Annotated in this window: 71 protein-coding genes; 29 read left to right on the top strand and 42 right to left on the bottom strand. The window is 56.6% G+C overall.

Annotation, left to right across the window (positions count from 1 at the left end):
* The first annotated feature begins 143 nt into the window (after positions 1-143).
* Positions 144-464, top strand: coding sequence for a hypothetical protein (locus Pla100_RS08980; RefSeq protein WP_146577278.1), 321 nt, complete (start codon positions 144-146; stop codon positions 462-464).
* A 141-nt stretch (positions 465-605) separates the two neighbouring features.
* Here Pla100_RS08980 and xerC read toward each other — a convergent pair whose 3' ends face one another.
* The 4 genes from xerC to Pla100_RS08960 all read right to left on the bottom strand — a co-directional run bounded on the left by xerC (position 606) and on the right by Pla100_RS08960 (position 5825).
* Positions 606-1505 carry a tyrosine recombinase XerC gene (gene xerC, locus Pla100_RS08975; protein ID WP_146577393.1) on the bottom strand — a complete coding sequence of 300 codons (900 nt, stop codon included), beginning with the start codon at positions 1503-1505 and terminating at the stop codon, positions 606-608.
* Positions 1506-1532: 27 nt separating this feature from the next.
* Positions 1533-1781, bottom strand: coding sequence for a hypothetical protein (locus tag Pla100_RS08970; RefSeq protein WP_146577277.1), 249 nt, complete (start codon positions 1779-1781; stop codon positions 1533-1535).
* Between the two features lie 48 nt (positions 1782-1829).
* On the bottom strand, positions 1830-3077 hold the full coding sequence (locus Pla100_RS08965; RefSeq protein WP_390620584.1) for a hypothetical protein: 1248 nt from the start codon (positions 3075-3077) through the stop codon (positions 1830-1832).
* A gap of 645 nt (positions 3078-3722) precedes the next feature.
* Positions 3723-5825, bottom strand: a complete 2103-nt coding sequence (locus Pla100_RS08960; RefSeq protein ID WP_146577275.1) for an esterase/lipase family protein — start codon at positions 5823-5825, stop codon at positions 3723-3725.
* A gap of 386 nt (positions 5826-6211) precedes the next feature.
* Between Pla100_RS08960 and Pla100_RS08955 the strand changes: the two genes are divergently transcribed.
* Both Pla100_RS08955 and Pla100_RS08950 read left to right on the top strand, forming a co-directional pair.
* Complete coding sequence (locus Pla100_RS08955) at positions 6212-9418, top strand: hypothetical protein (protein WP_146577274.1); 3207 nt, start codon at positions 6212-6214, stop codon at positions 9416-9418.
* 138 nt (positions 9419-9556) lie between these two features.
* Positions 9557-10369, top strand: coding sequence for a hypothetical protein (locus Pla100_RS08950; RefSeq protein ID WP_231602864.1), 813 nt, complete (start codon positions 9557-9559; stop codon positions 10367-10369).
* A 24-nt stretch (positions 10370-10393) separates the two neighbouring features.
* On the opposite strand, the gene Pla100_RS08945 is transcribed toward Pla100_RS08950, so the two are convergent.
* Entirely contained in the window at positions 10394-10756 is a 363-nt protein-coding gene (locus tag Pla100_RS08945) for a hypothetical protein (RefSeq protein ID WP_146577273.1), read from the bottom strand.
* A gap of 29 nt (positions 10757-10785) precedes the next feature.
* Positions 10786-11010 carry a hypothetical protein gene (locus Pla100_RS08940; protein ID WP_146577272.1) on the bottom strand — a complete coding sequence of 75 codons (225 nt, stop codon included), beginning with the start codon at positions 11008-11010 and terminating at the stop codon, positions 10786-10788.
* A 73-nt stretch (positions 11011-11083) separates the two neighbouring features.
* Between Pla100_RS08940 and Pla100_RS08935 the strand changes: the two genes are divergently transcribed.
* On the top strand, positions 11084-12172 hold the full coding sequence (locus Pla100_RS08935) for an ATP-grasp domain-containing protein (RefSeq protein ID WP_197167787.1): 1089 nt from the start codon (positions 11084-11086) through the stop codon (positions 12170-12172).
* On the opposite strand, the gene Pla100_RS08930 is transcribed toward Pla100_RS08935, so the two are convergent.
* On the bottom strand, positions 12142-12633 hold the full coding sequence (locus Pla100_RS08930) for an FxsA family protein (RefSeq protein WP_146577270.1): 492 nt from the start codon (positions 12631-12633) through the stop codon (positions 12142-12144). The genes Pla100_RS08935 and Pla100_RS08930 overlap by 31 nt on opposite strands.
* 165 nt (positions 12634-12798) lie before the next feature.
* Between Pla100_RS08930 and Pla100_RS08925 the strand changes: the two genes are divergently transcribed.
* Positions 12799-16590 carry a PVC-type heme-binding CxxCH protein gene (locus tag Pla100_RS08925; protein ID WP_146577269.1) on the top strand — a complete coding sequence of 1264 codons (3792 nt, stop codon included), beginning with the start codon at positions 12799-12801 and terminating at the stop codon, positions 16588-16590.
* A gap of 372 nt (positions 16591-16962) precedes the next feature.
* On the opposite strand, the gene Pla100_RS08920 is transcribed toward Pla100_RS08925, so the two are convergent.
* The 3 genes from Pla100_RS08920 to Pla100_RS08910 are packed head-to-tail and all read right to left on the bottom strand — an operon-like array spanning position 16963 to position 21829.
* Positions 16963-17769, bottom strand: coding sequence for a MotA/TolQ/ExbB proton channel family protein (locus Pla100_RS08920; RefSeq protein ID WP_231602863.1), 807 nt, complete (start codon positions 17767-17769; stop codon positions 16963-16965).
* Between the two features lie 2 nt (positions 17770-17771).
* Complete coding sequence (locus Pla100_RS08915) at positions 17772-19667, bottom strand: hypothetical protein (protein ID WP_146577267.1); 1896 nt, start codon at positions 19665-19667, stop codon at positions 17772-17774.
* Positions 19664-21829 carry a hypothetical protein gene (locus tag Pla100_RS08910; RefSeq protein WP_146577266.1) on the bottom strand — a complete coding sequence of 722 codons (2166 nt, stop codon included), beginning with the start codon at positions 21827-21829 and terminating at the stop codon, positions 19664-19666. The genes Pla100_RS08915 and Pla100_RS08910 overlap by 4 nt, the downstream gene beginning before the upstream one ends.
* Before the next feature lie 315 nt (positions 21830-22144).
* Between Pla100_RS08910 and Pla100_RS08905 the strand changes: the two genes are divergently transcribed.
* From Pla100_RS08905 to Pla100_RS08885, 5 genes are all read left to right on the top strand, one after another.
* The gene (locus tag Pla100_RS08905) at positions 22145-24421 is read left to right on the top strand and encodes a DUF1549 and DUF1553 domain-containing protein (RefSeq protein ID WP_146577265.1); all 2277 of its coding nucleotides are present in this window, start codon (positions 22145-22147) and stop codon (positions 24419-24421) included.
* A 40-nt stretch (positions 24422-24461) separates the two neighbouring features.
* Positions 24462-26489 carry a serine protease gene (locus tag Pla100_RS08900; protein ID WP_197167786.1) on the top strand — a complete coding sequence of 676 codons (2028 nt, stop codon included), beginning with the start codon at positions 24462-24464 and terminating at the stop codon, positions 26487-26489.
* Positions 26486-27931, top strand: a complete 1446-nt coding sequence (locus Pla100_RS08895; protein WP_231602862.1) for a DUF1501 domain-containing protein — start codon at positions 26486-26488, stop codon at positions 27929-27931. Before Pla100_RS08900 ends, Pla100_RS08895 begins: the two co-directional genes overlap by 4 nt.
* A 496-nt stretch (positions 27932-28427) precedes the next feature.
* Positions 28428-30608 carry a C-type lectin-like domain-containing protein gene (locus tag Pla100_RS08890; RefSeq protein WP_146577263.1) on the top strand — a complete coding sequence of 727 codons (2181 nt, stop codon included), beginning with the start codon at positions 28428-28430 and terminating at the stop codon, positions 30606-30608.
* On the top strand, positions 30605-32263 hold the full coding sequence (locus Pla100_RS08885) for an Hsp70 family protein (protein WP_197167785.1): 1659 nt from the start codon (positions 30605-30607) through the stop codon (positions 32261-32263). The genes Pla100_RS08890 and Pla100_RS08885 overlap by 4 nt, the downstream gene beginning before the upstream one ends.
* A 138-nt stretch (positions 32264-32401) precedes the next feature.
* Here Pla100_RS08885 and Pla100_RS08880 read toward each other — a convergent pair whose 3' ends face one another.
* The 8 genes from Pla100_RS08880 to Pla100_RS08845 all read right to left on the bottom strand — a co-directional run bounded on the left by Pla100_RS08880 (position 32402) and on the right by Pla100_RS08845 (position 39880).
* Positions 32402-34111, bottom strand: coding sequence for a flagellar hook-length control protein FliK (locus tag Pla100_RS08880; RefSeq protein ID WP_146577261.1), 1710 nt, complete (start codon positions 34109-34111; stop codon positions 32402-32404).
* Between the two features lie 44 nt (positions 34112-34155).
* Positions 34156-34806 carry a hypothetical protein gene (locus tag Pla100_RS08875; protein ID WP_146577260.1) on the bottom strand — a complete coding sequence of 217 codons (651 nt, stop codon included), beginning with the start codon at positions 34804-34806 and terminating at the stop codon, positions 34156-34158.
* On the bottom strand, positions 34803-35303 hold the full coding sequence (gene fliJ, locus Pla100_RS08870; protein ID WP_146577259.1) for a flagellar export protein FliJ: 501 nt from the start codon (positions 35301-35303) through the stop codon (positions 34803-34805). Before fliJ ends, Pla100_RS08875 begins: the two co-directional genes overlap by 4 nt.
* A gap of 1 nt (position 35304) precedes the next feature.
* Positions 35305-36699 carry a FliI/YscN family ATPase gene (locus tag Pla100_RS08865; protein ID WP_146577258.1) on the bottom strand — a complete coding sequence of 465 codons (1395 nt, stop codon included), beginning with the start codon at positions 36697-36699 and terminating at the stop codon, positions 35305-35307.
* On the bottom strand, positions 36696-37619 hold the full coding sequence (locus Pla100_RS08860) for a FliH/SctL family protein (RefSeq protein ID WP_146577257.1): 924 nt from the start codon (positions 37617-37619) through the stop codon (positions 36696-36698). The genes Pla100_RS08865 and Pla100_RS08860 overlap by 4 nt, the downstream gene beginning before the upstream one ends.
* Positions 37620-37640: 21 nt before the next feature.
* Positions 37641-38891 (bottom strand): FliG C-terminal domain-containing protein, encoded by a 1251-nt coding sequence (locus Pla100_RS08855; protein ID WP_231602860.1) that lies wholly within the window; start codon positions 38889-38891, stop codon positions 37641-37643.
* A 90-nt stretch (positions 38892-38981) separates the two neighbouring features.
* Positions 38982-39479 (bottom strand): biopolymer transporter ExbD, encoded by a 498-nt coding sequence (locus Pla100_RS08850; RefSeq protein ID WP_146577256.1) that lies wholly within the window; start codon positions 39477-39479, stop codon positions 38982-38984.
* Positions 39476-39880 (bottom strand): ExbD/TolR family protein, encoded by a 405-nt coding sequence (locus Pla100_RS08845; protein ID WP_197167784.1) that lies wholly within the window; start codon positions 39878-39880, stop codon positions 39476-39478. Before Pla100_RS08845 ends, Pla100_RS08850 begins: the two co-directional genes overlap by 4 nt.
* 385 nt (positions 39881-40265) lie before the next feature.
* Here Pla100_RS08845 and Pla100_RS08840 point away from each other — a divergent pair, with 385 nt between their 5' ends.
* Both Pla100_RS08840 and Pla100_RS08835 read left to right on the top strand, forming a co-directional pair.
* The gene (locus tag Pla100_RS08840) at positions 40266-44537 is read left to right on the top strand and encodes a DUF4332 domain-containing protein (RefSeq protein ID WP_146577254.1); all 4272 of its coding nucleotides are present in this window, start codon (positions 40266-40268) and stop codon (positions 44535-44537) included.
* A 4-nt stretch (positions 44538-44541) separates the two neighbouring features.
* On the top strand, positions 44542-45804 hold the full coding sequence (locus Pla100_RS08835; protein WP_146577253.1) for an MFS transporter: 1263 nt from the start codon (positions 44542-44544) through the stop codon (positions 45802-45804).
* Position 45805: 1 nt separating this feature from the next.
* Here the strand turns inward: Pla100_RS08835 and tsf are convergent, their stop codons facing one another.
* The 4 genes from tsf to Pla100_RS08815 form a co-directional block, all read right to left on the bottom strand.
* A complete protein-coding gene (gene tsf, locus Pla100_RS08830; RefSeq protein WP_146577252.1) occupies positions 45806-46783 on the bottom strand; it encodes a translation elongation factor Ts in 978 nt (325 codons plus the stop codon).
* Positions 46784-47002: 219 nt separating this feature from the next.
* Positions 47003-47854, bottom strand: a complete 852-nt coding sequence (gene rpsB / locus Pla100_RS08825; RefSeq protein WP_315853457.1) for a 30S ribosomal protein S2 — start codon at positions 47852-47854, stop codon at positions 47003-47005.
* A gap of 227 nt (positions 47855-48081) precedes the next feature.
* A complete protein-coding gene (locus Pla100_RS08820) occupies positions 48082-49350 on the bottom strand; it encodes an outer membrane protein assembly factor BamB family protein (RefSeq protein ID WP_197167783.1) in 1269 nt (422 codons plus the stop codon).
* Positions 49351-49422: 72 nt separating this feature from the next.
* Positions 49423-53976, bottom strand: coding sequence for a PVC-type heme-binding CxxCH protein (locus Pla100_RS08815; protein ID WP_231602857.1), 4554 nt, complete (start codon positions 53974-53976; stop codon positions 49423-49425).
* 255 nt (positions 53977-54231) lie between these two features.
* Between Pla100_RS08815 and Pla100_RS08810 the strand changes: the two genes are divergently transcribed.
* Both Pla100_RS08810 and Pla100_RS08805 read left to right on the top strand, forming a co-directional pair.
* Entirely contained in the window at positions 54232-55635 is a 1404-nt protein-coding gene (locus tag Pla100_RS08810) for a peptidylprolyl isomerase (RefSeq protein WP_146577250.1), read from the top strand.
* 15 nt (positions 55636-55650) lie between these two features.
* On the top strand, positions 55651-57171 hold the full coding sequence (locus Pla100_RS08805) for an SGNH/GDSL hydrolase family protein (RefSeq protein WP_146577249.1): 1521 nt from the start codon (positions 55651-55653) through the stop codon (positions 57169-57171).
* Positions 57172-57173: 2 nt separating this feature from the next.
* Here Pla100_RS08805 and Pla100_RS08800 read toward each other — a convergent pair whose 3' ends face one another.
* Together Pla100_RS08800 and Pla100_RS08795 are read right to left on the bottom strand one after the other, a co-directional pair.
* Complete coding sequence (locus Pla100_RS08800) at positions 57174-57611, bottom strand: hypothetical protein (RefSeq protein WP_146577248.1); 438 nt, start codon at positions 57609-57611, stop codon at positions 57174-57176.
* On the bottom strand, positions 57608-59275 hold the full coding sequence (locus Pla100_RS08795) for a HEAT repeat domain-containing protein (protein WP_146577247.1): 1668 nt from the start codon (positions 59273-59275) through the stop codon (positions 57608-57610). The genes Pla100_RS08800 and Pla100_RS08795 overlap by 4 nt, the downstream gene beginning before the upstream one ends.
* A gap of 208 nt (positions 59276-59483) precedes the next feature.
* On the opposite strand from Pla100_RS08795, the gene Pla100_RS08790 reads away from it, so the two are divergent.
* Positions 59484-60485 carry a putative 2-dehydropantoate 2-reductase gene (locus tag Pla100_RS08790; RefSeq protein WP_231602856.1) on the top strand — a complete coding sequence of 334 codons (1002 nt, stop codon included), beginning with the start codon at positions 59484-59486 and terminating at the stop codon, positions 60483-60485.
* A 60-nt stretch (positions 60486-60545) separates the two neighbouring features.
* Positions 60546-63485, top strand: a complete 2940-nt coding sequence (locus Pla100_RS08785; protein WP_146577245.1) for a glucuronate isomerase — start codon at positions 60546-60548, stop codon at positions 63483-63485.
* 147 nt (positions 63486-63632) lie between these two features.
* Here Pla100_RS08785 and Pla100_RS08780 read toward each other — a convergent pair whose 3' ends face one another.
* Positions 63633-65036: a DUF6666 family protein gene (locus Pla100_RS08780; RefSeq protein WP_146577244.1), complete on the bottom strand. Its 1404-nt coding sequence runs from the start codon at positions 65034-65036 to the stop codon at positions 63633-63635.
* Positions 65037-65103: 67 nt separating this feature from the next.
* Here Pla100_RS08780 and Pla100_RS08775 point away from each other — a divergent pair, with 67 nt between their 5' ends.
* Both Pla100_RS08775 and Pla100_RS08770 read left to right on the top strand, forming a co-directional pair.
* Entirely contained in the window at positions 65104-66111 is a 1008-nt protein-coding gene (locus Pla100_RS08775; RefSeq protein WP_231602855.1) for an NHL repeat-containing protein, read from the top strand.
* Between the two features lie 146 nt (positions 66112-66257).
* Positions 66258-67478: a hypothetical protein gene (locus Pla100_RS08770; RefSeq protein WP_146577243.1), complete on the top strand. Its 1221-nt coding sequence runs from the start codon at positions 66258-66260 to the stop codon at positions 67476-67478.
* A gap of 95 nt (positions 67479-67573) precedes the next feature.
* Here the strand turns inward: Pla100_RS08770 and Pla100_RS08765 are convergent, their stop codons facing one another.
* Positions 67574-70297, bottom strand: coding sequence for an HAD-IIB family hydrolase (locus tag Pla100_RS08765; RefSeq protein WP_146577242.1), 2724 nt, complete (start codon positions 70295-70297; stop codon positions 67574-67576).
* A 150-nt stretch (positions 70298-70447) separates the two neighbouring features.
* Here Pla100_RS08765 and Pla100_RS08760 point away from each other — a divergent pair, with 150 nt between their 5' ends.
* The 3 genes from Pla100_RS08760 (at position 70448) to Pla100_RS08750 (ending at position 75756) form a co-directional block, all read left to right on the top strand.
* The gene (locus Pla100_RS08760; protein ID WP_146577241.1) at positions 70448-71452 is read left to right on the top strand and encodes a PfkB family carbohydrate kinase; all 1005 of its coding nucleotides are present in this window, start codon (positions 70448-70450) and stop codon (positions 71450-71452) included.
* On the top strand, positions 71449-73692 hold the full coding sequence (locus Pla100_RS08755; RefSeq protein ID WP_146577240.1) for an HAD family hydrolase: 2244 nt from the start codon (positions 71449-71451) through the stop codon (positions 73690-73692). Before Pla100_RS08760 ends, Pla100_RS08755 begins: the two co-directional genes overlap by 4 nt.
* Before the next feature lie 69 nt (positions 73693-73761).
* Positions 73762-75756, top strand: coding sequence for an alpha-amylase family glycosyl hydrolase (locus Pla100_RS08750; RefSeq protein WP_146577239.1), 1995 nt, complete (start codon positions 73762-73764; stop codon positions 75754-75756).
* A 362-nt stretch (positions 75757-76118) separates the two neighbouring features.
* On the opposite strand, the gene Pla100_RS08745 is transcribed toward Pla100_RS08750, so the two are convergent.
* The gene (locus Pla100_RS08745) at positions 76119-78254 is read right to left on the bottom strand and encodes a hypothetical protein (RefSeq protein ID WP_146577238.1); all 2136 of its coding nucleotides are present in this window, start codon (positions 78252-78254) and stop codon (positions 76119-76121) included.
* A 449-nt stretch (positions 78255-78703) separates the two neighbouring features.
* Between Pla100_RS08745 and Pla100_RS08740 the strand changes: the two genes are divergently transcribed.
* The 3 genes from Pla100_RS08740 to groL all read left to right on the top strand — a co-directional run bounded on the left by Pla100_RS08740 (position 78704) and on the right by groL (position 81620).
* Positions 78704-79249: a DOMON domain-containing protein gene (locus Pla100_RS08740; protein ID WP_146577386.1), complete on the top strand. Its 546-nt coding sequence runs from the start codon at positions 78704-78706 to the stop codon at positions 79247-79249.
* Positions 79250-79624: 375 nt separating this feature from the next.
* Positions 79625-79942 (top strand): co-chaperone GroES, encoded by a 318-nt coding sequence (locus Pla100_RS08735; protein ID WP_146577237.1) that lies wholly within the window; start codon positions 79625-79627, stop codon positions 79940-79942.
* A gap of 58 nt (positions 79943-80000) precedes the next feature.
* Complete coding sequence (gene groL, locus Pla100_RS08730) at positions 80001-81620, top strand: chaperonin GroEL (protein WP_146577236.1); 1620 nt, start codon at positions 80001-80003, stop codon at positions 81618-81620.
* A gap of 373 nt (positions 81621-81993) precedes the next feature.
* Here groL and Pla100_RS08725 read toward each other — a convergent pair whose 3' ends face one another.
* From Pla100_RS08725 to gap, 5 genes are all read right to left on the bottom strand, one after another.
* Positions 81994-82980 carry a hypothetical protein gene (locus Pla100_RS08725; RefSeq protein WP_146577235.1) on the bottom strand — a complete coding sequence of 329 codons (987 nt, stop codon included), beginning with the start codon at positions 82978-82980 and terminating at the stop codon, positions 81994-81996.
* 6 nt (positions 82981-82986) lie between these two features.
* Positions 82987-83748: a 5'/3'-nucleotidase SurE gene (surE, locus tag Pla100_RS08720; RefSeq protein ID WP_146577234.1), complete on the bottom strand. Its 762-nt coding sequence runs from the start codon at positions 83746-83748 to the stop codon at positions 82987-82989.
* Positions 83749-83995: 247 nt separating this feature from the next.
* Positions 83996-84742 carry a type III pantothenate kinase gene (locus Pla100_RS08715; protein ID WP_197167781.1) on the bottom strand — a complete coding sequence of 249 codons (747 nt, stop codon included), beginning with the start codon at positions 84740-84742 and terminating at the stop codon, positions 83996-83998.
* On the bottom strand, positions 84739-86022 hold the full coding sequence (gene obgE, locus Pla100_RS08710; RefSeq protein ID WP_146577232.1) for a GTPase ObgE: 1284 nt from the start codon (positions 86020-86022) through the stop codon (positions 84739-84741). The genes Pla100_RS08715 and obgE overlap by 4 nt, the downstream gene beginning before the upstream one ends.
* 167 nt (positions 86023-86189) lie before the next feature.
* The gene (gap, locus tag Pla100_RS08705; RefSeq protein WP_197167780.1) at positions 86190-87185 is read right to left on the bottom strand and encodes a type I glyceraldehyde-3-phosphate dehydrogenase; all 996 of its coding nucleotides are present in this window, start codon (positions 87183-87185) and stop codon (positions 86190-86192) included.
* Positions 87186-87305: 120 nt separating this feature from the next.
* On the opposite strand from gap, the gene Pla100_RS08700 reads away from it, so the two are divergent.
* On the top strand, positions 87306-88214 hold the full coding sequence (locus Pla100_RS08700; RefSeq protein ID WP_231602853.1) for a class I SAM-dependent methyltransferase: 909 nt from the start codon (positions 87306-87308) through the stop codon (positions 88212-88214).
* A 41-nt stretch (positions 88215-88255) separates the two neighbouring features.
* On the opposite strand, the gene Pla100_RS08695 is transcribed toward Pla100_RS08700, so the two are convergent.
* The 8 genes from Pla100_RS08695 to Pla100_RS08665 all read right to left on the bottom strand — a co-directional run bounded on the left by Pla100_RS08695 (position 88256) and on the right by Pla100_RS08665 (position 97625).
* The gene (locus Pla100_RS08695) at positions 88256-91324 is read right to left on the bottom strand and encodes a hypothetical protein (protein WP_146577231.1); all 3069 of its coding nucleotides are present in this window, start codon (positions 91322-91324) and stop codon (positions 88256-88258) included.
* A 126-nt stretch (positions 91325-91450) separates the two neighbouring features.
* Positions 91451-91582 (bottom strand): hypothetical protein, encoded by a 132-nt coding sequence (locus Pla100_RS32165; protein WP_261344783.1) that lies wholly within the window; start codon positions 91580-91582, stop codon positions 91451-91453.
* A gap of 386 nt (positions 91583-91968) precedes the next feature.
* Positions 91969-92934, bottom strand: coding sequence for a ParB/RepB/Spo0J family partition protein (locus Pla100_RS08690; RefSeq protein WP_231602880.1), 966 nt, complete (start codon positions 92932-92934; stop codon positions 91969-91971).
* A 94-nt stretch (positions 92935-93028) separates the two neighbouring features.
* Positions 93029-93775, bottom strand: coding sequence for a ParA family protein (locus tag Pla100_RS08685; protein ID WP_197167779.1), 747 nt, complete (start codon positions 93773-93775; stop codon positions 93029-93031).
* A gap of 340 nt (positions 93776-94115) precedes the next feature.
* A complete protein-coding gene (locus Pla100_RS08680; protein WP_146577228.1) occupies positions 94116-94838 on the bottom strand; it encodes a hypothetical protein in 723 nt (240 codons plus the stop codon).
* A gap of 266 nt (positions 94839-95104) precedes the next feature.
* A complete protein-coding gene (locus tag Pla100_RS08675) occupies positions 95105-95881 on the bottom strand; it encodes an N-formylglutamate amidohydrolase (protein ID WP_231602851.1) in 777 nt (258 codons plus the stop codon).
* Positions 95878-97221 carry a 3-phosphoshikimate 1-carboxyvinyltransferase gene (gene aroA / locus Pla100_RS08670; RefSeq protein WP_231602879.1) on the bottom strand — a complete coding sequence of 448 codons (1344 nt, stop codon included), beginning with the start codon at positions 97219-97221 and terminating at the stop codon, positions 95878-95880. The genes Pla100_RS08675 and aroA overlap by 4 nt, the downstream gene beginning before the upstream one ends.
* A 92-nt stretch (positions 97222-97313) precedes the next feature.
* On the bottom strand, positions 97314-97625 hold the full coding sequence (locus Pla100_RS08665) for a hypothetical protein (RefSeq protein WP_146577226.1): 312 nt from the start codon (positions 97623-97625) through the stop codon (positions 97314-97316).
* A gap of 321 nt (positions 97626-97946) precedes the next feature.
* Between Pla100_RS08665 and Pla100_RS08660 the strand changes: the two genes are divergently transcribed.
* The 3 genes from Pla100_RS08660 (at position 97947) to Pla100_RS08650 (ending at position 99900) form a co-directional block, all read left to right on the top strand.
* Positions 97947-98372 carry a hypothetical protein gene (locus tag Pla100_RS08660; RefSeq protein ID WP_146577225.1) on the top strand — a complete coding sequence of 142 codons (426 nt, stop codon included), beginning with the start codon at positions 97947-97949 and terminating at the stop codon, positions 98370-98372.
* Positions 98373-98503: 131 nt separating this feature from the next.
* Positions 98504-99496, top strand: coding sequence for a putative bifunctional lysylphosphatidylglycerol flippase/synthetase (locus Pla100_RS08655; RefSeq protein WP_146577382.1), 993 nt, complete (start codon positions 98504-98506; stop codon positions 99494-99496).
* Between the two features lie 8 nt (positions 99497-99504).
* Complete coding sequence (locus tag Pla100_RS08650; protein WP_146577224.1) at positions 99505-99900, top strand: methionine-R-sulfoxide reductase; 396 nt, start codon at positions 99505-99507, stop codon at positions 99898-99900.
* Positions 99901-100327: 427 nt separating this feature from the next.
* Here the strand turns inward: Pla100_RS08650 and Pla100_RS08645 are convergent, their stop codons facing one another.
* Positions 100328-102775 (bottom strand): VWA domain-containing protein, encoded by a 2448-nt coding sequence (locus Pla100_RS08645; RefSeq protein WP_146577223.1) that lies wholly within the window; start codon positions 102773-102775, stop codon positions 100328-100330.
* Positions 102776-102837: 62 nt separating this feature from the next.
* On the bottom strand, positions 102838-103476 hold the full coding sequence (locus Pla100_RS08640; RefSeq protein ID WP_146577222.1) for an RNA polymerase sigma factor: 639 nt from the start codon (positions 103474-103476) through the stop codon (positions 102838-102840).
* 328 nt (positions 103477-103804) lie between these two features.
* Between Pla100_RS08640 and Pla100_RS08635 the strand changes: the two genes are divergently transcribed.
* Positions 103805-104314, top strand: coding sequence for a zf-TFIIB domain-containing protein (locus Pla100_RS08635; protein ID WP_146577221.1), 510 nt, complete (start codon positions 103805-103807; stop codon positions 104312-104314).
* The last annotated feature ends 1005 nt before the right edge of the window (positions 104315-105319 follow it).

The raw sequence follows: 105319 nt of genomic DNA, 5'->3' as shown, positions 1-105319 counted from the left end.
CCTATCCTCGCGCCCTGATCACACCCAAACCGAACCCGAATTCGGATTCAGCTGGGGAATAATGCTAGCAAATACCGACGGAAGAATAACCCCGACTTCTATGGAGGCAGTATGACTGGACGATTGAGTTGTTCTTCAAGGAATTGAAGTCCACGCTCGGCTTCGGCCAGTACAGCTTCATCGACTTTCGCGCCGTCGAAGCCTGGGTGAATTTAGCGATCACGACGGTGCTGTACCTGGAGCACGAGCGGATCACGCACATGCTCGACCGGCGGCTTAGCAAAGATTGCCGCCAATGGTGGCAACGACAACGACTTCACGGGCTGTGCCATGCCGTGCGGCAAGCCAGCGAGCGCGAACAACTGAGGTACATCGAAAAAAGAACAAAAACTTCCGGCGGCCTCAAAAAGCTGCAACGTTTACTCGCCGCCTCGATTCCCCAAGAATACCGAATCGCCGTATGATAAACTCTCCAATAAGCGCAACTTCAAAGCTCACGCTTCGGGTTACGATGCAAACCAAATCAACAGCCCGTTAGCGGCGGTTTCCACGGCCGTTAACCGGTGCTTACGCCCATCGGCTAATTGTTGTCATTCGGGATACAACTAAAGCGCCCTTGGGTGTGCCTTTTCGTAGATCGTTCGCAGGTTCGTTGCGCTAACGTGGGTGTAGATTTGCGTGGTCGTTAGAGATTTGTGGCCGAGAAGTTCTTGAACGCTACGGATATCGGCTCCGCGATCGAGCAAATGCGTGGCGAAGGAATGACGCAGCGTGTGAGGGCTCGTTCGCGAATCCAGTCCGGTTTCGGCAATGTATTTGTCGAGCATTCGACCGACACTGCGAGTGGTCAAGATATTGCCGAATCGATTGACAAAAACGGGAGCGGCTTGGCCAAGTTTTTCAGCCTCGGTTGAACGGCAACGACGGGCCGCGTAAGCGCGGATCGCTTCGATCGCGTAGGAACCCAAAGGGCTAATACGCTCTTTACGTCCTTTTCCACGCACGCGGGTGATGCCTTGACCAAAGTCCAAATCACCGTCGCGAAGGCCAACCAGTTCGCTGACTCGTAAACCGGAAGAGTACATCGTTTCAAGGATCGCGCGATCTCGCAAGCCCGCAACGTCGTGGGCAGGCGGTGCGACGAGCAAACGCCCGACTTCATCGTTGGATAACACATGCGGCAACTTGCGACTTTGACGCGGGTTGCGAAGCGGCTTGGCGGGGTTGGTCGACGCGACGCCGTCTCGCATCGCGAACTTGAAAAAACTACGCAGTGAGGCGAGTTTTCTTGAGATCGTGCTCCGAGCGTAATCCGCTTGTTGCAACGCCGCCTGAAACTGGCGTAAATGAGTCGGAGTCAACGCTTCAGTCGACGTCGGGCCGCCGCCCTCTTGAATCCATGCGGTGAACCCGAACAAGTCTTCACGATACGCTTTGATGGTCAAGTCCGACGCATTGCGCTCGGTCGCCATGTATCGCAAGAAACGAGTAATCGTCGATGTCAGTTGGGCGTTGGCCATATGGCGGAAGCTCTAAGCAAAGTCGTCGATCGACAACGAATCGAACTCCTCGCTCGCCATCTCTTCGTCGCTTTCGACCAAGACGGTTTCGCGAATCTTGCGGGACAACATCGCGGCGTCGTACCACGAAAAATCCAAATCGGGATTGGCTGCGAAACGAGCGAGTTGTCGCAGCGTTTCGTCACGGTTCTCGTCATCGAATAAGAAAATGAATTTCTCTTCGCCTTTGACTAATGCCAATACGTTTACTTCCGTTTCCATCGAGTGACTCGTCCTGAGTAGAGAGGCGGCGGGGAGGTTCGCTGCGACTCAGTATCGGCTGACAGGCCATCGTAAAATGAGGTCCGATGGGTCTCGTCCGCCACGAGCTTCCAACATTTCGGTGATGTGGAGGTGACAACAGAAACGAATGAAATCTTCGCTACGTTTGATATAACCCTGCCAAGACATCCCGCGTGCATCATCGCCCGTTTCGACATAATCGGTTAATCGTTGCGTGAAGTACGGATCGTCGCCGCGGTATAATCGGGTGTGCGTTAAAACAGGTTCGTGTTGACGGATCATGACCGGCGGCACAGGCGACGGAGCATCCGGGATCAGGTCGGTCGGCTCGGGCCAATCCGGTGGCAAGGGAGCCGGTTCGATCCAATCGTTCGCAACCTGATAGGGCTCGAACGATTCTTCAATCGGCACCGACTCGAACTCGATCGCCATCGCGTCCATTTCAGACGGGATCTGTTGAGTCGATCCGGCAAAAGGTTCGTTCGTCGGTGTCAAGATCTGGTGTTCGGCGACGGCCTGGTCGAATTGAATCTGACGCAACGGATTGGTTTGTTGCTTTGGTTGAGCAAGAGCCGCGACTCCCCACGGGTCATCACTTGGCGGCAGTTCCAGTGCGGTCACCGAGTCGGGTTCCATGGAAGTGTCTCTCGCTTCGGATCGGACGCGAACCGGGCGATCGATCGGCGCGGTTGCTTCCTGTGGAATCTGGGTCTTGAGTTGACTGCGGGCGAGTTCAAATTCCGCTTCACGAACGATCCGTGCGGGGATTTTTTCTTCGCCCTTGGTTCCCCAGGGTAAACCGTAACCGGCCGGGATCGGATGGAAACCTTCGCTCGCCGCGTACCAGTGAACGGTCATCGCCATGCGAGGTGGGTAGTAAGCGTCGTAATCGGTAACCGATCCGACGACGATGGCTTCGACATCCATCATTTGAGCAAGGCGTTGGAACTCCGCACCGGTTCGCGGTTCACCGAACTGGGACGAGTATGCTTGCCACTGCATCGCCGTCACACCGACCGGCAGTACTTCAAAGCCTGGAATCGCTTGCAACGCCGCGTAATAGGCTCGGGCAACCGCGTCTCCGTCGAGGTTCGGTTGTTCGCTCTGGTTAAAGAACGGCAACACGGCGACGCGTTTGAGTTGCGGGAACGGATTGTGCATCACATCCCGGGTCCGTGTTTCAGGAACCAACGAACAACCGCTGGCCAAGCAAACGATCGTGACCGCGACGATCCGACAGATCGACTTCGTTCGAGCTAGTATTACAGCAGATATGTTCACGATGGACTTTCAGTCATCGCGCACCGCCTCCGCCTCCCTAGATGTTTCATCGACCGTTAAGGCGAATCAATTGAATGAAAAATAGCGGTTTTTCCGTGTCGCCGAATTTAGCTCAGGTTAAAGCTGGTTCCCAGGCTTCCGCCCTCTTTATACCCCACATCTTTTTTGACCCCCACGAGCTCGTCTCGCGGGTGAATAAGGTTCGCGTGAACATTAAGTGGTGGCGACTTTCAGTCGCCAAACCCTGAAACGTCGACTGAAAGTCGACGCCACGTTAAGAATCCATCACTTATTGTTCACGCGATGCTAAGGTTCGCAAGCTAGACACCGACGCCCTCCCAGTCCACCGCGTTTCACTTGTGCTCGCCGCTTGAAGCGGCGAGCACAAGTGAAACGCGGTGGTTTGCGCAAGTTGCGGCTTGTGTCTAGCTTGCCAACCTCGGCTTCCTGCCAAACGAGCTGGCAGGGGAGCGATACATAATGACTTGTGCAGGGTAAAGAGGGCTTTCGCCTGGACTCTCAATGCATCGTGGGCTTTCGCCTGGCGAGTCGGTACGGAACCTGGGGATCGAAAGGCGGGAGCCTCCGACGCAGTGCGTTCCCAGACGGGAGCCTGGGGACGAGCATTAGGTGCTTGCGCTACCGCAATTGTCCGGTGAGCTGATAAACCGACCGAGCTGTTTCCGGGTTTTCATAACGGAACCTAGGATCTGAGATCAAACCTTCGGCTCCGTCGGCGGACAGGGGCGTCCTAGCCGGGGCGTCCCACGCCAAACGATCTTCCGAGTCGACTTCGTCGAGATGTTTCAGCAAAATTCGGCGAACTTCGAAGATCGTTTTCCCCTTCATGTGGACGGTCGTGTGAGTTGCGTCGACGATCAATTCACTTTGAACGTCATCCATTTTCGCGCTGCTGTATTCCACCACGCCATCGCCGCGGTGATTGCGTCCGGCAAGTAAAGGCGGATCCTCTAACACGCCGATGATATTGTGAAATCGAACGTGTTGTGCTTTCTTGGCTCGCAGCATCACCGGGAAGATGGGCGAGTCGGGTGCCAAGGAATCGATCGCGTTGGCTTCGGTTAGCAAACGCGTATCCCGAAAGAATCCGGGATTGGCGCGGGTCAAACGCGTGCTCGTCGAAACGGCCATCTTGGGAAGCTTGATCACCTTGCTGGCGAGCCAACGCGCCGCCGTGCTGGCTCGATTGCTGCCGTGATGAGGAGTGCCGATGGTGATCACGCGACTGACGGACTTGTTGGGCCGGAAATCCAATGCGCTGACAAGTTTGTTCACATCATCCGGTGGTCCACGGAGCTTCTCACGCGGTTGATCGGTCACGATGTTCCAAAAATCATCGCCGCTATCAATCGTTTGCATCCGAGCAATCAGACCGCCCATGCTGTGCCCGACCAAAACCGTGTTATCAATCGCACGATCTTGGCCCGTCGGATCGAAGGTCTGCCGCATCGCGAACAGATCGCTGCGCAGTTGAGTTGCACTAATCCAAAACGGTTGTCCAGACGGATAGAGGTAGAACCAAAACTGATAGCGTTGGCGAATTTCGGGAAAGCTGCGTAGATCGTTGAACATGTCCATCCACGTCAGGGGCGACGACCATAGACCATGTACCATCAACACGGGAATGCGATTGGGGTCGTAAGGTTCGAGCATGTACAGACCACGTTTTTGTTGAGCGTCGTCTGGATCGAGCAAACCTTCGGTAGCCCGGTCGCGTTTGCGGTATTCGTCTGAGTCGAGAAAGTACGCCAGCGGCGTCGTGAGGTCCGTTTCCAACGGGACCCAGTCGTCCGCTAGCTTGATCTGGTTGGCTCGCAACGGGTCGAAGAATTCCAGCACGCATACCGGCGTTTCGTCGGTTGAGGGAATGTGCGAGTTCGGAGTCGCTATTTGGTAGGTGGCGAGCTTCGTCGTCGCCCCACCGGTCACGTCATTTGTGTGGGAAGCTTGAGCTGTGTTCAAACCTGCTTGATCAGCGACTCCGGTTGAACACCGTAGCAACGCCGTGACCGCATAAGACAATCCCTCGGGGTAGTACTTTTCACGCTCGTCATCGCCCGATCGAGGTTTTCGGACGGCGACCAGGGGCACTCCGAGCCCGAACGTCGTGTGTCGGTTGCGCAGCGTTTTAATATCGAAATCGCTTGTGAACTCATAGCGATCGAATTCGTCGGGTTTCCAGGCACCTCGCATTTCAGTCCGGATCACAAACTTGCGATCGGCCGTTTGGATCGTGTAGGTCTGGCCAGGACGCAATCGATTCTCGCTGCACAGCACCCGCAATAGGTCTTCGAGCGATTCGTTGTACAGATCGCAAACGGCACGGAACTGGGGATCGTACTGATTGCGAACTTCGGCGAGCTGGTCGCCAAAAAGGTATCGATAGCTTGTTGTCAGTGCGATCCCGTAGTGATTCATCGCATCGCTGCTTTGCCCACGGCGTTCGGCTTTCTTGCCTTCGACATACGCCAACTCGCTCACCGCGTAGGTCAACTCGGAGTCGAGGTTTTGGTAGTTCAGCGTCCTTAATTTGTCGATGCAGATTTGACTGTTCTGATCGTACGTTTCGCTCAGTCCGTATCGACGCAGCGTCCCTTGTGTTCGCTGGCTGATCTCTGGACCTTGCCACTGCATCAAATTGAGTGATTGGGCCAGCGCGTTGTCGCGAAACGGGCGGTTCTGCAGATAACGTGCGGTCGCGCATCCGCTAGAAACGAACATGAGCGTGATCAGGCCGATCGCCATGGCATGATGACGCGGATGGGTCTTCGAAATCGAAGTAGTCGCTCGTTTCGCTATTCCGGAACAGAACATGACAACGACCCTAGAAGAACTGTTCTTGCCGCGTCAATTGAAGATAGGGGGATTCGACACGAACAGGCTTGGCCAGAGATGAGTCGATTGGGAGCTTAAAGTAATGAGCCCGTTTCTGAATTGGCTGGCAAAACATCTTGTGACCACCGTGTGATTCTGGCTACGGTAAGCTTGTTCGATCGTGTCACTCTCACTGCCCAGGACGGGCAAGCGACTTCTCAACCGTGACTCAATACAATTTCACTCAGGATTATTCGTTGTGCCGGAAGAAATGCTTCCGGCTCGTTCGGCTCGTGTTTTTTCTGCTGATCGTGGGAAACTCAGGTTTTCATCCCGCATTGCCTCAGCCACTGGTGGTCGCACAGTCGTTGGTCGTCGAGCATTCGATGGCGGCCGAACCCTCTCAGCCGATCGCAGCGACACCTCATGGCCAACCGATTGAGTGGGTTTTGCGCGACGAGAAGTTTTTCCCAAATTCAGACGCGACCGTTCAAACGCCACTCGGCCAGGTGCCGACTGAATCCCGCAGCATTGAGATCATTTCGATACCGACAGGCCAAGTCATTGAAACGGTTGCCCTTGAGCTTGATGTCGACAGTTTCACCTACCGAGGTCGTTCGCAGATCGCTCTTTCTCCGGGCGTCTATCAGCTTGAGCTGTCAATGGCGGCTCCACATCGCAAATGGCTCGGTTTCCTTGCTTGGGAGAGTGTAAGCCGCCCAACCGGAACTCCCGAGACGAAGTCGTGGCCACTGATTGTCTTGCCGTCGGCTGACTCGAGAGCGGCGTCAGCACAGGCGAACGACACAGGGACTGGTGATTCGAACAAGCCGCCTAGGGTCTTAGTTCGATGGAACGACGATTCAAATCAATCAGGCAATTGGATTAGCAATTCGACCGCCCCTGGTGACGCACGCGATCGCAGTCGTTTGGCTGAAGGTGCGTTGGCTCCGTTAGCTTGGATTCGCGGCAGTGGATCGGCTGAAAACGTTTCGGCCGCGCACGGGTGGGCGGGGCGATTGGCATCGATCGACGAACGAATCAATCGTATCGCAGAACTGTCGACCGATGGGGTGATACTCAGTCCGATCGAATCCCCAGCAACGTCCGCTTTCGAGCAAACGAGCAAGATCGAAGAGCAATATCTAATTGCCAAATGTGATGTGCTCGGGTTACCGGTTTGGCGTTTTGTTGCACAGGTATCCGATGGAGGGGAAACGCCCGAAACGATGGAAGGGGGAGTGGCTTCGAATGGACTTACACCCGTCAAGCTCGTTGACCCTGAATCGAGGACCCACTCGGTGGCCGACTATCGACGTTCGCCCGCCACCACGTTGCGTGGACGATTTCGAACGGACATGAGTCAATCAAATGATTCCGACTTTGTCTGGTTTGGCATACAAGATGTCGCGCCGGCCCGAACACCGCCTTCTCCCACAACACCTGCTCAAGCATCGCTTCCGCCGTCACCACTTGAAAATATCGAAGAAGGCTTTGCGACCAAGACTTGGTTGCGAGATTGGTCGCACTGGGTCGTGCGTGTACCAGCAGCGATCCAGGAACGTTCAATCGCGGGGCTCGTCATCGACGAGAGCCTCATCAGCAGCGAAGTTTTGCCGGAGCATGGTTCCGTCGAAGAAGCGATCTTCATTTGGCGTCATCTCTGGACTGCCGATTCGCACTGGCTCGAATCCACAAGCGGCGACCGGTTGGTTCATGTTCGTCAATGTCGTTTGGGTTCGCAATCGACTTTTGTTTGTTTGAATCAAACACCCTGGACGATGACGCTGACACTACCTCTAGCGAATTTAGTGCAGTGGAATGATCAATGGAACAGCATAACGGCCAACGGCTCCAGCGTCCCTAAAACCGGTTCCTCCCAATTGGAACGGATGCGTTTAACCCGTCCGGCCGTTTCGATGCTAGGTTCCACGACGACTATTCCACCGATGGGAATGATCGTCTGTCAAACCGAACATGAGTTATCTCGCTTGCTTACGTTCGGCAGTCGAATCCAAGGCGGTGCTGAAAAGATCGCCGAAGTGACTCGGGATGTAACCATGATTGTCGAGCACATGGGTCTGCTCGGGGAACTCGCTAGTTTGAGGAGGACTCCCGGCGAACAGCTCGCTGGGCAGTATCCATCATCAAACCGAAGGGGTGATCGAATCGAGGCTAACGCGGAAGCGCAAAGGCGACTTGCCGAAACGTCGAAATCAGCCGGCTGGGGTTCGTCGATTTGGTCCGCCGATCGCTGGGGGCTCGGCCGCGCCGTCAGTAGCGGATCGTCAGTTGAGGCAAATTTGGCGACGACTAAGTTGAACTCGGCCGGCGGTTCGGAGCAGGATTCGCTAGCAAGCAGCATGGCGACCGAGCAGCTCGGCACCGATGCCGGTCGCTTGGTTTCGGACGGAGGTGAAGCCGCTAGGCCTAGTTTACTGACCTTTCGAAACCTTCTAACCAACGGTGGTTTCGAAGCCGCATCCTCGATGGGCATTGCCGGGTGGATGCATTCCCAACATCCCGTCGACGCGGTCGCTTTGGATCGTCAAACAAGATACTCCGGCACGTCTGCCGTTCGTTTGGAGGGGAAGGATTCAAGAGGTTCGACGACGTGGTTAATCAGTCGTGATCTTTATCCACCGGAGACCGGTCGGCTAGGCGTCTCAATGGCGCTCCGTGGCGAACCGTCACAATCCGATTCGGCCGAGAGTCCTCAACCTGAAGATCCACAAGCGCGCAAGAAAACTGGATTCACCACAGATCCGAATGAACCGAGCGTGATTCGGGTCGCAATCGAGGGCGAGCGAAACGGACATCCGATTCGACAAGTGGCGACCTTGGAGATTCCAAACGACGGTCAGTGGCAACCCGGGACCATCGCCCTGCAATGGCTCGACCTGGACGCTTCCCAGGATACCAATTTGCGACTGACGATTGACAACTATTCGACTTCGCGGATTTGGGTGGATGATGTCGTCGTGACCGACTATTTCGCAAGCCAAGCCGAACGAACTGAGCTACAAAGCCTGGCGTATCTAGCGGTGAACGGGCTGCAGCATTCCGATTTGGCACCGGCGGCAAGGCTATTGAACAACTACTGGGCGGGCGAACTCTTGCGTGTTGCCAATCATCAGGCCCCCAATCATCAGGCCCCCAATCATCAATCGCTCAGTTCATTGCGTGCAAGCTCTGGTTCTCAAATCGCGGAGGTGCCGGGTAAGCCTTCAGAGATGTCCAACGCGAGCAAACTTGGACGATTTATGTATGAACCTCCGTCGCTTCCTCGATCCGCGTGGGCGCCGCAGCGAGAAACCGATATCCCCACATCTTCGACCAACCCATCGGGTTCAAACACGATGCCGAACAGCCCCGAGCGATCCGAGGTCGATTCCGGTGCCGTTGAGCGTGCAGATGGCAGTGCGAATGCGGCATCGAAAGAACCACCCTCCATCTCACGACGCATCCGAGGGTGGTTGCCATCCCCGCTGCGGTTTTAAATTGACATGCATACGCGGCCCAAGTTCGGTACATTGTTGGCTGCCAAAATAGGACCTTCTCGAAGATCGCCCGCCGACGTGCTCTGCGGGCTTCGAAACGACTGCTCGTGTATCGCCATTCCCTTCACTCCGGATTGAATGATGAAGCATCACAAAGGATTATCCGCTGTAGGATCACCCGCTGAAGGATCACCTGTTGTTCGATGGGTGCGTCAAGTCATTGGTGTTTTGCTTGTCTTGGCGGTCGCGGGGGGCGGTGCAGCCTGGTGGGCATGGTCGCAAGCCCACCATGTGCCTGAGTTTTACAAGCGAGCTCGAAATCAATCCGGCGATGTGGGCAAGGTCGCACGAACCGCACTTCGCCACGACGTTCGTCAAGCGCAGAAGGATGCCAAGAAAAATTTCTATTGGAACGCGTCATTCTCGGAAGAGCAAATCAATGCGTGGTTACAAGAGGAATTGCCGGGCCGTTTCGAACGATTGGTCGTTCATGGCGTTAGCGAGCCTGCCATTGCACTGGAAAATGGGCAACTGCTCGCAGCGGCGCGGTACGCCTCCAGTCGCTGGGATATGATTGTCTCGTGCCGTTTAAGTGTCGAGATGACCGAGGAACCCAATTTGATCGCGATCGCACTTTCAGACTTGAAGGCCGGGTCTCTTCCGTTGCCTCTGGAGCCGTTTGTTCGGAAGATCAGCAAAGAAGCTGCCTTGGGGAACTTGGATGTGCGATGGGACTTTACCGAACGAGGGCCGATCGCATTGGTGACCATCCCTCATGATGACGATAAGTACTTGCTGAGCCCGCTGATTATTGAATCCATCAACTTGATCGCCGGGCAGTTGGAGTTGAGTGGTCGGGCCGGTGATCAGGCGTCTGACGAATACTCTCCGCGCGGTCCAGTGCATCGTTTTGTCTCGTATCGAAAACGACAAGAAACGAGTCAACATTAATCCAGTGGTATTCGTTCCGGCTAGTTAGCGGGGTGATTCGCGGATCATCGTCTGAGGGCTGATGCTGTGTGGCTCATTTTGGGTTTCAGGCGACGACGAATCGTATCGAGCTACATCGTCATAAGCGGCCTGAACTTTTTCTACCATGCCATCGAGCAGGCCTCCCCGGTGTATGGATGGTTCTCGGCAGCGATCCTTCATTCGGTTCTTAAGTGTCACCGATAGCGGGGAGGCGGTATCGGAGTGACGTCGCCAACCGTTTACCGAAAGACTGGTGACCAACTTGTTCACTTGAGTGGCGTCATAGGTTTCATCTTGATTGATCACCGCGCAGCAGTGGTCAGCAAGCTTGTCCAAGATGGCCTCAATTTGGGGAGTCGTGTCCATGATGTTTCCTTACGCTCGATGCGGGGGTATTATCGGATGAAGTAAAGCACAGCTGCGATCACCAGGCACAGGATTGCCAGGATCGTGATGTAGCTCAGCCCCACAACCATGAAGGGGGCACCCGGGGCGTTTTCACCTAGTTTTTCGTTTTTATCAGTAATCGCTTCACGAATTCCATGTTTGTCGTTGGTGGTTTCAGACACGTTGGTACCTTTGGGTTGGATGAAAAGTGTCGTAACCTGAAAGGCAGACACCTTAAACCTTCTTGAAGCAATTTCGATGCCAACCCTCCCCACAACCCACTCACCTCAAGCACGCGGGGATGCAATGAAGACTCTATTTGTGGCTGAATTTTTGTGTGGCGGTGGGATGTTCGACACGCCGGTCGAACGAATCCCCAAGTCCCTGTTCTGCGAGGGGGCTGCGATGTGGCGAGCGTTGATCGACGATCTCTCCGCTTGGGGTAACGTCGTTACGCCGATCGATCCGCGTCTCTCGCTGACGCTTCCAAATCGTAATGTGACGGCGGTTCCGATGCCGCTTGATGCGTTGCCTTGGCATGACTGGATTGACGCCGCGAAGCGTTCTGATGCGGCTGTTCTAATTGTTCCCGAGACGGATCATCTACTCATCCAGGCGGTCACTCAGTTGCGGGCCGCAGGAATTGAAGTGCTTGCGGTTAGTAATGCAGCCTTGCGGTTAACAAGTGACAAGTGGCAAACGGCAAAATGGCTGCACCGTGAAGGGATCCCCCACCCCGAGACTTGGGCGATCGAGCCGGATTCTCATTTGCCGGTTCGATCGCATCCGCGATCAACGCTGGCTCGTTTGGTGACGGACGGTTTCGTTGTCAAACCTCGGGACGGATGCGGTGCTCTCGACATGCGTTCCTACACAGACTTGGATCAAGCTCTCCGTTCCATGTCGCCGCACGAGATCACTCAGCGATGGGTTGTGGGGCAACCGGCGTCGGTCTCGATCGTTGCCTGTCAGGCCGATCACTGCTGCACGTTTCTGCCAGCAGTATGGCAAAACATTCGATCGAATCATGACGAGATGGCGGAATCGTGTCTGAGCTATCAAGGTGGTTCCGGTCCGGTCTCCCACGAGTTTCAATTGCGGGCTCAGGCACTCGCAACACGTGTGATCGAATCGATGCCTGGAAAACCCGCCGGGTTCGTTGGCATGGACTGGATCGCTGGCAATGATCCGGCACAGGACTGCGTCATCGAAATCAATCCTCGTTTAACGACGTCCTATGTCGGTATCCGCCGAATGGTAAGTGAGAACATCACACAACGACTATTCGCGATTCAAAATCACCCCATCGCTTTGGACGTTCAGTGCGAATCGATCACTTGGGATATCAACTCGATGGCTCCGTCTCAAGAAGTCGACGATTGTTTCGGTCCATAACTTGGTGAGTCGACCGTATAATTGCCGTTTTCATGACGCGACCGGGGCGGGAGTGTTGACTCGGTGGAGTCACTTGTCCCGAATCCGTGCGTATGAACTTGAAACTTGCCTCCGTATCGGCGTCTTAGGAAGCCGCCGATATGCGTTCGCCCCATCGGCGTCAACAGAACAAAGCCCAGGGCGTCGGTCAGCAACCCTGGCGTGAGGAGCAAGGCCGCTGCAAACGCGATCATCAGCCCGTCTTGGATCTCGCGACCGGGCATGCGGCCTTCAGCTAACGCCGCGCGGAATCTTCCGATCGCGGCAAGACCCTCACGGCGGGCCAAGTACGATCCGATCAAGCCGGTGACGATTACGATGCTGAGCGTGGTCATCCAGCTCGTCGCATCCGCCATCCGCAACAACAACACAAGTTCAACGAACGGAATGATAATGAAAGCTAGCAACAAGCGGGCAAACATGTTTGAACCTTTTTCCCTTTCATAACGACTGCCATGATGGCACCCAATCCGCTAGACTAATGATCCGGATCGAGATGACGCGAATTCCGTTCCCAACACCCGCGTTTGGCCCGTTTCTCACCCGCCGCATGTTCCCCCCCAAATTTGGGAAAACCGCCGATTCCTATGAAATCGCTTCACTTTACTGCTGCCCCAGCATCGTTGAAAAAAATTCCACAAGTTGTTTTCGGACCCGTCGTGCTGGCCTTGGCATGCTTGCTGCCGCTTCCCGGAATTGCGGCCACATCGTTGAGTCTTCCCGCAGAAACTCGCGTTGCGTTTGTCGGTAATGGGACCGGCCAACGACTCAGTTTATTCGGTCATCTCGAAACGATGATGCACTTGCGAACGACCGACGCGCCGCTGCGAATCCGCAATTTTAGCTGGCCGGCTGACTCGGTCGCCGTTCGACAACGACCTGGCAATTACACCACGATTGACGATCCGTTCGCGGTCTATTCGCCGCAGTTGCTGATTTGTTTCTTTGGCATGAACGAATCCTTTGATGGCGATTCCCCCGAAGCGTTGGCTCGATTTCGAAAAGACTACGAGAACTATCTCGACAAGATGAGTGAGCAGCTTTCGACACCGCAGCGATCCTTGACCGTCGTTTTGGTAACGCCGATCGCATTCGAGGTCAGCGAAAATCCGTTGCAGCCCGACGGTGTCGACGAAAACCGCAACTTGGCCGCGTACGCCGAAGTCGTTAAGCAACTCGGAAAGGACCGCGCGATCGCGGTCGCTGACGTGTTCGACGCGACGAACAAACTGTTCGCCGAACAACCGGGGCTCCAGTACACCGTCAACGGGATGCATCTCAATGAAGCCGGAGACGAAGCAGTTTCGCTGTTGATTGACTCGCAATTATTCGAAGGCCCCGGTCCCAAAGTAGGTGCCGAGCGATTTGAGACGATTCGAGAGGTCGTCCGGGACAAAGCGTGGTTGCACCAGCAAGACTACCGCATGCTCAATGGTTGGTACGTCTACGGCGGACGCCGAACGTGGGACACGGAAACGTTTCCCGGCGAGTACAAAAAGATTCGCAATATGGTTGCCGTTCGTGATCAAGCGATCTGGGATCTCGCGGCCGACCGACAGGCTGAGCCAAAGATTGACGATTCCAAAACCGGTGAAGTTTTCATTCCCGAAACCATGTTCGGTTCCCGCGACGATGGTTTTCGGAAGATGCGAGAGCCGACGACCTTGAACTATCCGACACCGGACGAGTCGATCGCGCAGATGACCGTTCCCGACGGATTCGAGGTGCAGTGCTTTGCCTCGGAAAAGGATTTCCCGGAGCTAGCCAACCCGACCCAAATTGCGTTTGATTCCAAGGGACGACTATGGGTTTCGTGTATGGTGAACTATCCGCAGTGGTTGCCCGGCAAGAGTCGTCCGAGCGACCGATTGCTGATCTTTGAAGATACCGACGACGATGGTAAAGCGGACCGATGCACGCCGTTTTATGACGAGTTGATTTGTCCGACCGGGTTCGAGTTTTACAAGGACGGTGTGTTAGTCGTCGACGAGCCGCACATCTTGTTTTTGCGTGATACCGACGGTGACGACCGAGCCGACGAAGTCACCCATCTGCTTGATGGAATTGCGACCGACGACACGCACCACGCGATGGGAGCCTGGGAATATTCCAACGGCGGACGTCTCAATATGCTTGAAGGCATCGCCATGAGCACCACGTTGGAGACACCCTGGGGACCGATACGCAAGAACGGTGCGTCGGGCAGCTATGTCTGGGATCTCGAGAGTCTGCGAATCGGGCATTTCAAAACGCCCGGCCAATACAACCCTTGGTGTTTGGTATTTGACCGGCACGGCAACGGAATCATCGGCGACGGCACTAATGCCCAACACCATTGGGTCAACGCGTTGTCAGGCGGCGACGTGCAGTCGCGCAAGAGTTTGGACCCGATCTTCAACAACCACGGCATCCGCCCGGCGGCAGGCAACGAAATCCTCCGCACGCGTCAGTTCCCTGAGGATTATCACAATCAATTGATATTCGCTTGCGTGATCAACATGCACGGCATGCCCGCATTTGAAATCCGCGATCCAGAAGATTCCGCAGGCCCCGCCGGAGAACGCGTCGGCGACCTGCTGACCAGCACCGACATGTTCTTCCGTCCGGTCGATCCGAAGATCGGCCCCGATGGTGCGTTGTGGTTCGGTGATTGGTGCAATGCCTTGATCGGACACATGCAATATTCACAACGTGATCCCAATCGCGATCATGAACACGGGCGCATCTATCGTCTACGCCACAAAGATCACGATCTCAACGACGTCAACACACAAGCCGGAAAGACGGTACCCGAACTGCTGGACCAGCTAACCGTTTTTGAGCCGCGAACCCGCTATCGAGTTCGCCGAGAATTGCGTGCCCGCAGTGCCGACGAAGTCTTTTCCGCCATCGGAACATGGTTGGCCGGTCAACGCGATGTGGCCGCCCAGTTGGAAGCCTTGTGGGTCCAAGAATCCTTCCATCAAGTCGACCTGGGGTTGGCGTCGGAGATCATCGCCGCTGGCGATTTCGCGCAACGTGCCGCCGCAGTGAATGTACTTGGTAACGAGTGGCGTTTCCTGACCGGAAATGAACAAGCCAACCAATCCAACGAGATCAAGTTGTCGACCGACATGCCGCTGTTGAAACTCTTGGCGGCGGCCGCTGATGATGAACATCCTCGCGTCCGATTGGAAGTCATGCGAGCAGCGAGTTTGATGGATCACCCGGCTGCGTTGCCTTTGGCACTCGCCAATGTCGGGAAGCCGCAAGACAAATGGACTGCATACGTCATGGAGCATTCACTCAACGCGCTGACCGCCCACTGGGACGGCGATTCGCCCGAACAACAGGCCGCGATCGCATCACTCGATCCCGCTGCGGCGTTGTATTTGAGAGAGTACAAGATTGCCACCGGTCCGGGAGCGGAGGTCTATCGGCCGTTGAAGACGCTCGCCGACGTCGACGCCAAGAAAGCCGACCAAGAAGTCGCCCTCCAAAAAATCGTCGCCGCCGGTCGTGGGGATAATCAAGCGGGAGCGAAAGTTTTTGAACGGGTTTGTTCAGCCTGTCACAAGTACGGTGACTTGGGCAAAGAGTTTGGACCGGAGTTGACCAACCTCGGTGAACGAATGAACAAAGAACACATTATTCGTTCAATCGTGTGGCCCAACGAAGAAATTTCCAAGGGATACGAAACCGTCATGGTGCTGACCTATGACGGCGAAGTCATCAACGGTTTCGTTCTGGCGGAAACCGACGAGATGATCCGTTTGGGTGTCGCCGACGGAAAGATCAAGGAGATCGAAAAGGAAGAAATCGAAGTCCAAAAGCCGATGAAGGCGAGCAGTATGCCCGAAGGCTTAACCGAAACGATCGCCCCGAGCGAATTCCTGGATCTGCTCGCGTTCTTGACCGGTAACTGGGTCGCGACGAACCCCAATCTCGATTTCCCTTTGCGAACCAAAGGCGATTTGATCGAAGTGTCCCGTGATTCGATGGTGTACATTCCCAACCATTGGCCGGCCCAATACAACTCCGAGGCGGAACATTTGATGAGCGGTGAGGGAGCTCGCAAATGGGATTTTGCCGTTCATTCACCGACGGCGAACATGCCCAATCAAGCCGTCATCATCCGGTTGAACGAACCCAAAGAACTCGTCCAAGGCCAAATCCACAATCGAGGCGAAAAGCAGTTCCACGACCGAGCCACAGGATTGACGATGTGGGTCAGCGACGACGGAAAGCAATGGCGTCAGGTTTGGAAGAGTGAGCAAGTCAAGCCTGTCTGGGATTTCGACCTGCCCGCCGGTACTAAGGCACAATACATCAAGATCGGCATCGAAGAACCCGCCATCTTGAACATCGATCGAACTTCGTTCTATGGACCAAAGGGATGACCTTCAGCGTTGCTTGCTGGTGCTCCGTCAAAATCTAGTTCCAGGGTGAGCCGAACGCGCCAGCGGGCTGTTGATTTAATCGTAACCCGAAGCGTGAGCGAGGGATGAGTCAATATCAATTATCCCTCGCTGACGCTTCGGGTTACGAAAGAATCGCAACTTCAAAATGCGAGAGCGAGGGATACATACAGACGATCTAATAGCGTTGAATCCCTCGCTGACGCTTCGGGTTACGATTAAATCAACACGCCACTAATGCTTCGTCAATATTTAAAATGAGGGTTGGCCTAAAAAGTGGCACGGTGGTCCCCACCGTGAATCTCGACGGAGGACCGTCGAGCCACGTTGCTGATTGTCAGTGGCCCTGCCCATTCACTGATCGCCCGGTACCGCTGGGGCGGAATCCGGCGGTGGCGGGTTCATTCGTGTTCCCTGCATCTGGGCGGGGACGACCGCCATCCCAGGCGTGACCGGTATTGAGCGTTTGGTCGATCCCGGTGATGTGGCGATCAAACGTCGTCGCAACGGGACCAATGCGACTTGGGCTTGTTGCGTGATTTCGGCTAACAATTCGTCGACGCGGCTTCGCAAAACGCCGACCGCCGCGAGCGACGGGATCGCGACGACTAAACCGCCGACGGTTGTGACCAATGCTTGGTAAATGCCCTCGGCCAAATCGCCCGCGCCAGCGGCACCGCTCGTCGCGGCGACTTGACGAAACGCAAAGATCATTCCCGTGACCGTGCCTAGTAAACCGACCATCGGCGATAGATTGGCGATCGTCGACAAGTAGTCGATCCGCCGGTGCATCGCGGCCGACCGTTCGACCAACGCGTCTTCGACCACCTTCTCCACCTCTGCCCAGCCGAACTCGCGGGCGTGAATGCCCACCGAAATCACACCGGCTAACAAGCTTGGTTTCTGACGCAGTAGCTGTTCGGCATCGGCGACCTTCCCGTCTCGCAAGCAACTTGCCACCTGCGTCGCCAACCCGTCGGGAAGCAAGTCCTTTCGTTGCAACGAAAGAACTTGGTCGACGACCAAATACAAGGCCGTGATACTCAGTGACACCAACACGAGCAGGATCACAATCCCCGGCCAGCCACCACTGGTGATGATTTGCAACAACGAATCCGACTGCGGTGGCGGCGTCGTCTGTGCCGTCAAAATAGCGGACATGTTCATTCCAATGACTCCTGATGTTCGGTCAATCCAGTGCGTCCGATCGACAGCAAGAACTCAGCATCGCTCAACAACGGATCGTTCCATTTCAAACGCAAGACGCCGCTGGATTGCAACCCAGCAATGATCGAATCATGGCGATCTCGCAGCGACCTTTCGATCGCATCGATTCGGCGTCGACCCTGGCAAATCGACAAGACGATCATGGCAAAGATCGACGTCGGTAATAACGACAACAATAGGCCGGTCAAAAGCATCGAGGCGTGAGGGCGCGGGAACCGGTCCAGCGACTCCACCACCGACGCCGTTTCGCCACCAGGAGATTCGTCGGACGTCACAAATGCGGCGAGCGTCGAGAAACTCGCTCCAAGGTAACTCTCGTAAAGCGCCACCAAAGGCCCAGCCATCAAACACCAGAATATCGCAGTGCCGATCAATCCGGTCATGAACACAAATCGCCCGGAGACGCTACCGCGATCAATGCACTCATCGAACGCCGCTTGCGATTGTTCTTGCAACGCATCGATTCCGGATAAGGTGGCTAGCGGAATGTCTTGGGTATCCGACGAACTATGGGAGCCATAAGCCGAACCGGATCGCATGCGATTGAGTTCACTGCGGAAACGAGCGGCCATCGGCCCCAAGCGATCAGTGACGGCGGCCGAGGCACGCTGACGCAATCCGTTTCTTAAATCGTGGCCGGTTTCATGTTGCTGGCGAATGTTTTGAACACCCGTGTACACCGCCCCGACGAGTGAAGGGATCGATCCGGAAAATGACAGCAAGACGCGATCCCAGGCACCGTGGGTCAAGTTCAACAAAGACAAGATCGTGCGATATGGGAACCAAAGCGCCGCCGTCTCGCTGAGTAGCGATAGTCGCAAACGGCTGCGAATGGCCGCCCGCAGCGGAGTGGCACCGCCGAGCAACGTGCCCGCGATTTGCGTCGGAAGCTTGCGAGCTTCCGCGTTGAGTCGGTCGATCGCGGCGGTTAACTCCGGCAGTTGACGCTGCAGAACCGAGGCAACTGCGGCGTTGAAACGAGCGTCGAGTGCCGCCAGACGCGTGCCCCGTCGATGATCGCCGCCTCCTGATTCACTCAGTGCCGATTCAACCCGCTGGGCAATCATCGCAGCGGCGGATTCGCCGATCTCGCGTTCGGTTCGTGAATCGATTTCAAAGTCCGCAACCACGACGGCCGATTCGATGATGCTTTGCGGTGCCGTTTCTCTCAAGCGTGATACCAACGTTTCAATATCCGCATTCAGGTCATCGTCGTCGCTTTCATTACCGGTTACCCGTTTCTGCACCGGAGCCATGTTGACGACGGGGATAACGATCGTGCCTTCGGAAGCGGCGGCCAATCCGGTGACACGTTGCGATCGTAATTGATCACGACGGACGACCAAAACCAAAACCGATGCGAGCGATAACGCCCGCTCGGCCACCCCCGCGATCGCCCGTCGATCGTCCGTCGCGCCGGGAGCATCGACGATCAAGTAGGGGGCTCCGATCGATTGCATTTTGGATCCATCGCACGCCAAATAGCGTTCATGCCGCGAATCCAAGTCGGCGGGCGGACGTGGTCCGATCCATGTCAGCTTCTCGGTCGCCTCGTCGAGGTTATTGCCACTGCGAATCGCCGACGCGACCGTCGTGTCACGGATCAATTGCCGAGTCATCCAGGACTTACCCTGGCCGGTCGCACCCACGATCGCGACGACCGTTGCGTTATCGGCTCGATCCTGCAAAATCATTTGGCAGGATTGCTCGTGATGATCGCACAGATCGATGATCGCGTTACCCGTTTCACCGGACCCGAGCACGTGCGAGGCGGCGCGGCGGACGCGATCGACGAAATCCGATCCAGTGTGATGGCTGTTCTCTTGGGTCATTCTTTCGTCTTGGTGGATCGAGGCAATAGTTTTTTCAACTCACTGACAAACTCGTCTCTTACACGATAGACCGCGATCGTCGGACCGCTCGTTTCGCTGCGAGTAATTCGCGACGCGGGTAAGGTGACTTTCGTTTTCCCAACATCAACCGTCATCGGTGGGTCGGGGCGAGCGATGCCGAGTTCGTCGCAGAGCACTGCAAGGAAGTCGGCGAGTTGTTGCCGTGCGGCCTGCTGTCCGACGTCGCGAGCCCCCTGGTCACCCGCCCACATGGCGGCGAGCGTGGACAAACCCGCCGCCGCGAGCAGTTCGGGAATCGAGGCGGCCAAAAACAAGTTTGCACCAAAATCGATCGGAACCATCAACGCCGCACCGAACGTGGCAAAGATCGCCGCCAAAGGAGTCAAGCCTGTGGCGATCTTCTTGTGAACGGGAATTTCCTTCCACATGTTTCGAATGGCGTCGTCGAGTCGTCGTGGATCGAGCGTCGTAAAATCATCCTGTTCAAATCGCATCACCGCACGCTCGATCGGCGGCATCAACAATGAGTCGACGACGATGGACTCAGATTCCGCATCGGCCGTCGAACTCCTCATCGGTGTCGGCTCGCCGCTGCGATGGTCGCGGTAATGCGACAGGACGACCGCACCGTCGAGCCGTTTGATCTCGGCGAGCAATCCCTCCGGGGCGATCAATCCTCCGTATTCGCCCGAACGAAAACGGCCTTTGATTTCATCGGCGGTCTTTTGAGAAAGTGCCGACGGGGTCAGACTGCGAACAAAATCACCCGCGCCGCCGACGACACGACGGATCGTTGAATTCAAACGCACGCCCCACCTCGCATACCATGGTGCCGTTGCGGCGAACGATTCGGAAAGCTGCCGGATGATCCGTTCGCTCTGGTGCAGTCGCAATTCCATCACTTCGCCACCGATCTTACGATGGGCAAAGAACTCCAAGGATGCGTCCAGCAATACCCGTTGGCACTGACGTGTTTTGGCGAAGGACGCTTCGGCATCGTCGCGGATCGCTTGCAATCCACGATCCCAGATCGTTTTCTCGAGGTTGATCCGCAGAGCACGTTGCAATTGGGAAAATAGAACACCGCGATCGAGTCGAGTCGGCAGCGCCGTCAAAAAACGATCCGGCGAAATCACCGCCGGCGGGTTCGAATCGGGATCCTCGGCGACCTCAAAAAAAACCGGCAATGGTTCTCGATCCGAATCACCAGTGACTGCACCTGAGTCATCGTCGCTCTCGCGGGGGATAAACGGACGCGACGCGGGCACGTCGAAGTCGTAAGCCGCGTACAATGTCGCGACGCCGAACTTCTTTGACAACGGCTCAAATGTTTCAAAAACTTGGTCAGGTGTTTGACGCGGACGGACTTTGTTGACCGCGAGCATCCGAGGCACGCCCGGCATCAGGTCCGAAGCGATCCGCATCAGATCGGCCAATGTCGTGTCCCGCGAAGACGCCGCGTCGGTGACGATCAAAAAAGCACTGCATAACGTGGCTGCGCGGCCTAACAACTTTCTGCGTTGATCGGGCGATCCGAGCCCGAGTTCTTCGTCCGATACGATATCGGGGCAGTCCAACAATCCCACTCCCGCCTCGTCCAACCCCGGGTCTGTGGCAAGTAACGCGACGGACAATAACGAGGCATCGCCCGAGCGATTGTTGTACTGGGCGGCGGCTTGCTCGGGTTCTTCGGCCAGTTCTTCGGGCGGTTGACCGAGCGCCTCGCCAATCCGTTCGACCAATAGGCTCCATAGTTCGACGTCTTTTCGCCAGGATTGCGGCAACCAAATGACGAACCGGTGTGTTCCCTCGCGGTTGCTCGTGCCTCGCAGCGTGCGGGCTTGTCCGGTCGGACTCAAGAACGAACTGACCAAACTCGTCTTGCCGCTGTTAAGCATTCCGGCGACCGCGACGGTGGGGCGTCCGACTAACTGGGACGCGGTGTCGAGGCGTCGCCCCGTCGTCAAGCTTTCCCGAACAATCGTCGGCTCGATCCGTCGCAATGCGGCTAAATAACTTTCGCGGCCTTCGGTCGGTGCCAACCGGGCAACGGTGGCGCGGCGATCGTCGTCTTCCAAAAGAGCGAGTAGTGCCGGCCAATCGATGTCCGGTTCTTTGGAGGGGCGACGAAGCGGAAACATCAACCAACGCGATACGAGGGACGAAATGGAGGCGTTGTATCATCCCGGTTCGGACAGCTTCGCACAACCGTGGGCCGATCGAACTGCTCCGGCAGCCAATTGATCGTCGTCCCCTGACTCTCAATGTCGCGAACGGACTCTCGATGGCGCGAACGCGAAAGTGAAGGAAAAGTTGGACAACTCCTTCTGAAGACGTTAGATTGGCGTTCCCTCTCCAGCCCACCAGAGAACTCCCCCGGTCGATTTCGCGACGCGAATTGCCCAACCTCCCCGCCTTGTCCCGCCCCTACCCCAGCTTCCCGGGAACGATCTTTGATGTTCCGCACGCCTTGGCTTGATCGTTGGCATTCGCCACAACTGATCCTTTGTTGCTTTGGTATCTTGTGCGTCTGGTCCGTCGCGAAGGTTCACGCCGTAGCGCCGACGTCGTCGTCCGGATCCTCACCGACGGAGCAGACGCCCGTTAGCTTTGTCAACGACATCATTCCGGTACTCACGAAGGCTGGCTGCAACGGCGGAGTCTGCCATGCCAAAGCCGGCGGCGGTCAGAACGGCTTTCAGCTTTCATTATTCGGGTATGAGCCCGAAGAAGACTACCAGCATCTCGTTTTGGAAGGACGCGGCCGACGTCTGTTCCCGTTGCGGCCCGAGCAAAGCTTGCTGTTGATGAAAGCATGCGGTGACGTTCCCCACGGTGGCGGCGTGCGGTTTGACAAAGACTCCGACCGTTACCAAACGTTGCTTCGATGGGTCCGCTCGGGCACGCCGTATCGTTTGGATGACGATCCCGATCTGGTCTCGTTAGAGCTGCAGCCTGCTTTCGGAACGATCCGGCAGGGCGACTCACTTGAACTTCGATCCATCGCGGTCTTTTCGGACGGATCACGGCAGGACGTGACGTCAACATCGTTGTTTGAATCAAATCAGCCGGCCATGATCACGGTCACCGAAGACGGGACTGTTACCGCGTCGGACTTACCGGGCCGAGCTTCCGTGATGGTCCGTTATCAAGACCGAATTGCGGTTTACAACGCGGCGATCCCGATGGGTGAAGGAGACGTCACCTGTCCGGAACCGAATAACTTTGTCGATGAGTTGGTGTTTGCGAACCTGCGTGAGTTGAACATCCCGCCGTCTCCGGTTTGCGATGACGCTACTTTTTTGCGTCGGGTTTCGTTGGACATTGCCGGACGTTTACCGACCGAACAGGAGACACACGAGTTTTTGGTGAGCGATAGCGAGGACAAACGCGCGCGGTCGATCGATCGGTTGTTGCAAAGTGCGAGCTACGCGGACTACTTCGCCAACAAGTGGACCGCACTGTTAAAGAACCGACGCGACGACGCCAGTGATATCACGTCTAACTTTGCGTTTCACGCATGGGTCCGCGACAGCTTATTGGCGGGTTCGCCGTATGACCAGTTCGTTCGTGAACTGCTCGCGGCGACCGGTACGATTTTGTCCAACCCGCCCGTGGCTTGGTACAAACGCGTCAAGGAGCCGAAAGAACAAATCGAAGACGTCGCTCAATTGTTCTTGGGCGTGCGATTGCAGTGCGCTCAATGTCACCATCATCCTTTCGAGCGATGGAGCCAGGACGATTACTATTCACTCGCTGCGTTCTTTAGCCGGATCGGACGCAAACCGACCGATACGGCCGGGGAAGACTTGATCTTCCATAATCGTGGCATCGCCGAGAGCATCAACATGCGAACCGGTAAGGCCGTCCGCCCACAAGCACTCGGCGACGCGGTCGGCGACGTTGCCGCCGATGAGGACCCGCGATTGCGATTGGCGAACTGGATGGCATCCAAGGAAAATCCTTTCTTCGCCAAGGCATTGGTCAACCGGTACTGGAAACACTTCTTCGGTCGCGGTTTGATCGAACCGGAAGACGACATCCGCGACAGCAACCCACCGACCAACCCGGAATTATTGGCGGCGTTGGAAAAACACTTCGTCGACAGCGGTTTCGATATGCGTTCGCTGATCCGTGTGATTACCACATCCAAGGCATACCAGCTCAGTTCAGTCCCCGAAGCGGGCAATGCGGTCGATCAACAGAATTTTTCGCATTTCTATCCTAAACGGTTGCAAGCCGAGGTGATGCTCGACGCGATCGACCAATTGGCTGGAACAACAACTTCGTTTGCTAACTTGCCGATCGGTACGCGAGCGGTCGCATTGCCGGACAACAGCTACAACGTTGCGTCGCCGTTCTTGCGAGTTTTCGGACGTCCCGAAGCCACCAGCGTATGCGAGTGCGAACGTGTGCAGTCGGGAGCACTATCACAAAGCTTGCACCTGATGAACGCCTCTGACATCAAATCCAAATTGGCTGCCGGTGACGGACGTATCAATCGGTTGATTCAAGACAAGTCCACACCCGAAGCGATCGTTGACCACTTGTACCACATTGCGTTTTCAAGAGAACCGAGTTCGGACGAGTCAAGTGCCGCCGTGGCTTACCTAAACGAGAGCCGCGTCGACAAGGAAGGCAAACCGATCGCCCCCGCACAGGCTCTCAAAGACAACGTTCAAGATTTGTCTTGGGCACTGATGAATACCAAAGAATTTCTTTTTAACCATTGATACTCCTTTTGCCATCGCTCACGCCATGAAGGCTCCGCTAATGAAACGGTTGTTAACCACGTGTGTCTGTTTGGCCCTATTGCCGACGGCGGCATCCGCTCAGTCGGTGTGTTTACCGTCACCGCGATTGTTGACCATGATGCCAATGGGCGGCCAAGTCGGGACGCAGTGCGAAGTCGTGATCACCGGTCAGTACCTCGACGGCATTGATCAGTTGATATTCTCGCATCCGTCGATCTCTGCCGTACCCAAAGTCAATGAACAGGGCGAATTGATTGACAACACGTTTGTGATCAGCATCGCTGACGATTGTCCCGCAGGCGTTTACGATGCCCGCGTCATGGCCGGATTGGGCATCTCGTCCGCGCGAGCGTTCTCGGTCGGCGAGCGTCCCGAAACAACCCACCCGGTTGCCGCGACGACGGCAGAGCAAGCCATCGCGGTAGAGCTGGATTCGATCGTCAATGCGACATTGAAAGATCGCTCGATCAGCCATTTCTCCATTGTCGTTGAACAAGGCCAACGGATCGTGATCGATTGTGCGGCCAAAGGAATCGATTCCAAGGCCAACGTCGTCATCGCATTGGCCGACGCAACGGGAAGTGACTTAATCGTCGAGCGGCGCGGTGGCGTGATCGATTTTGTGGCACCCACGAGTGGAACTTATCTCGTCAAGGTTCACGATCTAACCTACAAGGGCGGTGCCGAGTATTTTTATCGTTTGGCGATCACGCGACGAACGGCCGACGAACCGCTCGAAAGACTACCGTCGACTTCGCATGTTGCATCATTCTCTTGGCCACCGACTGGTTTGCCGGATCATGCATCTAACGACGAAGTCGAGCCCAACAACACCCTCGAATCGTCGCAGTTAATCTCTTTGCCATGCGATTTGACCGGAACGTTCTTTCCGGCCGCCGACGTGGACTCATTCGAGTTTCAAGCCACTAAAGGACAACGTTGGTGGGTCGAAGTTGCATCGGAACGGTTCGGATTGAATACCGATCCGTCCCTCGTGGTTCAGCGAATCACCGACTCGGGTGAAGTCGTCGATGTTGTCGAACTTGCCGATATCCCTTCGCCGGTCAAGCGGTCATCCAATGGCTATTCGTACGACGGGCCGCCCTACAACGCAGGATCGTCCGACGCGTTGGGCGAGCTGGTTGTTCCCGAGGATGGACGTTATCGGATTCGTTTAAGTGATCTATTTGGTGGAACGCGGAGCGATCCCACGGCACGCTATCGATTGGTCGTGCGGGAAGCGGCACCGGACTTTGCATTGGTCGGATGGGCACTGCATATGGGGCTGCGAAATGGAGATCGAAACGCGCTGAGCAAACCAATTTCGCTTCGCGGCGGCGCGACGATACCGATCGAAGTGGTGGCGGTACGTCGCGACGGGTTCGACGGTGAGATCGAATTGGAGATCGACCCGAGCAGCCTTCCCGAAGGTGTGACAGCGACGGGATTGAAGATCGCCAAGGGGGCAACGCGTGGCATCATGTTGATTGCTGCCGACCCTGATGCCGTTCGCACGTTATCGTTTGGGCGGATTGTAGGTAAAGCGAAAATCGCCGGTCATGATGTCGTTCGCCCGTTTCGGCTCGCATCGATGAAATGGCCGGTCGCCAACGCGGCGCAAGAAATCCCCGAACCGCGATTGGTCGATCAGATCCCCATTTCAGTCGGCGGCATGGAAACATCCCCGCTCTCGATCCTGCCGGTCGAAGACAAGGTTTGGGAGGTACAGGAGGGAGAGAAACTCACCATCCCGCTCAAGGCGGTTCGGCATGGCGAGTTTTCGGGCAAGAACATGTCGCTCAAGACGTTCGGCGACGAGTTTGAGCGAGCCGCCGCGTTTGATTTTTCGTTAGTCGACGATCAAACCGTGGCCACCTTGGATTTGGCGGCGATCAAAGCCAAACCTGGCGATCACACGATTGCGTTTTATGGCGGTGCCGTAGCTGTCTACGGTTTCGCGAAAGAAAAACCAAAAGACATTGTTGATATTTTCGTTTCCAAACCGATTCACGTCCGTGTGTTGCCAAAACAAGGTACATCTCCATGATCCAATCGCATTCGCAAAAGCGTGCTGTTGATCACGCCGCTTCCATGCGTCGTCGAAACTTTATGCGCATGGGTTTGACGGGTTTCACTTCGGTGAGTTTGCCAGGTGTGCTTCGATTGCGTGCGGCCAGTCCGCTCGAGAGCGACGACGCGAACCGAAAGGAGCGAACCGCCGTCATCATGGTTTGGCAACCGGGTGGCTGCTCGCACATCGACACCTACGATCCCAAGCCGATGGCGACAAGCGAGTACCGTGGACCGTTTGGGACGATACCGACCAAAGTCGCCGGGATGCATTTCACTGAATTGTTACCGCGACAAGCAGCGATCGCGGACAAGTTCACAATCCTGCGCAGTATGTATCAGAGTGCCGGTGGCCATCCCGCCGGTTCGATGCAGTTGCTTTCCGGTGACAGTGATACTCGGGACAAACCCAAGCCACGGTTGCCCGATTGGATGTCGGTTGCTAATTATCTGCGTTCGCTCGACGGCCCTCGCGATAACCCGTTGCCCGCCTACGTCGGCGTCAACCCACCTGCAACGTACAACGGCCCGGCGTATTTGGGCGATGCTTATGCGCCGTTTGCCGTCAATGGTGATCCGAACTTGCCTAACTTCGTCGTGCCCAACATCGGCCTCTCCGACCAAGCCGAAGTGGATCGGCTGATGCGGCGGACTTCGCTGCGAGAGAGGCTCGATACTCTGCAGCGGGCCGTTGACGCCAAGGGCGAAATGGAAGCACTCGATCAATTCGAGTCTCAAGCATTGACGTTGTTGACCAATCCCAAGACCAAGGAAGCATTTGATCTTTCGCGTGAAAGCGACCAAGTTCGCGATCGATACGGACGCAACACCTGGGGCCAACAATTGCTGTTGGCCCGTCGTTTAGTCGAAGCCGGTGTGGACGTGTTGACGACGAGTCTTCGGGGACCGTTGTGTGGACGCGTTAGCAATTGGGACGACCATGCCGTGAATCATCACGTGTTCGATGCGCTCCGTTTCCGCGCCGAGGCCTACGACCAAGCGGTATCCGCGTTGATCGAAGATATCTACGAACGAGGTCTCGACAAGCGGGTCTTGGTCGTCGTCACGGGTGAGTTCGGCCGCACGCCCAAAATCAACTATCAACCCAGTACCGGCGCGGGTAACGCCAGCGCGGCCGCGGGAACCAAGCAACCCGGACGCGACCACTGGCCAAGGGCCTTTTCGAATTTATGGGCGGGTGGCGGCATCGAAACCGGTCGTTTCATCGGTGCGACGGACAAACGTGGTGAAGATGCCATTGATCGCCGCTGCGGACCCGGTGATTTTCTGGCGACGATTTACCATCATTTGGGCATTGATGCATCGAAAATCTTGATCGAAGACTTCAACGGTCGACCGACGCCGATCGTCGACCACGGTCGGCCGATCCCGGAACTGATCGCATCGGTAACTTCTTGATTCACGCTGCACGTTGAATGGAATTCTGTTTCCGTCTAATTGTGTTGTTCCTGTTCTTCCTGGCTAACTCGCGTTCCTGATGATCGTTCGTGCATCTGTCGTGAGGCAATGTGTTTGAAGGCCGTTTCACCTTTCTCAAGGTTGCGGTAGAATTCGAGGAACTAGTGCTTTGTCTAGATTCAACTTTAGGGTTGGCGACATTAGCCGTTTGGGTGCTAGCCCCGGTTTTTGCGACGGAACCGCGGCTAGCGGGCTGTTGATTTAGTCCTCATCGAAACCCGAAGCGTGAGCGAGGGATACCTACAAAGGATTTGATGGCGATCAATCCCTCGCTGACGCTTCGGGTTACGATTAAATCAACACGCCGCTAGCGCCAAAACGGCTAATCCTAAAATTAAAGTTGGACAAAGCACTAGCAAATGTCATTCGAGCGAATTGGTATCTCGATTTGTCGAAGGTGAACGCCAGATCTAGGTTCATTTCGGACGGTAAATGAATGCAACACGATAATTCTGGCGAGGCTTCCCAGTACGATCCCTATCACAAACTTCTCGGGATTCCTAAGCGAGACCAACCGCCCACGTTGTACCGTTTGCTCGGGGTTGAATCGCTCGAATCGGATCGTGATGTCATCGACGCGGCCGCCAACAAACAGATGGCCTATTTGCGTGATTGCTGTAATGGGCTTCATGCTGAACAAGCCGAGCGACTCCTCAACGAAGTCTCTGAAGCACGATTGCGATTGCTCAATCCTCAGTCTAAACAACAATACGACGCTCAGCTTCACGCGAGGGTTGCACCGCAGCAACAGTCATCACCGACGACGGGCGCTCCAACGATCCACGTGCATGCCAGTTCGCGACCGCGTAGGAAGCGTTCTAGTTCATTCGGTTTGATCTTGTCCGTTTTGGTGCCTAGCGGGCTTAGCCTACTGATTGCGTGGAAGACGGGACTGTTGACCCAGCAACATCTCGATGTACTCTCGAAGCCTTTCGCAGGTTCCATGGATACTGAATCCATCGACCCGGCGGTGAGTTTAGCGCCGTCTTCATCGATGACGTCGCCGGCTTCTTCCTCCGTTCGCGGTGTGGATGACTTGGCCGCCAGTTCAACGTCGCAGCGAGGTGCAATAACCGCTTCCGGAACAATCCCGCATTCGATGTCACCGGGGGCATCAGCTCAAACGAACTTCAGGCCCGAGCCATCGGCGGGCGTCACATCGAATGCCGCGCCGAATATTTCGTCTTCGGACGCGGCCATGGAACGACTAAGAGCATTTCGCATGCTAGCTTCCGGCGGTGGTGGAACTGGTCCGTCTAATCATCGCGTGCCCTACGCCGACGGTTATTTCGGGCCGCGATTGCCGATGCCGACGCCGGAACAGATCAGCATCAGTATGGAAGAAGTCGAGACGATTTTCGCTCCAAAGATCGCCGCCGCGCAAACGCCGCATGAGAAACGACACTTCGCAACCAACTGCTATCTCCTTGTGGACGAAACACCACAAACGGCGGCAAAGTATGTGCTTCTCGAGATATCCTGGAAATTCTTCCGCGAAGCCAACGATTTTACCGGAGCGATGCTGGCACTCGACTCGATGGCATCTCGATTTGAAGCCAACGTGGATTCGAAGCGTTCGGCCACGATCATTGAATTGGTCACCAAGCTCTATCGACCTTCCGAACAACTCGCCGCTGCCGACCAAACCGAAGCCATGGCTCGGGTCGCCCTAATGGCGGAGGATTATCCGACCCTGATCGAGTTGGGACGAATCGGCAAGCGACTGGCGATCGATTTCAAGAACATCTCGATGAACAAAAAGTTCGCCAGTCTAATCGAAGAAGCTTTAGTACTGCAGCAGGCCCATCCAATGGTAGAAGCTGCCCGCGAGCGATTGCGGTTGGAGCCTGACAATCCCAAGGCAAACGAGTACCTCGGCCGATTCCTGTGTTTTGGCAAGTCAGATTGGGGCAATGGATTGCCAATGCTCCGCCGCGCCGAAAACACGAAGCTTGCGACGATGGCGGAACTCGAACTTCAAATGCCATCCGATGCGGCGTCGGCTGAGAAATTGGCGGACCAGTGGTGGGAGTTTGCGGCGCTATTGCCGGGCGAGCCAGCCCTTGCGATGGAATATCAAGAGCGAGCCGTTCACTGGTATCAGCATGCTCTCAACAGTGGTTTGTCGGGGCTCAGTCGGGCCGCCGCGCAAACTCGGATTGACACGTACTCGCAAGAGAACAAAGAACGTCTTGATATTCGTTCCGCACCTAATGCGGATTTGCGGACGCCGACACCTCCTCGTGGAGTGCCTCCCGAAGCGATTCACTTCGATGGGAATTGGTACCTCTTTTCAACCAAAACGCTCCGGTTCGAGGCCGCCGTCGCGATGGCGACTCAAGCGGGCGGTCGGCTGGTCGTTGTTCGCAGTGAAGCGGAAAACGAGTTCGTGTCGCAACACGCCCGTCGACCTCTGATGCTCGGCATGCTACGAAAAGACGGAGTCTGGTACGACGCGTTAGGTGAAATGCAGTACTTTTTCATGTGGGATCAACAAGCGGGTCAGCCCGAAGGACTTCCAAATGAACCACTCGCTGCCATGTATCGACGCACCCACCTGTGGCATGACTTTACGGATGAACCGATGTACTTCGCGATCGAATGGGGCAAAGAATGACGGTCGATCGATCGACTCGGAATCCCGGCGGAACTCATTGTTCTCCTTTGGGAATCGACCTTGGGACGACGTTTAGCTGTGTAGCGCACGTCGATAGCCGGGGCAATCCACGAACGATCGCGAATCTCGACGGCGACTTGCTGACGCCGAGCGTGGTATTTTTTGACGATAGCGCGATGGTCGTCGGAAAAGAAGCTCTCAAGGCGGCGATGGTCAGACCGGAGATGATCGCGCGTTGGGTTAAGCGTGAGATGGGCAAGCCGCTGTTTTGGAAATCCTTCGATGGCGAATCCTATCCGCCGGAAGTCATCCAGTCGGTCATCCTTGAGAAGCTCGCCAACGACGCACAGCAAAAACTCGGACCGGTCAAGGACGCGGTCATTACCGTTCCGGCCTATTTCAGCGAACCGAAACGCAAGGCGACCATGGATGCCGGGCGGCTTGCCGGGTTGAACGTCCTTGACATTATCAACGAACCCACCGCAGCTGCGATCGCGTTTGGCGTTGAACAAGGATTCCTCGATACCCAAGCCGCCTCGCCGTCGGGTGAAACCATTCTTGTCTACGATCTCGGTGGCGGGACGTTTGACGTATCGGTCGTCCGAGTCGAATCGAATCGTTTTCGCGTGATCGCCACCGATGGCGACTTTCAACTCGGCGGCATTGATTGGGACCAAAAAATCGCTGATCTGATCGCGGACACGTTTTACAATGAACATTTGGTTGATCTGACGACGAACGCGAAGAGCGAACAGAAACTTTTGCAAGAAGCCGAGGACGCGAAAAGATCTCTTTCGACTCGAACCGAGTTGTCAATCTATTTCGAGCACGCTGGCGAATCGATTGCCGTGCCGTTGAGACGTGTTGACCTCAATCGCATGACCGCACATCTCGTCGAGCGAACGCGGTTCACCACTTCGAAAGTCGTCCGCGACGCGGGGTTGAAGTGGGGCGATCTGACGCGAATCCTGCTTGTCGGTGGATCGACCCGCATGCCCGCCATCGTCGAGATGCTCGAAGCCGAGAGCGGAATGCCTGTCGACCGAAGCCTTGCCGCCGATGAAGCGGTCGCTCATGGTGCGGCGATCTACGCCAATCTGCTCGCACGGTCCGACGCCGACGGACCGAAGGTCCAAGTATCGAATGTGAACTCGCATGACCTTGGTGTTTTGGGATTGGAGAAAGAGACGGGCATGCATCGAACCAAAGTGCTGTTGCCGCGAAACACGGTCCTGCCGGCGAAGCACGGGGCAGCGTTTACGACCGCCGAAGAGGGCCAACAAAGTGTGATGGTAAACGTCGTCGAAGGAGGCGATGCCAGCGGAAATCACGCGACACCGATCGGAAGATGCATCATCCGAGGACTGCCGCCCGGCCTCGCCGCCGGAACGCAAGTCAATGTGATTTTCGAGTACCAGAACAACGGTCGGCTTAAAGTGCGAGCATCTATCCCCAGCACCGGCCAGAATGCCGAAATCAAGATCCAGCGTGAGTCCGCCGTTTCAGACGCGAAGCTCGTTCAATGGGGCGACAAAATTCGCAGCCGAACCCGCCGATCGGACAATCATCTTTCCGTTTCCGATGAATCGAAAACAAACGAACTCGATTGTGGGCACTACAACGATATCTTCGATCTCGACGACTTCCTCAAGTAATGGTCCATTTTCGTTGGCACCATCTGGTCGATCAAGCGTAGCAAAACACGTAGGCGAGTCTCTCGGAAACTCGCCGCATTCAGCGTCTCTGAGAGACACTGCCACGTGCGTTTAGCCCAACAACCTATGTTTGGGTGCTCAAGCGTGCAGATCAACGCCGGACGTCGGGGTGGACCACGCGGGGAGCGTCGCGGCGGGGCGTTCGGCGGCGGGGGTCGGGCGGACCTGGGACCAATGGGTACGTTGGGTTTGGCCGGGGACGCTTGGTTCACCGAAGGGGTGTTGGCGGGGTTGGCCGGACGGGTCTCCGAATTGTCGGTCGGATGTTGCAGTGTCCATCAGGTTGGTCACCGATTCGGTTTCGATGTCGATCTTTTCTAATCGGATCCCTTGGCTTTCCAACGATCGGCGCAGTTGCGGTAATTGCTCCCTCAATGCTTCGGTGGCCGCGTCGGTTTGCGTGATCATTGTGCCACTGAGTTCGCCGTTGCGTATATTCAATTGCAGTTGAACCGAACCGAGGGCTTCGGGCGAAAGCCGCATACGAATTTGACCACCGTTCGAACCGAGGTGCTGGAACCCGCGGCTAACCCGTTGCACGAGTTTGGCACGCTGGACGGCCGACAGAGTGTTGGTGCCCGTCACGCCACCTTGTGAATTGGATTGCGATGCCGCATCGCCGCGTTGATTTTTGGCCGAGTTGTCCAAGCCAGCGTTCGAAGAGTCACTTGTTGCGGTCGCGTTCGTACCGGTTGACGTTCCTCCCGTTGCACTAGCGCCCGTGGCGGAGCCGACTGCGCCGCTTCGGTTGCCAACAAGTGAACTGGAAACGGTCGTCGTGACCTGGGCAGCAACCGCCGCCGAAACTCCCGCGGACAGCGGGGTTGTGGATGCGGATGGTGTCATCGCTGAAACATCGATCGAACCGGTGCCGGAGTTTGCCTGGGATTGAGAGCCTGTCGTCGATCGCGAGCCGAGTGAGGATGACTCGCCAAGTTGGGAGGTCTGCGAATCGGACGCTTGCGGGGCGGATGTGTTGCTGGTCGCACGATCATCAGAGTACCGTCGTCGTTCGACTCGATCGTCGCCATGATTCAGTGGCGTTTGGTTTGGTTGACGCGACCCTTGTTCGTCGGAAGTCTCGTCGTTTGCTTCGCTGCGGCTTGATTCTTCCAACTTGACCGGAGCTTCGATCGTTTCTGTTTTGATTTGCTCGTCGCCGACAACGACTTCGTCGGTTTCGTAGCGACGTCGATCGATATCTTCGGCTGCTGCTTGAGCGGCTTGGGGGGTGACGATCACGTCTTCGGTCTGTTCCTGCGGGGCGACAGGGTCTCCCTGCGATTCCGCTTCGGTCTCGTGACGGGAGACTTGAGCGGCGACGATGGGTTTGTCTTCGGTCTCGAGCGGGCCGCTCGGCAATTCCCGCGAGTGGTCTTCGTTGGCCTCGAGCGTGGTCACCTCGGTGGTTTCGGGTTCCCCTTTGGGCTCGTCGACTGTGATCAACGCCGGAAGTGTTGGGTCATTGGCCCATTGGTTTTCGGATTCGGGTTGTGTGTCGTCGACCTTCGAAACATTTTCTTCACGGTCGTTCTCGTCAGTATCCGTGGTCGGTGCGGACGATTCGGTTGTCGAAGTCGTTGGCGGCGGCGGGGCATCGGTGGTAGCGATTCGAGCGAACACCTCCGCGAAGGGGTCGCCCAGGCCGCCGGTCTCGGTGCCGTCGAGCGACTGAGATCCTGACAAGCGGCCTTTGAGTCTCGCCAGCCGCGATTCGATCGGTGTGCTTGTGTTTTCGATTCCGCGCGCCGTTGTTTCACGGTTGCGTCCCGCTTCAATGACCGACATTCCTGATCCCCCCAGATCGTGAAACACGTTGGGGCGGGGCAGGATTATTTTCCTTGTGCCTCGTCGATCAACGTGGTCGTTGGCATCCCTTCGCCGATGCGGCGCAGGATCTCGTGGAGTTTGTCGGCTTCTTCCGGCGTCGCAAACTCCGCCAATATATCTTTTCGTTTATCGATGGGCATGGCTTGAATGATATTAACGACGTCATCAATTCTTTTATCGTCAAACATTCTCATCAAGAGCTCTTTGGACTGTTCCGCCTCGAGTGCCTGGAGCGTCCGCTGGACTTCTCGAAGACCTTCGTCTTGGGCTCCCTGGCGGATTTCGGCTAAGCGTTTGTCGAAGGATTCTCGGCGTTCGTCGAACCGATCTCGTTCCAGTTTCAACTGCGACAGCATCACGGCCAATTCGTCTTTAAACTCTTGTTGGCTGCGTAGACGCATGTCGATATCCAGGCTTTCCCGCTGGCGGGCGTCGAGGATCTCGTCAAAGTCGGGCTGTTCGCGGTCACCTTCTTCCTGAAGTATTTGCCGCAACTGGTTTCCGGTGATGTCGATTCCATTGACCAGTGCAATCATTTTGGTCAACGTTCCCGCGTTGAGAGTTCCGCGGACGGCGAACACGCCGAGTACGATCAATTGGGTCAACACGGTGGCAACGCAAACGACCCCGATGGTTTTCATTAAAAATTTCATGTTCGACTCCGATTTCGGTTTCGGCGATCAATGATCAGTCGGGCGGTCGTTAAGTCATCCGATTCAGCTTGTTCACGTTGTAGTTCGAGATAGCGGTATTCGGATTTTTGAGTTTCACGCAATCGTTCTAATCGCTTAACCTCGGCCTCGGCGTTGACCAGAACGTCACGTCGTCGTTGCAATTCTTTGAGAAGCGTTTCCTTCGTCGAACGCAGCCCGATCTGTTCGGCTTGCAGTTGCAGGTCGTATCGACCTTGTTGCAAGGCGCGATCGATGGAGACGCCGTGCGAGTTGGGGGACTCACGATTGCCGTCGCCATGGTTTTGAAACATGCCTGCGGCAAGTCGACGGATTTCGTCGCGTTGTCGCTGTAAGTCTCGGATTTGTTCATCGACACGGCGAATCGCCTCGTTCGCTTTGCCGACTTCACGTCCGGCTTCGTCGCGTTCGCGGCAACGCAATGCGAGGATCGAATCAAATCGAAATTGAAACGCCATTTTACCCTGCCGTTCGTTTGTTCGCGTCGGCGATCATCTGGGCTGCCACGTTTGGTGGCGTCGCGGCCAACGTTACGAGCAACCGTTGTGAGTCGGCGAGTGGTGTTTGGTCACTACTGTTTTGGCGCAACATGAGGTTGATCGGGTCTCGCATTGCGATCGCAGAGTCGATTCGCGGATCGGTCCCGGCTCGGTAGGCACCGATCGAGATCAGGTCTTCGCTGTTTTCGTATTGAACCATGTGTTCGCGAATTTTCAGGACCGATTCACGGACTTCGGGGGTGACCAATTGATTTTGCAGTCGGCTGATACTTTGTGGGATATCGATCGGTGGGTAGTGACCACGATGAGCGAGCTTGCGGTTCAAAACGATGTGGCCGTCCAGCAAGCCGCGAACCGTATCGGCGATCGGTTCGTTTTGGTCATCGCCTTCGACCAAGACGGTGTAGAAAGCTGTGATCGAGCCCTTTTCGGTTCGACCGGCCCGTTCGACCAATTGAGGCAGCATATTGAACACGCTGGGCGGATAACCGCGGGTGGTCGGCGGTTCGCCGGCGGCCAAGCCGAGTTCTCGCTGCGCCATCGCGAATCGTGTGACGCTGTCGACGAGCAGCAAGACATTGTGTCCGTCGTCGCGAAACTGTTCGGCGATGCTGGTCGCGGTCATGGCGGCGGACAATCGTTGGGCGGCCGGTCGATCACTCGTGGCGACGACAACGACTGCCTTTTTCAACCCTTCCGGGCCGAGTGAGTTCTGAATGAATTCGTTCACCTCGCGGCCCCGCTCGCCGACCATCGCGATGACGACGCGGTCTGCATTGGTTCCCCGGGTGATCATGCCCAGCAGGGTGCTTTTGCCGACGCCGGAGCCGGCGAAGATGCCCAGTCGCTGTCCGATGCCGCAAGTCAACATGCCGTCGATGGCGCGGACTCCGGTTTGCAAAGGTTGATCGATCGGGGGACGCGATAGCGAATCGGGTGATGTGTGGGAAACGACGACTCGAGATAGGTCTTCGCTAAGCGGTCGACCGTCGATCGGACGTCCGAAAGCATCAATGATCCGTCCGCACAGCGACCCACCGACTCGCAAACTCATCGCGTTGGAAACCAAGCGAACGCGATCACCGGCGGCCAATCGCGAGATGGCTTCCAACGGAGCCAAGATCGGTCGCGTGTTGTCAAAACCGATCACACGTGCGAGCGTCGGTTTAGCATCAGGTGGCATTAACTCACACAACGCCCCCAGTGGCGCGGTCATGCCTTGTACGGTGACGGCATCGCCGGTGACCGAAGCCACTCGACCGCGGACTTGAAACATGACCATCGAATCAATCGACTCGACCACCGAACGAGGATCGGGCAATCGCGGCGGAACCAATGCGGCCACAGGGGTCATAACAGCTCTTCTCGAAGGCGTTGCAGTTGAGCTTCTAGGCCGGCGCGGATCTCGCCGCCGTCTTGACGAACGACCACGTCGCCCACCGACAGCGTTTCGTCGGGAATCACGACGGACTGTTCGGGCAGATCCGGGCTGGATAACAACTCATCGAATTGACGACCGAGTTCGGCGAGCGTGTCAGGATGAACGGCCAGTGTTAAACGACCGGCGGAACGTGTGCTGTGAAGTGCCTCGCGCGCCCAGCGAACGAGAACATGCTCTTCGGTCGGTAACGACGAAGACGGTGAATCGGCGGAGTCGTCTGGATCGGGAGCGACGGCGAGTGGAGATGCGTTAGGCAGTTCTACTTTTTTTCTAAGTAGTCGTTCGGCGGCCGCGATCGCGGTGGCGGTCATGACTTCGGCGTATTGGTGCATCCATTGATCGTACTGCGTTCGCATTTGAACGACCATTTTCCGCAGCGATTCGACCTGGGCTTGAGCTTTCGCTTCGGCCTCGACGGCGATCCTTTTATCGATTTCGGCAGCCGCCGCTTTTTGGCCTTCGGCGTGACCGGTGGACTTGGCCTGTTGCTTGATTCGTACGCTTTCGGCTTGAGCCTGGCCCATCATGGCTTCGACTTCAGCCCGGCATTTCATGATTTGTTGTCGCCCTTGCTCGACAATGTCCGCGAGATTGAACTCGACGAGCCCTTCGCTACCGGCCTTGTCTTTACCGATGATGGTCCCGGACAATCGCGCGGCTACGCCTCCGCTAGGGATCGGCAGTGAATCTTCGGGCGGCGATGGACTGGTGCTGTGGCCAGTTTTGATAATCTGCACTGATCCGGTGCCGGGGCGTGGTGCCGGAAGCCTCACGTCGGGCGCAGCCGGAGGGAATGGGGTGACCGTTCGTTGTTGTTTTACAATGGTTGCCATGGTGATACCGGCGAACCGGCCTTATGCGGCTAGTCGGGTAGAGTGCTGGGAAACGCCGTCTGGTGCGGTTGCCTGCACGGCATGGGTGGAATGGATCACTTGAGCGGCTATCGCAACGGCCTCTTTGGCCAGATCGATTTCGCGAATCTCCATGGAACCCAATGACATCAACTGGCGGCGAACTTGGTTCGCCGCCGCTCGTGGCAAGCACGCGATCGCTGCATCAGCCGTTTGGTTCGGCAAGCCGCACAGTGCCAGGATGGCGACCCGAGTTTCGACACGGGCGAGCGCCTCACACAAACGCTTGGGCGCAAGCCGGACGAGTTCGAGGTGAATCTGGTCGGTCGATAACGTCGGCCGACTCACGGTGACCTTGTCGGATGTTTGCGTCGGTGCGGTCGGTTCAGTCTCGCGAGTGATCTGCCGCAAACGCGCTGCGACCTGGGACGCTTCTTCTTCGGGAATCGGGTCCGGTGCAGAAGATGGTAATTCAGCCAGGATTGCCTGCAATCGCGGCGAAACGGCGACTGCGGAACGGGGAACATGTTTGGCGGCATCGGCCGGGTTCCAAACCGCATGATCGCCTGGATAGTCGATGGCGTTTTGGTCGATGAGTTGTTGCAACGGATTACGGTCGCGAGCCGTTTGTATCCGCTGCACCCGATTTTGAAAACTACCTGCGAGGTCCGCGAGCATTTCGTCAGGCAGCGATTGCAAACGCCCGATTCGACTGAGCATGTCTTGACGTTGTGCGTTTCCGAGTCGCGGTAGAATGCGAGCGGCACGTGAAGGCTCGATCGACGCGAACACGACTGCTTTGGTTTGAGGGTGCTCGTCTTGTAACAATGTCAACAGGTCCTCGTCGGCCACTTGATCGAGGAAGCCAAGCGGACGACTGGGTTTCGTCGTGGATTCCGGCTGATTGCGACGATCAACGGGTTCATCGGTCAGACGATCGATGGCGGCCCGATGGTTGTCAGATAAAAGACTGTTTTGTGTGTCCGGCGGCAATCGATGATCCGCTTCCCGGGCGGCTTGTCGTTTGATCGAACCGGTAAACGATTCGAGAGCGCGTTTACGTTCCATCGGATCGACGTCGATCAAGGTGCGCAATTCGCGTTGTACCCGTCGCCTGGCTTCCGGACCAAGGTCTGCAAGTAATTTCAACGCGACCGGTTCAGGCAAGTCCCGCAGTACGATCGCGATCCGCCGCAACGACGCGGCACGTCGTGCTTCGTTTTCAGTGTTGGCGGCCAGAGCGTTCAGGGACACGGTGTCGGCGGCGTTGAGAGTTGTGAAAAGAAATTTGCGAATCTTTCACAGTTCTACTCAAGTTGTCTCGCCGCTGGGAAGATTGATTTATCAAGGGACGAGTTCAAGGTCCGGTTCGACAGCCAGCAACACCTTGGAGAATTTTAAGCTGCGTGCGAAGTCGAATACGTCAATCGTATCGGATACCGAAATCGCCGGGTCGGGGTCGACGACCACCATCGTGGCAATCGGCATGTCGGAAATCTTCGATAGCTTTCTCTTAACGGCGGAGAGATCGGCCAGTTCGACGGCCCCAACCCGGTAGGACTTGCCGCCGGGGTGATCGATGATTCGGACGATGATTTCGGTCGGTTTGACCTCCAGTGACGGCATTGGGAGATCCGGATTTACCGCCATGGACTCATCCATTGTTTCGGGGGGCGTTTTCGAAGGAGCCAAAGCGATCGAACCAGGAAGGCTTGTCTCAGGCAGATCGAAACTACTCGTCCAGACGAAAAAAACAAGTAACAGGAAAACAACATCAATCATCGACGTCATGGCTAGGTCATCGCTATCACGACGGAAATTGGCATGTGAGGGCGGTCTCATGGGCGACTCACGGCTATCGGGCTTGTGACGATCGATACGTTTTGAAAGCCTCGATCGGTAAGGGTCGCCAAGACACGATTGAGGTGTTCATAAGCCAAGGATCGGTCGACGCGGATCCGGACCGTTTGGGTGGAATCACGAGGAAGTCGCGACGAGAAGACGTCCGTCGATAGCTGGCTTCCGTTAAGGAATAGCCTAGCCTGAGCATCCATGGTGAGAGTGAATACGTCGTCCGCCGGAGACGTTTCGCTGATTCCGGTCGCTGAATCGGCCAGTGAAACCGGCATTCGATTTTCTCGCCGGGACAGGTGGCTGGAGACCAAGAAAAAAATAATCAGCAAGAACACGACGTCGATCATCGGCGTCATGGCCACTCGATCGGTCGTGCGCTGTTGATTCATTCGGTGAGAATTCGGGGATCGCATGGGACGAGTATAACAATACGCCGCAGTAACGGGACTCGCAGTCCAGGCGTAGCGTATCGAACTAGTGGTCTGTTACAGGTAAAAATGGGGGTTGGCTGTAGAGGATCTTGTTAAAGATCCTGCCGCTACAGGATCTTTAACAAGATCCACTCCCCTAACTTTTAGCTGTCCCAGACCGCTAGAAAAATTTGTTCAGTGGTTCCAGTTTCACGGAATCGGTCTTTCGGCCGATTTGGCAATTCGACTAAAGTTCTCTTTCTACGCGACCGAAACGCAGGCACCCCGCATTGGACAGGATCGTCCAAACCCTGCGTCTGGGACTGGTTGCATTGACCCGACGTCGTCCAGGAAGGAACCTCTGATGTTATTAGATCGTATCGAAATCGATAGCCATGGTCCGCTCAATCGGGTCGAGATCGGTCCGTTGTCTCACCACCTCAACGTCGTCCTCGGGCCGGCCGGCTCCGGAAAAACCGCGATCAGTCGGTTCATTCGCGATTCGCTGATCGACCGAGACTACCCTCTGGGGATGCTCAGCAATTCATCGGGGCGGATCGTCTGGGTCGATTCGAACGGCTGGATTCACTGCCGACGCGAGCAAGATGGCACGCCTAACGGTCGGCGGACCGTGGAGTTTGAAAACCGCAGTGAATCCTCCGCAGCGTGGGACGGCTACGCCGACGGATGGTTCGATTCCGCCGAAGTTGCTTCCCAAACGGCCTCGCATTATCGATCTTCTCTTGCTTCGCGAACATTGCAAAGCATTCGTATTCCGGAATCAATCGTCGATGGCGTGATGGTCGACACGACCGTCAGCAGTGTTTCTCGCGTCGTCGCATCCTGTGTTTCGGCCGGCCTGGATCGCGACGACCTGGCTCGAATGCCTTTCGAGAACGAGACAGCCCGTTATGCCGATTCGCAATCGTTTGTCCGCACTCATGAGGACGATCGACGCCGCCGCGAGTTGCGGGCGGAATTGGCAGACGTCGAGGCCGAACTCGCCAAGCTTCGAGATGCTCGTCCCGTCGTCGATCGGGTCGATACATCCGATCTTCAGCGGCAGCGTGTTGATCTGCTACGCCGCCGCAATGAATGTGTGGCCCGTCGCGAGCGCTTGTTCGTTGATCCGATGGTGCATGAAATCCGGAGATCGGACAGTGATTCAAGATTGCGGGAACTGCATTTTCAAGCCGAATCGTTGCGAACGAGAGCGGCCTCGTTGCAGCGATGGATTGCGGAGTTGGACTCCAGTGCCTACCGATCCAGCGAGTCTCGGTATGCCGTCGGGTCGGGTGGGTTGTATGCGTTGCCCGAAGCTTGGCAATCGACCTCGGTCGACACGCTGCGAGAACAAATCAGCCGTGCTGATCGTGAAATCGTTTCGCTGCGTCGAGTGCTCGCCGACATCCGCGGCATTCGAAACCTACTCGCCTCCTCTCATTTGCCGTTTGATTTAAATACCGGATCGAACACGGGGTATGCGGCGGCGCAAGCGGGGCGTTGGCTGGATCCAGAATGGATGCAAACCCGTCGTTACGATCATTTCGTTCGCGCGATGGATCACTATCGAAGCGATCGGCCTTGGGCCGATTTCTATCATGCCGCTTACCAGCCGTTGCACCCAATTGACGATCTGGCGATTCGGATCGAGGCAGCACAGCGTCACTTGGATTGGCTGTTGTCGCGCGTCGGGGTGGCTGCTCCGAATGCGGCTTCCGATGCGAGCTCCTGGTTGGACCTGAGTTGGTTCGAACCCCACGAACGCCGCACCGTGATGCTGGAAACAGTTCGCCGAGTACGTGATCAGATTCGTCATCGAGAATTTTTGACGACCTATCATCTCGATCGTGTCGCTGATGATTTGAATCAGTCGCTCGATCGTTTACTCGCGACAAGATCCCGTATCGTCGAGACGCTCGCCCGTACACACGCTGATTGGGGGCGATCGTTTGATTCCGGCTCTGGCTACGATCCCGACTGGGTTGCCGAGCGACGTTCGGCGTCGAGCGAATTACTCCGTGTCGAGGGTGAACTACGCAGCGTCTTGGATGAATCGGCCAAGTTGCGTCGTTTTGATCGCGTTTTGCCCATCGTCGACCCGATTTATCCGGTCGGATTGGACCGCGCCAGCGGCTCCGTTGAGATGATCGATGCTGAGATCGCTAGGTTGGACGCGAGGTTGAGAGAGCTCGAAGCGGCCATTGCCGAGCAATCTGCATTCGGTTCAGCCGCTTACGTCGACGGCTGTTCTTGTCGTTTCGAACGCGCCGACGTGCTTGGTCGACGCCGCGACGCATTGATCGCAGAATTGGATCGCGACCGTCCGATCGCACGACGTGAATCATCGTTGTCTGAATTGGCAAGCCGATGGCTGGTCCGATTATCAGGGGGACGTCATCGCATCGTGCAATGGTCCAGCGTTCCGGTCGCGACCGATCGGTGCACTCACTTGCCGCTACGCGGGGGATCGTCGGTCGATGGGATGAATGACCGTGTGGATCACCGAGTCGATCACCGAGTGTCGGTGACGATCGATTGCTTGGATGAGCAAAGCGTTTCGGCGGCGACACGGGCATTGGCGTGTCTGGCGGTTCGCATGGCGGCCGGCGAATTGCTCGGCCGGATGGGACATGCGATTCCGTTGGTCCTGGAGACTCATCGTGAGTTGTTTGTTGCTAGCTCGAATCATGCAACGGAATATCAACACGATGCCTACCGTCCGTGGACTCGCGAAGGGGTGACGGGCGACGCGATTGCGTCAGCGCTCTCGGATTACACCGCAGCCGGTCGGCAAGTATTGGTGCTTACCGAGTTCGCTCCACTCGCCCATCAGCTCAAGCGATCCGGAGCACGCAGTTTTGAATTGCACACTCAGCGGATTGTGCATCCTCATCGTCCGATTTGGCGAGGCGTCCAGCGGCAAGATCATTATGCCGGCCCACACGGGATCGACGCAAACGGCCGGCCGGTTGCTAGCCCGATCGACCTGCGTGATACCGAGATCGATCATTACGTCAATCGTGCCTTTGACCAAGCATGGATCGAGTCGGCCGGTCTGCGAGAAGGTGACTACCATCGACAAGTTGCAACCGACGCGCCTGCACCCGGGGCGACTTATCGTGATGGGTACTATTACGCTCAGCAAAGCTCGACCCGACCGTTTTCGGGACAGTCGGTTCGGCAGCAGGACGCGACGGTCGACGCCCACGATCCGGTTTCAAATTCACTCGTTTCGGACAGCCTGATCGCCCGTCATGGGAAGTCGCAACTCAGCAGCGGCGTGATAGGCGATTCCGATGTGCCGTACTTCATGACCGTTGACAGTCCCATCGACACGGCGCCCTCTATTGACGCCGTGGCGGCTCAGCGTCTTCGCCGGGTCGGGATTTCGCACATCACGCATTTGATGAACCAAGACAGCAATCGGTTGGCTGATACGCTCGGGCTAGCGGGAGTCGATGCCAAGACCATCCGTCGGTGGCAATCCGAATGTCGTTTAATGTGCCGAGTACCGCAACTGCGAGGCTTTGACGCTCGTGTCTTGGTCGGATGCGGTGTTCAAGACCCCGCACAGTTGGCGGCGATCCATCCGACCGAGCTTCTCGATCGGGTCAAGACGTTTTTGGCGACCGAGCGAGGTCAACAGATCTTGCTTTCGGGAACCAGCTACGAGCTATCTCGGATTACGAGTTGGATCGCTTCGGCGAACCACAGCGTCCACACCGTTCGGCGAACCCGTACCGTCGACGGGCGTCCCGTTGAAACTCGCGTGACCCGCGACCGAATCGATAACGATCGCGAACAACAAACTCGTTCGCGACGTCCTGTAGCGGAAGAGGTTTATTTGACCGACGATGATTTCGATCAAGAACGCTACGAAGTCGAAGTCGAGCGTCGCGCTGATCGCATCGCCGAGGAAATCGACGAACTAACGCGAGACTACGATCGTGAAGCTTCATCGAAGCGAACCGTGTCGGCGCTCAAACCATCGTCGGCGTCGGAATCTCGCACCCGTCGGAATGCTCGCTCATCGGATCGTAACCGATCATCAAGTAAGGGCGAACGTCAATCCAACGGCGAGCATCGATCCAACGGGGGGCAACGCTTTTACAAAACGCAGGATACCGGACGCCGCCCGCAAGCTGCGCGATCGAGGGACACGCGGACAAGCGAGAGTCGACCGACCGTCAACGGATTGCGATTTTACCTAGAGCGAGCCGACGATGTGGTCGACGCACCCTCGATCGGTCCACGCATGGCGGAACGGTTGAACCGAATCGGGATTGTTACCGTCAACGATTTGCTGACATCCGACGCGGCCGCAGTCGCTGAGAAGCTCAAACATCGCCGAATCGACCGGGCAACCGTGACACAGTGGCAGAATCAAGCTACGCTGGTGTGTCGAGTGCCGATGTTGCGGGGGCATGACGCCCAGTTCTTGGTCGCCGTCGGAGTGACGACACCAGAAGAGTTAGCCGCCAGCAACGCGGCCGCCTTGTTCGCCAAGGTCGATCGGGTCGCTCAGTCGAGCGAAGGTAAGCAAATCGTTCGCGGCGGGAAACTGCCGGATCTCGATGAAGTGTCCGAGTGGATCGGATACGCGAACCAAAATCGGGAACTAAACGCCGCATGAATCGATGAAACTGATCCGACAGGTATTTTCAACTAACCTGTTCGCTCCTTCGAAGCACTCCAAGCTATCGGCTTGGGAGCCCTTAAGGCTGCCGATGTTTCGCGTTTTTTGGTTGGCGTCTTTAGCGTCCAACTTGGGGACTTGGATCCACGAGGTGGGCGCGGGATGGTTGATGACGAGTTTGGATGCCAGTCCTGAGATGGTGGCAGCGGTGCGGACGTCGATGTCGCTGCCGATTGTGATCTTGGCCATCCCGGCCGGGGTGTTGGCGGACCGGTTTGACAAGCGTCGTCTTTTGTTGATGACGCAGTCGATGCTGTTCAGCGTCACGGCGATCCTGTCGCTACTAACGTTCACCGATCAAATATCCGCTTGGGGGCTATTGTCGCTGACGTTTGTCATGGGTTTAGGAATGGTGATTCACGTTCCGACCTGGCAATCCGCGATCCCCGAACTCGTGCCGCGTAGCCAGATTCCTCGCGCGGTCGGATTAGGTAGCGTCAGTTTCAACTTAGCACGCACGTTGGGACCAGCGATCGGTGGTGTGTTGATCGCACTCGTCGGAATTTGGAGCACGTTCGCGATCAATGCGATGTCGTTTGCTTGCGTGATCCTCGTCTTGATACTTTGGAAGCGCACGTCGATCGAGAACAGTCGTGGTCGATCGTTTCTGTCGTCGATGCGGCAAGGCGTGCGGTACGTGCTCCTGAACCCAGCGATGCGTCACGTGATGATCGGCGTGTTGTTGTTTGTTATGCCGGGCAGCGCGTTATGGTCGCTGATGCCGTTGTATGCCAAAACGCAACTGGGCTGGGGCGCTCAAGGATTCGGTGCCCTCGTCGGATGCATTGGTGCCGGAGCGGTGGCCGGGGCATCCGTATTACCACGTCTGCGCCATCGCTTTGGTTCGGACGTCATGGTCGCCGGAGCGATGGGATTGTTCGCGTTCGGGCTGGCGATCATGAGCTGGGCACCATCGTGGCCGGTTCTGTTGCCCACGGTATTGGCCATGGGAGCCGGGTGGATGGCCACGCTGACGACGCTCAACGCGACCGCCCAATTTACCCTTCCCCCTCGGTTGCGAGCCCGAGGCATGGGGTGCTATTTGACGATGATGGCCGGATCGATGGCGATCGGCTCGCTCGTTTGGGGGCGAACGGCCGGAGCGATCGGATTAGCGGGAGCCTTGCAGGTCGCATGTGGAGTGATGCTGGCAACGGCGATCGTTAGTCTCGCCTTCCCGCTTTCGATCCAGTTGGATGACTGATTCAGTTCACCGAAATACGCTTGAACTCGATGATCTTGGCTTCCGGATGGAAGTCGTTCAGCGCCGCTTCGACCGTTTTGCTGTCATCGAGTGCATAGAACTGGCTCAACAAGCAACGCTCTTGGTCGAGCAACGTGTTGTCGGCGATGAAACGATCAATCTTGCCCGGAAGGATCTTGTCCCAAATCTTTTCCGGCTTGCCTTCGGCTTTCAGTTCTTCCTTGATTGCCGTTTCGGTAGCCGCCATCACTTCGGGGGTCAATTGGCGACGGCTGGCGTACTGAGGCACATTCTTGACGGGCTTACCGAGATTCTCTTTCTCGTTTAGCTCGTTCTCGGCGACAATCTGAGCACGCAGCGCTTCGGTTTCTTTCTCGACGAACTCGGGGTCGAATTCATCAGGGTGCAGAATCGAAGGCTTCATGGCGGCGATGTGCATCGCGACACCACGGAAGAACTGGTCGGAGCCTTCTTTGCCGCCGTCTTGATAGTGAACCAAGACGCCGATCTTGCTGCCCGCGTGAATGTAGGAAGCGATGTTCTTGCCTTCGATTACGTGAACGTCTGAGACGAGAATCTTTTCGCCCGTCTTGCCGGTCTCGTTGACCAAGTAATCGGTTACGGTTTGGCCATCGATCGTTAATGCGTTGACTTCTTCGACGGACTTGGCGTTGTGTTCAAATGCCAACTTCGCGATTCGTTCGGTCAAGGCGGTGAAGTTTTCGTTCTTGGCAACGAAGTCAGTTTCGCAGCTCAAGGCGAGCAGCAAAGCCTTGTCGCCTTCGACGATCGCCGTGACGACCCCTTCTTCGGCTTCGCGATCGGCACGCTTGGCAGCGACTTTTTGGCCTTTCTTGCGGAGGTAATCCAACGCACCTTCCATGTCGCCGCCGGATTCTTCGAGTGCTTTTTTGCAATCCATCATGCCGGCACCGGTGGACTTGCGCAGTTCACTTACGTCTTTGGCGGAGATAGCCATCTTTACTTCCTAGAACTAGTATCGAATGTGTTTGTGTTGGGAATCAGTGGGGAGGTGGACCGTCGCGGCCGACAGTCGCGAGGGGAGCGTTTGCGTTGCAGACGATGCCGAGATGAAAACCCTCGTGAAAGATCGACGAAGGATTCAAAGCCACATTCCCGGCGATCGGCCCGTCGCGAAAGTCTTGTCGACTTCCGCGACGGTATCAAGCGGAGAGATCTACTCGGCGACAGGTTCGTCAGCCGGTTCCGCAGCGGGGGCCTCGGTCGGTTGGGCTTCGGCTGGAGCGGCCTCGGCAGCTTGGGCGGCCGGGGCTCCGGCGTCGCTGGCTTCGACTTGCGTTTGTCCCTTGCCGGCGATCACCGCGTCGGCGAGTTCACGCATGATCATTTCGACGCTGCGAATACCGTCGTCGTTGCCGGGGATCGGCAAATCGATCAAGCTCGGATCGCTGTCGGTGTCGATCAACGCGACCGTCGTGATGCCCAACCGTTTGGCTTCGCGAACGGCATTGCGCTCTTTGCCGGGGTCGACGATGAACATGACTTCGGGCAAACGATTCATCGTTCGCAAGCCGTTCAAGTTACGGTACATCTTGCGATACTCGCGGTTGAGCGAGGATTGCATTTTCTTGCTGTAATCGTTGATCTTGTCGGTCGTGCGCAAATCTTCGAGTTCTTCGAGACGACCCAGACGCGAACGAATGGTGCGGAAGTTGGTCAGCGTTCCACCGAGCCAACGTTCGCTAACGAAAGGCATCCCGCAACGTAGCGATTGCTCTTCGACGGCTTCACCGGCTTGACGCTTGGTACCGACGAACAGGATCAAGCTGCCGCCGGCGGCGACTTGCGAAAGGTACTTCTTGGCTCGCAACAGACCGCGGAGGGTTTCGCGGATGTCGAGAATGTGAATTTGGTTTTTCTTGCCGAAAATGTACGGGGCCATTTTCGGGTTCCAGAGGCTCGTGCGGTGTCCGAAGTGGACGCCCGACTCGATCATCTCTTTTACAATTTCGTTCGCCATCAGGTTTGGTTTGCCGCTTTTTGCGGCAAGACTCCAGGGGATTTTCACGTCGGGTTCGAGAAAGACACGGGATCGAGGTCCATTGCCGGACCGCAAAACACCACGTTTTTCCAGGGCACCGGAACCGTCGCGACTCGGAAAAGCCACTGCGTTCCATCAGCCCTTCGCCCCATCGAAGACGTGAGGGGGAAAGGAATATTGTCTCGCAACGAAGTGTCGCGAGATTGAGGAGGGGAGAGGGTAGAAAACAATTCCGGTTTTCGCAACCCCGGTCGTCATTTCGTCGTTTGAATGCAATACAACGCCGCGTCCGAACGAACCAACAATCGATCGCCGATGATCGCGGGCGTTGCGTTGAATAACTCGCCTTCGTCACCGAGTTCGTTGATGGCGAGTTGCTCGTATTGCGGTTTGGCGGCGATCACGACGATGCCTTCGTCTCGGGTGGTCAAAAACAGCTTTTCGCGGTCGCCTACGATCGATGCGTACACTCGGCTGCGGGTCGGCAACCGTTCGCGGAACACTTCTTCACCGTCACTCGCTCGCAAGCACAAGGCGATCGCTTTGTCGTGCGACCAGAACAAATAACCGCCGTGCAGAACCGGGGTCGTCACGTTGGCACCTCGCGAAACGTCCCAAATCAGATGGGATTCGCTCACGTCGCCCCGTCCGCCCGCTTTGACGACGAACGTCTTGTTGCTGCGCCCGGCACTGCAGTACAAGGTTTCGCCGTCGGCGATGATCGCGGGAACCACGTAATCTTCGACCGCCGAGCAGGTCCACAATCGTTGGCCCGTTCGGGGATCGAGACCGAGGATGGCGTTTTGTTGGTTGACGATCAGTTCTCGGGAGCCATCGGAGAGTGTAACGATCGTCGGCGTCGTCCACGCTTTGTCAATTTCGTCAGCCTGCCAGACGACTTCGCCGGTCGCCTTTTCCAACGCATACAACGATCCGCTTTCGATCGACGCGTTCATGATGACCAAATTCTCGAATTCAATCGGGCTGGCTGCGGCGCCGAAACCGACCGTGTTGGTGCCGACATTCTTTCGCCACAGCAATTCACCTTCGTGGGTCAGCGCGATCACGCCGGAAGGACCAAAGTAGCTGTAGACGTTTTCGGAATCGACGCAGGACGTCGGTGAGGCGTATCCGTGTTCGGCGACGCGTTTGCCGATCGGTTGCTCCTCCGGCGACGGTTCAAACGTCTTGTCCCACAAAACATCGCCACTGGATAAGGAAATGCAGAGAACGTGTAGTCTTAAATTCGCCCGGTCACCGGGATCTTCGATCGATTCGCCGTAACCTGAATAGGCGGTCAAGAAAACGCGATCGCCGAAAACGACCGGGCTGCTCGCACCGGGTCCCAGCAAAGGCGTCTTCCAAGCGAGGTTCTGGTCGTTGCTCCAAGTCGTTGGAACGACCGAGTCGCTGACACCGCTCCCCTGTGGCCCGCGAAATTGTGGCCATGTTTGAGCCGGGACGTTTGATGCCCAAACGGCGATGTAGAGGAGTAAAACAGCAACGCGAATGAACGATTTCATTTGGTTCTCTCGCAATTTTGCGAATGGGTTTACGATTGAATCAACCGCCATCGTGCGTCAACGGTTTGTGAATCACTCACTTAGGTTCTGAATTTTCTTCAAGCTCATCAAATACTCGACCATATCAACGAGGCCCTGTTGGTCGGTCGTTTGATGCAAGTTTGCAGGCATGATGGATACCTCACTCTTGCTCATTTCTTCGACATCGCCTGGGTCGATCGCGATATCGATGGCTTCCGCGTTGCGAACCACAAGTTTTTCATCCGTTTGGGTGACCAGAATCCCGCTGACGATCTGGCCGCTGTCTAACAACACGATGTAGTTCTCGTAATTGTGGCTGATTCCTGCGCTGGGGTCCAAGATCGAGGTGAACATCGCTTCACGGGACAATTTGCTACCGATCTCCGAGAGATCGGGACCGACTTGATTGCCAAATCCGTTGACGACGTGGCATTTGCTACACGTTCCTTTGCCACGGAACAACTCGAGTCCATGTGCCAGGTCGCCAGACATCGCCGCGAGTTGATCCAGCGGCGCCAACTTGACCGAGCCTGACGATTCGGGCAAAGGTAGGATCCGGGCTGCACGCTCGACGATTTTCTTGTCTGGTGAGGTCGACAGCAAACCACCGGCGAGTAATTTCAAATCGGCCGGCATGGTGTTGGATTCGGCGAGGCTGAGCAGTGATTCGATACCGAGGTTGTTCTTGGAAAGTGCCCGCACCGAGGCGGCCCGCACGTCGTAGCTCAGCTCGGCTTGCGCCATCGTTTTTTCCAAGACCTTGACGGCACGTTGGTTCCCGACCGTCCCCAGTAAACTAGCGATCCGCTTGGCTTCGTCGACGGGTTGGGTTGATAGATAGCCAACGAACTTTTGATAACCTTCGTTGCCCTTGAGGAGGTACTGCGCCGCTTGCATCGAAAGCGTGTCGTTGCCCGACTGGACCATCATGGCGTAGATCGATTCTTCGGCACCGGTTGGGCGAAAACGCTCGACCAATTTCAAGTAATGCTCTTTGCCAACACTGCGTGCGATGTGGCGTTCGATCGCCTTTTCCGCTTTTGGGAACTCGGCCAAGTTGACTTCGCCGGGCATGCGCATCACGGCGCGAACGATGATCTCGTCTTGCTCGGCTTGCGATCGTAGGGCGGTGGATTGTGTTTTCCCTAAATCATTGATTACCAACGTTTCTTGTTCGGACGATCGATTGACGAGCAGCTTTTTCAGCGCGGCCGCTCGCACATCGGCTTTGTGATATTCCAACGCTCGGAAATACCGATTGGTTTGTTCGACCGATAACTTCGGATCGGCGATCAATTCAACGATTCGTTCGGCCGCCGCGTCGGCTCGCGTCCGCCATACGATGTCGCGGCCGCCCGGCGTGTTCCAGTTCTTACCAACGAGCGAGGACCAAGCGGAAAAGCAATCGTCCGCGCGAACGTCGCTGCCGATGCCGAGAGCTTCCAGGTACCAACGATCCGAACCGTCGTGTCGGGCGGCAAGCTTGGCCCATACGCCGGGCATCGCATCGGTCACGTCATAACGAATCGCCAGCGCGAGTTCGCGTCGAACGGCGGGCGAATCGTCGTCAACGAGACCGCCGCAAACTTCCGCGACACTCAATCCAATCAACTTGGCCAAACGAATACCCGCGATCCGCAAGTCGGAATCTTGGTCGGCGAGGACGCGCTGTACAAAGGCGACCCGGTCCGAAGCGATTTGGCCGAGCAACCACATCGCGCGGGCTCGCACGCGTGGGTTCGCGTCGGCGTAAAGTTTTTCCAATTCAGCTTGGGCTTGCGAAGCAGTGGCCGGGTTGTGCCCCATCGCGTGCAGGCCCGTCCAAGCCATGTAGCGGACGCTCAGGTTCGGGTTGCGAAGAGCCTCCGCACATCCGGCCGCGGTTTTGAAATCAAACTGCGGAACCGTGTACTTCACCCCTGGAGGAGCCAAGCGAAACAGTCGACCGCGATCGCTGTCTTCTTGACGGTGACCTCCAACGCCGGGATCGTACCAATCCGTCACGAACAACGATCCGTCTGGCGCGACACAAACGTCGGCCGGACGAAACCACTTGTCGGCGATACCCGTCATCAGTGGCTCGATCGTGGCCGAATACCCCGCACCGTCGGGTTGCGACGGGTAGGCACGCACGACGTTCGGGCCGGGATCGCAGTGAATGATTTGGTCCCAAAAACGCTCGGGCAACAATCGGCCTTCGTACATGCAAATGCCCGACGGTGATCCCGCACCGGTTTGCAGCAAGTTGGGAACCACGCCGGGATCGTTCAGGTGCCAATGTCGCAATGGAATCTCCTCCTCGAGCGTGATCCGATCGTCACGCCATCCGGCACCGGTCAACTCGTCGCGATAACCGTAGTTGCCTTGTTCCATCACGAAGTTAATTCGCGTGCCACGGTTGCCGTCGTCGTCGTTGTCGCTTTGCCAAAGCGAGCCGAACGAATCGACGGTCGTTTCCCAATTGTTGCGAAAGTTATGAGCGAGAACTTCGAAATTCGATCCGTCCAAGTCGCAACGAAACGGCATCCCGCCGAACAAGGGTTGCCCGTTGTCGACGACGGCGCGGCCACGAATGTCGACGATCGTTTCGCCATCGGCGTCCTTAACTTGTTTCCCGGTATTGCCGAAGTTCCAGTACAACTTTCCATCCGGGCCGAACAAGAACGAGTGGGCGGAATGGTCATGTTGCGGTTGTCCCGTTTCGGTGAACATCGCGACTTTGGAATCGGGCACATCATCACCATCGACGTCGGTGAACTTCCAAATGGTCGGCGAGGCCGACACGATCACTTGGTTACCGAGCACGCAGATCCCCATCGCCGAATCGACTTCGGGACCTTGGTAGAACGTCTTGATCTTGTCCAGTTTGCCGTCGCCGGTGGTGTCTTCGAGGATGAGGATGCGGTCACCTTCGGGCCGTGCGTTGGCGCGGCTGCGATAGTTCATCACATCGCAAACCCAAACGCGTCCACGGTGGTCGATGTCCAAATTCGTTAGGCTTTTCAGATTCGGTTCGCTGCCCATCAGCGTCGCCTCGAGTCCCTCGGCGATTTCCAAACCGGCGATCGCGTTGTCGGGATGACGTTGCCCGGTAGGTAAGTTTTCATCGAGCGTTTGAAGATCGTTCGGAACGCCGCCTGTATAAATCGCGAATCGAACGCTGGTGGTATTGCCCTCGTTCTGATCGGTTCCGTCGGATTCGAGAGCACCGATGACGGTCAACGATTCGTAACCTTCAGGGATCTCGAAACAGATCACACTCGGGGCGTGTGTCCCGATCGCCGGCGCACTGATCGATTCGCCGCGAACCTTGACGGGTCTGCCTGATACGTTTGCATTCTTGTGAACCTCGCCCCAACCGGTGGTGGCGGACACCCAATCCAGATCGACGAGATTGGCAGCCCCCTTACTGCCCTTGAGCACCGGATCGATCCAGGCGACGTGATCACAAGCGAAACTGTCACCGCCTTGGGTCACCACCAAATACAGCCGACGATCGGCGTCGAGTTTGTTCAAGTCGACTTGCAATTCCACCTGGTGCCGACTCGTTTGCGTGGTGACCCTTGGCGAAGCGGCAAGCAGTGTCGGGTTGCCGTCGCCCGATCCGCTCGCGTCTTTGCCGGAGACCGCGAGGTCGAATTTCTTCGTGATTTCCTTGAGGTCCAAGTTCTTGGGCTTCGGGTAGTCTTGGTCCTTGAGCAAGTCTTCGGCTTGAAGCTTTTTCATGGCCGACCGTTCAGACTCAATTTCGTCGCCGGCGGTCCAGCGGATCGCGTTGGTGACCAAACGGCGGACGGGTTCTTGAGCCCAGTTCCAATGGTAGTGGCCGCCGGTGAAGCCGAACGAACGACCACCGAAGGGAGGTTCGTAGGCCCAAGCGACCGTTTGTGGTTCGCCGGCGGCGACCATCTTGCGAACGGTGGGGTTTCCCGAATGGGGGCCGTCGGGCCGACGCATCGTTTCCTCCGGTGCAACGGATTGTAAAATCGGGGTTAGCTTTCCCGTTTCAGAGAAACGCATGTTGAAGTACCACTCGTCGTCGGCATGAAACGAATCGACGCTCCGGGTGATCGGATGCTCGGGCATTGCATCAAAATGGGCGACCCAGTGGGGGTTGACGCTGTAGTGGATCTCGAAATGCCCGCCGAGCAGTTCAACCCAATCGTCACCTGACTCACCTGGGACCATCTCCACCGCGTAATGCAGCGCCACCAACCCGCCACCACGCTTGAGCACTTCACGAATCGCGTCGCGGTGCAGCATCGCCACGTGACGACCTCCGCCGTCGCAATAGACGACGATCGAATCCGCCGCTGCGATCTTCGAAGCGTCTTCAGGCCAACCGCGAACGACCTCGACTTTGAGTTTTGGATTTGCCTCGAGCAGCGATTCTTCCAAGACCTTCAATCCGGCATAATGTTCGTGGGCACCGTATCCGTGACTCGGCGGTCCAGCGATCATGAGGATGTTCTTGGCCTTGCCGTTTTCGGCCGCCCATACGTTTTTTTCGGTAAGGACGCAGAACCACGCGATGCCGAGCATCAATGCGGCAAGGACTTGCCAAGTGATCAAATGGAAACGCGGGTGAAGTGTGGCGGGACGCATGGGCATTGAAGGGTGGAAGGAAAGCGGGCGGGACGGACTCATCGGCGATACGCAAGGGCGCACGCACCGCCTCAATTCTAAAGGACGGCGGCGATGAGCAACAGTATAACGTTGAGACGATTGCCCCGCCTAATTCGCCGCCCGACAAGCCGGGATCGGTTGCTGGCGAACCATCGAGGCCTCGTCCGCGTAGCCTGCCGGACTGACTGTTCTGTTCTGATTCCTGTCCAAATTCTTGGAACCCACGGCCATCCCATGCCACGCATTTCCGGACTCGTTTTCTATGCCGCTTTAGCTTTTGTCGGTTGTCTTGCCGTCGTGTCCGCTTCGGCCGGTCGAGTTGCTGCTCAGGATGGCAATCTTCCCGAAACGCCGCAATTGTCGGACGATTCCGAAGCAGCGGCTTTGCCCGAGGCAGGTGAATCACCGTCAAGTTCCGGTCAAGTCCCATCGTTGCTGGCACCCGAGCGTGACAGTTTGAAGGATTTTCGCGACGACCCTGAGCTATTGAAAGAACTAATCTTGAAGCTGCCCGAAGAGGCTCAAGGCGAAGCCCAGTCGACGTTGACCCGATTTCGAGACACCAACGACAAGCTGCGGTTGGCGATGGGCGAGTTACGAGAAATTCAGATTCGTTACCGCAATGACTTGGACCGGTCTCCCGCCGCGATCATTGCTTATCGGGAAAAACGCGAAGAAGTTTGGGGCTTGATGCAAGACGAGTTCGATGCGGCGCTGGACTTGATCCGGTTCTTGCCCAGTTCCGAAGCGGCCAGTTATCTCGTCACGATGGTTCAAGTTCACTTTGACACCGACATTTACGACCAAGGCACCTTCGAAGCCGCCGCGCGGTTGATCGACCTGGGGCAAAACTATCGGTTCTTGTACCTTGCCGGAGCACGATCCGCAGTCGCGACCGGCAAATTCAAATCGGCTCGCCAAGTCTACGACGCCTTGAAAGACGACGATTTGGAGGATGCCGATCGCCAACTGCAGTTTCACATGGATATTTTGGAAGAACAATTCACCGAAGAACAAGCGGCGATCGCGGCAACCGATCCGGCAACCCTACCGCAAGTCCGTTTTGAAACCACCATGGGAAGTTTTCTGGTCGAGTTGTTTCCTGAAACAGCACCTTCGACGGTGGCTCATTTCTTGAAACTGGTCCGAAGTGGGTTCTATGAAGGTATGGATTGGTCGGTGGTGACACCGAACGTGTTGGCTTTAACGGGCGATACGTCGAACGACGGTCGAGGTAACTCAGGCGAGTTTCTGGTCGACGAACACGAGAGTGAAGGGAACCGCAACGCGTTGCGTGGTTCGCTTATCATGGCCAAGATTCCGCTCGGCAAAGGCGAGTTTATCCCGAACTCGGCCAGTTCACAGTTCGCGATTCCGTACTTGCCAATCACATCCGTCTCGACCAACCAAACCGTTTTCGGTCGGGTGATCGAAGGCATGGATGTGGTGTCGCGGCTGCGACGTGTCGATCCGACGAAGGAAAAGAAAAAGAACGAAGTGCAGTTGCCGCCCGATTCGATCATCTCTGCCGAAATCGTCCGAGACGCCGAGGATCTCCCCGATCCGCAGTACGTCGACTTACAGAAGGAAATGGAAAAGGCCGTCAAAGCCGGATTGCTTCAATCAACAAAACCATAGCTGCAGGCTGGGAACATGCCCGCCCAGATTACCTCTCGCCGAAGATGGATTTTTCGGCTAACCGCGATCGCGATCGGTTTTCTACCCCTGGTCGTTGTCGAAATCGGTTTGCGATGGATTGATGGTCGCGAAGATTCGCGGCCAAGCGATGGCTTTGATGGCACTGGATTGTTTACGCCTGTCCAAGCGGATCAGCCGTCCGGAACCGTGACTTGGGAAATCAGTCCTCGACGCAGCAACTATTTTTGCCACGCTTCTTTTGTCGCTCCCAAGCCGCCCAATACCCGGCGGGTCTTTGTCCTCGGTGGGTCTACCGTTCAAGGGCGTCCCTATGCGAGCGAAACCGCGTTTGCGAAGTTCTTGGAACTGCGTCTTAACTCCGCCGACACCGATCGGCGACACGAGGTCATCAATTGTGGCGGCGTGTCTTATGCGAGTGATCGCGTGGAGCGGATTCTGCACGAGGTGCTCGGCCATCAGCCTGATGCCATCGTGCTATACATCGGTCACAACGAGTTCCTCGAAGACCGGCTCGAAGACCGGCACGGCCAACAGCACGCTTCATCCGCTCAGCGATGGATCAATTGGGCGGCCGGCAAATCGCGAGCCGTCGGAGTTCTTCGGGAAGTCTGGACGGGCACCGATCTCGCCGGTTCTAGCAATCGTTCAACCGATCCGGAAGGAACCTTTTTTGATCTACAAACTCGCCTAGATCGCGAAGGCGGAATGCGTGCCTTCCGTCGTGATTCTTCGTGGAGGAATCAAGTCGAGCGGCAATTCGAACAGACGCTCGATCGAATGGTGAGAACATGTCGCAAGCAGAGGATTCCACTGATCGTTTGTGTTCCGGCAAGTGACGTCGTGCGAACGCCTCCCTTTAAAGTGGAGCCGAATCCGTCCGCATTACCATCCCAGGACGCCTTCATGAGAGAAGCGTGGCAAACTATTGTCGACGCAGAAACAGACCAGACCGAACGGTTCCGTTTAGCCCGGAATCTATTGGAGATCGACAGCGAACATGCCGGAGCTCATTTCGTTCTTGGACGCGCCGCCTACGACCGTGACCCGACGCCGGAATCGTGTTCAGACGCCGCTCGGAAACACTTGATTGCGGCTCGAGATTTCGACGTCTGCCCATTGAGGGCGACGACAACGATTGAGGAAACCGTGCGGAGTATCGGACAGGTTGCGTCGAAAACTTCTCCGGTGCAATTGGTGGATATCCCTCGTCTGTTCGATCGCCCGCCACTGATGCGTTCGGCGATCGAAGATGACATCGCGGACCCAGGATGGTTTGTGGACCACGTTCACCCGACGATCAGCGGACACCGCCGAATCGCTACCGAATTGTCACGCACGTTCGAAACTTGGGGCTGGTTTGAACGCTCCAACGTCACCGAAGATCGATATCAGGAAGTTGCCCGAGAACATCTCTCTACACTCGGGGAAGAGTACTATCAACGCGGAAAGCAACGTTTAGAAGGCCTGCAGCGATGGGCGGCCGGGCGTTCCGGACAAACCACCATCGAACAATAGTATCAGCCGTACAGGCAATATCGAACTTCAAAAACCAATCCCCGTTGACGGATGCCGAGTCGTTTGACTTGGCTGGCTTTGGACACGGCCTCGTCGAAAAGCTGTGCGGACAGGAACATTTGGGCCGGGCTTTTCAATCCAGCTAAATGGGCGATTCGATCGAGGGAACCGCGATGTTGCACGCCGATCCCATGGGCCCGACAGAGTTCTTGTGTCAGGTCGTCGTTGATCGGAATGACCGGAATCCGCATCTGCCGGATGATGCAGTAGGCCGCCACGACCACGACAATAGCCACAACCGCCCCGATGACCCACGGCAGAACGCCGGCTCCTGCGTCGACCGGAGCGACATACTCGGGTGCCAAGTCATGTGTCCGCGTCACCGCGAGAATGCCTTGGAACCAACCGAAACTATCGAGGGAAATCAAGTGTTTGATCATGCGTGCAAACCTCTCGCTTGAAGGGCTTCGCGAGCAGCATCCCTCAAAGATGGTTGTTCGGCGTTGCACAGTTCTCGCAATAAGTCGGCAGACGCTTCGCCTTGAGCATCGGCGAGTGCTTCGGTCGCTGCCATCCGCACGATTTGATGGTCGCCGCGGGCGATCGTCGACAACGGTTCGAACATCAAATCGACCAAACCTAATGTCTTGGCAAAATCAATGGCTTCGAGTCGACGCTGCATGACAGCGTGGCGAAGACCGTCTTGAATCACGGCAATCGTTTGGCCGTCGATTTGGATAAGCGTTCGTCCAAGGCGTACACGCTGGATCGGCGACGATTTGCAAAAATGTGGCAATGCTTGTTGAATGGTAAGCTCAGACAGAAGATCTGACGCAACTTGAGCGAGCGGCGAATCTTCTTGCAAACTCAAATCAATGAGAAGCCTGCAGATGCGGGCGGCGCGATCGCTTTGTGAGTCCAGAGAATCTTGGGGTGCGTCAACGTCGCCATCCATCAATGGGCTGTTCATCGCTTGCAACCAAAAGTCCATACTCGGACGTTGGCAACGGTGAAGCGATTGAGCAAATGCAGCGATCGTCTGTTCATTCGGACACTGGCGTGAAGCCGCCGCATGTTTCCATTGTCGATCAATGAGTTCGAGGATGACCAACAATGTTTCAGGGTTTTGCGCCATTGCGGCCGAGTAGGCTTGAGCTAGCGACGCGTCATGGGCTCGGTCGATTTGCTCGGCTAGTTCGACGCCGCCGCGGAGGCACTCGGGCAGTCCGAATTCTTGGAAGTGATGGAGGATTGTTGCGCTCGGCGTCACGGAGACCGCACGTAAAAGATACTCACGAAACACGGCATCTGCTCGTTGCCAGATCACGCCGACGACCGATTCGGGGATCGTCTTGCGGCGTAGATATCCCGCAAGCAGCACAACGATTCCGCGCACTTTGCTCGATCGCATCCTACGCAAGATAATTTGTCGGGATGGAGTGTCTTCGTTACAGATGCTCAGCAATACCGGATCATTCCAGGTTGCCAGCATCAACATCGCGTCGATGAATTTGTCGGATCGGTGACTTTGATAGTCCCGGGCGGTGGAGTCGAACTGCTCCATCACACCGACTCGCTCACGCTCGAGCGTTGGCGACGGTTTCATGCCCGCGTATTGATTGCGAGCGAGCTTTCCCCAATGATAAGAAAGCGAAACGACGCCGTCGAGCATTGCCTCTCGGACCTCACGAGCGTCGTGATTGCGAGCCAGTTCGATCAACCTGGGGAGCGCCTTGGTGAGATGAAACCTGGATGCAATGTCACAGGCGGAGCAGAGGTCCGATGCGGATGTGGTCGGATCTTTCAAGAGACTGATCACGCTACCGAACCAAGCAGCGTCGTCGTGCGATTGCGTTTCCAACCGCGCAATGATCGCCTCGCTGTATTGAGACCACGATCGAGTCAAAACGCGATGGGACGCGGAGTCACAACGATACGCCAGCGTTTCGATGCAGCGCTCACGGGTCGTCGCATCACCCGACGAAACTCCGACCGACAGAGCGTCAGCCGCTTCGCTCTGTTTGGATCGTCGAAGAATCAGATAGGTCGTCTCGAGCGACATTGTTCTTAAACCGCGGCAAGGTGACTCGGAGGGGATGCTCAACTGTAGCTCCCAAAATCGATCGAAGTTCGATTGCGCCCTCAAAAGTCCCCTACGTCTCCAATGTCCCCGTGAATGAAAGGCGGGATAACCGTTACAATCGAAGTGCCTGAAGGCCAGGTCGGAAATGGATAAGGTAAGGCCACCCTTTTTAGAGGGGGCTTGCCCGCTTCGGCTAAAAGTCAGTCTGAAACTCGAACGGATCAATCAATTGCGATACGGAATCATTGGAAGCGGTGCGGTCGGCGGATTGTACGGCGGCCTGTTGGCTCACGGCGGACACGAAGTTCACTTTCTATTGAACTCCGACTTTGAGCATGTCCAACGACACGGGTTACGCGTCGACAGCCCGAAGGGAGACTTCGTCTTGGAGTCCCCCGCGATTTACCAGAATGTTCGGGAGATGCCTCGCTGTGATGTGGTGATCTTGGCGATGAAGTCGACTCGCAATCACTTGCTCGGCGAGCTTTTACCCCCGGTCATTTCTCCCGGCGGTGTTGTGCTGAACCTTCAAAATGGGCTTGATGTCGAGGCCGACTGCGTCGATGCGCTGACTGGCGTTGATTATGTCGGTGTGATGGGTGGATGCTGTTTCTTGTGCAGCAATAAAATCGGGCCCGGGCATATCCGGCATCTCGACTATGGTCGAATCATCTTCGGGGCATATCAAGCGTCCGGTGGCAACGACGACGGTGAATCAAGACGCGGCGAGATCGGAAGGCAAATTGTCGCGGACATGACGACGTCCAAAATCGATGCCAAGTGGACCGACGACTTGGCCGCAGCCCGCTGGCGAAAGTTGATGTGGAATATTCCCTTTAATGGATTGTCGGTCGTTCTCAACGCGTCAACCGACGCGATCATGGGATCGGCCCCCGCCAAGGCATTGTCGGATCGGTTGATTCGCGAGGTTCACGCCGGGGCGGCTGCTTGCGGAGTAACGGTCGATCCGGAGTCGATCCGCCAAACGATGGAGCACACCGAAACCATGGTGCCCTACGACAGCAGTATGAGGCTGGATTTTTTGGCGGGGCGGCCGATGGAGGTCGCCGCGATCTTTGCCAATCCCCTCGCGGCGGTCGCCCGAGCGGAATCTTCGGAAAAATCGGAAGCCCTCGGGACGCCTGCGACCATGCCCAGCGTTGCAATGTTGTGCCAAGAGTTGCAATTTTTGGATTCGCAGCCTCGTGGCACGTCGAAAACGAGCGACTGAGCGACTATCTTAGGGCCGATTCCACGACTCGATTCCAACCTAAGTGTGATTGATTTTGCAATGACCGATTACTTCAGCGAGCCCGGCAGCAGTCGTACCGAGATCTACCAGGAACTCGCCCAGTTGCGATTGATCGATCCACACACCCACATCAATCCGCACGCTCCGGCATCGACGACGCTGGCCGATTTGCTCGGTTACCACTATTACACCGAGTTGGCACGATCGGCAGGAATGCCCAAACATCTGATCGAAGACCCCTCGATCGGACCCAAGGAATTGGTCGAACGACTCGTCGGCGGTTTAGGTCCGATCGAGAACACGATCCAGTACAGTTGGTTGATCGCAATCTGCAAGATGTTCTTCGGATTCGACGAAGACAAACTGCATCTGAACAACTGGGAAGAACTCTACGATCGCAGCGAGTCGATCATGGCATCGGCGCAGTGGCCCGACATGGTCTTGGATCAATCGAATATCGAAGCTGTCTTTTTGACTAATGACTTCGATGACGACTTGGCGGGTTTCGATTCCGATCGATACATCCCTTGCCTGCGAACCGATGATTTGGTGTTTCACTTAGCTGACCCGAAAGTTCGAGGCCGCCTGGCCGCGTGCACCGGTATTGAGTTGGATGGTTCGCTGTCGTCGCTGCGAGCGAGTTTGCATCAACGGTTTGAGCATTTCGTCAATCGTGGCGCACGAGCGTGTGCGATCTCGCTGCCACCCTCGTTCACACCGATATCGATTCCCGACGGTCGCGCGTCGACGGCACTCGATTCGATCTTAAAGAATGGACTGACCGCATCGCCGAACGACAAAGAAGCGTTGTCTCGTCGTGTTTTTTGGACTTTGGCGGAACTGTGCGATGAGTTCGGATTGCCGTTCGATTTGATGATCGGTGTCAATCGGAAAGTCTATCCCGACGGCGTCTATCAAGGGCAAGACCTGTTCGATTCGCGGGTGTCGCTGATCCAGTACAAGGATCTGTTCAACTCGTTTCCTGACGTGAAGTTTCCAGTCTCGGTCTTGGCCAGTGTCACGAACCAAGAACTCGTCAGCTACGCATGGATTTTCCCGAACGTCTATCCCAACGGACATTGGTGGTACAGCAACACGCCGTCGACGATCAAGCACGACTTGGGGGCGCGGCTCGACGCGGTGCCCAAAACGAAAATGATCGGTTACTACAGCGACGCGTACAAACTTGAGTTCGTGTGGCCGAAGTTCGACATGTATCGCAAAACGCTCGCCAGCGTTTTGGCGGAAGATTTCGTTGAAAGCCGAGGATGGAGCATCGAACAAGCCGTCGAATTAGGGCGACAAGTCCTCAAGGAAAACACCGAAGAAATCTTCCCCCGTGTGTCTGCTCCGTCGACACTGCCGGGCGACAACATCGAAGATGCGTCACTCGCCGCCGTCGTGACCGGCGTCTCCTCGCTTGCCGAACCCGAGGTGATCGAAGTCGAGGAATTCGGTGAATTCGATGACGTCGAGATGGATGACGTTGAGATGATCGACGAGAATGATAACCAAACGAATCCAACATCGGACGATTCGTTAGGCGCTGCGGCTTCCCTCGCCGCCAGCAGTGCGGCGGCCGCCGCCGCGGTCGGATTGGCGGCAGCGGAAATGTTCGAAGATGTCGTTGACGAAGATAGCGAAGAGATTCTTGAAGCGACCGACGAAGAAGCCAGCGACCTCGATGCGACGTACATCACCGACGATCGATCCGAAGACGTTGCCGATGACAGCGAAGTAGAAGTAGAAGACGATGACGATGACGAGGGCAGAACCTCGGAGTTGTTTAAAACAGTCGAAGTGGACCCGTTCGACACCAGCGAGGTAAAACCAAATCAAGCCGTGTCAACCGGCGAAACGGAGTCTAGCGAAACGGAGCCCAGCGAAACGGAGCCCAGCGAAACGGAGCCCAGCGAATCGGATCCGAACGAGTTTGAGCTCAGCGGAGCCGATTCAGAGGAGCCGTTTGAGATCGAAGAAGAGCATGATGACACGTTTGACACCATGGTCATGGAACCGGCCGAGCGTGAAGCAGACAATGAAGATGATTCGACTGATCTGAGCGCCCCAGTGGACGCGAGCGAATCGGAAGAAGATTTAGGCGCGACGATCGTCTTGAATGAGCACGCCACCAAGATCGATTTCGGTGACGATTCTGCGGCGACCGTCGTGGATCACCCGCCAACCAGAGACGCCGACCTGAATGAGATCTTGGCCGTCGATGCTGACGATTCCGCCGAGGAGAACTCGGCAATCGAAGACCTTTCGGCGACGATGGAATCGCCGTTTCCATTCCTCGGCGAGAACGATGCCGATTTAACCGATGAATCGGAACTAGAAAACGATGGAAACGATGGATCCGACGATGTGGCTGACCTCGAACTGCTTTCATTCGATGAGGTTGACGAAATGGAAGAGGCCGACGAGGAGCAAGATCTCAAGGCCACCATACCGGTGGACCTTAGCGCTACGATTGACCCGATTCCCGACGACGATGAGATCGGTGAACTCGACCTTGATGATGTCGAATTGTTCGACACGGTCACGTCGCGAGCAACCGATGTGGAAACCTTGTCAGCGGAGATCGATGATGAGCCGCTCGACGTTGGTAACTTACTGTCGACCGATGACGGCGCATCAGCGGATGAATCATCATCCGATGATGATTCGCCGTTGGTGTTCGATTCCCTTACCGATGAACTCGAAGGCGACGATTCCGACAGTGACGAAACACGGGGTGGTGATGCTCAGATTCGGCAGCTCACCGGTGACTCGTCATTTTCGCCCGATGAAGAATCTTTGAAGCTGGAATCCGACCCGATGACGGGCGAATTGAATTTCAAAGTGTCTGACGATGAGGATGACGTGGAAGAGTTTACGCTCAGTCCGCAAAACATCGAGCCTGCCACCGCTGACAACTCCGGCGACGACGATGACGACGAGTTCAATCTCGAATGGCTCAACGAAGACGACAAATGAACCACGCGGTCAACACATGTTGTCCGCGACCGTCACTTAGCATCGCGTGAACATTAAATGGTGGCGACTTTCAGCCGCCAAACCCTGAAACGTCGACTGAAAGTCGACGCCACGTTAAGAATCCATCACTTGTTGTTCACGCGATGCTTAGCGATATGTATAGAACGATCCGTTGTCGGCGACATCGAATAGTGGGCGACGGTATCGGTTGGCGGGATGACAGGCTCCCGGTCGGTACACGACGCTCATTCCAAGGTTCCATCCTTCGCTGACGTGATCGACCAATCCGTCACTGCCGGGGGCGAAGTACGTCGAGTTGATCTGCATCGAGAAACCGGACTTCAATGGAATGTCCATGTCACTGCCCACAATGAAGTGGTCGTCGTCGGTACCGCCGATGTAGGTGGTCCATTCACCGGTCGACGCGAAGAAGTGACGATAGAACGCACGATACTGATTGGACGCGTCGATCGTCGCCGTGCCGTTGAATACGGCACCCGCCTCATTGAACACGCGTGTGGTTACGTTTTGATCATTGACGCCGGCCATCCAATGGAATCCAAAGTTGTGGCACGACATCATCCAACTCAACTCCCCACGCAGTTGCAACAGGTCGGCTTGGTAATACCAGTCTTCGTTGAGGTAATCGAGCACGACACCGTACTGCAATCCGTAATCGACCCGGCGAAATAAACCGCCCGTTAAGAAGATCTGATTGCGGCTTTCATTGGTGAAGTCTTCGTCGTGAAGATTGCTTTGCGTCGCCCGCAATCCGAATTGCGCCGCTAAGTCGGCTCCTAACCAAGGACGCAAGTTGCGACCTTCGTTGAATCCTTGATGGAAACCGAAACTTCCGCTGTCGGTTTGCGTTGTCGCACCGGTCGCCGGATCATTCATTGGGTTGTGATAGGCCTGAGTTCCCCAGAAGAACTCGAAACGGTTCCAGTCGATACGCAAGATCGGCAAGAACAATGGGAAACAGTCGATCTCGCACGCGGTGTCACATGCGTAGGTGTCACACCCGAGCCCGCCAACGCAGGCGTCGCATCCACACGTACCGTAGGCTTCCAATCCGCAAACCGGTTCGGCACCACATACGACTTCGGCACCGCAGGCAGCTTCGAGTCCACAGCCGACTTCGTATTCGATACCGCATCCAGGGTCAGTCGCGTAGCCACCACAGTGACCGCAATCGCAAACCGGGCCGCAGGTCCCGTAGTCTTCAAGAAAACCGACTTGTTCAATTTCGGAACGTCGACGATCGGGAAGCAGACGGGGTGCCCGCGAGGTCAATGGAGCCGACTGAGACGCGGCGGACGAGCGGCGACGAGACGCCGACTGATCCGGGACGGCTTTCGCGTCAGCTTCAACACGTCCAGGCGACCAAGCCATCCGAGCCGGCGGCTGAGGGCGTTTTACCCGAACCGGTCCGTCCGCGTTGGCCGATGGTGCCGATCCCAAGCCGCAAAGGCAAGTCATCAGGAAAACCAACCCGAATGTGAGGCGGATCGACGTAGCTCGATCGGCGTCCGGCATCGAAGTTGTTATCATGGCGTCTTCGTCCCAAAAAGATTGAATTGAATCCTTGATTGCCTATCGGACCGTTAAAGACCGCATCATGAGAAAAAACTGCCTAACCGGAACAAACTATCTGACCGGAATCTTCGCAACGAGTTTCACGATCCTCATTTGCCTCGCCTCGTCATCGTTCGCGGCCGACGAGACACAAACCCCAGCCGAATCTTCAGCCAAATCTTCAGCCGAAAAGCCAACGGAAACATCCGTTGAAACACCAGCGGATTACTGGACTCAAGCGACCGAGCCGGTCTACCCTCGCGGTGCCGCAATCTCAGCAGGGCAATTGCTTGTCGTTGACTCCGACGCGCCCGCCGTATGGAGCGTGGCGTGGCCGGCGGACGCATCAGCGCAGCCGAAGCGACTCGTGACGGGGTCGCGATATCTCCGCAAGACAATCAATCGCCCTTTCTGCGCGACCGGACACCCCGAAAACGGTGTGTTAGTTGGTGATGCGGCGACCCGCGAAATCTATCATGTGACCGAAGATGCCGACGGCGAAGCGGGCCAGAACGCCAAGCCACTCAATCGAGGATACTTGGGAATCCCGATGGCGCTCGCCGTCTCACCCGACGCCACGACGTTGTACGTCGGCGACGCCGAACGACGAGCTGTGTTCTCCTTGCCGATCGAAGGTGTCGGCGAAGACGAAACGCCGGAACTCATTGTTCGCGTCAACGCACGTGGTTTGGTGTTCGACGCCGACGGAGCACTTTGGGCGGTGACGCCGGACGCCGAAGCCGTGCACAAAATCGATGTGAAGGCAAAAACGAGCGAGCCGATCGTGACCGGTCGCCCGTACGGATTCCCCGGGGGCATCGCCTGGGATAGTGAATCGAAAACAGGCTTCGTTTCGGACGTCTACGGCAAATGTGTTTGGCAATTCACCGCAGACGGTAAAACGGAGAAATGGTTCGAAGGCGAACCGCTCGTCGGTCCGGTCGGACTGACGGTGACCCCCGAAGCGGTCGTGGTGGCCGATCCGAAAACCACGCAGGTTTATCGCATCGACCGTGAAACCAAGAAAGCAACCGGACTGTTCACGAAATAGTGAAAGTTCGCCTAGCTTCTCCAACCCGAAGCGAGGTCATTCTTGTCAGATCGTCGTGCGGGTTGTTCCGATCTTAGCGAATATAACCGCTGAACGGGTCAGTGGATTGGAATCTCCCGCACCGCCACGATTAGGCTCTCCGTCGAATGAATCGCAGGAAGCGAATCGTTTTCGTCACTCTGCTCGTCACCGCTATGCCAGGCGTGATGGTGTGGCTCGCGAAGTCACGTGCTGCGGAGTCGTCGATTCGTCGATGGCTTCCCAGTGAGGTGAGTTTGGCCGGGATCGCGCTGGGGACCGAATTGGTCGAGGAATCATCTGACGACCAAGTGTTCGTCGATTCGGCGGTCCGTTACACCGTTTCGGACGTTCGACGGTGGGCGTACGCCAGATCGCCCGAAGCCGGATTGATTGAAGCGGAAATCAAAGCCGTGATGCGAGGCGTCGATCCGAAGGATCCCGAGTCTTGCTGTTCGGCTATGTTGATCCGCGACGTCCTCACCGAGGTCGCCTTAGCGCGACGCGCCGACGATGCGACACACGCAGCCGTCGCGTATCACAAATTGATTGCCGCGATCGCGGCCAGCCGCCACGTCGATAACGCAATTCGTTGGCAAGACGAGTTGATCGAGATCGCCGAAGAAGCGGAACGTTTGGATCTACCCGACGGTGATCCGCTGAAGCTGCGGCAATCGCGGCTCGAGTTGCTCGATTTGAAATCTCAACAACGATTCGCTGAGCTGAAACTCCGGCAGGAGCTTTCGCGTTTGACTGGACGTGATGAGGCCGAGGTTGCCAGGGCGGTGATGGTGGATCCATTGCCGACCACTGCATCCAGCATCGTCGCGGGACTGGCAGTCGAAACCGCCTTCGCTCAGCGACACGACTTGCGTGCGGTCACGATCTTGGCCGCACGATTGAACGCGTGCAACCTCGACGCGGCTCGGTTGTTGATGGGGATCGTTAGCCCCGGAGTCGGGTTGTCGTTGGCAGCGGCGAGCAAGGGATTGTTCTCGTGCCTCAAGGAAGATCGTTCCGACGATGACCTGCATGACCGACGTCGACAAGCCAACAACCTGGTCGAATCGCTACGCCATGTCATTCGAAATGAAACCTTGCAAGCGGTCTTGGACGTCCGCGCTGCGTCAGCACGCTTGACGCTGATCGATGAGCAGATTGCGATTGCTGAAGATCGTTTGAACCGCACCGAAGGGGAGATGAAATTGGACGACTCGCCCCCGGGCAGTGATCTGCTGATCCAATTGCAGATCGCCGAGCTAAATGGCAAACGCGTCGGCATCATGAAAGACCTGGCACTCGCCCAAGACGACCTCGACCACGCCCAAAGCAAACCCCTCAATGAGTAGGCTGGGTCGAAGCCGCTTCGGCGCAGACCCGGCATTTAGTCACCTGTCACCATACTCTGCCGGGTCTGCGCCGAAGCGGCTTCGACCCAGCCTACTTAGAACCAGATCAGTGTTTGGGCTTGGGCGGGCGGGGATGCGTTCAATGCTTGAAGGCTGTCCATTCGCGGCTCGGGCAAAACAGTCTGACGGTTCAGCAACGCGGAAACCTCTTCACTGCGGATCAGCTCGCCTTTGCTAGGCAGCAGACGGCTAGCGACGGTCATGGATTCGGACTCACCCTCGTAGTGCAATAGGTAGAGACGGTTATCGACATCGGTGGCGACTTGAAGCCGGTTACCATCAAGAACACCGGAGCTGATCATTCGCTTTCGCAGCGAGATCAAATCGCGGTACCATAACCGCATCGCCGTGTTGCCGTGATCGGCCGGTCCGATTTTTGCCGATTCGAAGGCAACCGGGTCAATGGGCAAAACACCGCCCGACCAATCGTGCTGTGGATACTCGCGCTTGCGTCCTTCGACGACGGCGGCACGGAGTTGTTCGCTTCCGAAATCGACGAAAAACGCGAACGGGTTCTCGCTCGCAAACTCTTCGCCCATGAACAGCATCGGGATCGCCGGGGACAGAATCAACATTGCCGCCGCGGCCGCCTGGGCTTCAACCGATGTGACATGATGAAAGCGTTGTCCGGTCGGGTGATTGCCGATGAAATCGTGGTTTTGAATGCAGTAGATCAAGCCGGAAGTATCGACCCGTTCGTCCGGTACCGGCTCCTCGCGACCGCGGTAGCCGTGGACGTTGCCTTGAAACAAGAAGCCACGGTGCAATGCCCCGGCCAAGTCGGCGTCCGGTTGATACGTTCGCACCGTCAAACGTTCCCCTGGCCGCACGACGGCAAACAACGAGTGGGCGAAATCATCGCACCATTGTGCATCGAATCCGTTTCCACCGTCATCGAGGTTCGCGATCATCGACGCGTCGTAAACATTCGATTCCGCGATTAACCAAATCCGTCTGCTTGCCGCGTCGGCCCATTGTCGTACCTCGCGTCCGAACTGCCGCGTGATGTGTTCGTCCGAGTCATCCGCCATGCAGTGGATCGCGTCGACCCGCAGTCCGTCGAGGTGATACTCGTCGAGCCAATAGATCGCGTTGTCGATTACAAACCGTCGAATTGCCACACGACTATCGCCTTCGTCGAAGTTCGGAGCGGCCCCCCAAGGCGTATGATGTTTTGTGGAAAGATAGTCACCGAGTAATGACCATTGATTGCCCTCGGGGCCGAAGTGGTTGTAAACGACATCGGCAAACACCAACAATCCACGAGCGTGGGCGGCGTCGACCAACATCCTCAGCTCTTCCGGAGTTCCGAAGGTGTGCATCGGCGCGAACCAATGCGTCGCATCATATCCCCAGTTCCAGCGTCCGGGACATTCGGCGATCGGCATGAGTTCGATCGCCGTCACGCCAAGTTCGACCAATTCATCGAGGCGTTCGATCGCCGATAAATAGGTTCCCGGCGTGGTAAAAGCGCCGATGTGCATTTCGTAAACCACCAAATCCTCACGCTTGGTCGTTCGAGGCGTCCAATCGTGTTGCCAAGGAAATTGCCGATCGATCACCTGGGATGGCCCGTGGACCCCATCAGGTTGAAAGCGAGAGGCTGGATCGGAAAGGAAGAAGGCTGAATGATGATCGCCCGTGCTGGTTCCTGATCGACCAATCGTGAACTGGTAACGCGTCCCGGCGGGGCAATCGCGGACGACAAGCTGATGCCATCCGGCGCAAGTTGAATTCATATCGAGCTGTCGAGTCGGCTGAGGCGACGGATCGTCAAACAGATTCAAGCAGATTCTCGAATGCGCGGGCGCAAAGAGCGAAAAGTGCGTTGTCCGACAACCGATCAGGTTCGCCCCCCAGCTCGGTGTTGGCCAATCATCAACGTCTGTTTCGTCCTCGTTGCGGTGCAGTCCGAACCATTGCATGCCTTGCAAAACGCCTCCCGTACTCGTGGCGGTTGCGAGGAACAAGCGGTCGGTCCATCCCTGGGTTTGATGGGTTTGTCGAATGTGCTCGGCGAGCGGACGAGCGGCGTTGGCAACGACGACGGCGCGGTATCCTGCGACCAGGGCAGCGAAATCGTTTCCCGAGTCGCCGCAGAACACCACTTCCGGCGGTTCGTATCCGTTGTCACTGCACCACCAATTTAGAGCGAATGCTTTCGAGACACCCTCGGGCAACACATCAATCAGCCCGTCGTTGTTAAACGGATCCACACTGCTGATAATCCCATAGGGCAGCGACCGGTCGGCCAGATGCTGCTCGATCCGCTCGCGGCATTCGTCGAGTTTTTCGGCGGAAACGTAGTAGCTGAGTTTGTGACGCCCCTGTTTAATACTTTCTTGTAATCGTATGTCGGGCAAGTCACCTATGGCATGTCGAAGCTCCTCGACGTCGGTGTGGCCGATCTTGTCGTTGAGGGCTGCGTCATAGTCGGCAACGCGAGAATAACTTGCCGCAAGCGATTCCTGCGTTGGTCGATCCGACCTCGCCGACGGATCGAGACGGTAAATGCTGGTACCGACGTCACAAATGATCCAGCCCGGTTGTGGAAGTCCGTCGACGGCAATCGCGTCGAAAACCGATTCGACGTGTCGGCCGGTAACAAACACCAGCGGCAAACGCTCCGAATCGATTTGGCCTCTGATTTGCATCAAGGCGTTCTCGGCCTGTTCATCGCCCGAGAGCGGCAAAAACGTTCCGTCGAGATCGGTTGCGAGCACTCGGCAGTTGAATGATTGAGATTTTTTGGATTTCATGAAAAAAATGGATTGATGCGTGTAGCGAGGTCAGTCGGGTGGAAACTCACGACCAACGCGTTAGGGTGTATTTGTAAAGCATCCTGCTTTGTAAGGCATTCCAGTCGACGCCAACAGACATCCTTCGACCGATACGAGACCGCACGAACTATGAACGACTCTCCCGATACTCCGAAGAGTGAAGGACCGCGACAGGTTTTTCCATTGATTGTCGGTGAAGTGTTGTGGGATTGCTTCGAGAATCGCCGGGTGCTCGGCGGTGCTCCGCTGAACGTGGCGTGGAACTTGGCCGGTTTCGGTCTCGATCCGTTGTTCGTCAGCGCGGTGGGCGACGACGCGCTTGGTTTTGAGATTATCCGCAAGATGCAAGACTTTGGCATGTCGACCGATGGGATCGCGGTTTTGCCGGATGTCCAAACCGGGACGGTGCAGGTCACGATGCACGACGGCGAACCGCACTATGAAATCGTCAGCGGTGTGGCTTGGGATGCGATCCCGACTCCGGCGCATACGGTTGTTCGTGGCAAGCCTCTGCAAGCGATCATCGACGAACGGGCTCAAGCCGCCGATTCGGTACTCATGTACCACGGTTCGCTGGCTTGCCGTGACCCACGATCACGGGCGACGATCGAAACGATTCGCGATAGCATTCAAGGTGACGTTTTTTTCGATGTGAACCTTCGCGCGCCGCATTTTGAAACGTCAATGCTTGAGGAATTGCGGCGGCATGCCTCGTTCATCAAGTTGAACTTCGATGAGTTGGGCGAACTTTCACGCGATCTTCAGATGGACGGCGCGACGACGCCTGAGCAACGGACATCGACGGCCGGCGTTGCCCTCGATCAGACCGCCGCGACGCCATTGAAAACTCTGCTTGTTACGCTCGGTGCCGAAGGGGCGCTAGCGTATCGACCCGAGACCGATTCACTCGATCGAATTCAATCGCCGAAGCCGGAAAAGATGATCGATCCGGTCGGTGCCGGCGACGCTTTCGCGGCCGTCGTGATCCATGGAATCCTGATGCGTCGCCATCTTTCCGACGTGTTGCCTGATGCGGTCGCGTTCGCCAGTCGGGTATGCGGACTGGCCGGGGCTACGTGCTCAGACCGCGATTTTTATGCACTCAATCACTTCCTTCCACAGAAATCATCATGAACTTGCCTGCCAACCCAAGCCATCAAGGCGATGGACTTCGCATTACGCTCATCAGTTTGCACGGATTGATTCGTGGCCACGACGTGGAACTCGGTCGTGATGCCGACACCGGCGGACAGATCAAATACGTTCTCGAGCTCGCCGAAGAACTCGCCCGTCGCGACCACGTCCGATCGGTGGAAGTGGTAACACGTCAGATTTTTGACGATCGCGTCGGTCCGGATTATGCCCAAGTCACCGAGCCGCTCAACGAGAAAGCAAAGATCGTTCGCGTTCCCTTCGGCCCCAAACGTTACCTTCGAAAAGAAGCGTTGTGGCCCTATCTGGAATCGTTCATTGATCAGATGTTGGGGCACTACCGGCGAACGGGTTTGCCGGATCTGATCCACGGCCACTACGCCGACGCGGGCTACGCCGGTGCCCAGCTCGCCCGGTTATTGCACGTACCCTACGCGTTCACCGGTCACTCGCTCGGACGTGTCAAGCGGGAACGATTGATCGCGTCGGCGGCAAAGTCCAAGAACCCGAAAACACCGGATGATCTGGAGCGTCGGTTCAAATTCCAAGCGAGGGAAGAAGCCGAAGAGACGGCACTGGAAACCGCCGCGATGGTGATCACGTCGACGGCCCAAGAAGTCGAACAGCAGTATTCGATCTACCATCACTACCAACCCGATCGGATGGAAGTCATCCCGCCGGGAGTGGACTTAACGAACTTTTACCCCGACGATCCGTCCGAGCCGCTTCCACCGATCTACGACGGGTTGTTGCCGTTCTTGCGTGAACCAGACAAGCCGATCGTGCTGGCGATGGCGCGGCCCGATGAACGTAAGAATCTTGAGATGATGGTTCGCGTCTACGGCGAGAATCCCAAGTTGCAAGAGCTCGCCAATTTGGTACTCGTGATGGGGTCACGCGAAAACATTCGGCAGCTGCCACCTTCGCAGCGTAAGGTGATAACCAACGTGTTGCACCTGATTGACATTTACAATCTCTACGGAAAAGTCGCCTATCCCAAGACACATCGACCCAACGATGTGCCAGATTTGTATCGGCTTGTCGCCCGTGGCGGCGGTGTGTTCGTTAACCCGGCGATGACCGAACCTTTCGGTCTAACGTTGCTCGAGGCGGCCGCGAGCGGGGTGCCCATCGTGGCGACCAACGACGGCGGACCACGTGACATCATTGCCAATTGTCAAAACGGCTTGTTGATTGATCCGTTCGACCGAGAGGCGATTGATCTCGCAATCATGCGTTGCCTGAATGAACCAGAGCAGTGGCAACAATGGTCGCAAAACGGCATCAACGGCACCCGAGAACACTATAGTTGGAAAACCCATGTCGATCGCTATCTACGTGATGTCGGTGAACTAATTGAACAATCCGCACCACCGGCCCTCTCGATGACGCTCAGCGGAAAGCGAATGCCGGAGTTCGATCGAATCATCATGACCGACTTAGACAACACGTTGACCGGCGACGATGAGGCGCTGCGAGATTTGCTGGAATTATTGAAAACCGAAGGGAGTCATGTCGGCTTCGGGATCGATACCGGCCGTTCGCTCGACGAAGCGATGAACTTGATCAAGGACCTCGGCTTGCCGCGGCCAGATGTTTTGTCGGCGGCAGTGGGGACGGAACTGTATTACGGTTCGGACTTGACGCTCGATCGTTCATGGCGTCAACAGATCGCGCATCACTGGAACGCCGAAGGAGTTCACGAGGTCTTGGACGACATGCCTGGTTTGTACATGCAAACCGAAAAGGATCAGACCGAGTTCAAAATTAGCTACCGAATCGACCCAGAAATCATTCCTTCGGTCTCGGAGGTTCGCAAACGTTTGCGGGAAGCCGGGTTGAGGGTCAACGCGATTTTGTCACTCGGATCATTCCTAGATATCATCCCTTTGCGAGGGGGCAGTGAACTCTCCCTGCGGCATTTGGCCTACCGATGGGGGTTTGAACCGGAGCACATGCTCGTCGCAGGCGATTGCGGAAACGACGAAGGCATGTTGAAAGGGGCGACGCTCGGTGTCGTCGTTGGGAACTACAGTCCCGAACTAGAAAAACTACGGCGACTGCCAAGGATTTATTTTGCGAAAGGCCACCACGCCCGGGGCATCATCGAAGGAATCGAATACTATGACTTTTTGGGCCACATTCGAATTCCCAACGACAAGGTCGAAGCCGACTCTTCGATGGACGACACCAATCGCGAAGAAGCGGCATCTCATTCGTAAATCGGAGAAACGCTCTTCACCTCGTAAGTTGATGTCCTATCTTTGACAAGACGCTCGCACCATGAATCCATGATCGCATTGAAACCAAACCTGTTTACGACCGCTACCGGACCGCATGCCGCGATTTCCGACGATGATCAACAAGCCTTCGTCGCGCTGCGCCGGATGGTGCCAACGTTGGAAGCGTTCTGGGACGCCGAGGACGTTGAACAAGACGAAATCGACGAGATCGTCGGTCGGCTCAATAAGCACTGGCCGCGGCTGTTTGGCTTGTTACTTGAGCTGTACGGCAACCAATGGGACTTTTTTTACCACCTCGAACAGACGCTGATGACGCTCGTTCGCGGTTGGCGACTGCGTGACGAATCATTGCGTCGTGACGATCGCAATCGAATCAATAACCCTGACTGGTATCAAAGTGAATTGCTCGTCGGTGGGGCGTTGTATGTTGATTTGTTTAGTGAAAACTTGGGCAAGTTGAAGGATCAAATCCCTTACTTCCAAAACCTCGGATTGACGTACCTGCACCTGATGCCCTTGTTCGCGGTCCGACCGGGCAACAACGACGGCGGCTACGCGATTAGCAACTATCGCAGTGTCGACCCGAGAGTCGGGACGATCGAGGATTTGCGATCACTCGCCGACGCGCTGCGGGAAGCCGGAATCCTGTTGGTGTTGGACTTTGTTTTCAACCATACCGCCGACGACCATTATTGGGCGCAACAAGCTCAGTCCGGCAATCGCGAGTACCAGAACTTTTATTTTCTGTTTCCGGATCGCACCATTCCGGATCAATACGAGCGAACCTTGCGTGAGATCTTCCCGACCGTTCGTCGTGGCAGTTTTACGTGGCACGACTCGATGCAGCGTTGGGTGTGGACGACGTTCAATAGCTTTCAGTGGGATCTGAACTATCGCAATCCGGATGTCTTTAACGCGATGTTGTCAGAGATGTTATTCATCGCGAACACTGGCGTCGATCTGTTACGCCTCGACGCGGTGGCTTTCATTTGGAAACAAATGGGCACGATGTGTGAGAATCTTCCCGAGGCTCACAAGATCATCCAAGCGTTCAATGCTTGCGCACGAATTGCGGCGCCGGGGTTGGTATTCAAAAGCGAAGCGATCGTCCATCCCGATGAAGTCATCAAGTATGTTAGCCCCGAAGAATGCCAAACGTCATACAACCCCACGATGATGGCTCTGTTATGGGAGTCGCTCGCCACGCGAGATACCAAACTACTGCGGCGGTCGCTGACCCGCCGGCATAAATTACCGGCCCATACGACTTGGGTGAACTACTTGCGTTGTCACGACGACATAGGCTGGACGTTCGACGACGATGACGCCGCTGCACTCGGGATCAGCGCCTACCATCACCGACAATTCCTCAACGCGTTTTACACCGGTCAGTTCGAAGGATCGTTTGCCCGTGGTGTTCCGTTTCAACACAATATCGAAACCGGTGACATGAGGATCAGCGGCACACTGGCGTCGCTCGCGGGTTTAGAACAAGCGATCGAATTGGAACGCGACGACTTGAAGGAGCTGGCGATCCGCCGGATCTTGTTGCTCAACGCGTCGATGTTAAGCATCGGCGGCATCCCGTTGATATACCTAGGCGAAGAATGGGGGGCGATGAACGATTATGATTTCGTCAAAGACCCCGCGAAAGCCGGCGATACGCGATGGGTTCACCGGCCGAAGATGCAGTGGAAATTTCTCGATGAACTCGGTGACGATGGATCGATCCGGGCCAGGATTTTCCGCTCGCTGCAGAAATTAATCACGATCCGCAAGAATACACCCGCGTTCGCCGGGTTGGAGATGGAATTGATCGAAACTCAAAGCCCGCATTTGTTGTCGTACGTTCGTTCGAACGCTTCCAACCGAGTGATCGTCGTCTCGAACTTCAGCGAGTATCCACAAACGATCGATTCCAACCGGTTGCGTACCGCTGGCATGGGCCGGTTTTTTGAAGACCTCTACACGGGTGAAACGATCACAACAAAAAGCGACGTTCACTTAGAGCCGTATCAATTCCTATGGCTTCACCGCGTGTAGCCGAAGTTTCGGCAAATTGTAGGCTGGGTGGAGGAGGCTCTGCGACGAACGCCCGGCAGTTTGCAACTTAGCATCAAGTCCAATTAATCGCGGCCGAAAAAAAGATTCTAGATTCAAAGTAGGTTCAAGAAGAAATATTCGGAACCTCCATGCACCTTCGCGAAAGTTCTTTGGCCTTATACATGTAGCAACGTCTCTCCGAGACGTTGAATACCGCGAGTCTCGGAGAGACTCGCCTGCGTGCTTTGCTGAGCGACTTGGGCAGAGCTGATTTGCCAATGGCGAACCGCTAAGAATTCCATCGCTGCCGGGTCTCCGCTATCGCTTCGACCCAGCCTACATTGACTGTGGCGACGCCGCGACTATCGAAGTATCGATTCGGTCGATGCATCGACCTTTTCTGCGACGGCCGCGGCCGGTTCCGCTAAGGCAGGCTCCTCAACGTTGAGGATCGATTGAATCGCTTCTCGCTGCCATTGGCTGATCGTGGCGATCAGATCTTCGATCGACGCTTCGGCCTCGGGGCGACTGTCGGCCAGTTCAGCTTCCATCGCGACGGGTTCGTTGGTGGCGAGATCTTCGTCGTCCTCTGACGAGGCGATTTGCTCTTGCGCGTCACCGTTGGGGATCGGATCGGCGACAGGAGCCGGGATGGCTTGTCCATCGACTTCCATCATCGCGATTTGCTCGATCGCATCAGCAGCCGGATCGGCCACGGGAGCGGGAATCAACTCGCCTTCAACTTCCATCATCGCGACGGCAACCTCTTCAGTCGGCTCGACATCTTTTGACTCCGCGATCAACTCACATTCGCTCGGGCACACCACGGCTGAACCGATCGCCGCCGAAACGATCTCGACGGAGTCTTCGTCATCCTCGATATCCGCAACTGGAGATGCTTCAGTCGAAGCGTTCGGTTCCACAACGACTTCCGCGAGTAGAGCTGGGGCGGCATCTTTGGCTACTTTGGCCCGAGGTTCCGACAAGCTAGCGACCCACTCGCCGAACGATTCACCGAGGCGGGCGATCGTGAAATCGACCGCTTCAGCTCGTGCCGCCAACTCAGACGTTTGATGAGCCAATGTGTCCAGCAGGCATTCCGGCGATGACTTGACATCAGCCACCGCGACGTCCACTTCGTCCACAACAACCGCTTCCACGGCCGACTCTTCCACTACCGCGACTTCGACGGAGTCCGCTTTCTCCGCCGCCTCTTCAACAACGGCCACTTCCGTGGCCGGCTCTTCCGCCGCCGCGACTTCGACGAAGTCCGCTTCCTCCGCCGCCTCTTCAACAGCGGCGACTTCCATGGCCGGCTCTTCCGCCACCGCGACTTCGACGGAGTCCGCTTCCTCCGCCGCCTCTTCAACAACGGCCACTTCCATGGCCGGCTCTTCCGGCACCGCGACTTCGACGGAGTCCGCTTCCTCCGCCGCCTCTTCAACAACGGCCACTTCCATGGCTGGCTCTTCCGCCACCGCGACTTCGACGGAGTCCGCTTCCTCCGCCGCCTCTTCAACAACGGCCACTTCCATGGCTGGCTCTTCCGCCACCGCAACTTCGACGAAGTCCGCTTCCTCCGCCGCCTCTTCAACAACGGCCACTTCCATGGCCGGCTCTTCCGCCACCGCAACTTCGACGAAGTCCGCTTCCTCCGCTGTCTCTTCAACAACGGCCACTTCCATGGCCAACTCTTCCGCCGCCGCGACTTCGACGGAATCCGCTTCCTCTTGGGTTGTCTCCGGTTTCAACACATAGTTTTTTTCTTTCAGTGGAACTACGGTCGACAGTGACAGGCCGTTCAGTTCCAAGTCACGCTGCGACAAGTCGTAAGGTAGGTAGGCGTCTTGAATCGTCACAATGACCGGCGAAGATCCGATTAGTTTATCGTCGCTTGATTCGACGGTGGGCTCTTGCACATCCAATGGTTCTTCGGCGGCAAGTTCTTCGATGGCTGCTGTCGTTGCGGAGGCGTCATCTGCCTCAACGCAGGCTTCATTTTCCGTCTTAGCGACGGCGACGGTCTCGGTATCAAGCCACCATCGATTCAGTGCAACCGATCCGTCAAGCTGTTCAGCCGTTGGAGCTTCATTGGCGATCGGCCCGACCATCGCGAAGGGTTCGAGCACTTGCTCGATCGAGATACCAAGTTTGGCAATGGATGCTGCCACGGCTGCAGCGATGTTCTTGTCCAGCTCACTCGCTGTGCTAGTGACCGGAACGCTGTCGTGCGTTCCTGGGCTCGGCAATGACTCTTCGGCGGCATCGGCGGCCGAGTCTTGTTCGGTCGCTTGTGATTGCTTGTCCGTTCCGGCGAACTCGTGGACAAGTATCGAGATGCCGCCACGGGTGTCCGTGTCGCTCGCATTGACCGAAGGCAGTGTTGTGAGCGAGGATCCGGCGATCATTGCCGATAGCATCGCTCGGCGAAGTGCTTTGCTTGTGAAGGATCGGGTGATGGTCTGATAAGAACGTTGAATGAAAGGTTTTCGGAACATGATTGATATCCTTAAAGGTTTCCATCGTCGTGCCGGTGGCCGGGATGCGCGAATCGCCGGCGTGTATGAAGCTTTGTGGCCGTTTCGATGGTGCGGAGAAAACGTCCGCGGGTAGTGAGGTGGGCAGGCGACGTTGGGTGTCGTGCTAGAAGACCGATCAGGGGGGAAAGAGAAGAAACCTGACCGATACGCTCGACGCTTCCATGCGGTTGTCGCTATGCACGCTATCGGCGACCTTGACGGTTAGGGGTTTGGTTTTGATCAATGAATTTCATCTTTCGGGGCAAAGGTTTCCGGCTGTAGCGATTAGGAAATGATGCTACGATCTCGGCATGACAAAATCCTCGCAACTCGTCGATCCGACCATCCTGTTCAAGTTTGAAGTGCGTCTGACCAAAGCCGAACTTGCGTGGACGAATCGAGGTTTGGAATTGCCACCGAGCTGTCGTCTGCCTTCATTCGGAGCCTTATCCGGCGGCCCAACGTTCGCGGACTTACGTGTCGGTTGGTCCGAAGAAGGCATTGGGTTTTGGATGAAGGTGATCGGCAAGCGGGCGATGCCATGGTGTCGCGACACGCGTTTGGACGAAAGCGACGGATTGCATCTTTGGATGGATACACGCAACAGTCCCAACATTCACCGGGCGACGCAGCATTGTCATCGGTTTCTGTGGTTGCCAGCGGGCGGGGGTCCCCAGCGTGATCGACCCGTCGCGGCGATGGTGCCGATCAATCGGGCGCGTGCCAATCCAAAGCCGATCTCCGGCGGATCACTCTTGATCCACGCGGCCCCCAAGCATGATGGGTATGAACTTTCCGGCATCATCCCGGCCTCGGCGATGACGGGCTATGATCCCATCGACCAACCCCGGATCGGCTTTTTCTATGCCGTGACGGACCGAGAGTTGGGTTATCAATCTTTGACGCTGGGCGAGACCTTTCCCGTCGCCGAAGATCCCAGTCTTTGGGGCGACGCGGCGCTCATCTCGCCTTAATCCGTCGAGTCCGCAGCCCTAAAAGATCGACCTGCAAATTTGACGTTACGGGAAACCGGAACGCGATACAAAACGTTCGAGCAAGCGCCGTCCTCGAAATGTGGGTAATTCCGTTCGCCAACAAACGCACCCGTGTGGATCCGTAACCATTAGTCTGCCAATCTGGTTTCGCAGACCGACTTCCCACGACGTTTGATATGCGTAAGGTATTCATAGTAAACGTCTTACGTCGATAGAATGCCTTCCGGCACGTGGATTGCTAGCAGATAGCTAAACGCATCACGGTCTGCCACATTGACGCCAGCCCGTGATCTGAATCGACTGCAAACATACTCAACTCCCCAATCGTTTCGAAAACAGAAAGGTGTCACGGACATGGCAACTGCCACGAAAAAGGCTTCCAAGATTCGCCTGCAACCCCTCGGTGAGCGAATCGTCGTTCAGCGTGATGAAAGCGAAAGCACGACCGCAGGCGGAATCGTGCTGCCGGATTCGGCGAAGGATAAACCCGCCCGCGGCACTGTGGTCGCGATCGGTACCGGCAAACAACTCGACGACGGATCGCGTGCCCCGAGCCAATTGACCAACGGCGACCGAGTTCTGTTCAGTAGCTACGCCGGCGAAACGGTCGAAATTGACGATGTCGAATACCTGCTCATGCGTGAAGACGATGTTCTCGCCGTGATCGGTTGAGACCCTTAACCGTATTCTCCCTTCCCATTCAAAACTCTTAACTCCACTTTAGACACCCATGCCAAAAATCATTGCATTCGACCAGGAAGCCCGCGAAGCAATCCGTCGCGGCGTCAGCAAACTCGCTCGTACCGTCAAGGTCACCCTCGGTCCCAAAGGCCGTAACGTGATCTTGCAGAAGAGTTTCGGTAGCCCCACCGTTACCAAGGACGGCGTGACCGTTGCCAAAGAAATCGACCTTGAAGATCCCTACGAAAACATGGGCGCTCGGATGGTCCGTGAAGTCGCTTCGAAAACCAGCGACGTCGCCGGTGACGGAACGACCACCGCGACCGTGATGGCTGAAGCAATTTTCAATGAAGGCCTCAAGGCCGTCGTCGCCGGCGTGAACCCGATTCAAATGAAGAGCGGAATCGAAGCCGCCGTTGCCGACATCACCGCTGAACTGCACAAGATGGCCGTCAAGGTCAAAGACCAAGAAGCGATGGCCAACGTCGCGACGATCGCCAGCAACAACGACCGCGAAATCGGAAACTTGCTTGCCGACGCGATGAGTAAAGTGGGCAAAGACGGCGTGATCACCGTCGACGAAGGCAAGAGCTTGCAGACCGAACAAGAATGGGTCGAAGGAATGCAGTTCGATCGCGGCTATCTGTCGCCGTACTTCGTCACCGATCCGACCAGCATGGAAGTCGTTCTCGAAGACGCCTATGTGCTCGTCTACGAAAAGAAAATCAGCAACATCAAAGACATGGTGCCGATGCTCGAGAAGGTTGTTCAGCAAGGCAAGCCCCTGTTGATCATTGCCGAAGACGTCGACGGCGAAGCACTCGCCACCCTCGTCATCAACCGCCTGCGTGGCACGTTCGCCGTGGCTGCCGTCAAGGCTCCCGGTTACGGCGACCGTCGCAAGGCGATGATGGAAGACATCGCTATCCTGACCGGTGGACAAGCGATCTTCGAAGCCCTCGGCGTGAAACTCGACAGCGTTGACTTGCCACAGCTCGGTCGTGCCAAGAAGGTCATCATCGATAAGGATAACACGACGATCATCGAAGGTGCCGGCAAGACCGCTGACATCCAAGCTCGCATCGGCCAAATCCGTCGCGAAATCGAATTGTCCAGCAGCGACTATGACCGTGAAAAGCTCGAAGAGCGATTGGCGAAGCTCGCCGGCGGCGTTGCGAAGGTCAATGTCGGTGCGGCCACCGAAAGCGAAATGAAGGAAAAGAAAGCTCGCGTCGAAGACGCCCTGCATGCGACCCGTGCGGCCGTCGAAGAAGGCATTCTTCCCGGTGGCGGCGTTGCGTTGTTGCGAGCAGCGGGCAAGGTCAAGCCGGCCGAGTCGCTGACCGATGACCAAAAGGTCGGCTATAACATCGTCTTGCGTTCTTGCCGCGCTCCGTTGACCATGATCAGCGAAAACGCCGGACAAGACGGCGGAATCGTCTGCGAAAAAGTCTTGGCGATGAAGGGCAACGAAGGCTACAACGCATTGACCGACGTCTACGAAGACCTCGTCAAGGCCGGCGTGATCGACCCCACCAAGGTAACCCGTACCGCTTTGGGAAATGCCGCCAGCGTCGCGACCTTGTTGCTGACCAGCGACGCGTTGATCGCCGAGAAGCCTGAGAAATCAGGCAAAGCCGGCCACGGCGGCGACCACGACATGTACTAGGACAACCAGTCGAAAGACTGATTCGAATAAAGAAACCCTCGCGAGCAATCGCGGGGGTTTTTTCGTGGCGAGTGGCGAGTGGCGAGTGGCGAGTAGCGAGTAGCGAGTGGCGAGTGGCGAGTAGCGAGTAGCGAGTAGCGAGTAGCTGTTGGGGTTTCAGTCGCGGAGCGACGTTAGCAATTAGCCCCATGCGTGAGCATGGGGATCAAATGCCCGAAACAGTCAGCGAGTCGCGGAGCGACGGCACTCATACACCCGGCTATTTGCCAATCACCAATCACCAACCACCAACCACCAACCACTAATAGCCAATAGCCAATAGCCACGCCCGCCGGGTGTTCGTCGTCAGAGCCCTCCTCCACCCAGCCTACGACTACGACGACAACTTGTTCTGACGTACTGATGGCATTGGGGGGGCGATCCAGCCTTCCGATTCGGCCCATACATCGGCGATTTCTTGACCACCGGCCGAGCGACGCAATAGCAGGTAAACTCCGCCGATCATCGCAGTGATCAGCATCATGGCGATCGCAGCACCGGTCATGATCAACAACCACATGACTTTACCACTGGCTGCACCCGAAACGATCGCCACCCACCAAGCCGTTAGCAAGACCAATCCCCACCCGAGCAAAACGGGTAACGCCATCATGATCGCGACCAAAGCATAACCAATAACTTGGGGCAATCGACGCAACGCGTACTCGTAACCACGACTGAGCGAATCCATCGCGTCGGGCTTCGCTTCGGTCATCAGACTGACTAGCGCCAACGGAACGGCCGCCTTCGCTCCCACCAACAACAAGCCAGCCACAATCAGCGATGGGACGATCCACAGCATCGACACCCAGTCCGCCATCGGCTGGGCAAAGACCAACCAGCTAGCCAAAGTCGTGCAAACCCAGGCGGCAATGACGAATGGTAACGAACTTAGAACAGGCAGGATCAAGATCAACGCACCCAGACTAAGCCGGCGGCCAACAAGTTTCCATGTGCCTAGGTACGAAGGGATTTCTCGTCCGGCCGTCAACAATGCGCCGACTCGAACAAACGCCATCATGTGTGGTAGAGCCAACAACCAAGTCCACAAGATCCCGACCACTTCGAACGAAGATGGCGCGAACAAACGTCTGTATCCATCATCGGATACCATTCCACCCAGATCCACGTGTAACAAACGCAATCCCATCCACCATAAGACCAACGCAGCGACCGAATGGACGATCCACACCGGTCCACCGGCAACCCGACACACCTTGACCAAACGCAACCAAGGGAAGACGTCTGTCCAATTGCGCAGATTGGCTAACAAAGATTGCTCAGGCGTGGGGCTGACCGGCGGCAGTTCGGGGGCTTCCATCGGCCGCTAACCTCTCAAGTCCCAGGTCGTCATCTGCTCGAGCAACTCGTGCCGCGTCAAATTGAAGTGCAACGGTGTCAGTGTCACGTTGCCTTCACGGAGTTGCGCCAGATCAGTCATTTCGTCGGGCGGGTTTTTCGGCTCGGACCACAACGCCCAGTAATAATCCCGTCCACCCGGGTCGAGACGTTTTTCGTAGCGTCGGCCGTACTGTGCCAGACCCATCGGAACCACCTTGACCGGCCGCGCGGTCTCGGTCGCGGCGGTTGGAATATTTAGATTGAACAGTCCACCTTGAGTTTCGTCGTGTTGGATCAATTGGCTAATCACGTTCTTGGCGATCACGGCGGCGGCGGCAAAATCGGCGTCATCATTGTGCTCGAGCGAAACGGCGACACTCGTCACGCCAAAGAACGCCCCCTCGATCGCGGCGGCGACGGTGCCAGAATATAGCACATTGATCCCCGCGTTGAGCCCGCTATTGATGCCACTGACCACGAGATCGATCGGTTGGTCGACCATCAATTCCGCCAGTGATAATTTTACGCAATCCGCCGGCGATCCTTCGACCGCCCAAGCCCAATGTCGCCCGTCCCGATGGATGGATTTGGGCACGAGCGGCGTGAGATAGGTGATCGAATGCCCGACGCCACTTTGTTCGGTCGCGGGAGCAACGGTCACGACTTCGCCAAGGTGACGCAGTTGATGCCCCAGCGCCGCCAATCCGGGCGCATACACGCCATCATCGTTGGTCAAGAGAATTCGCATGGTGGTGATCGTGTTTGAGTAGCGGAACGCGAAACCCATTGTGTACCCGAAAAAGCCTCATTTGCCGATCGGTCTAACGCGTCATAAGTAGGCTGGGTCGAAGCCGCTTCGGCGCAGACCCGGCAGGGATTGGCTATTAGCAGTTGGCTTTTGGCGGTTGCTGTCGTGGAGCGATAGCAATCGTTGACACGGAGATTGTCGATCGTGAACCCTTGCCGGGTCTGCGCCGAAGCGGCTTCGACCCAGCCTACTTTGGGGGCAACTTGAGAAGGGTTCGGCAGACCAGGTGTGGCTGGATTTGATGGGCTATTTTCAAGGCTTTGGAAAGACAGGCGGCATCGCCTCCGGTGACGATGACGTGTCGCGGATTGCCGTATGATTCGATCAAGCGAGTCACGCCTCCGGCGACCGATGACAAGACTCCGAGTCGGATTGCCGCGATGGTGTTCTTGCCCGGCACTTGTTCGTCTGATTCACCGCAACACGATGCCTGCCACTCCAGGTCCGGTAACGCATCGGTACCGCGTGCGAGCGACGCGGTTTGCATCATCAGGCCAGGCATGATCGCGCCGCCTTGGAATTCGCCTTGCTCGTCAACGTAGTCAACCGTCACGGTCGTGCCGGCGTCGACAATCACCAACGGCATCTCGAGAATCAAACTCGCACCGTAGGCACCGACCAATCGGTCGATGCCAACTCGTTCGGGGTAGTCCACGTTCGCTTTGATCGGCACGTCCGCCCTTGTGATCGGACGAATCGTCCAATTCCCCGGTGCATCGACGCGCAATCCTGATTCCAGCATTGCTGCGGACGAACGGTTGACACTCGCGATGCGGATCTCGGCGCAATCGGCGTCGGCCGTGGCACGCATCAGGTCGGCTGCCAAGTGTCTCAGCGTGCCGTCCAAACCCGGTCGGACGGATTCGACGCGATCTCGTTTTTGGTCGGTGACCCATTTGATCGCGGTGTTGCCGACATCGATCCCAACGATCACGGGGACTCGTCCGTCTTCTTGCCGTATCGCTTGACCTGTTTGCGGACGTTGCGTTTTTTGACTTCCAAGTGAGGGTTGTTGTGCCCTCGATGTTTTTTGTCCTCGGCCCACGGATCGTCCGCGTCGATCTCTTTGGACGGCGTTTGATCGGACAGGTTGGCGGTTAAGCCTTGCTTGTGCGGCGGAACCCGTTTGGGTTTGGGAATAAGTGCCTCTTGGTCGACCTCTCGGATCGGCAGCAACTTTTCACCTGATGCGATCATCTGCAAACGCCGTGCGTGAACGCGATCCATGATCGCCTCGGTCAGTTCATTGAGCCCCTCACCGGCGGCGGCGCTGATCGAATGCAGTTCGCGGTCGTGCTTGACCGGGTTGGATTGGAAATGCGCTTGTAGGTTGCGAAAAACCTCACCGTCGATGTCCATTTCACTTTTCGTCATCACGACTATTTCTTCACGGTCGCCAAGCGTGGGATCGTAGTGTGCGAGTTCTTCTCGGATCGCCTGGTAGTTGGCGATCGGATCAGTCTCGTCGACCGGAGCCGGCTCAACGAGATGGACTAAGGTTCCGGCGCGTTCGATGTGTCGCAAGAACTCATGTCCAAGTCCCACGCCGTCACTGGCCCCTTCGATCAGGCCTGGGATGTCGGCAACGACGAACGACCGTTCGACGTCGATTTCGACGATGCCCAAATTCGGATACTTGGTCGTGAAGGGATAGTCGGCGATCTCGGGTCGGGCGCTGCTGATGCGGGATAGCAATGTACTCTTGCCCGCGTTGGGTTTGCCGATCAAGCCTACGTCGGCGATCGACTTGAGTTCCATGATGACGTGCCGCACTTCTCCAGGAGCACCCGGTGTTTTCTCGCGGGGGACTTGGTTTTGTGCAGACTTGAACCGGGTGTTGCCTTGTCCGCCGCGACCGCCTTTGGCGATAACGAACTCCTCGCCGGGCGTCGTCAAGTCTCTGATCACGAAACCATCCGCCGCATCGATGATGCTCGTTCCACATGGCACGAACAGTCGCAGATCACATCCGCGTCGTCCGTGTCGCAAACTGCCTTGGCCGGGTTGTCCTTTTTCGGCTTTGAAGAATCGTTGGCTCGCAAACGCCGAAAGGGAATTCACGCCCACGCGAGCTTCCAAGATTACGCTGCCTCCGGTTCCTCCGTCGCCTCCGTCGGGGCCACCTTTGGAGACAAACTTTTCACGGCGGAAGCTCATGCAACCATCGCCTCCCTTGCCGGCTAGAAATTCGACTTCGACGCGATCGATAAACATGTTGCGCAGGGGGTAGCAGGTAAGGAGGACCACCGGCGGAGGGTTGGGGGCATCGCAGAGACTCGATGGAACCGACCGCCAAAAGAACAGGTTACAGGTCGCCCGTGGCAGAATCAAACATTCTCCACCGGCGACCTGTCCATGGATGAACCTCTGTGAGACCTACTCTAACTCGAGATTTTGGCGACTAAGTCGAGAACCTTGTTCGAGTAACCCCATTCATTGTCATACCAAGATACGACTTTGACGAAGGTCTTGTCTAACTGGAGTCCGGCGCTCGCATCGAATATCGATGTGCGAGCATCGCCGCGGAAGTCGGTCGACACGACACTGTCTTCGGTATAACCCAAGACGCCCTTCATCGCACCTTCGGATTCGGCTTTCATAGCCGCACAGATTTCTTCGTAGGTTGCTTCTTTTTCGAGCTCAACCGTCAGGTCGACTACCGAAACATCCGACGTTGGAACTCGGAATGCCATGCCGGTAAGCTTGCCGTTGAGTTCAGGAATGACCTTTCCGACAGCCTTCGCGGCGCCAGTGCTCGATGGAATGATGTTCTCAAGAATACCGCGTCCGCCACGCCAATCTTTTGCCGAAGGTCCGTCGACGGTCTTCTGCGTCGCGGTGGTGGCGTGAACCGTGGTCATCAGTCCGCGTTTGATTCCGAACTTGTCGTTGAGGACCTTCGCAATCGGAGCCAAACAGTTGGTCGTGCACGAGGCGTTGGAGACAAAGATTTCGCCGTCGTAGGAGTCGTCGTTGACGCCCATCACGAACATGCGAGTGTCGTCCTTGGAAGGCGCTGACATGACGACCTTCTTGGCACCCGCGTCGATGTGGCCCTGAGCCGCTTCTTTGGTCAGGAAGAAACCGGTCGACTCGACGACAATGTCGGCACCGATATCGCCCCATGCTAGACTCGCCGGGTCGCGCTCGGCGGTGATGCGAATCTCGTTACCGTTGACGACCAACTTGCCGTCTTTGACGGAAACTTCCCCTTGGAAAGGGCCGTGAACCGAGTCGTATTTCAACATGTACGCGAGGTAATCGACGTCCAGCAAGTCGTTGATGGCGACAACCTGGATGTCCTCTCGGGCAACCGATGCACGAAATACCATCCGTCCGATACGGCCGAATCCGTTAATACCTACTTTGATAGTCACTTTACTCAGATTTCCTGTTAGTTGAGATTCTGTTACGGGTAGCGACGGATTATAAGAACGTTCGCAGGAATTGAAACAGCCCCCACGAGCGACACTTCGACGGTTTAATCTACCGACCCAATGCCCGATTCCCACCCATCGCCAGAATCGAAATCGCTCGCCAGCGCGAGTCTTCCAACAAATCGTTCGGACCAGACTGCTTGGCGACGACCGCTCGGAGTGGCTCCTGGAACTTGGCGTTATGTCCACGAAGGGCGCATCGCATCCCTCTACGATGAATTTGTGGCATCCACACCACTTTGTCGTGTCGATCTAGAAATGCTCGCGTCCGTTTTTCCACCGGAATCCAGCTCGTCGGAAAATAACCCGCTCCCACGCCATCACCACGGTGGGTTAGCAGCATCGGAGAGCTCCCAGAAATCAATTCAGTCACCCAAAAAATGGATTTTCGATCTCGGATGTGGAACCGGTCGTGCCTCCGAAGTGCTAGCGGGCAACGGATACGACGTCTTGGCCATCGATCTTTCGCTTCCGATGCTACGCGAAGTTATCGCAAGAGAACTCCCGTGTGTTCAACCCATTCACGCCAATCTCGTTGAACTCGACGCCATCAACGACGGAATCGGACTCGGGGCAGTCTGCTTGTTCAGTACACTGGGGATGATCCAGGGCCGCTCCAATCGCCGGAAGTTTTTGAAACATGTCCGACGGATTGTGCAACCCGGAGGACGCTTCCTGTTGCACGCGCACCATCGTTACGCCGCAATGACGCATGCGGCAGGGCGCCGTCAATTGATGCTCAGTCGGCTGAGATCATGGTGTTGTCGAGGCCTGGAATTTGGGGACGCGGTTTATCCGTACCGCGGACTACCTGATATGTTTCTGCACCAGTTTTCGAAGCAAGAGCTAATGTCGGACCTGCAAACAAGCGGATGGAAGATTCAACGATGGGAACGCCTCTCTCTTGACGGATCGCAGTTGTTGGATCGACGAGGCATCGCGGGTGGATTCTTGGTCGTTGTTGAATAAGCGAACAAAACATTCACGCGTTGTTCGAGTTTCAAATGAGGTCATCGATTCATCACTCGCTCCCCGACGAGAACACGTGTTCCGACGGCAACCCTCGGCGATGTATTCGGGCTGATCGCGAGGGCCAACCATCCGTCGCGCATTTCGAGTTGACTGATCGCTAAGTCTTGTGCGGCCGGGTGCTCCACCAAACGCGGCATGGTTAAGGGAATCGTTCGACTCTCCGAGAGTATCTTGTTGAACAACGCACGAATGGGGAAACGCTGACGCATCGACATGCCAGGGCCACTAACACTTAAGTGACCGTCACGTACCAACTTCGCCGACAACCCGTCGATTTCGGGTCGGTAATCGGCTCGGACGATAAAGCGTTTCAAGCTGGTTCCGTCGTCTTGGGACAGGCTCACCACCCGCAGAGTTAGTGTCAATCGTCCCTCATCCATCTCGACGGTAATCGGCCGGGTTGCCGCGAATTCGATCCGCGCGTCAGCCGGCACATCGTCGGGCAATTCGATGTTATCGCGGCCGAACAGGGCCATCGTGTCTTGAAAGAAATCGCCTAACGTCTTGGCATTGCCCTTGGGAAGCAATTGCTCGAACGTGTTGTTGAACGCCGATTGGTGAATTTGCAAACTCATCCAACTATCGCTCCAAGCCCGTGGCCGCGGCGTATTGGATGCGAGTTGCCAGTCGCCCGCCAAACGATATCTCGCGACCAATCGGTCGGAAGTCGTCTCCAAATCGATGACTTTGGGTTCTAGATTCAAGCGGCCTAATGGGCCAAATACAAACTCGTCGAGTTGGTTCTGTCCCTGGGATGCCTTGGCATTCAACTGTGTTTGCAATTCCTCAGTAACGGTGCCTTCGATTTGACGCTGGCTCGCCCGGATGGCAAGCGGCCGAGCTTCCTCAAACCGACTTTCGGCGATCCCTCGGACCAGCGAGCCGATCAGCGGCCACCCGTCGTATTTCGACCGGACGCCACGAAGCAACTGGCTGCCCGTGACGGCAACGTGCGTTTCACCGATTCGGTAACCGTCAGCACCGATGATGAGCGGCGTCGTCGCATCAAAAACGTTCTGCCCATTGGTCAGAACTGTGACGCCCGATTGGCCCGAGTAGCTTTCTGTGAGTACATCGCCGAGTGTTTGTATGCTCAAGTTCCATGAGTCTTCCGAGGGATTCAGGCGAATCCCGATTTGGGATTCCGTTCGACTGGTCCCGCGAACATCGTTGCCCAACAATCGAGTACGAATCGGACTTACTTTCGATGGAACTTCAGGCAATAAACGATCGATCAATTGAACCGAGATCGCGGTCCGTACGTTTGCGTTGCGATAGTTCAAGTCGATCGCTTTCGCGACTTTAACTGCCGCCAAGTCTTGCGAAAATCGTAACGATTGAAAGACCTCGCCGACCTTGATCGCCGACAAGTCGATCGAATCGGTTTCCCCTCGTTCGAGATCTTCGAGAAGCTCCTTGTAGTCGATCGGGCGAACCGTCCAGATTTGTAAAGATTCCGCTAACGCACGGATCGAATCCCGTGATAGCCACTCGCGATGCTCGGCTCGGATTAGATGGTGATCGAGCCGCGACAGAAACCGCTGTGCGACTAACGAACGCTCGTCGGCATTGCTGGCCTTGGATGCCGATTCGATCTCGTCAAGCAGCAAGAACCGATCCCACCCGGCTTCATCTCCGGTCTGATTCAGTTCCGCTCGGACGCGACCAACGAGCGTTGCCATCTCGATTGGAGGTGCCAAGTTCTCGCCATTCGATGTCGCAAGCGATACATACTGAGTTTCTTCGCCGTTACGAGCCAACCGCCAAATCGGTCCCCAAATGGCGGATCGACGCGAGCAAGCATGGGCGGCCCGCAACCAGCGGATTTGCTGTTCGCGCACCGGTACCCGCTCGGCCATCTGCAGTCCCGCTTCGGACAGCGCCGCCAACTCGCGGATCAGCTGCCCGGATCGTTCGTCTCCGATCCTCGGCAATGCCTGCAGTTCGTCGATGGTTGTTCCAACCTTGTCCGCCCATCTGCCCATTACTAGCGCGGTCGCATATCGATGTAATGGCGATGCATCGTGACCATTGAACTGCTGTAGGTTTCCTTCGGAAATGAGCTCGCGAACAATGGCTGACGACGATGACGGTAATTGGACCGAAGCGAAACTTTGACGGTTCGCGGAAGTCGCCAGACTCGCCACATCGGCGTCCGCTGCAATGAGAGCGAGATCACGATAGAGTTGTTTCGGTTGCGGCCAGGCATTGCCGACAATCTTAAACGTGCGCGGCGCCGTCTTGGATTCGTTAGTTGACTCCGCTTCATACGGATCGGATGGATGTTCTTGTGTTTTGGCAAAAATCGGCCGAGCGAGGACGGCGACTGATTGAGGAATCAACGTTTTGCTGGGCTGATTCAAGCAAGCCGGCTCGGAGGCCAACGCGTCACCGATCGCGATCGCTTTTGCGGTGGCAACCGGGTTAATCGCGAGCATCCATTGATCGTTACAAGTGGCAACGGCATTGCCGAGGTGACCTCGACCGGTGGCGGTAAAAGGATCGTCCAGCCCAGGCGAGAGGCTGGAGGGGAGTGCCACGAGCGCTTTCGGCTCGCAAAAAGGCGGCGTCGATGATGCGCGGCGATTCGTCTCGCCTTCGGACGCCAGTCCCGAGAATCCTGCAAGCTCCGCCACCGGATCTAACACCGGTGCCAATAGGGTGCGGGCGATCACCTTGCTGCTTGCGGCAAGGTCCGCCGACGCGGACGACGAAACGCCGTTCTCGTCGCCTAGTGTCTCTCCCAAAACTTCTTCGATCATTAACCGGCTCGGCAGAGCCAATCCTCGAACGCCACGGTCGGGTCGATGGGCCGCGCAGTCGCTCGCGACTGAAGCTCGCAATGACTCAGCCAACGCACTGTCGCTGATCGCCAGCGGCTTCTCACCGCAGTGAACCACCATCGAGAGCGATTGTTTGATCGCCGAGAATTCCGCCGCTTGTCGTGCCTGCTTGTGCCACCAAAGTGGTAACGTCGTCGATGCGATGATCGCCGTCGATGCGATGATCGGCCACAGCAAGATTGATCGTTTTACGTCCTTGTCCATCGTTTCAATGCCCGACAGTGAAACCACTGAAATGGGGAAGCAGCATTTGGGGAAACGGTCGGGTGGTGCCAAGAAAACATCGTGTTCTCTTGCCCGACCGGCAATGTCGACGCGCCCCGGAAATACTCACCCGTCGACGGAACAGGTATCGTCGGGAAGGTCACCGAAAATCAGAAACGCTTCGCCGCCCCGCTCGACTGAAAAAGGCGGCAGGACGCGGGCGATCTGCCCAAGCGGAAGCAAATGAAGAAGTCGCATAAGCCGACGATCGCATTCAATCGTCACATGCGCAAACCCGCCCCGTGAAACCGAAACGTGAAACAACCGGCTATTGGCTTTTGGCTATTAGCTTTTCGCTTTTCGCTTTTCGCTTTTCGCTTTTCGCTTTTCGCGTCGCGGAGCGACGCTAGGGGCTGTTGATTTAGTTTGCATCGTAACCCGAAGCGTGAGCGAGGGATACCTACAGAGGATTTAATGGCGTTCCATCCCTCGCTGACGCTTCGGGTTACGACTAAATCAACAGACCGCTAGAAGTTTACCCCATGCGTGAGCATGGGGTATTGAAGTGAGCACATCGACCAGAGAGTCGCGGAGCGACGGCAGCAGCCCATCTCTTGGCCAACCGCCAAGTGCCAACCGCCACTCTACCCGGCAACTCGCAGTTGCGGTCGAGCGGCGCTACCAAGCAATGCACGCAAACGTTCGAACTCGTCGGCGTCGTTGAAGTGAATCGTGATCTTGCCTCGGCTCCGCGCCGACGCTTTGATCTCGACCTTCGTCCCGAACACCATTCGCATCTCTTGCTGCATCGCTTCGATGTGCGGCGGGATCGGCTTGCGCTTTTGTCGAGACTTGTTGGTTACTTTCAAACCCGTCTCGGTGTCTTCTTCGGCGCGGAGCATCTCGCTGACCGCGTTCTCGATCGCTCGCACGCTCAACGTCTCGTCGACGATCCGGCGGGCCATGGTGATCTGAACTTGTTCTTCTCCGATCGGTAGCAATGCGCGCGCGTGACCGGCGCTAATCTCGCCAGCGGTCAACATGTCGAGGATCGTTTGGGGAAGCTCGAGCAAACGCATCAGGTTTGCGATCGTGCTCCGGTCGATGCTCAATCGACGAGCCAGATCGTCCTGCTTGCATTGGTGCTCGTCGATGTATCGTTTGAACGACATCGCCTTCTCGATCGGGTTAAGATCCTTGCGCTGCAGGTTCTCGATGATCGCCAGTTCGGCGACCAATCGATCGTCGGCTTCGCGGACTTCGGCGCGGATCGTTTTGAGTCCGGCGTGGATGGTCGCTCGCAGACGGCGTTCGCCGCTGATGAGTTGATATCGCCCTTCGACAACGCGAACCAAAACCGGTTGCAACTGTTGATGGTTCTTGATGCTTTCAGCAAGCGAAGCGATCTCGTCGGGATTGAATTCCCGGCGTGGTTGAAACGGGTTAGGCTGAATGTCATCGATCGGCAGCTCCAACGTCTTGATCGACGAAGCATTGCCTTCTGGCGCTGCGGGTCTAGGGGAGCTTCGATCAAACGAAGAGGCTTCTTCGATCGGATTGCCGTCGTCGTCGACCGGAGTCCCGAGCAGTGCCGCGAGTCCCTTTCCCAAACGTCGGTCTTTCGAGCCGGCTCCGCCACGGGATGAACCGCGGGCTGATCGATCGAACGTCGAACCGTGATTCGCCGATCCTTGAGTCGTTGTACTAGTCACGCTGCAGCACCTCCATGCACAGTTGAGTATAAGCGTATGCTCCGCGGCTCCGCGGTGCGTATTGAAAAACAGTCTTGCCGTGACTGGGAGCTTCGCACAACGCGACGTCCCGGGGCACAACATTTTCGAAAACAATATCACCAAAGAAGTCGCGAACATCATCCTCGATTTCGCGGGTCAACTCGAGTGTCTCGTCGTACATGGTCAACACGATCCCGCCGAACGTCAGACGCCCGTCGGTCGCGGTGATGACCTTCTTGATGGTTCCGATCAATTGAGCGACGCCCACCATGGCGAAATACTCACACTGAATCGGGATCAATACTTCGGTGCTCGCCGTGAGTGCGGTTTCGGTCATCGCACCGGCGCTGGGCGGACAATCGATCAAGATGTAATCGTACTCGTCGATAACACTATCGAGATGCCCGCGAAGGCGTTTGGACGCGTCGGGCCCGGCGGCGGCCATCACATCGGCGTCTTGAAACCGACGGCTGCCCGGGACGACTTGTAGGCTATCGGTTTCGGTGGCAAGGACGCTTTCGTGCAGCGGCGACTCGCCGATCAGCGCATGGTGTTTGGCTGGTTCGTGACCAACCGCCGTGGTGGCGTTGCACTGCGGATCGATATCGATCAACAACGTGCGATGTCCCGCCAAAGCGAGCGCTGCCGAAAGGTTGACCGAAGTCGTCGTTTTGCCAACTCCACCTTTCTGGTTCACGATGCTGAAGATCCTTGCCACAATGTTTCTCTGGTTTGATTGCCGGACATTCTGAAGATGCAGGCAGCCGGGACTCCCAGACCGTGGGAAACCCAGACAGCGGGAAACTAGGTGAAACGCACCGCGTGCAACAAGATCGGTTTCATAAGAAACCGGCATTGACACGCCCCACCCCGATCGCGCAGACGGTTCCACATGGAACGCACACGGCCAACGTAGGCTGGGTCGAAGCCGCTTCGGCGCAGACCCGGCATGGAGCGAGGTTAGTAACAGGTAACAGGTAACAGGCAACAGGCGATTGGCAATTGGCAATTGGCAATTGGCGTTTAGCAATCCAACCGCCAAATGCCAACGGCCAAGCTCATTCACTCGGCTGACGAATCCAGTGCCGGGGGCGATCGTCTCGGTCGGTCTCCTGAGATGCCGGGCGGGTATCGCTCGCCAGACGTCCTTCGATCGATGGTTTCGCCGAGACGAAAGGGACGGTGGAAGGCTTCCCGGTCGGCGTCTCCCTCGACGCCAGAACCGAGGGTGGTTGCGAGTCGAATTGTTGGAACGGAGCGTCGGTTGCCTCACTTACCGCCGCGTTCGTCATCGCAAGGGGCTCGAACTTCGTTGGCGACGCGTCGACCGCCGGAGATCCAGTCGCAGGCTTAGCGATCGCCGAGTATCGCTCGTCCACATATCCAGGGGTAACCAGCGGGACCGCGAGATCGTCGTAGGTGAGCGGCAACCGCAAATCACGACGCGGACTCGACTGGGCGTCCGATGGAATGCGTGCGGCCATTTGCGGATGAACCGAATCGGTCGATCGCGAGCGTGAGACCGGACGCTCTGGCGTCATCAACATCGGCGACGCCACATGCGACCATGGCGTAGCGACGGTGTCGGCTGAAATTGTTGGACTCATTGGTGCCAACGGATCCAACGAAACGTTTTCGCCGGTAACGACCAGTCCGGTCGATGGGCCGGTGGCCAAGGAGGCGTCCGCATCGGCCGACCCATGCGGCGGGACTTTTCGAAAGGGTAGAGCGGCGACGAAGCCGACTAGGACGATCAAAGCGCCGAAAGAAAGATTTCGCACGACTGGGACTCGTAAGGCTGAAGGGAAAGAAACCAGCCTCGTCCTTGAAACGCACAGGGAATCGCGTCATGCGTGTGCTTGTCGTTAAGTGCCATCGGCGGATCTGTGGTGAAAACCAGCACCGAAATTAACGAATCTGCTCAAGTCAGGATCATTTCGATCGCACATCCCGAACGATCCGCAACCATCAACATTCGATCCCCATTGAACCGTCGCCTCATACAAGCCTTTGTTTTGGGCAATTGTTGGTGCGATGAGCGGGCAGACTATGCTGCCCGCTCGATCGAAGCGTTGGCCAGACGACCGATGCATCGGCCGATTCGCTCGAGTACCTTTTCACGCCGGATGACCGGGCGACTGACCCAAGCTCGGTTGAGCGTTAATTCCACACCCAAATACCGGTCTGGCGGAAATTCAGCACGCATCGACTTGGTCAACGAATCGTTCGTCCCGCGATGAGGGTGATTACGTCGCACCTTTAATTCCCGAACCGATGCGAAGAGTTCATCGAACAAGTCCAAGCACCAATCCAGCTCGTCCTTACGGGCCGGGTCGTAAAGCAATCCGAGGTCGCCCCGTTGCCAATCCCCGCCGGTCGTCTTGGCGTCAAAGGTGCGGACCGACAAGTGCACGACGTAAGACCAGGTTTGCAACAATTCGGCGATCCTTTGTTGGACCCGGTTACGATAGGGATGGTAGATCTCTTCAATAATCGCATCGCGGGTTTCGACCGGCAAAGCCCGCACCTGAGGCGGAAAAAGATCTCGATGATGTAACGACCGGCCGACGTCCACCAAATCAGAACGGAACTCATTGCAGATCAACTCGCTGCCGCCGTGATGAGCCAACTTACGGGCCGCAAAGTAGGCTTCTCGGTCAACGCCACGACGGGACAAGCGATCCGTAGGCAAGCTGATCGTCGTGGGAATCAAGTCCGGTTCAGCAACCTGAAGACCAGAGAAATCCTCTGCCGGTGCCAAACGATCGCGCAAACGCGTCGGCGTTTTCCATCCACCCGTATCGCACGTCAGCAACAAACTCACTCGTTCGTCTCCTGAGAAAACCAATGGTGAGGCCGGTCAATCAACCGCTCCAAGTCCGCCCAAAATTCCGGGTAAGTTTTTCCGGTGCAAGCGGGGTCCGCGACGAAGATGCCCGGAAGTCGTAAACCGAGCAACGCGAAGCTCATCGCCATCCGGTGGTCATGGTACGTTTCAAAAACGATCGGATCGGTCGATTCGGACAATCGCTCCAGATCTCCGGTCGTCAGCGGATGAATCGTCAGGCCGTCGTCATGCTCATCGATGCGAGCCCCCAGCTTGCGAAGCTCGATCGCGAGGTTTCCGATTCGATCGGTTTCTTTGAATCGGTTGTGAGCGACGCCTCGCACGCGGGTCGGCGAATCGGCAAACAATGCGACCACGGATAGCGTCTGGACCGTGTCGCTGATTTCGCCCATGTCGACGTCGACGCCACGAAGTTCATTGGCTTCGACTTCGATCCGATCGGCCTGAAGGTGAAGACGGCTTCCCATCTTCTCAAGCACGCGGACAAAACCGACGTCGCCTTGGAGAGCGTCCTCGCTCAATCCTTCGACGCCGATCCGTCCCCCGGTGATCGCCGCAGCGGCCCAAAAATAACTTGCCGCCGAAGCGTCCGGCTCGATCGCGTAATCCGTCCCAACGTATCGGCCGCCGGTTCTAATCGACTGCGTCGTTTCCAAGTTCCAATCCGTCACGCCGCCGAACGCCCGCATTAATTCGGATGTCATTCGCACGTAAGGGATCGAGACCAACTCACCGACGATCTTGATTTCAACCGTCTTGCCTGAGATCGGCGCGGCCATCATCAAGCCGCTCAGGTATTGGCTACTCACGCTTCCTGCCACGCTCATCGGTTCGCCGGTCCAGCCCGCCGATTCGATCTCGACCGGTGGACAACCACCTCCGGAGACGGCCGCGATTGTCCCGCTCATGACTGGCGCGATTGCTTCGACCAGATCACCGATCGGTCGCTCGTGCATCCTCGGCACGCCCGACAAACGATACCGACCCCCGAAGGCCGACAAAGCTGCGGTCAAGAATCGGACCGTCGTGCCGCTGTTGGCGATGAACATCTCGTGCGGTGAGTCGCCGGTCTGCTCGGATGCAGCGGAGGAGCCGACGCCTTCGACGATCAACGTCCGTCCCGCGTTTTCGGTTTGAATCCGCACGCCGATCTTGGCCAACGAGTCGATCATCACCTCGGTGTCTTCACTCACCAAGGCCCCGGTCAAGCGACTCGCGCCTTCGGCGAACGCGGCACAAATCAACGCCCGGTTGGTCAAACTCTTACTGCCCGGCGGTCGGACGCTGCCGACGACTGGCCCGCCCGGCACAACCATCACGCTCGATCGATCCCCGACCTGGGGCGTCGATCCAATTGGCAATTCAGCGGAAGACGGGGGGGACGTCGGGGACATGGATCAAACGGCCACTAGCCGGCAAAAAAAGGATGGTTGGCGTCTTCGGTGCCCAACGAACTTTCGCCCGCTGTTTGGCCGGGGATCCACAACGATCCCACGATCATCAGTCCCAACGTGGTCGTGTGGATCAACCAGGCCGCGTTCTGGGTCATCACCGTATGGGCAGTGACCAACGTCAAAACGACCAAGACCGCCAAAAAACGTCGCTCGGCACGTCGGGCCGCCACGCCCGTCGAGAGTTTTGCTAGCAACAGTGCGACCATCGCGATCAAGGGCAAACCGAGGGCGGAGACGGCGGACGCCACGAAAAGGAACTGAGACATGATTCTACATCCGTGTTTCAATGAGAGGAGGGCCGGATCCATCCGACCGTCGCTGCAATTCGCCCAGCGGGACCACCATCCATGCGGTCTCGTGAGCGGCGACAACGGTTTCTCGCGTATTTGGGCCGTCGCTGGGAAGGCGGAACTTGAGCGGAAACGAAAAATTTCGGCCAAAAAAATCCTCACAATCCGATTAACCGGAAAATTCTTCCCATTTTGCCTCACCGGAACCGTCGGATTTGGCCGATCTCAGAGACAAGCCCTCAGGCTGTCTGATTCGAAAGACGCCTGTTTTCCCGTTCCCGCTTTTGAAGCGACGCGATGAAACTTCCAAGCAACATTTTTCCAGCTTTTTGGCTTGTTTTGGCGACCGCCTGCACGGTGACGCTGGGTGGTTGTCGCTTGTGTGCCGACTGTGATCTGGATTCGTACCCGTCCTACGGCGGGTCTTGGCAGCGGACCGTCCGCGATTCCGGTCGCGTCGGCAGTGTTTTCGATCCCGGCGGTAGCCGAGCGGCCGACCTGTCCGAACGGATCGATGCGGAATCGGCCGAGGCGTTCAATCGCACCAAGGACGGCAAAGCCCCGCAGGAAGACAAGCCCGAAGCCGAATCGCCCGAAAATACCGAGGAATCGCCTCTCGACGACGAGGAAAGGCTGAAACAAATGGAAGATCGATTGCTCGGGCTGGAACTGCAAGACATCAACCATCAAGAACCGCAAGACGGCGGCCAAGATTGGCGATGAAGCCGTCCGATCAGGCCTTCGATCCGACACAACTGCGGTCTATGATTGGTGATTGAAACGGCTTTCATCCCCACCAACCCGTAGTTTTCATTTTGTTCAAGGTCGACCCACGCAAACTCGTCGGCCCGGTTATGGCGCTCGCGTTGTTTGCGTTTGCCATCCGATTGCTGGTCCAGGAAGCGGGGAAGATTTCCAAGGAAGAGTTTCTTTTGGGACTCACGAGCGTGGATCCTGCTTATTTGGCGATCGCCGCGTTCTTGATCGCCCTGAACTACGGATTGCTGACGTGTTATGACCTGTTGGCGTTGCGATATGTTTGCAAAGCGTTGCCGTTGCGGCGGATCGCGTTGGTCGCGTTTCTCGGCTACGCACTGGGAAATAGCCTGGGCACGCTCATCGCGGCCGCTCCGATCCGTTACCGGTTCTACCATCGCTGGGGGCTGACCCATCGGCAGATTGTCGCGTTGATGTCCGTACTCGCCCTAACGTTTTGGAGCGGCGTGTGCGTGCTCGGCGGCATCGTGCTGACATTAGCGCCGATCGAGCTGCCGACCGACTACCAGCTTCCCTTTGGTACCCGCACGTTGGGTTGGGTATTGCTGTCGATTTCGATCTTCTACGCTTTGGTTTGCACGTTCTGGCACAAGCCTTGGCCGATCGGCAAACTGCACCTGCGTCCGCCGTCGATCGGGTTGGCGTCGGTCCAGGCTTCCGTCGCGGCGGTTGATTTGTTGATCTCAGCGACCGCGTTGTACTTGGTCATGCCCGGAGACGCGGTCGTTCCGTTCCCGATGGTCTTGGCTGCTTATTTGGTCGGGATCGTGGCGTCGTTGATCACGCAAGTGCCCGGCGGCTTGGGCGTGCTCGAGTTGATCCTCTGGACACTGTTGAAAGATACCGTAGGCAAACCGGTGCTCGCCTCGGTGTTGATCTTTCGCGTTTTGTACTACATCTTGCCGCTGTTGTTCGGAATGGTGACGCTGGTCGCTCACGAAATCTACAGCGGTGCGGTCGAAGCCAAGCTGGACGCGAAACTCGAAGCCCACACCGTCGGAGCCGGCGAACCGACCGAAATGTCGGGCGACCCCGACGAACCCGATCCACCATTCATTGACGCCTCCTGAGGAAAACGATGCCCAACTACAACCCGCTCAACGATGAAGAAGCCTACGTGATCTTGGACAAAGGCACCGAGCCGCCCGGCCCGGGTGGTTACACGCACACCAAGGACGCCGGGACGTACATTTGCCGGCAATGCAATGCGCCGCTGTACAAGAGCGAACACAAGTTCGACAGCCATTGCGGTTGGCCGAGTTTCGATGATGAGATCGAAGGAGCCGTCAGGCGCGAACCCGACGCGGACGGACGTCGCATCGAGATCGTTTGCAACCACTGCGACGGCCACTTGGGTCACGTATTCAAAGGCGAGCGGTTGACCGACAAAAACATCCGCCACTGCGTCAATTCAATCTCAATGCGATTGATCCCCGAAGGCGAATCATTGCCCGAAGTCCTGGGACAAAAGTAGGCTGGGTCGCAGCGATAGCGGAGACCCGGCAGCGGGAGTGGCGATTAGCGATTAGCGATTAGCGGTTGGCTTGAAAACTTGACGTCAACGGCAAACTGCCGGGTGTTCGTCGCAAAGCCTCCTCCACCCAGCCTACCAACCGTAGGCTGGGTCGCAGCGATAGCGGAGACCCGGCAAGATCAGAGCTACTCGACCAACTTTTTAAACTTAAACTTAAACTTAAACTCTCTGCACTGCCGCCACAAAAAGCGCTGCTCAAATGATCGTCGGCGTTTAAGTTTAGGTTTAAGTTTAAGTTCATGCGACTCTGCCGGGTGTTCGTCGCAAAGCCTCCTCCACCCAGCCTACCAACCGTAGGCTGGGTCGCAGCGATAGCGGAGACCCGGCAGGGCTGCTAGCCAACCGCCAAAAGCCAACCGCCCTTCCCCTACTCACTCAACCTTTTCGCAATGGCGGCCAATTCAATCATCTCCTCTCGCAAACCGTGTTCGTCGGTCCCGAGCGCGTCGGCCGCGACCTTCATCACGTCCTCGTAGGTCCACGATCCCGCCATCGGGCTGTTACGAAGCAACATGCCGAAACCAGCGACTGCGGCGGCGAACTGAAAATCGTCATCGGCTTTACCAAACTGACCGCCATCGTCAGTCAATGTGCGTTCCATCAACGTGCTCTTGGTCCCTTGGGGTGGCTTGTAACGCAGTTTCAACGTCAACATTTCGTTGGAAACCCGCTCGGTCGATTCCGGCGAAGGCTCGTCCTGGACCGGTTTGGGTTGCTGGTACTTCAACGCGTCAACCGGAGGAGTCGCCGGGTCTAGTTTGGCCCCCGCGGGCACGACTTGGTACAGTGCTGTCACGCGGTGCCCCGCCCCGATTTCGCCGGCGTCCTTGGTGTCGTCGTTGAAATCCTCTTTGGCGAGCAAGCGGTTTTCGTAACCGATCAAGCGATAGGACGACACCACGGCCGGGTTGAACTCGATCTGAATCTTGACGTCTTTGGCAACCGTTACCAACGTTCCGGACAACTGGTCGCCGAGCACCTTCTTCGCCTCTGCGATCGTATCGACGAAGGCATAGTTTCCTTCGGCGTCGTTGGAGATCTTTTCCATCATCGCGTCGTTATGGTTTCCCATGCCGAACCCGAGCACCGTCAGTTCCACGCCGGATTTTGCCTGCGATTTCGCCTCACGGACCAATTCATCCGTCCCTGTCATGCCGACGTTGAAGTCGCCATCGCTGCACAAGATCACACGATTGACGCCTTCCTGGATAAAACTTTCCCGAGCAGTCTCGTACGCCAAACGCAACCCCGCGCCGCCGTTGGTGCTGCCTCCCGCTTCCAACCGTGACAATGCGCTGATGATCTTGTCGCTCTGGGCCGCAGGTGTGCTTTCCAAAACCAAGCCAGCCGATCCGGCATAGACGACGATCGCCACTTGGTCATCCGGCCGAAGTTCTTGGACGAGCAGCTTCATCCCATCGATCAGCAACGGAAGCTTGTTCGTCGCCCGCATCGAGCCACTGGTGTCGATCAAGAACACCAGGTTGCACCGGGGCCGCTCTTGCTTATCCAGATCGATCGCCTGCAATCCGACGCGCACCAACCGATGCTCCGGCTGCCATGGACATTCCGTCACATCCAAGTGAGCCGAAAACGGATCGGAAAAGCGTTCTGACACCTTTTCGGTTAAGGTGTCAGGAATCTTTTTGTAGTCGTATTCGAAGTAGTTGATCATTTCTTCGATGCGAACGGCGTCGGGGGACGGTAGTTGGTTGCGTTGCAACGCCATGCGGACTTTGGAATAGCTCGCCGTGTCGACGTCGATCGACAGAGTGCTCAGCGGGTGCTCGGTGACGCGTTTGAACGTGTTTTCGTCGATGGTGGCGTAGCGGTCACCGGGTAACCTTAGATCGATTCCCGGCAGTCCCGGCAGCCCCGCCATGTCCATTCCCATCCCCATATCCATGCCCATGGCCGGTTTCTTCGCGACATCTTGTTGTCGCGAGTTCGCGATGCCTTCCCCTCTCATCACCATTCCCATATCCATATCCATATCCATATCCATCCCCATATCCATCCCCATATCGAGTTCGTCATTCGACGCTCTGCCCCTTCGAGAGTAGCGTTGGCCGGTGACATCGGCTGGGGCAGCCAATTCGACGAGAGGTTGTTCAGCAAGGACTGCCGGCGCGGGATCGGCCATCGCACCGAACTGTGACTTTTTGGCTTCCTGGATGTAGGGTTGGGCCTTCTTTTCTTTGGCGGTAAGCGCCGTTAGCCCGTCGCCTGGTTTCATTTGGCCATGGATCATTGCCTCGCGTACCTCATTAGGGAGCTTGTTAGATTGGTCGCGATCGGAAGAAACGCTCGCATCCAATGCCGCGATCTCGATCGGCTCCATTGCGAACGAAAGCTCCTCTTCTTGTTCCGGGACGCTTGATGTCATCCCCTCTCGGGCCGAGGAATCGGCGGTGGTCATCGCCACGTTTGATGAGGGCGATAAGGTGGACGTGATCACCGGAATCGAGATCGCCGCGAGGACGAACACGATGCCGGCGGCGACAGCCAACGACAACCATGGTGAACGACCGGAACGCGGTTGATCCGAATGAGTGGATTCTGTTTCAGTGCCCGGACGTTCGGCCAGCAGGCTTTGCAGACGCTGGCCCTCGAGGGTTTCCTTCGGGATCGCAGCAAAGAAACGATCCAGCTTGCCGGTCACCACGCGTGCTTTCTCGACGGCTTCAGCGAGCGGCGGGTTGAGTCGTAGTTCGGCTTCGAACGTTTCTCGTTCATGTTCGTCAAGTTCGTTCAGGACGTACGCCGTGATGCGTTCGTCGTCCCAAAGATTCGGGGCGTCTTGTTCGGAAGACATGAGATGGGCCTATTTGGTTGGATTGGTAGATTAGTTGGTGACGATCATTCGTGCGGTGGAGTTCAAACGCCTGCGAGCGTTTGTCGCAACGAGTTGACGGCTTGATGCAGATGAAAGCCGACGTTGGTGGGCGTCAGTCCGGTGACTTCGGCGATCTCGCGGTAACTCAATCCGCTCTGGATCCGTAGCTGCAGGACTTCGCGTTGTCGCGGCGTCAGTGTGCCGATCGAATCGGCGACACGACGTTGTTCTTCGTCCATCGACGCGACGTCGTCGGGCGTCGGTGATGTGTCGACGACGGTAACTCCGGCCGAGACGTCGTCGTCGCCACGGTCAGATCGGGTTGGCAAGCTCGTAAAGGCTTGCGGTGTTCGTTTGCGTTGCATGTCAATCACTCGGGTTCGGCAAACCTTGAACAACCATGGCGTCAAACGTTGGCCGAACTCGGCGAGCGTCGGCGGTTCGGGCGTGGCGACGATCTGGCGGGCCTTGTGGCAAAGCTGCAAGAACGTTTCCTGAACCGCGTCTTGGGACGACGATCGGTCTCGCAGAATTCCGCGGGCGTACGCGAGCAACCGGCTTTGATGGCACTGGACAGCGTCGCTGAGCCACTCATCGAGCCGAAGGTCGCCCGGTGAGTCCGAAGTCAACGGCCTGTCCGGAGTCAACGGCGGCTCAGATTCCAGAGACGATTCAGCCATGGGGTTCGGTTTGGAAAAGAGAAGAAAAGCAGGCGAAACCGTTCCGCCCCAACAAGCCAACGAGCGAACGAGCATTTCATTAGCCCAAGTTTGACAGATTTTTCTGTACGCCGCGATCGAAGTAGGCTGGGTCACAGCCGCTTCGGCGGAGACCCGGCATCGAACACTGGGTTTTCGCCAAACGCCAAACGCCAAACGCCATTCACCAACAAAAATCGAAGAAAATGGCCGCCATAACAGGGCACAAAGCGGAGTTGTGAGCCACTTTTGAGCAGTCCATATTGTTTCGGTCCCGGAATGGATTGCCCTTCTCACCTTGATGCTCGCTATGAAATGCCAATCCTGCGGTGCTCCCGTCGCTCGACTTGATCGATCGGGACGCTACATCTGCGACTACTGCGAAACCGAAGCCATCGCCGAAGCACTCGCCGACAGCGTTGATCGATTGGTGCTCACGGGGACGTTGTCCCAAGAGCACTGCCCGTCGTGTCGGCAACCTGGCACACGTTTGGAAACCGGGTCGATGGACGAGCATCCGGTGCTCGGTTGTCGGCGTTGCCAAGGCGTTTGGGTTCGCCGGAACTCGTTCGCGATGTTGGTTCATGGACGCCGGTCGGCCTACGCGGGGCCGGACAGGACAAGCGATTTTGATTTGAGCGTCGACGGGCCACGCGACCACCACGACCGGCTGACCTGTCCGCAGTGCTGCACACGAATGGAGTCGTTTTACTATGCCGGACCCGGCCGCGTCGCCATCGACGCCTGTGACGGATGCGAACGCATTTGGCTCGACTGCGGCGAAATCACCCGAATCGCCGAAGCGCCAGGGCGGCGTTAAGTCGAGGATTGGAATCAAGGCGGTACGCAGCTACACGACCAGCCCGAAGCGCGAACGTCTTTCACATGACGAGGTTTTGCAGGCGTGCCTCCAGCGGCGGAGCCGCGACAGCATGTAGCCCCATGCGTCAGCATGGGGAACCCGGCCGAAAAAATCCTCCAGCCGCGGAGCGGCGACACATCCTGCCGTCGCTCCACGACTTCCAGACCGTTTCACGCACATCAACCCCATGCTCACGCATGGGGCTAAGTGCTGCCGTCGCTCCGCGACTGTCGAGCGGCGTTCCGCGATGCGAGCGTGAGGCCGGCGTGAGGCCGTGCCTTCAGCGGCGGAGCCGCGACAGCATGTAGCCCCATGCGTCAGCATGGGGACCCCAGCCGAAAAAATCCTCCAGCCGCGGAGCGGCGACACATCCTGCCGTCGCTCCGCGACTTCCAGACCGTTTCACGCACATCAACCCCATGCGTCAGCATGGGGAACCCGGCCGAAAAAATCCTCCAGCCGCGGAGCGGCGACACATCCTGCCGTCGCTCCGCGACTTCCAGACCGTTTCACGCACATCAACCCCATGCTCACGCATGGGGCTAAGTGTGGGCTGTTCAAAATTTGGGATTGCGACATTTTTGTTCTCCGCAACTTCCTGTCACCTCTCCCAGCGAAGCTGGGGGAGGTCGGATCGAGCGAAGCAAGATCCGGGAGGGGGCATCCCCAGGGCAAACCAAGCCGATTCAATCAAATAACGCCCGTGCCCCCTCCCTCGCGGACTCCTGAACGTCGTCGCTCGACCTCCCCCAAACTGCGTTCGGGAGAGGTGGCTGGCGGACAAGAAACTGCTGAGAGATAAAGTAAAAACAACGAGTCAACACCGAATTTTGAACAGCCCAGTTGGCTATACACTGGCGAATGGATACTACAAAAAAACAGGGGATGCCCCGAAACTGGTTTTTTCTTTCAATAGACCAGCAAATAGGAGGTCATCCCCATGACTGCTAAGAGAATGTACCG

Source organism: Neorhodopirellula pilleata, from assembly GCF_007859915.1.
In the GTDB taxonomy this organism is placed as follows: domain Bacteria; phylum Planctomycetota; class Planctomycetia; order Pirellulales; family Pirellulaceae; genus Rhodopirellula; species Rhodopirellula pilleata.
This window is presented reverse-complemented; position numbering and strand designations above follow the sequence as displayed.

Coding starts and splice junctions, on each gene's coding strand:
- Pla100_RS08970 (WP_146577277.1), bottom strand. CDS start 1,781: ATGGAAACGGAAGTAAACGTATTGGCATTAGTCAAAGGCGAAGAGAAA.
- Pla100_RS08960 (WP_146577275.1), bottom strand. CDS start 5,825: ATGTTCGTTTCTAGCGGATGCGCGACCGCACGTTATCTGCAGAACCGC.
- Pla100_RS08950 (WP_231602864.1), top strand. CDS start 9,557: ATGATGAAGCATCACAAAGGATTATCCGCTGTAGGATCACCCGCTGAA.
- Pla100_RS08945 (WP_146577273.1), bottom strand. CDS start 10,756: ATGGACACGACTCCCCAAATTGAGGCCATCTTGGACAAGCTTGCTGAC.
- Pla100_RS08935 (WP_197167787.1), top strand. CDS start 11,084: ATGAAGACTCTATTTGTGGCTGAATTTTTGTGTGGCGGTGGGATGTTC.
- Pla100_RS08930 (WP_146577270.1), bottom strand. CDS start 12,633: ATGTTTGCCCGCTTGTTGCTAGCTTTCATTATCATTCCGTTCGTTGAA.
- Pla100_RS08925 (WP_146577269.1), top strand. CDS start 12,799: ATGAAATCGCTTCACTTTACTGCTGCCCCAGCATCGTTGAAAAAAATT.
- Pla100_RS08920 (WP_231602863.1), bottom strand. CDS start 17,769: ATGTCCGCTATTTTGACGGCACAGACGACGCCGCCACCGCAGTCGGAT.
- Pla100_RS08915 (WP_146577267.1), bottom strand. CDS start 19,667: ATGACCCAAGAGAACAGCCATCACACTGGATCGGATTTCGTCGATCGC.
- Pla100_RS08910 (WP_146577266.1), bottom strand. CDS start 21,829: ATGTTTCCGCTTCGTCGCCCCTCCAAAGAACCGGACATCGATTGGCCG.
- Pla100_RS08905 (WP_146577265.1), top strand. CDS start 22,145: ATGTTCCGCACGCCTTGGCTTGATCGTTGGCATTCGCCACAACTGATC.
- Pla100_RS08900 (WP_197167786.1), top strand. CDS start 24,462: ATGAAACGGTTGTTAACCACGTGTGTCTGTTTGGCCCTATTGCCGACG.
- Pla100_RS08895 (WP_231602862.1), top strand. CDS start 26,486: ATGATCCAATCGCATTCGCAAAAGCGTGCTGTTGATCACGCCGCTTCC.
- Pla100_RS08890 (WP_146577263.1), top strand. CDS start 28,428: ATGCAACACGATAATTCTGGCGAGGCTTCCCAGTACGATCCCTATCAC.
- Pla100_RS08885 (WP_197167785.1), top strand. CDS start 30,605: ATGACGGTCGATCGATCGACTCGGAATCCCGGCGGAACTCATTGTTCT.
- Pla100_RS08880 (WP_146577261.1), bottom strand. CDS start 34,111: ATGTCGGTCATTGAAGCGGGACGCAACCGTGAAACAACGGCGCGCGGA.
- Pla100_RS08875 (WP_146577260.1), bottom strand. CDS start 34,806: ATGAAATTTTTAATGAAAACCATCGGGGTCGTTTGCGTTGCCACCGTG.
- fliJ (WP_146577259.1), bottom strand. CDS start 35,303: ATGGCGTTTCAATTTCGATTTGATTCGATCCTCGCATTGCGTTGCCGC.
- Pla100_RS08865 (WP_146577258.1), bottom strand. CDS start 36,699: ATGACCCCTGTGGCCGCATTGGTTCCGCCGCGATTGCCCGATCCTCGT.
- Pla100_RS08860 (WP_146577257.1), bottom strand. CDS start 37,619: ATGGCAACCATTGTAAAACAACAACGAACGGTCACCCCATTCCCTCCG.
- Pla100_RS08850 (WP_146577256.1), bottom strand. CDS start 39,479: ATGAGACCGCCCTCACATGCCAATTTCCGTCGTGATAGCGATGACCTA.
- Pla100_RS08845 (WP_197167784.1), bottom strand. CDS start 39,880: ATGAATCAACAGCGCACGACCGATCGAGTGGCCATGACGCCGATGATC.
- Pla100_RS08840 (WP_146577254.1), top strand. CDS start 40,266: ATGTTATTAGATCGTATCGAAATCGATAGCCATGGTCCGCTCAATCGG.
- Pla100_RS08835 (WP_146577253.1), top strand. CDS start 44,542: ATGAAACTGATCCGACAGGTATTTTCAACTAACCTGTTCGCTCCTTCG.
- tsf (WP_146577252.1), bottom strand. CDS start 46,783: ATGGCTATCTCCGCCAAAGACGTAAGTGAACTGCGCAAGTCCACCGGT.
- Pla100_RS08820 (WP_197167783.1), bottom strand. CDS start 49,350: ATGAAATCGTTCATTCGCGTTGCTGTTTTACTCCTCTACATCGCCGTT.
- Pla100_RS08815 (WP_231602857.1), bottom strand. CDS start 53,976: ATGCGTCCCGCCACACTTCACCCGCGTTTCCATTTGATCACTTGGCAA.
- Pla100_RS08810 (WP_146577250.1), top strand. CDS start 54,232: ATGCCACGCATTTCCGGACTCGTTTTCTATGCCGCTTTAGCTTTTGTC.
- Pla100_RS08805 (WP_146577249.1), top strand. CDS start 55,651: ATGCCCGCCCAGATTACCTCTCGCCGAAGATGGATTTTTCGGCTAACC.
- Pla100_RS08800 (WP_146577248.1), bottom strand. CDS start 57,611: ATGATCAAACACTTGATTTCCCTCGATAGTTTCGGTTGGTTCCAAGGC.
- Pla100_RS08785 (WP_146577245.1), top strand. CDS start 60,546: ATGACCGATTACTTCAGCGAGCCCGGCAGCAGTCGTACCGAGATCTAC.
- Pla100_RS08780 (WP_146577244.1), bottom strand. CDS start 65,036: ATGATAACAACTTCGATGCCGGACGCCGATCGAGCTACGTCGATCCGC.
- Pla100_RS08775 (WP_231602855.1), top strand. CDS start 65,104: ATGAGAAAAAACTGCCTAACCGGAACAAACTATCTGACCGGAATCTTC.
- Pla100_RS08770 (WP_146577243.1), top strand. CDS start 66,258: ATGAATCGCAGGAAGCGAATCGTTTTCGTCACTCTGCTCGTCACCGCT.
- Pla100_RS08765 (WP_146577242.1), bottom strand. CDS start 70,297: ATGAAATCCAAAAAATCTCAATCATTCAACTGCCGAGTGCTCGCAACC.
- Pla100_RS08760 (WP_146577241.1), top strand. CDS start 70,448: ATGAACGACTCTCCCGATACTCCGAAGAGTGAAGGACCGCGACAGGTT.
- Pla100_RS08755 (WP_146577240.1), top strand. CDS start 71,449: ATGAACTTGCCTGCCAACCCAAGCCATCAAGGCGATGGACTTCGCATT.
- Pla100_RS08750 (WP_146577239.1), top strand. CDS start 73,762: ATGATCGCATTGAAACCAAACCTGTTTACGACCGCTACCGGACCGCAT.
- Pla100_RS08745 (WP_146577238.1), bottom strand. CDS start 78,254: ATGTTCCGAAAACCTTTCATTCAACGTTCTTATCAGACCATCACCCGA.
- Pla100_RS08735 (WP_146577237.1), top strand. CDS start 79,625: ATGGCAACTGCCACGAAAAAGGCTTCCAAGATTCGCCTGCAACCCCTC.
- groL (WP_146577236.1), top strand. CDS start 80,001: ATGCCAAAAATCATTGCATTCGACCAGGAAGCCCGCGAAGCAATCCGT.
- Pla100_RS08725 (WP_146577235.1), bottom strand. CDS start 82,980: ATGGAAGCCCCCGAACTGCCGCCGGTCAGCCCCACGCCTGAGCAATCT.
- surE (WP_146577234.1), bottom strand. CDS start 83,748: ATGCGAATTCTCTTGACCAACGATGATGGCGTGTATGCGCCCGGATTG.
- obgE (WP_146577232.1), bottom strand. CDS start 86,022: ATGTTTATCGATCGCGTCGAAGTCGAATTTCTAGCCGGCAAGGGAGGC.
- Pla100_RS08700 (WP_231602853.1), top strand. CDS start 87,306: ATGCCCGATTCCCACCCATCGCCAGAATCGAAATCGCTCGCCAGCGCG.
- Pla100_RS08695 (WP_146577231.1), bottom strand. CDS start 91,324: ATGGACAAGGACGTAAAACGATCAATCTTGCTGTGGCCGATCATCGCA.
- Pla100_RS32165 (WP_261344783.1), bottom strand. CDS start 91,582: ATGCGACTTCTTCATTTGCTTCCGCTTGGGCAGATCGCCCGCGTCCTG.
- aroA (WP_231602879.1), bottom strand. CDS start 97,221: ATGGTTGTGCCGGGCGGGCCAGTCGTCGGCAGCGTCCGACCGCCGGGC.
- Pla100_RS08665 (WP_146577226.1), bottom strand. CDS start 97,625: ATGTCTCAGTTCCTTTTCGTGGCGTCCGCCGTCTCCGCCCTCGGTTTG.
- Pla100_RS08660 (WP_146577225.1), top strand. CDS start 97,947: ATGAAACTTCCAAGCAACATTTTTCCAGCTTTTTGGCTTGTTTTGGCG.
- Pla100_RS08655 (WP_146577382.1), top strand. CDS start 98,504: ATGGCGCTCGCGTTGTTTGCGTTTGCCATCCGATTGCTGGTCCAGGAA.
- Pla100_RS08650 (WP_146577224.1), top strand. CDS start 99,505: ATGCCCAACTACAACCCGCTCAACGATGAAGAAGCCTACGTGATCTTG.
- Pla100_RS08645 (WP_146577223.1), bottom strand. CDS start 102,775: ATGTCTTCCGAACAAGACGCCCCGAATCTTTGGGACGACGAACGCATC.
- Pla100_RS08640 (WP_146577222.1), bottom strand. CDS start 103,476: ATGGCTGAATCGTCTCTGGAATCTGAGCCGCCGTTGACTCCGGACAGG.
- Pla100_RS08635 (WP_146577221.1), top strand. CDS start 103,805: ATGAAATGCCAATCCTGCGGTGCTCCCGTCGCTCGACTTGATCGATCG.